Annotated in this window: 87 protein-coding genes and 3 pseudogenes (2 of these 90 only partly in view); 47 read left to right on the top strand and 43 right to left on the bottom strand. The window is 45.3% G+C overall.

Translation table 11 applies throughout. The features are described from left to right. Nucleotides 1-120 carry the 5' portion of an MFS transporter gene (locus ST37_RS07670; protein WP_084885142.1) on the bottom strand. The gene continues 1104 nt to the left of window position 1, outside the view, so 120 of the gene's 1224 nt are visible here — the first part of the coding sequence; its start codon is at nucleotides 118-120; the stop codon falls past the left edge of the window. A 90-nt stretch (nucleotides 121-210) separates the two neighbouring features. Here ST37_RS07670 and soxR point away from each other — a divergent pair, with 90 nt between their 5' ends. Together soxR and ST37_RS07660 are read left to right on the top strand one after the other, a co-directional pair. Beyond that, nucleotides 211-663 carry a redox-sensitive transcriptional activator SoxR gene (gene soxR / locus ST37_RS07665; protein WP_084885141.1) on the top strand — a complete coding sequence of 151 codons (453 nt, stop codon included), beginning with the start codon at nucleotides 211-213 and terminating at the stop codon, nucleotides 661-663. Between the two features lie 133 nt (nucleotides 664-796). After that, nucleotides 797-1282: a VOC family protein gene (locus tag ST37_RS07660; protein WP_084885138.1), complete on the top strand. Its 486-nt coding sequence runs from the start codon at nucleotides 797-799 to the stop codon at nucleotides 1280-1282. 112 nt (nucleotides 1283-1394) lie between these two features. Here the strand turns inward: ST37_RS07660 and ST37_RS07655 are convergent, their stop codons facing one another. Further along, nucleotides 1395-2288 (bottom strand): LysR family transcriptional regulator, encoded by an 894-nt coding sequence (locus tag ST37_RS07655; RefSeq protein WP_084885136.1) that lies wholly within the window; start codon nucleotides 2286-2288, stop codon nucleotides 1395-1397. A 113-nt stretch (nucleotides 2289-2401) separates the two neighbouring features. Here ST37_RS07655 and ST37_RS07650 point away from each other — a divergent pair, with 113 nt between their 5' ends. Together ST37_RS07650 and ST37_RS07645 are read left to right on the top strand one after the other, a co-directional pair. Next, nucleotides 2402-3385 (top strand): MBL fold metallo-hydrolase, encoded by a 984-nt coding sequence (locus ST37_RS07650; protein ID WP_084885134.1) that lies wholly within the window; start codon nucleotides 2402-2404, stop codon nucleotides 3383-3385. A gap of 412 nt (nucleotides 3386-3797) precedes the next feature. Next, nucleotides 3798-5054, top strand: coding sequence for a DEAD/DEAH box helicase (locus tag ST37_RS07645; RefSeq protein WP_084885132.1), 1257 nt, complete (start codon nucleotides 3798-3800; stop codon nucleotides 5052-5054). 147 nt (nucleotides 5055-5201) lie between these two features. Here the strand turns inward: ST37_RS07645 and ST37_RS07640 are convergent, their stop codons facing one another. Next, the gene (locus ST37_RS07640) at nucleotides 5202-5624 is read right to left on the bottom strand and encodes a DUF3010 family protein (RefSeq protein ID WP_084885130.1); all 423 of its coding nucleotides are present in this window, start codon (nucleotides 5622-5624) and stop codon (nucleotides 5202-5204) included. Between the two features lie 180 nt (nucleotides 5625-5804). Here ST37_RS07640 and ST37_RS07635 point away from each other — a divergent pair, with 180 nt between their 5' ends. After that, nucleotides 5805-6902 carry an alkene reductase gene (locus ST37_RS07635; protein ID WP_084885128.1) on the top strand — a complete coding sequence of 366 codons (1098 nt, stop codon included), beginning with the start codon at nucleotides 5805-5807 and terminating at the stop codon, nucleotides 6900-6902. 71 nt (nucleotides 6903-6973) lie between these two features. Here the strand turns inward: ST37_RS07635 and ST37_RS07630 are convergent, their stop codons facing one another. Continuing rightward, complete coding sequence (locus ST37_RS07630; protein WP_084885126.1) at nucleotides 6974-8176, bottom strand: ammonium transporter; 1203 nt, start codon at nucleotides 8174-8176, stop codon at nucleotides 6974-6976. 395 nt (nucleotides 8177-8571) lie between these two features. On the opposite strand from ST37_RS07630, the gene ST37_RS07625 reads away from it, so the two are divergent. Continuing rightward, nucleotides 8572-8919, top strand: coding sequence for a DUF1428 domain-containing protein (locus ST37_RS07625; protein WP_084885124.1), 348 nt, complete (start codon nucleotides 8572-8574; stop codon nucleotides 8917-8919). A 171-nt stretch (nucleotides 8920-9090) separates the two neighbouring features. On the opposite strand, the gene ST37_RS07620 is transcribed toward ST37_RS07625, so the two are convergent. Further along, a complete protein-coding gene (locus ST37_RS07620) occupies nucleotides 9091-10215 on the bottom strand; it encodes a fatty acid desaturase (protein WP_084885260.1) in 1125 nt (374 codons plus the stop codon). Nucleotides 10216-10560: 345 nt separating this feature from the next. Between ST37_RS07620 and ST37_RS07615 the strand changes: the two genes are divergently transcribed. Both ST37_RS07615 and ST37_RS07610 read left to right on the top strand, forming a co-directional pair. Next, nucleotides 10561-12975 carry a glycoside hydrolase family 2 protein gene (locus tag ST37_RS07615; RefSeq protein ID WP_084885122.1) on the top strand — a complete coding sequence of 805 codons (2415 nt, stop codon included), beginning with the start codon at nucleotides 10561-10563 and terminating at the stop codon, nucleotides 12973-12975. A 287-nt stretch (nucleotides 12976-13262) separates the two neighbouring features. Next, entirely contained in the window at nucleotides 13263-14192 is a 930-nt protein-coding gene (locus ST37_RS07610) for an NADP-dependent oxidoreductase (RefSeq protein ID WP_084885120.1), read from the top strand. Nucleotides 14193-14288: 96 nt separating this feature from the next. Here the strand turns inward: ST37_RS07610 and ST37_RS07605 are convergent, their stop codons facing one another. Then, entirely contained in the window at nucleotides 14289-14804 is a 516-nt protein-coding gene (locus ST37_RS07605) for a hypothetical protein (RefSeq protein ID WP_084885119.1), read from the bottom strand. A 121-nt stretch (nucleotides 14805-14925) separates the two neighbouring features. Further along, nucleotides 14926-15831 carry a LysR family transcriptional regulator gene (locus ST37_RS07600; RefSeq protein ID WP_084885117.1) on the bottom strand — a complete coding sequence of 302 codons (906 nt, stop codon included), beginning with the start codon at nucleotides 15829-15831 and terminating at the stop codon, nucleotides 14926-14928. Between the two features lie 144 nt (nucleotides 15832-15975). Between ST37_RS07600 and ST37_RS07595 the strand changes: the two genes are divergently transcribed. Further along, nucleotides 15976-17124, top strand: coding sequence for an S-(hydroxymethyl)glutathione dehydrogenase/class III alcohol dehydrogenase (locus tag ST37_RS07595; RefSeq protein WP_084885115.1), 1149 nt, complete (start codon nucleotides 15976-15978; stop codon nucleotides 17122-17124). Between the two features lie 62 nt (nucleotides 17125-17186). Then, complete coding sequence (fghA, locus tag ST37_RS07590) at nucleotides 17187-18026, top strand: S-formylglutathione hydrolase (protein WP_084885113.1); 840 nt, start codon at nucleotides 17187-17189, stop codon at nucleotides 18024-18026. A 40-nt stretch (nucleotides 18027-18066) separates the two neighbouring features. Here the strand turns inward: fghA and ST37_RS07585 are convergent, their stop codons facing one another. After that, complete coding sequence (locus ST37_RS07585; protein WP_206780099.1) at nucleotides 18067-18960, bottom strand: endonuclease/exonuclease/phosphatase family protein; 894 nt, start codon at nucleotides 18958-18960, stop codon at nucleotides 18067-18069. 88 nt (nucleotides 18961-19048) lie between these two features. Then, nucleotides 19049-19717, bottom strand: a complete 669-nt coding sequence (locus ST37_RS07580) for a flagellar brake protein (RefSeq protein ID WP_084885110.1) — start codon at nucleotides 19715-19717, stop codon at nucleotides 19049-19051. A gap of 164 nt (nucleotides 19718-19881) precedes the next feature. On the opposite strand from ST37_RS07580, the gene ST37_RS07575 reads away from it, so the two are divergent. Then, complete coding sequence (locus ST37_RS07575) at nucleotides 19882-20172, top strand: putative quinol monooxygenase (protein WP_084885108.1); 291 nt, start codon at nucleotides 19882-19884, stop codon at nucleotides 20170-20172. Nucleotides 20173-20241: 69 nt separating this feature from the next. On the opposite strand, the gene ST37_RS07570 is transcribed toward ST37_RS07575, so the two are convergent. Further along, complete coding sequence (locus tag ST37_RS07570; protein ID WP_084885106.1) at nucleotides 20242-21435, bottom strand: multidrug effflux MFS transporter; 1194 nt, start codon at nucleotides 21433-21435, stop codon at nucleotides 20242-20244. Between the two features lie 321 nt (nucleotides 21436-21756). Beyond that, nucleotides 21757-23643: a methyl-accepting chemotaxis protein gene (locus ST37_RS07565; protein WP_084885258.1), complete on the bottom strand. Its 1887-nt coding sequence runs from the start codon at nucleotides 23641-23643 to the stop codon at nucleotides 21757-21759. A 357-nt stretch (nucleotides 23644-24000) separates the two neighbouring features. On the opposite strand from ST37_RS07565, the gene ST37_RS07560 reads away from it, so the two are divergent. After that, the gene (locus tag ST37_RS07560) at nucleotides 24001-24189 is read left to right on the top strand and encodes a hypothetical protein (RefSeq protein WP_084885104.1); all 189 of its coding nucleotides are present in this window, start codon (nucleotides 24001-24003) and stop codon (nucleotides 24187-24189) included. Nucleotides 24190-24393: 204 nt separating this feature from the next. On the opposite strand, the gene xylA (ST37_RS07555) is transcribed toward ST37_RS07560, so the two are convergent. Further along, nucleotides 24394-25713 (bottom strand): xylose isomerase, encoded by a 1320-nt coding sequence (gene xylA / locus ST37_RS07555; protein WP_084885103.1) that lies wholly within the window; start codon nucleotides 25711-25713, stop codon nucleotides 24394-24396. Nucleotides 25714-26336: 623 nt separating this feature from the next. Between xylA (ST37_RS07555) and xylF the strand changes: the two genes are divergently transcribed. The 3 genes from xylF (at nucleotide 26337) to ST37_RS07540 (ending at nucleotide 30120) form a co-directional block, all read left to right on the top strand. Then, the gene (gene xylF / locus ST37_RS07550; RefSeq protein ID WP_084885101.1) at nucleotides 26337-27329 is read left to right on the top strand and encodes a D-xylose ABC transporter substrate-binding protein; all 993 of its coding nucleotides are present in this window, start codon (nucleotides 26337-26339) and stop codon (nucleotides 27327-27329) included. A gap of 98 nt (nucleotides 27330-27427) precedes the next feature. Next, a complete protein-coding gene (locus tag ST37_RS07545; protein WP_084885099.1) occupies nucleotides 27428-28948 on the top strand; it encodes a xylose ABC transporter ATP-binding protein in 1521 nt (506 codons plus the stop codon). Then, the gene (locus ST37_RS07540) at nucleotides 28948-30120 is read left to right on the top strand and encodes a sugar ABC transporter permease (RefSeq protein ID WP_084885097.1); all 1173 of its coding nucleotides are present in this window, start codon (nucleotides 28948-28950) and stop codon (nucleotides 30118-30120) included. Before ST37_RS07545 ends, ST37_RS07540 begins: the two co-directional genes overlap by 1 nt. A 110-nt stretch (nucleotides 30121-30230) precedes the next feature. Here the strand turns inward: ST37_RS07540 and ST37_RS07535 are convergent, their stop codons facing one another. Next, a complete protein-coding gene (locus ST37_RS07535) occupies nucleotides 30231-30422 on the bottom strand; it encodes a hypothetical protein (protein ID WP_084885095.1) in 192 nt (63 codons plus the stop codon). Between the two features lie 53 nt (nucleotides 30423-30475). On the opposite strand from ST37_RS07535, the gene ST37_RS07530 reads away from it, so the two are divergent. Further along, nucleotides 30476-30721 carry a hypothetical protein gene (locus ST37_RS07530; RefSeq protein ID WP_084885093.1) on the top strand — a complete coding sequence of 82 codons (246 nt, stop codon included), beginning with the start codon at nucleotides 30476-30478 and terminating at the stop codon, nucleotides 30719-30721. Nucleotides 30722-30958: 237 nt separating this feature from the next. Continuing rightward, nucleotides 30959-31726, top strand: a complete 768-nt coding sequence (locus ST37_RS07525; RefSeq protein ID WP_084885091.1) for a sulfite exporter TauE/SafE family protein — start codon at nucleotides 30959-30961, stop codon at nucleotides 31724-31726. A 44-nt stretch (nucleotides 31727-31770) separates the two neighbouring features. Here ST37_RS07525 and ST37_RS07520 read toward each other — a convergent pair whose 3' ends face one another. Beyond that, complete coding sequence (locus tag ST37_RS07520) at nucleotides 31771-33102, bottom strand: MFS transporter (RefSeq protein ID WP_084885089.1); 1332 nt, start codon at nucleotides 33100-33102, stop codon at nucleotides 31771-31773. Between the two features lie 337 nt (nucleotides 33103-33439). Between ST37_RS07520 and ST37_RS07515 the strand changes: the two genes are divergently transcribed. From ST37_RS07515 to ST37_RS07485, 7 genes and pseudogenes are all read left to right on the top strand, one after another. Continuing rightward, nucleotides 33440-36760, top strand: a complete 3321-nt coding sequence (locus ST37_RS07515; protein ID WP_084885087.1) for an efflux RND transporter permease subunit — start codon at nucleotides 33440-33442, stop codon at nucleotides 36758-36760. After that, the gene (locus ST37_RS07510; protein ID WP_084885085.1) at nucleotides 36757-37803 is read left to right on the top strand and encodes an efflux RND transporter periplasmic adaptor subunit; all 1047 of its coding nucleotides are present in this window, start codon (nucleotides 36757-36759) and stop codon (nucleotides 37801-37803) included. The genes ST37_RS07515 and ST37_RS07510 overlap by 4 nt, the downstream gene beginning before the upstream one ends. 606 nt (nucleotides 37804-38409) lie before the next feature. After that, nucleotides 38410-39264 (top strand): annotated as a pseudogene (locus ST37_RS07505) (extracellular solute-binding protein); the annotation flags it as partial. 56 nt (nucleotides 39265-39320) lie between these two features. Then, on the top strand, nucleotides 39321-40967 hold the full coding sequence (locus tag ST37_RS07500) for a glycoside hydrolase family 43 protein (RefSeq protein ID WP_084885082.1): 1647 nt from the start codon (nucleotides 39321-39323) through the stop codon (nucleotides 40965-40967). An 891-nt stretch (nucleotides 40968-41858) separates the two neighbouring features. Next, nucleotides 41859-42869, top strand: coding sequence for an aldose epimerase family protein (locus ST37_RS07495; RefSeq protein WP_084885081.1), 1011 nt, complete (start codon nucleotides 41859-41861; stop codon nucleotides 42867-42869). Nucleotides 42870-42897: 28 nt separating this feature from the next. Then, the gene (locus ST37_RS07490) at nucleotides 42898-44388 is read left to right on the top strand and encodes a fucose isomerase (RefSeq protein ID WP_084885079.1); all 1491 of its coding nucleotides are present in this window, start codon (nucleotides 42898-42900) and stop codon (nucleotides 44386-44388) included. Between the two features lie 298 nt (nucleotides 44389-44686). Beyond that, nucleotides 44687-45436 carry an RluA family pseudouridine synthase gene (locus ST37_RS07485; RefSeq protein WP_084885077.1) on the top strand — a complete coding sequence of 250 codons (750 nt, stop codon included), beginning with the start codon at nucleotides 44687-44689 and terminating at the stop codon, nucleotides 45434-45436. Nucleotides 45437-45476: 40 nt separating this feature from the next. Here ST37_RS07485 and ST37_RS07480 read toward each other — a convergent pair whose 3' ends face one another. The 11 genes from ST37_RS07480 to xylA (ST37_RS07430) form a co-directional block, all read right to left on the bottom strand. Then, complete coding sequence (locus tag ST37_RS07480) at nucleotides 45477-46805, bottom strand: S41 family peptidase (RefSeq protein WP_084885076.1); 1329 nt, start codon at nucleotides 46803-46805, stop codon at nucleotides 45477-45479. A gap of 172 nt (nucleotides 46806-46977) precedes the next feature. Next, the gene (locus tag ST37_RS07475) at nucleotides 46978-47532 is read right to left on the bottom strand and encodes a copper-binding protein (protein WP_084885074.1); all 555 of its coding nucleotides are present in this window, start codon (nucleotides 47530-47532) and stop codon (nucleotides 46978-46980) included. A 73-nt stretch (nucleotides 47533-47605) separates the two neighbouring features. Next, the gene (locus tag ST37_RS07470; protein ID WP_084885073.1) at nucleotides 47606-50749 is read right to left on the bottom strand and encodes an efflux RND transporter permease subunit; all 3144 of its coding nucleotides are present in this window, start codon (nucleotides 50747-50749) and stop codon (nucleotides 47606-47608) included. Further along, nucleotides 50746-52464: an efflux RND transporter periplasmic adaptor subunit gene (locus tag ST37_RS07465; protein ID WP_084885071.1), complete on the bottom strand. Its 1719-nt coding sequence runs from the start codon at nucleotides 52462-52464 to the stop codon at nucleotides 50746-50748. The genes ST37_RS07470 and ST37_RS07465 overlap by 4 nt, the downstream gene beginning before the upstream one ends. A 17-nt stretch (nucleotides 52465-52481) precedes the next feature. After that, entirely contained in the window at nucleotides 52482-53807 is a 1326-nt protein-coding gene (locus tag ST37_RS07460) for a TolC family protein (protein ID WP_084885257.1), read from the bottom strand. A 149-nt stretch (nucleotides 53808-53956) separates the two neighbouring features. Then, nucleotides 53957-54415, bottom strand: a complete 459-nt coding sequence (locus tag ST37_RS07455) for a hypothetical protein (protein ID WP_084885069.1) — start codon at nucleotides 54413-54415, stop codon at nucleotides 53957-53959. 454 nt (nucleotides 54416-54869) lie between these two features. Continuing rightward, a complete protein-coding gene (gene tkt, locus ST37_RS07450) occupies nucleotides 54870-56864 on the bottom strand; it encodes a transketolase (protein ID WP_084885068.1) in 1995 nt (664 codons plus the stop codon). Nucleotides 56865-56996: 132 nt separating this feature from the next. Next, nucleotides 56997-57947 (bottom strand): transaldolase, encoded by a 951-nt coding sequence (gene tal, locus ST37_RS07445; RefSeq protein WP_084885255.1) that lies wholly within the window; start codon nucleotides 57945-57947, stop codon nucleotides 56997-56999. A 176-nt stretch (nucleotides 57948-58123) separates the two neighbouring features. Further along, entirely contained in the window at nucleotides 58124-59194 is a 1071-nt protein-coding gene (locus ST37_RS07440; RefSeq protein WP_084885066.1) for a glycoside hydrolase family 43 protein, read from the bottom strand. A gap of 41 nt (nucleotides 59195-59235) precedes the next feature. Further along, complete coding sequence (locus ST37_RS07435) at nucleotides 59236-60849, bottom strand: glycoside hydrolase family 43 protein (RefSeq protein ID WP_084885064.1); 1614 nt, start codon at nucleotides 60847-60849, stop codon at nucleotides 59236-59238. A 338-nt stretch (nucleotides 60850-61187) separates the two neighbouring features. Further along, nucleotides 61188-62507, bottom strand: a complete 1320-nt coding sequence (gene xylA, locus ST37_RS07430) for a xylose isomerase (protein ID WP_084885058.1) — start codon at nucleotides 62505-62507, stop codon at nucleotides 61188-61190. Between the two features lie 550 nt (nucleotides 62508-63057). On the opposite strand from xylA (ST37_RS07430), the gene ugpC (ST37_RS07425) reads away from it, so the two are divergent. The 6 genes from ugpC (ST37_RS07425) (at nucleotide 63058) to ST37_RS07400 (ending at nucleotide 70896) form a co-directional block, all read left to right on the top strand. Then, on the top strand, nucleotides 63058-64134 hold the full coding sequence (gene ugpC / locus ST37_RS07425) for a sn-glycerol-3-phosphate ABC transporter ATP-binding protein UgpC (protein ID WP_084885056.1): 1077 nt from the start codon (nucleotides 63058-63060) through the stop codon (nucleotides 64132-64134). Nucleotides 64135-64201: 67 nt separating this feature from the next. Further along, nucleotides 64202-65248: a sn-glycerol-3-phosphate ABC transporter ATP-binding protein UgpC gene (gene ugpC, locus ST37_RS07420; RefSeq protein WP_084885055.1), complete on the top strand. Its 1047-nt coding sequence runs from the start codon at nucleotides 64202-64204 to the stop codon at nucleotides 65246-65248. Nucleotides 65249-65259: 11 nt separating this feature from the next. After that, nucleotides 65260-66510, top strand: a complete 1251-nt coding sequence (locus tag ST37_RS07415; RefSeq protein ID WP_084885053.1) for an extracellular solute-binding protein — start codon at nucleotides 65260-65262, stop codon at nucleotides 66508-66510. A 55-nt stretch (nucleotides 66511-66565) separates the two neighbouring features. Continuing rightward, nucleotides 66566-67555, top strand: a complete 990-nt coding sequence (locus ST37_RS07410) for a sugar ABC transporter permease (RefSeq protein WP_084885052.1) — start codon at nucleotides 66566-66568, stop codon at nucleotides 67553-67555. Next, nucleotides 67552-68445, top strand: a complete 894-nt coding sequence (locus tag ST37_RS07405) for a carbohydrate ABC transporter permease (protein ID WP_236009695.1) — start codon at nucleotides 67552-67554, stop codon at nucleotides 68443-68445. The genes ST37_RS07410 and ST37_RS07405 overlap by 4 nt, the downstream gene beginning before the upstream one ends. Before the next feature lie 180 nt (nucleotides 68446-68625). Beyond that, nucleotides 68626-70896, top strand: coding sequence for an endo-1,4-beta-xylanase (locus tag ST37_RS07400; protein ID WP_084885051.1), 2271 nt, complete (start codon nucleotides 68626-68628; stop codon nucleotides 70894-70896). 105 nt (nucleotides 70897-71001) lie between these two features. On the opposite strand, the gene ST37_RS07395 is transcribed toward ST37_RS07400, so the two are convergent. Beyond that, nucleotides 71002-71229: a hypothetical protein gene (locus tag ST37_RS07395; protein WP_084885049.1), complete on the bottom strand. Its 228-nt coding sequence runs from the start codon at nucleotides 71227-71229 to the stop codon at nucleotides 71002-71004. Nucleotides 71230-71344: 115 nt separating this feature from the next. Here ST37_RS07395 and ST37_RS07390 point away from each other — a divergent pair, with 115 nt between their 5' ends. Then, nucleotides 71345-71947 (top strand): TetR/AcrR family transcriptional regulator, encoded by a 603-nt coding sequence (locus ST37_RS07390; protein WP_172400949.1) that lies wholly within the window; start codon nucleotides 71345-71347, stop codon nucleotides 71945-71947. A gap of 97 nt (nucleotides 71948-72044) precedes the next feature. Here ST37_RS07390 and ST37_RS07385 read toward each other — a convergent pair whose 3' ends face one another. Continuing rightward, nucleotides 72045-74066 (bottom strand): alkyl sulfatase dimerization domain-containing protein, encoded by a 2022-nt coding sequence (locus ST37_RS07385; RefSeq protein ID WP_084885046.1) that lies wholly within the window; start codon nucleotides 74064-74066, stop codon nucleotides 72045-72047. A 108-nt stretch (nucleotides 74067-74174) separates the two neighbouring features. On the opposite strand from ST37_RS07385, the gene ST37_RS07380 reads away from it, so the two are divergent. Then, complete coding sequence (locus ST37_RS07380) at nucleotides 74175-75071, top strand: LysR family transcriptional regulator (protein WP_084885252.1); 897 nt, start codon at nucleotides 74175-74177, stop codon at nucleotides 75069-75071. A gap of 225 nt (nucleotides 75072-75296) precedes the next feature. Here ST37_RS07380 and ST37_RS07375 read toward each other — a convergent pair whose 3' ends face one another. Next, entirely contained in the window at nucleotides 75297-75965 is a 669-nt protein-coding gene (locus tag ST37_RS07375; RefSeq protein WP_084885044.1) for a DUF4386 family protein, read from the bottom strand. 265 nt (nucleotides 75966-76230) lie between these two features. Here ST37_RS07375 and ST37_RS07370 point away from each other — a divergent pair, with 265 nt between their 5' ends. Next, complete coding sequence (locus ST37_RS07370) at nucleotides 76231-77445, top strand: AraC family transcriptional regulator (protein WP_143698147.1); 1215 nt, start codon at nucleotides 76231-76233, stop codon at nucleotides 77443-77445. A gap of 290 nt (nucleotides 77446-77735) precedes the next feature. Here the strand turns inward: ST37_RS07370 and ST37_RS07365 are convergent. From ST37_RS07365 to ST37_RS07330, 7 genes and pseudogenes are all read right to left on the bottom strand, one after another. Further along, nucleotides 77736-79257 (bottom strand): annotated as a pseudogene (locus ST37_RS07365) (ISNCY family transposase). An 862-nt stretch (nucleotides 79258-80119) separates the two neighbouring features. After that, complete coding sequence (locus ST37_RS07355) at nucleotides 80120-80728, bottom strand: Hsp20/alpha crystallin family protein (protein WP_172400948.1); 609 nt, start codon at nucleotides 80726-80728, stop codon at nucleotides 80120-80122. A 72-nt stretch (nucleotides 80729-80800) separates the two neighbouring features. Beyond that, entirely contained in the window at nucleotides 80801-81280 is a 480-nt protein-coding gene (locus ST37_RS07350; protein ID WP_172400947.1) for an Hsp20 family protein, read from the bottom strand. 234 nt (nucleotides 81281-81514) lie between these two features. Beyond that, nucleotides 81515-83119 (bottom strand): chaperonin GroEL, encoded by a 1605-nt coding sequence (gene groL / locus ST37_RS07345; protein ID WP_084885036.1) that lies wholly within the window; start codon nucleotides 83117-83119, stop codon nucleotides 81515-81517. Nucleotides 83120-83151: 32 nt separating this feature from the next. Then, complete coding sequence (locus ST37_RS07340; RefSeq protein WP_049537218.1) at nucleotides 83152-83442, bottom strand: co-chaperone GroES; 291 nt, start codon at nucleotides 83440-83442, stop codon at nucleotides 83152-83154. A gap of 468 nt (nucleotides 83443-83910) precedes the next feature. Continuing rightward, a pseudogene (locus tag ST37_RS20230) lies at nucleotides 83911-84228 on the bottom strand (DUF1566 domain-containing protein); the annotation flags it as partial. Between the two features lie 473 nt (nucleotides 84229-84701). Further along, nucleotides 84702-86903, bottom strand: coding sequence for a glycoside hydrolase family 3 N-terminal domain-containing protein (locus ST37_RS07330; protein ID WP_084885035.1), 2202 nt, complete (start codon nucleotides 86901-86903; stop codon nucleotides 84702-84704). Between the two features lie 89 nt (nucleotides 86904-86992). Here ST37_RS07330 and ST37_RS07325 point away from each other — a divergent pair, with 89 nt between their 5' ends. After that, the gene (locus ST37_RS07325; RefSeq protein ID WP_084885033.1) at nucleotides 86993-87874 is read left to right on the top strand and encodes a helix-turn-helix domain-containing protein; all 882 of its coding nucleotides are present in this window, start codon (nucleotides 86993-86995) and stop codon (nucleotides 87872-87874) included. 38 nt (nucleotides 87875-87912) lie between these two features. Here the strand turns inward: ST37_RS07325 and ST37_RS07320 are convergent, their stop codons facing one another. After that, entirely contained in the window at nucleotides 87913-88845 is a 933-nt protein-coding gene (locus ST37_RS07320) for a hypothetical protein (protein WP_143698146.1), read from the bottom strand. 124 nt (nucleotides 88846-88969) lie between these two features. Continuing rightward, nucleotides 88970-89680, bottom strand: coding sequence for an SDR family oxidoreductase (locus ST37_RS07315; RefSeq protein ID WP_084885030.1), 711 nt, complete (start codon nucleotides 89678-89680; stop codon nucleotides 88970-88972). Nucleotides 89681-90096: 416 nt separating this feature from the next. On the opposite strand from ST37_RS07315, the gene ST37_RS07310 reads away from it, so the two are divergent. After that, nucleotides 90097-90855, top strand: a complete 759-nt coding sequence (locus ST37_RS07310; protein WP_084885028.1) for a fibro-slime domain-containing protein — start codon at nucleotides 90097-90099, stop codon at nucleotides 90853-90855. A gap of 127 nt (nucleotides 90856-90982) precedes the next feature. On the opposite strand, the gene ST37_RS07305 is transcribed toward ST37_RS07310, so the two are convergent. Then, on the bottom strand, nucleotides 90983-91894 hold the full coding sequence (locus ST37_RS07305) for a DMT family transporter (RefSeq protein ID WP_084885026.1): 912 nt from the start codon (nucleotides 91892-91894) through the stop codon (nucleotides 90983-90985). A 242-nt stretch (nucleotides 91895-92136) separates the two neighbouring features. On the opposite strand from ST37_RS07305, the gene ST37_RS07300 reads away from it, so the two are divergent. Beyond that, nucleotides 92137-92850: a glutathione S-transferase family protein gene (locus ST37_RS07300; protein WP_084885025.1), complete on the top strand. Its 714-nt coding sequence runs from the start codon at nucleotides 92137-92139 to the stop codon at nucleotides 92848-92850. A 69-nt stretch (nucleotides 92851-92919) separates the two neighbouring features. On the opposite strand, the gene ST37_RS07295 is transcribed toward ST37_RS07300, so the two are convergent. The 3 genes from ST37_RS07295 to ST37_RS07285 all read right to left on the bottom strand — a co-directional run bounded on the left by ST37_RS07295 (nucleotide 92920) and on the right by ST37_RS07285 (nucleotide 97112). Continuing rightward, nucleotides 92920-94185, bottom strand: a complete 1266-nt coding sequence (locus ST37_RS07295; protein ID WP_084885023.1) for a carbohydrate porin — start codon at nucleotides 94183-94185, stop codon at nucleotides 92920-92922. Nucleotides 94186-94276: 91 nt separating this feature from the next. Continuing rightward, entirely contained in the window at nucleotides 94277-95881 is a 1605-nt protein-coding gene (locus ST37_RS07290; protein ID WP_084885021.1) for an endo-1,4-beta-xylanase, read from the bottom strand. Nucleotides 95882-95990: 109 nt separating this feature from the next. Next, complete coding sequence (locus ST37_RS07285; protein WP_084885020.1) at nucleotides 95991-97112, bottom strand: helix-turn-helix domain-containing protein; 1122 nt, start codon at nucleotides 97110-97112, stop codon at nucleotides 95991-95993. 265 nt (nucleotides 97113-97377) lie between these two features. Between ST37_RS07285 and ST37_RS07280 the strand changes: the two genes are divergently transcribed. Together ST37_RS07280 and ST37_RS07275 are read left to right on the top strand one after the other, a co-directional pair. Next, the gene (locus tag ST37_RS07280) at nucleotides 97378-97800 is read left to right on the top strand and encodes a glycine zipper domain-containing protein (protein WP_172400955.1); all 423 of its coding nucleotides are present in this window, start codon (nucleotides 97378-97380) and stop codon (nucleotides 97798-97800) included. Between the two features lie 425 nt (nucleotides 97801-98225). Next, a complete protein-coding gene (locus ST37_RS07275) occupies nucleotides 98226-100580 on the top strand; it encodes a glycoside hydrolase family 3 N-terminal domain-containing protein (protein ID WP_242426244.1) in 2355 nt (784 codons plus the stop codon). 138 nt (nucleotides 100581-100718) lie between these two features. On the opposite strand, the gene ST37_RS07270 is transcribed toward ST37_RS07275, so the two are convergent. Further along, nucleotides 100719-101912, bottom strand: coding sequence for a DNA-binding transcriptional regulator (locus tag ST37_RS07270; RefSeq protein WP_084885016.1), 1194 nt, complete (start codon nucleotides 101910-101912; stop codon nucleotides 100719-100721). A 312-nt stretch (nucleotides 101913-102224) separates the two neighbouring features. On the opposite strand from ST37_RS07270, the gene xylB reads away from it, so the two are divergent. The 9 genes from xylB to ST37_RS07225 all read left to right on the top strand — a co-directional run bounded on the left by xylB (nucleotide 102225) and on the right by ST37_RS07225 (nucleotide 114561). Next, complete coding sequence (gene xylB, locus ST37_RS07265; protein WP_084885015.1) at nucleotides 102225-103676, top strand: xylulokinase; 1452 nt, start codon at nucleotides 102225-102227, stop codon at nucleotides 103674-103676. Nucleotides 103677-104119: 443 nt separating this feature from the next. Continuing rightward, entirely contained in the window at nucleotides 104120-105184 is a 1065-nt protein-coding gene (locus ST37_RS07260) for a substrate-binding domain-containing protein (protein ID WP_084885013.1), read from the top strand. A 196-nt stretch (nucleotides 105185-105380) separates the two neighbouring features. Then, on the top strand, nucleotides 105381-107033 hold the full coding sequence (locus ST37_RS07255; RefSeq protein WP_242426243.1) for an ABC transporter substrate-binding protein: 1653 nt from the start codon (nucleotides 105381-105383) through the stop codon (nucleotides 107031-107033). Between the two features lie 117 nt (nucleotides 107034-107150). Beyond that, nucleotides 107151-108140, top strand: coding sequence for an ABC transporter permease (locus tag ST37_RS07250; RefSeq protein WP_084885011.1), 990 nt, complete (start codon nucleotides 107151-107153; stop codon nucleotides 108138-108140). 15 nt (nucleotides 108141-108155) lie between these two features. Then, on the top strand, nucleotides 108156-109088 hold the full coding sequence (locus ST37_RS07245; RefSeq protein WP_084885009.1) for an ABC transporter permease: 933 nt from the start codon (nucleotides 108156-108158) through the stop codon (nucleotides 109086-109088). Continuing rightward, nucleotides 109085-110074: an ABC transporter ATP-binding protein gene (locus tag ST37_RS07240; RefSeq protein WP_172400946.1), complete on the top strand. Its 990-nt coding sequence runs from the start codon at nucleotides 109085-109087 to the stop codon at nucleotides 110072-110074. The genes ST37_RS07245 and ST37_RS07240 overlap by 4 nt, the downstream gene beginning before the upstream one ends. After that, nucleotides 110075-111118 carry an ABC transporter ATP-binding protein gene (locus tag ST37_RS07235; RefSeq protein WP_084885006.1) on the top strand — a complete coding sequence of 348 codons (1044 nt, stop codon included), beginning with the start codon at nucleotides 110075-110077 and terminating at the stop codon, nucleotides 111116-111118. Between the two features lie 7 nt (nucleotides 111119-111125). Next, the gene (locus tag ST37_RS07230) at nucleotides 111126-113660 is read left to right on the top strand and encodes a glycoside hydrolase family 3 protein (RefSeq protein ID WP_084885004.1); all 2535 of its coding nucleotides are present in this window, start codon (nucleotides 111126-111128) and stop codon (nucleotides 113658-113660) included. Nucleotides 113661-113667: 7 nt separating this feature from the next. Beyond that, a complete protein-coding gene (locus ST37_RS07225; protein ID WP_084885245.1) occupies nucleotides 113668-114561 on the top strand; it encodes an ROK family protein in 894 nt (297 codons plus the stop codon). 417 nt (nucleotides 114562-114978) lie between these two features. On the opposite strand, the gene ST37_RS07220 is transcribed toward ST37_RS07225, so the two are convergent. After that, a protein-coding gene (locus tag ST37_RS07220; protein ID WP_084885003.1) for a homocysteine S-methyltransferase family protein crosses the window boundary here: on the bottom strand, nucleotides 114979-115343 show its 3' portion. Its footprint extends 121 nt past the window's final position; only the last 365 of its 486 coding nucleotides appear in the window; the start codon falls outside the window, past its right edge — the gene reads right to left on this strand; the stop codon is at nucleotides 114979-114981.

Genomic DNA, 115343 nt, shown 5'->3' with positions numbered 1-115343 from the left:
AAATGGAACGGCTTTTGGTGGGCTTTTTAACATCAACCAAGGCAAGGCCATCATAAAAAGCCCAGACGAGATTCCATCAAAAAAGCGGCCTGCTAAATAGGGTAGAGTTTTATTTTTCATACATTGTTCTCAATGACTCAGATTTGTTGCTACTCTAATACCTAAAGTTAACTTTAGGTAAAGCAGTTTTTTACGGTGAACGAGGTGTATATGGAAATCAGTGTGGGTGAAGCGGCAAAGCGTTCAGGTATGGCAGTCTCTGCGCTACATTTTTACGAAAAGAAAGGCTTAATTCATAGTTGGAGAAACCAAGGCAATCAGCGGCGCTATCATCGTAGCGTTATTCGTCGACTCGCTGTCATTAAGGCGGCGCAAGAGGTGGGGTTATCATTGGATGAGATTGCCACATCATTGCAGGCGCTTCCAAAGCATCAGGCGCCTACGCGTAAACAGTGGGATAACATGGCGGCCCAATGGCAGGCGCAATTGCAGCATAAGATCTTGCAAATGAAGGCACTGCAACAAGATCTAGGCAGTTGTATAGGGTGTGGATGCTTGTCGCTGGAAACCTGTGCCATCTATAATCCACAAGACGTGCGAGCTGAGAAATACACTGGCCAATCGTCGCTGACTAATCCTGAAGATTGGAACGCTGAACTCTAATACTAATTTCATCAATGCTTTCAATGATAAGTAAATATTATCATTTTTAGAAAAATTGATAATTTCATTTAATTTTTTCGTCCGACTATACTCTCTTCATCGAAACAAACACACGAATAGTTGGAGCAAGAATATGAAAATGAATCACGTAGGCATTATGGTTGGCGATATGGACCAGGCTGTTGAATTTTACACCAAGGTTCTTGGTCTTAAAATTGTTATGAACAACACCAAAGTTATCGAAGAGCGCGAGTCTGCAATTGGCCGTATGTGTATCGCAGTATTTGGTGAAGGTTTTAAAGGCTTCAATATCGCTCACCTAGTCACTACCGACGGTATTGGTGTTGAACTGTTTGAAATGAAAGAGCGCCAAGAACGTCACAACGTTGACTTCTCTCGCCTGGGTATTTTCCACTTCTGTCTTCAAACTGATGACTTCGAAACTGTTATGAAGCGCACTGAAGAGTTTGGTGGCAAGGTTCGTATGGATATCATGCGTTACCACCCAGAAGACGACAACAAACCAGCTAAAATGGTTTACCTAGAAGACCCGTTTGGTAACTTGTTTGAGCTTTACTCTCACACCTATGAAGAAACTTACGCGACTGATTACGAGTAAGCTTTAATCGTTCAACGATGTATTTCGCAGAGTCTGCGTGAATACTTAGTGAGACTCGCACGCTAATCGTGTACTGAAAGGGGCCATTCTATGGCCTCTTTTTTTTGTGTTTTTACTTGCTGAAACAAAACTCCTCCACTAAAAAGTCAATTAACTTGTGGACTCGTTTAGCGAGATGCTTTCGCGATTGATATAGTAGATTAACGGCCAAATCTTCCATTACGTATTCTTCTAACAGTGGGGTTAGTTTGTTCTGATCGATATACGGTTGAATAATTATTGAAGGTAGGCAAGCTATACCTTCTCCCGCAATTGCCGCTTTTAGTAGCACCATCACATCATTGGATTTGAATTGGCCTGATACAGACACATCAATGGGCTGCTCTGCCTCAGTTTGATTTTGCAACGACCAGTTATTGCCTAGACCAACGTGCATCAAACAGTTATGTGTTATCAGGTGACTCGGTTGTGTTGGCGTACCGTGTGATTCTGTGTACGATGGCGCTGCACATACGATTGAGTGACAAGTCGTAAGCTCTCGAGCCACCATTCTAATATCTTGTTCAACTCCGATTTGAATTACAATATCAAATGACTCTTTGGCTAGGTCTATTTTTCGCTCGGTTAGAATCAGTTCCACTGAAACCTTTGGATACGTGGCCAGAAATCGACGTATCGACTCTGCAATATGGGACTGGCCGAAAGACACGCTGCAGGCAACTCGAATTGCCCCTTGTGGCTCTGCTGTATCGTTATTTGTCAGATAGGAGACATCTTCATTGAGAGACAGCATTTGCCGATAGTATGGAAGAACTTCTTCGCCTGCACTAGTAATTTTCATGCTTCTGCCATGCCGGCTAAGCAGTTTTACGCCAAGCGACCGCTCGAGTGATGCAAGGTAGCGAGTTGCCATAGAGCGAGACATATCAAGTTTATCAGCAGCAGCGGTTAAGCTTCCTAAATTGACAACTTCAGTAAATACTCGCATACCAGTGAGTTTGTCCATTTTACCTTCCTAATATGTTCGATTTATGCAACTCAAAAGAGCGATTTATGCGGTTTATCTGTACGGTTACAGCAACGATAATACCTCAAAATTCGTAATTGAGACGATAAGTAATGAGTAAAGTATTAAGAAATTTCATGGCTCTGTGCTGTATTTTGAGTTCAAGTGTTTACGCTGCCTCCCCTTTAACACCAGATGCTTTGCAAGGATGCCCATCTTCGACGATTAATTTAGCATTTACCGAATTTGGCCGTACCGGCAAGATGGACCGCGAGCTAAACCGTTGGTTGAATAATGCGCAATCACAATATATTGAACCCTATGAAGCGTTCGATGATGTTTACTACGTCGGGGTTTGCTGGGTGTCATCTTGGCTTATCAAAACCGATGAGGGCGCGGTATTGATTGACACACTGACGGGACCGTTTGCAGAGCAACTGTTACGCAACATAGAAAGTGTCGGCGTTAAACCCGAAGACATTAAGTTAATACTCATGACTCATGGTCATTTCGACCACATTGGGGGCGCGAGTCTGTTTAAACAGTTTACCGATGCTCGATTTGTGATGACTGAAGAAGGGTGGAAAGAGTCCTTTGAAGATGTGAATAAAAAGCCGAGAGTGTTTTGGAACAGCGAATTTCTTCCAGAAGTAGACATTGTGGCTGAAGACGGTGACACTTTTACCGTTGGTGGGAAAGAGTTCACTTTACTCAGCACACCAGGCCACACTTGGGGAACTGCGTCTTATGTATTTGATGTAAGTGACGGCGATAAGGGTTACCGTGCTATCTCTATTGGTGGTCTAGGGTTAAACGCCATAGATGGGCCAGAGCAGGTAGAAGCTTACATTCAAAGCGTTGAACGGATTGAAGGTTTGGTTAACGATGACGTCAACCCTATAACGGTGCACCTTACTGCTCACCCGTTTAGTAACGGTATGACAGAAGCGAGCCAAAAAATCGATTTGGGTAACGAGGCTCAAGAGCACCCTTTGGTGGATAAGCAAGGACTCATAGAACAGCTGCATGAACTCAAGCAAGGTGCACAAGAGCGCTTAGTTTTAGAGCGATCGGCTCAGAAAGCAACGGAGCAGTAAAGCACTTAATGGCATGAGTTATTGTGGCTCAATCATCGCATTGTAGCCACAATCTTCCTTTAGTTAGGGTAAACAGCGTTATCGATCAACGGCTGTTTACTAGACTCTCAGTTGCTCGCTGATTTTGTGACCGCCGTACATTTGTTATTCGCGTCATAGTGAGCGATGGCACAGAAAAAACATCCATAAATAAAGGCTAATAAATCAATTGGTAGGCGTTTATGCATAGCGTCGAAATTTGCTACAAATCGTATCGTAGCGTTCATCGCGATTGCCATGTTGACGGTTTTTCGTTGAGAACGTACCAGACTCCTGTTCTAATATGATGCCGTGGCTTACGCTGTGGATTTCTCTAGTTTAAGTCAGGGCTCATTTTCCAGCATTGGCTTTATTTACTTTGTAAGGTATTGCTATGTCATTTGATTCGCTGTCTCTGAGTCCCGCGCTTATTCAAGCACTCCCTAGCCAATTTTCAGAGCCCACAGCCATCCAAAGATTGGTGATCCCAGATCTACTAAGCCTTCACGATGTACTGGCGTTGGCGAACACAGGCAGCGGTAAGACGCTAGCGTATGGCTTGCCATTAATACAACTGCTGAGTCAGTCTGCCAGTCATGCTGACGAAGACAAAAACGCTATTTCCCATCAGGCACTGATATTGGTGCCGACTCGAGAGTTGGCGCAACAAGTGACCACGGCATTGGCTCCACTCGCTAAGGCGTTAGGGCTTAAGGTCATTTGTCTGTGTGGTGGCGTCGATAAAGCGGAGCAGCAACAAGCGTTAAACGTTGGCGCTCAAGTCATAGTCGCAACCACGGGGCGGCTACTGGATTTCGTTACAGAAGGTGTGGTCAACTTAGCGAATGTAAACCACCTTGTTTTAGACGAAGCAGACAGACTATTAGACATGGGATTTTGGAAAGATGTGCAAGCTATCGCAAAGCTCACCTCGTCACAGCGTCAAACTGCACTGTTTTCTGCGACGTTTTCAGATGAATTAGAAAGTAACGCGGCGCAAATTCAAATCAGTCCTAAACGGATCACTGCGCATCAGAAGAACAGCGTCACTGAACAAGTGTCAGAGTCGCTATTTTTGGTTAATAAAGGCAGTAAGCCGAATGTCTTGATTGAACTTGTAAGGCTGCACCAGTGGTCGCAAGTATTGGTATTTATTGGCGCAAAAGAGAATGCCGATAAGCTCACCAAAAAATTAGTGAGAGCGGGTATTTCTGCTAGCGCTCTTCACGGCAATAAGTCTCAACAAGAGCGTGAACAAACGCTTGCTGAGTTTAAAAAAGGGACGGTCTCGGTTCTGATTGCCACCGATCTTCTGGCAAGGGGGATTGATATTTCGGATCTGCCAGTTGTTGTTAATTTTGAGCTTCCTCAGCACTCTGAGGTGTATGTGCACCGTGTTGGGCGCACCGCTCGAGCGGGTAAAAAGGGCATGGCCCTTTCGTTGGTTTGCCACGGCGAAATGGCGGCTCTGGACGCGATTCGCGTGTTAACAGAGCGTACTTTGCCCTTGCAGACACTGGATAATTTTCCGGTAACAGATACCCCCTCGACGGGGGAAAGTAAGCGAGCGCCAAGAGATAAAAAGGCCAACCGTCGCACTCAAAACAAAAACAGCAGTAAGCAGTTTCAAGGCAAGCCTAGAAAGCGCTAATTCCGCCATCATACTAGCGGATATAGAATCCTCAGATTGGTATGAGTCATTTTGGACACTGTGCATTAAAAAAAATGGTCCAATCGAATGATTGGACCATTTTTTTTAATGCACAGTGCCTCATATCGTGAGGCGGGCCGCTAGCGGTTATTTCATGATGCAGGCGTAAGCAACCGTAAAGGCGGGCTCTTGGTATTGCTTCAATCCGGTTTCTTTAAAAGGAACCAACAGTGGATTGCGCTTTAGACCTTCTTTGATCTCTGCAGGGCTAATCACATCGACTTTTAAACCGTCGATGAGTTGGATAGCGGCTTCTAACTTAAAGCCTACAGCACCACCGGCAAATTTGCCTTTGGTTTGACGCTGGCGAATGACCACACGATCGACTTGGTAGTCTTGCATTAACTTGGCAAATGAGAATTGAAAATCTTTCATTTTCTGAGTGTCGTTTGCATCACCAATCGACACTTTAGCGACTCGGCAATCAGGAATGTTAAAGACGCCCTCGGACAGTGTAAGCAGGCTTACTATCGCGTCATTACCACTAATTTCAACACCACAAATTTTCATTTTATTACCTTGTTATTGATGAGGCTGAGATTATAGGGGCAGTTGGTCTAATGCACCAGAGATCAATACAATCATTCTTTGTTTGTTGCATATTTCACAAAAGCAATTTGTTATTAGTGCAGTTAATGAAACAGCCGTGGTCTGCTAGTATCAGCTTAGATTCTTTATAAGGATAGACCAATGACTACGTCTCTTTTTCAACCGATACATTTGGGTAGCTTAGCGCTCAAAAACCGCATTGTAATGCCACCAATGACACGCTCACGCGCCAGTCAACCTGGTGATGTACCTAACGACATGATGGCGACTTATTACGGTCAGCGCGCATCGGCAGGATTGATCGTTTCCGAGGGAACTCAAATCTCGCCTATGGGCAAAGGGTATGCCTGGACACCGGGAATCTATTCTCCTCAGCAAATTGAGGGATGGAAAAAAGTCACCAGTGAAGTCCATGCTAAAGGCGGCGTCATCTTTGCTCAGTTATGGCATGTAGGCCGCGTGACTCACCCTGACAATATCGGCGGTGAGCAGCCAATCTCATCGTCTGCGATAAAAGCAGACAATGTGAAAGTGTTTGTTGACAACGGGACAACCGAACCTGGATTTGTCGATGTGACTGTGCCTCGAGAAATGACTAAAGATGAGATTGACCAAGTTGTTGCCCAGTTTCGTCAAGCCGCCCTCAATGCAGTGGAGGCGGGTTTTGATGGAATAGAGTTACACGCAGCCAATGGTTACCTGGTGAATCAGTTCATAGATTCTGAAGCAAATAATCGAACCGATGAATATGGTGGCAGTTTAGACAATCGCCTTCGCTTTCTTGACCAAGTTGTTGCGACGATGGTTGAAGCCATTGGCAAAGAGCGAGTAGGTGTGCGTTTAGCCCCACTTACAACGCTTAATGGCACTGTCGATGCAGACCCAATCGAGACGTACATTGGTGCGGCAGAATTATTAAACCGCCACCAAATTGGTTACTTGCATATTGCCGAAGTTGATTGGGACGATGCACCAGACACCCCAGTTTCATTTAAACGCGCACTTCGCAAAGCTTTCCAAGGTGTGTTGATCTATGCAGGTCGCTATAACGGTGAAAAAGGTGCTCAAGCCATCAATGATGGGTTAGCCGACATGATTGGATTTGGTCGACCTTTTGTGGCGAATCCAGACTTGCCTGCGCGGATCCAAAACAACTATCCACTGGCTGAACATGATCCTAATACGCTGTTTGGGGGTGGGGAAGTTGGACTCATTGATTACCCAGCCTATCAACGTTAGGGATTAATAAAGATCAAAAAGCCCTAGGTAAAATGCCTAGGGCTTTGTTTTTGTTTTGAGTAACGGTAGGTTTACTTGTCTTTGTTAGTCGACCCAATTTTGTGGATCGCTAAGTCGGCACCAATGAACTCGTCTTCTTCACTCAATCGTAAACTTGAAATCGCATTGACCGCACCATAAACAATAGCACCACCAATAAGTGCGACTGCAATACCGGCAATTGAGCCTACAATTTGTGATATTAAGCTAACGCCGCCTAGGCCGCCCAAGGCTTGTTGACCGAAAATACCCGCTGCAATTGCACCCCATAAACCACATAGCCCGTGAAGTGGCCACACACCTAGCACGTCATCGATTTTGGTGCTGCGCTGCAATTTGGTAAATACCATCACAAAGAGGGCACCGGCAACACCACCCACGACAAACGCACCTACTGGATGCATAAGATCGGAGCCGGCACAGACTGCAACCAATCCGGCTAAAGGTCCATTGTGAATAAAGCCGGGGTCATTCTTACCAACGACTAAAGCGACCAAGGTTCCGCCCACCATGGCCATTAAACTGTTTACTGCAACTAAGCCACTGATGCCATCCATGGTTTGAGCAGACATGACGTTAAAGCCAAACCAACCAACGATCAGCACCCAAGAACCTAATGCAAGAAACGGAATGTTAGAAGGAGCAAAGGCAATACCAGGCTTACGCCCTTTACGCACACCTAATATGTATATCGCAACTAAAGCCAGCCAGCCTCCCATCCCGTGGACAACGATTGAGCCTGCAAAGTCGTGGAACTCAGCGCCAAAGGTGTCGCCAAGCCAGGCTTGAAATCCTAAATTACCGTTCCAGATAATGCCTTCGAATACAGGATACACAAAGGCAACAATGAGGGCTGATGCAACTAGGAAAGGTCTGAAGCTACCTCGTTCTGCAATACCACCAGACACGATGGCGGGAATGGCTGCTGCAAAGGTCAATAGGAAGAAAAACTTAACCAATTCATAGCCGTTGTCTTGCGTCAGGGCCTCTGCTCCAGCAAAAAAGTTGCTGCCGTAAGCGATCTGATAGCCAATAACGAAATAGGCCACTGCTGAAAAGCCAAAATCGGCGATGATTTTAACCAAGGCATTGACTTGGTTTTTATGTCGCACGGTACCGACTTCTAAAAAAGCGAACCCGGCGTGCATGGCGAGCACCATAATGGCGCCTAGTAAAATAAATAAAGTGTTTGCGCTTTGAGCGATCACACCGATCGCATCACTAATGTTGTCCATAACTCACTGCTTTTGTGTGGATTTCTATTTGTACCAACTATGGGAGCAAGTTCTATACCAGTTGCACCAAAATTGTTGCTTAAATGTTCTTTCTCGGTGCGTATTTATCTATCCATATGATTTTATGCAATTTAGTGACTTCCTTTTTGGTGCAAAATATTAACATTTATAGATGAGATAGAGGGTTTCGTCTGTATAAAGTTTAAGTATTGTGCCACGCTAGTGCGTTAATGCACCAATATAGTGCCTTGCGGTGGTGAGGTGATAGCGCATCGGTGAGATTCATCGGTAGCTGAGTCGATGACAGGAAAAATGCTAATAGCTCACTATACTTAGCTCGATATGACTTATCTCGACATAACTTAGCTCAACATCACACACAATGAGAGGTGGGAATGGAATATATCGATGCATTTATGGCGGCCGTACCAAAGCATGACCAACGCGGCTATCTCGATCATGCCAAGCAAGCTGCGGTGCTTTTTAAGAAGTATGGTGCAGTTAGGGTCGTCGAAAATTGGGGGGACGACTTACCAGAAGGGGATTTAACCTCGATGCCAATGGCTGTGCAGTGCCAGCCAAACGAAACGGTTGTTTTGTCTTGGGTGATCTGGCCGTCTAAAGCAGTGAGGGATGAGGGGATGTCTAAGCTGTTTTCCGATCCAGAGATGCAAGAAATGGAACTGCCGTTTGATAGCAGTCGTTTAATTTACGGTGGGTTTCAAGTGATCATGGATGAATAATCGTCAGCATCCAAATCCACAAAAGTGACTTTGGCATAGCCCAATCGAGTCGCGACATCTTACCCATAAACCGAGATAGAAGTAGACACATGTCGTTAATGCCCAAAAAAAGAGCGAACAAGGTATCTCCTTGTTCGCTCCAGTCTCTGTATTGCTATTAGGTATTATCTGTTAAGCATAGCGCTTGATGCTGCTTTGCCACAGCTGCTTTTGTATTTCAAATTGTTGTTTGAGTTGTTGGTGGCGCAACACCAGCAGCGACATCTCGTAACTCTCTACGACTTGTTGCTTTTTGTTTTGCAGTAACTGCTTTTTGCTATCGTAATAGTCACTCATACTCGCAATCAGCGTATCAAATTCTTGTTCCAACTTAGTTTTCAAAGTCGGACAAGCGTTCATTGCATTCAACTTAAGTTGAGCTTTGTGCAGTAACATCGCTGCGCGCGCTTTCTCGATCTTGAGTTTAGGAGTAGTACGTAGTTTTTCCGCTAATCCAACCCACGAACAGGCCTTAATTAGCCACTTGGTGGGATCGTAGTGCCACCAGTCGATACCGTTACGGTAGTCATTCTCAAATAAGTGGTGGAAGTTATGATAACCCTCGCCAAAGGTAAAGAAAGCCAGTACCCCATTGTCGCGTGCTGAGTTTTTGTCGGTAAAGGTTTGCTTACCCCAAATGTGTGCCAATGAGTTAATAAAAAATGTGGTGTGATGACTTAAAAATAGGCGCACGGCACCCACTACTAGGAACATACCAATAATGTCCTGATGGATAACACCTAAAGCAATCGGAATACCAAAGTTAGTTGCCAGTGTCAGCGGCACATAATACTTGTGCTGCCATTGAACAATACTGTCTTTTTTAAGATCGCGGCAGTTTTTGTATTCTGAATAAGTGGCCTCGTTATAGTCGCGAAGCATCCAACCAATGTGCGAATACCAAAAACCACGCGAGGCTGAATAAGGATCTTTGGTGTCATGATCAACGTGTTTGTGGTGTTCACGATGGTCTGATGACCAATGTAAGGCACTGTTCTGCATAGAGAACGCACCACCAATAGCAAAAATGCCTCGTAATAGTGGGCTTGCTTGATAGGTTTTATGACTCCATAAGCGGTGATAGCCAGCAGTGATGGACAGATTAGTGAAACTAAACGCAATGATGAACCACACTAAGTGCGCCCATCCCAAACCGTAATTATAGGCATACCATGGCGTCACAATTAGGGCCAAGACTAAGCTTGTCACAAAGACAAAGATATTGAGCCACAGCAGTGGCGGACGTTGGGTGCTCACAGATTCTCCGAATAATGTTTGTTTCAGCTTACACGTGTTCACTAGAATATCAGCGAACACGTGTAAGTCAAACACTACAGTCACATACAGGTAACAAGTTGTAAGCAAGGTTGATAATTGAGCGCATGATCTCAGCAAGCAACTAGACTCAATAGTTCGAGAACCCTCGATCTTTGTTTCATGGTAGTTTCATGGCAATAAAATTCGTTGTGCTAGGCTTCTCCATTTCTGTTGGATTGGACTGAGTTTGGAACAAAGCGTGCTCTACTTCACAGTGGGGTATGGGGACCGACTTTACTATCGCAACATCAAATTGACTCCCATTCACTAAACTGGAGAAGCTTAATGTCCTCGATTGAACTCAACGGCGAGTGGACTCTTCGTTCGCCTCAGCATCCTCACATTGCCATTCCAATGTCGTTACCAGGGGATAATTACTCTGCATTATTTAAAGCGGGTCTCATACCCGATCCCTACATCGGCACAAACGAAAAAGACGTGCAGTGGGTGGGCGAAGCTCAGTGGATGATTGAAAAAGAGTTTGACGCGGGTGCCGCGCATTTAGAGGCTCGCGCCATCGAAATGAAACTAAGCCGCGTCGATACGTTGGCAGAGATTTCGATTAATGGTCAGCCTGTTTTATCGTGTAGCAATATGTTCCGGCACTACAAGGTCGACATTAAGCCCTTTCTCTGTGAGGGAAAAAACACCATTAGCGTGGAATTTGCGCGTGCTGATCTCGAAGGCAAAGCGAGAGCAGAACGATTGCCGTTTCCTATCCCGTCGTCAATGGGCAGCAACAATCAAATCCCGCATATGAACTTACTGCGAAAAACGCAATGTCATGCAGGTTGGGACTGGGGAATTTGCTTGATGGTGTCGGGTATTTATGACGCCATCACCGTTTCTACTATTCACACCATCGCACTCGAACGTGTAACGACCGATCAGTTCTGGAACGAAGACGGTAGCGTGACGGTTGAAGTCTCTGTTACTCATGAAGCGGATATTGATGCGCAGGTGAGTGTGGCATTTAGTGAGCACTCTAAGACTGTCACTTGCGACAAGTCAGGTGAAACCAAGGTTAGCTTTGCGATTGCTGAACCTAAGTTATGGTGGCCAGCAGGTTATGGCGAGCAACCGCTGTATGACCTTAGTGTCGAGTTAGATCGGCAAGTGATTACCAAACGCATTGGCCTACGTAAATTGGTTCTAAACACCTCGGAAGACGCTGTTGGCTCATCGATGGAGTTTCAGGTCAACGGGTTCCCAATCACCGCCAAAGGGGCCAACTGGATCCCAGTCGATGCGATGCCATCGAACGAGTCAGAGTCACGGTATCGCGCTTTGTTGCAAAGTGCTGTCGACGTCAATATGAATATGATCCGTGTGTGGGGTGGTGGTCAATACGAATCTGAACTGTTTTACGATCTGTGTGACGAATACGGCTTGATGGTGTGGCAGGACATGATGTTCTCTTGCGCATTGTATCCCTCTACCGACGAATTTGTGGCAGATGTGGTCCCAGAGCTTCGCGATCAAATTCGCCGCTTGCGAGACCATTGCTGTATCGCCTTGTGGTGTGGCGATAACGAAGTTATTGGTGCAATTGGCTGGTATCCTGAGTCCAAAGCGAATCGAACAAAATACACAGTAAACTACGATAGATTAAGTCGAAAAATTGCGGAAACCGTGATGCAAGAAGATTCTAGTCGACGTTTTTGGGCAAGTTCTCCATGTAACGGTGATTTGGATTACGGAGATGCTTGGCACGATGATACCCGCGGCGATATGCACTTTTGGGATGTTTGGCACTCTGGGTCTTCGTTCAGCGCTTACTTAGACATTCAGCCTCGTTTCTGTTCTGAATTTGGTTATCAATCTTGGCCGTCTCTAGCTGAAGTTAAGCGATTTGTGCCTGAATCCGATTGGAACGTGACGTCACCAACGTTTGAGAGCCATCAAAAAAATCACAGTGGCAATAGCATCATGACGGAGATGTTTACCCGTTATTTCCGTTTCCCAGCCAGCTTTGAGCAAATGCTGTATATGAGTCAGGTTCAGCAAGCCATTGCGATCAAAACAGGGTGTGAATATTGGCGCTCTCAAAGTCCAACGTGTCGGGGCATGCTCTACTGGCAATTGAATGATAACTGGCCGGTCAGCTCATGGTCGAGCATTGAATACAGCGGTCGTTGGAAGCAGCTCCACTACCATGCAAAACGTTTCTTCTCTCCTCTGTATATTCCGTTCCATGAGACAGAGGACGCATTGACGCTGCGCTTAAGCAATAACACTCGCCATACCGAAGATGTCTCTGGGCAAGTAGTATGGATGAGCTGGTCAGGTGAAGAACTCGGACGATGGGATTGGGCCGAGCAGGTTAAAGCCGATGGCAACGATCTAGTGTGGTCCTTGGATAAATCGGACTGGGCTGATCGCCGAGAACTCGGATTTTTCTTCGCCGAAATAGAGTGCGACGGAGCACCTGTACAAAACACATGGTTCCCTATTCCAGAGCTAAAAAATGTGGCGGTAGAAAAGACTGACTTAAAGGTAGTAAGAGAAGGAGATAGCATCAGTATCTCAACGGATAGGCCAGCATTGTTTGTTCACCTAGAACACGATGGTGATGGTCGTTTCAGTGACTCAAGCTTTACGTTATTGCCAAATCAGACCAAAACGGTTCGCTATCTTGGCGATGATCTAGAAAGCTTATCTCGTAGCTTAAGGGTGTATGACCTTAGCCATAGTTACTAAGCATTATAGATAGCTAGAAGTGTGAAACATTGTGTAGGGTTAGGCCATTAAGCTTGGCCTAGTTAAGGGCTAGATGGTTTCCGTTTAGCCCTTTTTTTTGTCTGAATCATTGGCTGGTTGACGCTAGAGCAAACCAACCTACTAATCCCGACAGGTTCATGTTTAATTAAACTTAAAATTAAATTGTGCACAATTGGTTTGCATGCAATTTAATTTTGAGTTAAGGTGACACCTAAGGTTGATTAATACCGAACCAAATAAACCGTTTACTCAATAAGGAAAGTTTTATGCGCGCAGTTAGAATTCACCAATATGGCGGTGTAGACACCCTAAAATTGGACACAATAGATAAACCAACCATCAACGATGATGATGTTTTGATTCAGGTAAACGCCGCATCAATAAACCCAGTCGATTGGAAAGTCCGTGAAGGGTATCTGCAAGCGTTCGTACCTTATGAATTACCGGTGACGCTTGGCTTGGACGTTGCCGGCATTGTGACTGAAGTGGGTGCTGATGTAACGGATATCAAAGTGGGCGACGAAGTGTTTAGCCGCCCTGCGATTCATCGTGACGGAAGCTACGCAGAGTTTATTGCGGTAAAAGCAGAAGAAGTCGCTCTAAAATCACCAAAACTCGACTTTTCTCAAGCAGCTGCACTGCCGCTAGCAGGAATTACAGCATGGCAGTGCTTGGTAGACGTCGCCGACGTGCAGCCTGGGCAACGTGTACTGGTGCATGCAGGCGCTGGTGGCGTTGGGCACTTAGCCATTCAAATTGCTAAAGCTAAAGGTGCGGTCGTTGTTGCTACGGCATCAGCAAGCAATCAAGCATTGCTTAAAGAGCTTGGCGCGGATCAGGCGGTCGATTATTCAAAAGCGCCACTTGCCGAGCAGATTGATGCGGTGGATATCGTCCTGGATACCATGGGTGGGGAAATTCAACAAAACTCTTGGGCACTGCTAAAAGACAACGGAATTTTGGTGTCGGTTGTGGATCAGCCGGATGAGTCTGTTGCGAAAGCCAATAATGCCCGTTCAGCGTTTGTGTTTATTGAGCCAAGCCGTCGTATTCTGGAAGAGTTAAATATTCTTGTCGACGAAGATAAACTGCGCCCAATTATTGAACATCGTTTTACCCTAGAGACCATTGCAGAGGCACACTTGCAAAGCCAATCTGGTCGCACTCGAGGCAAAATAGTGGTTGAAGTCAACTAATCGCTTTGACCACAATTAAATAACAAGAAGGCCTACGCATCTAAGATGCCTAGGCCTTTTTTTCAGTTCTGTACAACGCTATGTTGTTGGTAACCCTTAAAATGACAGGATCAAGCCCGTTGAATAGGTAGGGGCGACTGAATAGGACAAGTAGGTCGACTTTTTGTCTAGAAAATTAAGATCCATACCCAGTTTAAGGGCAAAATTATCGTTGAGTGCTACGACTCCGGCGATGGAAGTGCTGAGTCCGCTCTGTTCAAGCGTAGGGTTGTCAGAACCCCAATAATTTCTCGTACCATTATAAGTGGCGTAGCCTACTTCTACTTGAAATGAAGTATAGGGATTGCGCGGTATATTCATTTGCGCACCAATCCTGTAAGTGGTGATTTGGTCTTCATCGATCAAAAGAAATTGTGCTTGAGTATCGGTGTATGAAAGATAAATTGACTCCATATTGTAAACGTCACGTAACCCCAGTTGTATACCGTATCCAGAAAATCCCGACCCGATGTAAGGTCCAGTTTTAACTTCAGGTGAGAAGTGAATGGTATTGGCGAAGAGTTGCGTAGAGGTGAGACTCATTAAAAGAACCAGTAAGCGCGTACATTTCATTTTTGTTCAACCTTTCAATCAATAACAGCATGGTGCAGTTTTTGGCAACGCTGGCTATTAGACCCGCAATTAGACAATAAATGAAATGACTATTTACTATCAAGGTTATTAGCTCTGCTTATTACTCTGATAGAGATGTTGTGTTTTCTAGTTCAGAATCACCTAAGTGTTCGGCTAAAAAATCGATCAAGGAGCGTACTTTTGGAGAAAGATGACGATTTTCTGGATACAGCGCCCATACCCCCTCTTTTTTATCTCTAAAATCCCTCAATACTTCGACAAGCGATCCCGACTCCAAATCATGTTCAACATAATAATCGGGTAGCTGAACCAACCCTAGTCCACTCATAGCAGCACCGCGAAGAGCAACACCACTGTTGCATTTGATTCGCCCGTTAACTTTAAGCGTTTTAGGGGTATTTTTTTCATGGAAGCGCCAGTAATCGTTGGATCCGATTAAGCATTGATGTTGTGTGAGGTCAGATAATGCGTGAGGGCAGCCATGCTTTTCAATGTAGGCTGGGCTTGCGCAGACATACAGTTGGCGATCTGCGAGACGCTTTGCTCTTAAGGTGGAGTCCGCAAGTCGACCAAGGCGAATTGCCACATCAATGCTATCTTCAATCAAATCCAATTTTTGGTTGGTTAAAAGAAGTTCTAACTCAACCGCTGGGTAATCATTTAAGAACTGATTCATGAGTGGGGCGATATGGGTTTCTCCATAGGTCACTGGGGCGGTGACTTTTATTAGACCTTTTGGCGAGGCTTGCATTTGAGTGACTAGCCTTTCGGCGTGATCTAAACCTTCGACCAATTGTTTACAAGTATCGAAGTAGAGTTGTCCGGCCTCAGTCAGAGTCACTTTTCTCGTGGTGCGGTGGAGCAGTTTAACCGCTAATCGTTGCTCGAGTTGGGCGACTCTGCGGCTTACTTGAGCAACGGATGTCGACAACTTACGAGCCGCAGTCGTAAAGCTGGTGGATTCTGCTACCGCGACAAATTCTGTCACTCCTTCCCAATGACTCATTATATCTATTCCGTATTATCTATAGCTATAGAATAAATCATTATTACGTATTTGTAATAATGATTTGTAAAATAGGCGGCTAATCAGATCCTGAGAAATGTCTATACTATTCAAATACTCTATGTACTCTCAAAGGAAAATCAGATGACACTTTCACTTAAGCCTGGCCAGAAAACCATCAAATCTAAAGCTGCAGTAGCCTGGGAGGCGGGTAAACCTTTGACTTTAGAAGAGGTGGACGTCGAGCTGCCTAAAAAAGGTGAGGTATTAGTAAGAATTGTGGCGACCGGTGTATGCCACACAGATGCATTTACGTTATCTGGTGACGATCCTGAAGGTATTTTCCCTGCCATTTTGGGCCATGAAGGTGGTGGCATCGTCGAAATGGTGGGCGAAGGGGTGACTAGCGTTGCGGTCGGCGATCACGTAATTCCACTTTATACAGCAGAATGCGGAGAGTGTAAGTTTTGCCTCTCAGGTAAAACGAACTTGTGTCAGGCAGTACGTGAAACACAAGGTAAAGGACTGATGCCGGATGGCACCAGCCGATTCTCGATTAACGGAGAAACCATTTACCATTACATGGGCTGTTCGACATTTTCTGAATACACGGTGTTGCCAGAAATCTCATTGGCCAAAGTGAACCAACAAGCTCCGCTAGAAGAAGTGTGCTTATTGGGTTGCGGCGTAACCACCGGTATGGGCGCAGTACTCAACACCGCCAAGGTTGAAGAGGGTGCAACTGTTGCCATCTTTGGGTTAGGCGGCATAGGCTTGTCTGCCATTATTGGCGCGCGCATGGCCGGAGCGAGTCGAATTATTGGTGTGGACATCAATGAGAGCAAATTTGAATTGGCCCAACAGTTGGGCGCAACAGACATGATTAACCCACAAAAGCTCGATAAACCGATACAAGAAGCCATCGTCGATATGACTGATGGCGGAGTAGACTATTCATTTGAGTGCATCGGCAATGTCAACGTAATGCGTCAAGCGTTAGAATGTTGTCATAAGGGCTGGGGAGAGTCGGTGATCATTGGTGTGGCAGGCGCTGGCCAAGAGATTTCTACTCGGCCATTTCAGTTAGTGACCGGTCGCGTATGGCGCGGAAGTGCCTTTGGTGGCGTAAAAGGCCGCTCTGAATTACCGGAAATTGTTGAACGCTACATGGCTGGTGATTTCGGCCTTCAAGAGTTCATCACTCATACCATGGGGCTTGAGGATGTAAACCAAGCGTTTGACCTAATGCACGAAGGAAAGAGTATTCGCACTGTGATCCATATGGATCAATAAGGACAGATTCAGTCAGAGATTACCGGTTCACCGGTAATCTCAAAGCTTATGGATGTAAAAAAATGAAGAATGTAAGTCAAAATCGAGTGTGTGACGGTTGGCATAGACAGTACACCCATGACTCAGAAGTGTTGGGGTGCGAAATGCGCTTCGCGCTCTTCTTGCCTATAGGGGCGACGACCGCTAAGCCAGTTCCAGTGCTCTACTGGCTATCCGGTTTAACCTGTACTGACGAAAACTTTATGCAAAAAGCCGGTGCCTTTAAAATGGCCGCAAAGCTGGGCATTGCGATAGTAGCGCCCGATACCAGCCCTCGTGGTGATGAAGTTGCGGACGATGACAGCTACGATTTAGGACAAGGGGCAGGGTTCTACGTTAACGCAACACAAGAGCCGTGGTCTCAGCACTACCAGATGTACGACTACATTACTCAAGAACTGCCGCAGCTGATCGAAGAGCACTTTCCAGTATCGAGTAAAAAATCCATTTCTGGCCACAGTATGGGCGGGCACGGTGCAATTACGATTGGCCTAAAGAATCCCCATCGGTATCGCTCAATATCGGCGTTTAGCCCAATCTGCAATCCAATGAATGTACCTTGGGGTAAAAAGGCGTTCTCGGCTTACTTAGGCGAGAATCTGGAGTTATGGCGAGAGTATGACAGTTGTGAGCTTCTCAAAAGGGCTAAGTCTGAGCTACCTATTTTGGTTGACCAAGGGGATGCAGATAATTTTTTGGCAGAGCAACTGAGTCCCGAACGGTTGATAAAAGCGGCGAACGAGTGGGATTCTGATGTCACTGTGCACATGCAGCATGGGTACGATCATAGCTACTACTTTATTTCTAGCTTTATTGATCAGCACTTAAAATTTCATGCTAAGTATTTATTAATGGAGCGGTGATCGCGTCAAAGTAAGCGGGTATTCGCCAGTGTTAAACCCATTAGGGTGCAAGGCTAATATTGGCGATGATCGCTTTATGATCCGACATGACAAAAGGGCTCACGGTAAACTGATTGAATACCAAATCGTCGGACAGAATGATCCAGTCTAGCCTCTTCTCATTGTAGGTGTTTAGGGTATCGATATCCGCTTGATAAGTATGCAGGTGGTGATCGATACGTGATGACACCAATCTTTTCGCAATATCGGCACTGTTGAAATCCCCCATAATAGCGAGAGGATTTCCGCGATCGATCAACACGTTAGTCAACTCTTGCAGCTGCTGCTTTCTGACTGCCTCACGAAGAAAGTCCATATGCAAAGAGACAACATCAAGCATTACCGGTCCATCGGTTGTTTCCCATTTTACTTCAATCAGTGTGAACCCTTTTCGCGTTGTCGGAAATGATGGTGAGAATGTCACACCTTCCGCGTAGTAGATTTCATGTTTTGACAATACCGCCGTGCCATATTGCCCGAACCAACTTTTGACGTGAGAGGTGTGAGCAGATTGATAGTGACCAGAGCGGTGCGCAATGTAACTAACATGGTCAAAATCACCACTCCACCAAGACGGTAAATCCGCTTCTTGTAACGCCACGATGTCGGCGTCAACCTCTATTAAAAATTGACTAACCCGTGCTAAGTTTTTTTCTATTTGGTCTTTAGAAGTAAGGATTTGGCTCACATTAGTCTTGCGCCCATGAGCCAAATTCAAACTGACCAGGTTGATAGAATCTTTTGGTGTAGGCAGCATGATATCTGGGTAGTGCTGCACATGGAGGTCTTGATTGAGCCCTGAGTTTGCCCATGTGGGGAAAGAGGTCGCAAACGCAATGATCGCTAAGAGCTGAGATAAACATAGCGTTTCGAGCCATCGCCACCTTGAATTCATTGACGTCATTGTAGTCCTCAAAGTGGTTGTTTACGCGTACTTTAGTAGCGATGTTTCAGTATGGCTTACTTATGATGAGTTTCCAGTGCTATAACATTCCGCTTTCAAATGACGACTCAAGCAATTGGCTTTTTAGCTGATTGGTCAGCTCAAGCGGCGTCTCAAAACGAACGCCAATAAACCAACCTTGCGCCTGTTTGGTGATTTTGGCGACGGAGCATATGTTGTTGTCATCAATATAGTGGCTAAACTCAGACTGTATAAAAATTCGGTCACCTTGGTTAAAGTCTGGTTCTATAAGGGTTTTTACGCCACATCCAGATATGGAGAAATCAGCCAGTGTGGCTTCGTAGAGATTATTTTGATGATCGAGTGTGCAAGGTAGTTCCATCTTATAGCGTTCATGTTCACGAACCGCTTTACTGGCAAAATTAAAGGGTAGACGGGTAAATATGATAGGGCTAGGTCTATTCAAAACCATCAAGATACTGGTCTTAAATGCTATCACGTGGCCTAGCTCAGTATTGGATACCCCTCTGACGACGACATCGGCATTTTCTAAGCGGCGAAGAGGCTGTTCGCTAAGCATGCGTTGAGGCACATCGATAATCAGGTAGCCACTGTCTTTACGTCCTACGAACGTTGCGGGGTAGTTAAACTTACTTCCTTCACCAAACTCAAACGTCAAGGTGAGATTCATCCCAATTTGTAGATACTTGTAGAGCTGCTCAAGCGTTTGCGGGTTAGCGGTGGGCATCCTTACCTCGTTACGTCAATCACACTTAAATGAGAATATCGTACTGTTTGGTCACAAGGCAAGTCCGATGTCAAAAGTGTGCAGTAATGCCTATTGGACTACCGAATGGTGTAATACTCTACAGGTTGCCAATTCTTAGGCACAATTAAAAGAAGGAATACAGCATGACTACATTGACTATTGTCGCCAACATCAAGGCTAAAGAAGGCGCAGTGGAACGAGTGAAATCCGAATTGACTAAATTGATCGATGCTACCCGTGCCGAAGAAGGGTGCATCAACTACGATCTGCACCAAGACAACGAAAACCCGGCCCACTTTCTATTTTTTGAAAACTGGGCGTCGCGAGATCTTTGGCAAGCTCATATGGGAACACCCCACATTGCCGATTATTTAGCGGCCACAGAAGGTGCAGTCGAATCCTTTGTCGTGAATGAGATGACTCACATCGGGTAACACGCTAATTTTGCTAGAGTTAAGCTTGGCTTAACTCTAGCAGTTATTGCATTAGAGGTTAACAGTATCTTATGAGGCCGAGTGCTCGACGGGCGCTGCTCGATCCGGTAAGTTACTCACCACAAACGATTTGTTGCGAAGCATCGACCAGCCTCCCAAGCCAATCAGACCAATTGTTAATTGGATAAATCCTAAATTGTCGATGAGTGCTTCAGGTCTTAGCGATACTAATATCATCCCTGCAGAGCCACACATCATGCTAAAGAACTGAATCAGTGCCACTGCCGATCCGGTATCGGTGCTTTGCTGATCCAGCATCAGATTTGTACCGGGTATACGTGTAGTAATGATAACCAACGTAGCCGGTGCGGCAATGAATGCGAAGAGCCACGGGGAAAGATGACCAATGGTAAGGGTGGTCGCACCACAGACTGCCAGCAATACATAGCAACCGGTAATAATGCTAGAGATGGGAACAGTGCGCGATATTTTCATGTAAATACGCGGGCCTAGTGAAGCAAACATTGCATTAAACGCAAACGCGTAGCTGAATTGCTGTTCGGTTAATCCAAACTCATCAATATAGATGTACGAACCCGCGGCCAAAAAGCCCATCAGAGCAATTGGAGTGATGGAAAATACACACAGCAGAGCAACAAAGTTAGGGTTTTTTAGTACCACGCCCAATCGAGTCCACGAACGGGCGACCGAGCCGGTATAACGAGTCTCTATGGTTTCTTGATAGCTCATGGCTATGAACCCAGCCACCACACCAAATATGGCTAAAGCCACAAACATCATCTGCCAAGACGCGAATTTTAATAACAGTGCGCCAATCACTGGCGCGACCATTGGGGCAATAATCACCAACGACATGATGGTGCCCATGATTTTTTCGCGCTCTCGACCATCGTAGAGATCTTTAACAATGGCGGTAGCAACGATGGTCACAGCACTGCCCCCAAACGCTTGAAACAGTCGAGCCCCAATGAGAGCTTCAATACTGCCTGCCATTGCACACATGACACTGGCGAGAACGTATAACCCAATCCCGGTAAGTAAAATAGGTTTGCGACCGTATTTCTCACTTAAAGGTCCCCAAAAGAGTAGACCGATAGCATAGGTGACAAAGTAAACACTCAAGGTCAAATTAACCATGGTTTGGCTGGTGTCAAAGATGTCTACCATTTGTGGAAGTGCTGGAAGATAAAGGTCTGTGGTCAATGGTGGGAAGGCACTAATGATGACCAGGAAGAAAAGCATTCCCTTTTCTCCAAGAATAGTTTGTGGTTTTTTCACGGTGATGATCCTACAAAGCGATAAAGACCACTGAGGGTTATCTAACCTGCACTTTAAAGTGTGCAAAGACCATCGCGACTAAAAATGGTGGCCGTTATTTAGAGTAACTAAGAGACTGTTTCAGGAGGGTCTTTTGTTGATTAAGTCAACCAATACCCTACGCCTATATGTTGACTTGGTCAACTATTATTCAGTTGCTTGGGAAAGTTTTTTTGCGAGTGGACAAAACAATAAAAAACCCCGCCTATACAAACATAGGTGGGGTCTTAACGACAAAATTCGGTGTTATGCGAGCTTAAAAGTCGATACTTTTTGACTTAATGCTTCCACTTCAGACTTCACCATTCCTGCGGACGTCGAGCTGGCTTCAGAGTTAACCACGAGTTGGTCGGCAACGTCTTTGATTAGGGTGATGTTCTGCGTCACTTCACCTGTTACATGGGTTTGCTGCTCAGCGGCAGTGGCGATTTGGGTGGCCATATCGCTAATAAGAGTGACCGCTTGGCTAATTTCTTCAAGGGCCGCTGTCGCTTTATCAGCATCATCGACAGAGTTACCGGCAAGATCAGCACTGCTTTCCATCAACGATACGGCTTTGGTTGTGGTGTTTTGCAATGTATCGATGGTCGACTTGATCTCTTCAGTAGAAGAATGAGTGCGCTGCGAGAGCACGCGGACTTCATCGGCCACAACCGCAAACCCACGACCTTGCTCGCCAGCTCGCGCCGCTTCAATTGCAGCGTTTAGTGCGAGTAGGTTAGTTTGTTCTGCAATGCCCTGAATGGTTGACAGTACTGTAGAAATCTCTTGCGCATGGCGGTTTAAGTCGCTCACTACTTCACCCGCAGTTTCCAGCTCTTTGGCTAAGCTGTTGATTGAGCTACGGGTATGGTCGACCATTTCTCGACCATTTTGAGTACTGTTGGTCGACTCTTGCGCCGCCTGAGCGGTCTGCTCTGCATTGGAGGAGATTTCTTGGGTAGCAGAAGACAATTCGGTCACCGCGGTTGCAACCAAAGTGATTTCTTGTTGCTGTTGATTAATCCCCTCAACCGCGCGCTCTGCTAGTTGTGAGCTTTCCTGTGAGTGACGATCTAAGTGAGTGGACTGGGTGCGAATGTGACCGATAAGCTCGTTAAGACTGGCGACAAAAATATTAAAATTGTTTGCCAGTTTGCCCACTTCATCTTCACTTTCGACTTTTATGCGTTGCGTGAGATCGCCATTTCCATTGGCGATTTGTTCTAGAGCGTAAGAGACGTTATTGAGTGGTTGGAACAATAGATTACACAGCACACTAAATAGCCCAATGCAGACCATCACAACGATACTGGTTACAATCAGTTGCTGCCAGATCGCACTATTGAGTGGTGCCACAAGAGAGTCGTAGTTCACCACTGCTACAGTGGTTAACGTTGTGCCCGGAATTTGGCGTGCGTGGATCACCGACTTAGCGCCATCAATGGTTGCAATCACATTGGTTGCACCTTGCGTCGCAGATGCGATGCTCGACGTCTCTACACCCAGTTGATTCACCGGTTTATTGAGTAAGTCAGTATTTGGGTGCGTAAAAATATTGCCTGTGTCGTTCATGATAAACATGTAGCCACTGCCGGGTAAAATTACCTGAGACAGTCCGTTGACGATATCGGTGATCTCTACGTCGGCACCAAGTACAACTTGTTGCCCTGCCAGATTAACGGCCTTACCTAGCGATACTACGTTCGCGCCCGTTGCCGCCGCAACAGTCGGATTATCCATAAACACTTTGCTTGGCGTTTTTTTAGCATTAATGTACCAACCCCATTTACGAGGATCATCATTGCCTGGTGGCAGTACTACACCATTAGCATTGTCTTGGCTCCCGTCTGGATAGGCGAGAAAAACATTATCAAAAGCAGCAGAGTGACGCACCTGCTTAAGATGGGTGACAATGTTGCTTTTATCAATGTCAGATGACAGAGAAGTCAAAGAGCGCTCTTTGGACACGAGCCAATCGGAGACGTACTGATTGTATGCAGTGACGGTGCCTTTAAGGTTTTGTTCTACCTCTACCTCAAGACGGTTTAATGACGCATTGTAAGAGAGGGCTTCAACCAACATACCTCCAATGACAATGGCAACGCTGGCGGAGAGCGCCAGTTTGTTTTTAAGCGATAGTTTTCTAAACATGTTCATCGATACACCGTATTTTTGCTCAAATTACTAGCAAAGTCTTATTGTATTATCCAGCTTAAATAACGCTGGCTTTAGAGTCTGTGTATCGACGACATAAGCGATTTCTTAAATGGTTATTTGGCAAAACCGGACGTAGATCTAAAGTTTTGTTACATTTTGCAAAAAAAACATACAGGAGCACTCGCCAGAGTTTTTCGAGCTAGGACGGGTATTTCACCGAGTATTGAAAAGTGATCGATTTATCTACGAAAAGCATATCAATAGATACATAGCAAACATTGTGCATGTTAAGGGGAAACGATTATGGCTTACTCATCTTTGGTACTTTACAGAAGAGATATGGATGGTCTCATGGCAATCCAAGATACCTGGCGTGACTCTTACATGAAATGTTCAATGTTGTTTGGCGAAGTGAAATCGCAGTGGTTGTCAGACTCTAGCAGCGAATACCGCTTGGATTTAGTTGATAACAACCAACAAGTTGTGTCGAGCAAGATTTTGAAAGTGCCTGATGATTTAAGGATTGGGCATATCGTATAGTGCTTAACAAAGTGGGGATGCGCGAGCGCTACGTAGTGCAATAGGGGGCGAGTAACTGCCCTCAAATTCTATGCTAATAAGCGAAGAGGACTCGCCTGAAAGTGACATTGTTCTCCTTGTTGTGCTTAGCGCATGATGAGTATGCACTTCATTTGTTTGCAGCGACCTGGATGGTCGCTGCCTTTTTAGTTTAGCGATTGGCTTTTACTTAAAAATGAATCCGTTAACGATATTCTCCAGCGCTTCTTGGCGTCCTGAGACGACGTCCGGTGTCAATTGGTGTTGCGTAGCATAGTGCGCAACTTGCTCCAAACTCATGTCTCCAGCAAGAATTTTACGGCCAAGCTCGTCATTCCAACCTGCATAGCGCTGGGCGATATTCTTCGACAGTACATCATTTTCAATCATGTCCGCTGCCTTCAACAGTGACAACGCCATCGTATCCATTCCGCCAATATGACCATGGAAGAAGTCGGCCATATCAATGGATGGTCTGCGTACACGAGCATCAAAGTTAAATCCACCGGTACCAAAACCACCCGCTTTAAGAATTTCGTACATGATCAGTGTGTTTTCTTCGACACTATTTGGGAATTGGTCAGTATCCCAGCCAAGCTGAGGGTCTCCTCGGTTTGCATCGATTGAGCCAAAGATACCCAACGATATCGCGGTCGCGATTTCATGGTGGAAACTGTGCCCCGCTAATGTGGCGTGGTTTGCTTCAATGTTGACCTTAACTTCATTTTCTAGGCCAAACTGCTTCAAGAAACCATACACGGTTGCGGTATCGTAATCGTACTGATGCTTAGTCGGCTCTTGAGGTTTGGGCTCAATGAGAATCGTGCCGTTAAAGCCAATTTTGTGCTTGTGCTCCACGACCATTTGCATAAATCGACCTAGCTGCTCGCGCTCTTGACGTAGGTCGGTATTTAGCAAGGTTTCGTACCCTTCGCGTCCTCCCCACAGCACATAGTTTTCTCCACCAAGTCGCTTGGTTGCTCCCATGGCGTTAAAGACTTGAGTAGCCGCATAGGCAAAGATCTCGGGGTTGGGGTTGGTCGCAGCACCCGCAAGATAGCGTCGATTAGAAAAGACATTGGCCGTACCCCAAAGCAATTTCACGCCGGATTCCTGTTGTTTGCGTTCCATGACGTCGACCATGGCCGCTAAGTTGTTCTCGTACTCTTTAATCGAGTTGCCTTCATGCGCAATGTCGGTGTCATGGAAGCAGTAGAATGGCACGTTGAGTTTTTCGTAAAACTCAAATGCGGCATTGGCTTTTACGAGATACGCTTCTTTAGGATCGGAGACTTTTAACCATTCGTGTTCAAACGTACCGTCTCCAAAAATGTCAGCCCCTGGCCAGCGGAAGTTGTGCCAATAACATGCGGCAAATCGTAAATGCTCTTTCATGCTTTTGCCAAGAACCACACGATCAGGGTCATAGTGCTTAAAGGCGAGTGGATTTGAAGACTCACGGCCTTCAAATTGAATTTTCGGAATGTTTTTGAAGATTTCTGTCATGAGCAATAATCCATATTTTGTAAAATAACAGTCGCTTTTGATGATTGTCATTAATCGTATATATAGCAATTATGAAATTTCGTAGTTAAATTCTAGTTTTTGGTAATTGTGCTCTAGCTCTCATTATCAATGATGCAGCTACTGCGTTAAATCACTGCTGAGTTTTTAACTCGTTGATATATAAAATATTGCGTAATACTCTTAGTGAAAATTATATTTTGTAGCGTTCATATCATTTGAAGGCTGTAAAAAAAGTGAGGCTAAATTCCCGATTAACAAAGGGATGAAGCACATTATTTTCACTTAAGTCTATGCGGTACATAGGATTTAGTTCGTACCTGTACTTGCATTACTAACCCACCCAATTTCTTGTGAAAATTCAGTATAGATAGGCAGCTAATTCAGTGAGTGAAGTACAAAAGCGTGACTAATATACCTGTTCTTTTTTTGTGCAGAGAATCAAAAGTTTAATCTGTGTCACATTGCCTTAACAAAATAAAAAAACGTAAAAGAGTTATAAATTTTTGGAAAAGAACTTTGATAATTAGTGTTCTAGATTGACATTCGAGGTTCACTAGTTTGTGAATTTTAATAAAATATTACGTGAGACAAAGGATAGTATAATGAAAAAAGTAATAGTAATGTTATGTGCGCTGGTGGTTGGATTATCCGCACCGGCCTTTGCGCAAGTTAAGATTGGGATGGTAATCGATGACTTACGTCTAGAAAGATGGCAGCGCGATAGAGATCTATTTGTAAACCGCGCAGAAGAGCTGGGAGCAAAAGTATATGTGCAATCAGCAAACGGAAATGAACAGACTCAAATTGCACAAATAGAAAATATGATTTCTAGAGGCGTAGATGTCTTGGTAATCATTCCTACCAACGGTCAAGTGCTATCTAATGTGATTAAAGAAGCCAAGATTGATGGTATTAATATTCTTGCTTACGATCGCCTCATTAATAATGCCGATATCGACTTCTATCTCTCATTTGATAATGAAAAGGTCGGTGAACTTCAAGCGACAGCGTTGCTAGCGACACAACCAAGTGGTAAATACTTCCTAATGGGTGGTGCGCCTACCGATAATAACGCTAAGTTATTCCGTCAAGGTCAGATGAACGTGTTACAACCAAAAATCGACGCGGGTGATATTCAAGTTGTGGGTGATCAATGGGTTGACTCATGGTTGGCAGAAAACGCGCTGAAAATTATGGAAAATGCGTTAACAGCAAACAACAACGACATTGATGTAGTAGTCGCGTCTAACGACTCAACGGCGGGCGGTGCGATTCAAGCACTTGAAGCACAAGGTCTAGCGGGTAAAGTGGCGATTTCTGGTCAGGATGCCGATTTAGCAGCAGTGCGTCGTATTGTTGAAGGTACTCAAACAATGACTATCTACAAGCCAATCGCCGCGCTTGCAACTAAAGCCGCTGAGCTTGCAGTCGATTTGGGTAACGATAAAGCACCAGACCAAAATGCTGTGTTGAACAACGGCATGAAAGACGTTCCGTCATGGTTGCTAGAGCCAGTTGCAGTAAACAAAGCAAACCTAAAAACTACTGTCATTGCTGACAAATTCCACGCTGAAAAAGATGTATACCATCAATAACTTAGCAAGTGCAGGGTAACCTAGCGCTTAACGTTTAGATTGCCTGCTGGGGCGAGATGTCACCAGCTTCAGCAGGCCTGAAAAAATAGAGGTTAAAGATGTCTCTTTTGGAAATGAATAATATCGTGAAGTGTTTTGGTCCCGTTAAAGCGCTTGATGGTGTCAGCATTACCCTTGAAGCAGGCGAAGTTCTTTCACTGTGTGGAGAGAATGGGTCGGGAAAATCGACTCTTATGAAGGTGCTGTGTGGCATTTACCCCGATGGGGATTATCAGGGCACAATCCATTATAAAGGCCAGCAAATAAGGCCAACCGGCATTGCCGACACTGAGGCTCTGGGTATCGCCATTATCCACCAGGAGCTCACTTTAGTTAAAGAGCTGTCCATTTTAGAAAATTTATTTCTAGGGGCAGAGCTGACAAAATACGGTTTTATGGATTTTGAGTTGATGCACTACGAGGCTGAAATCCTGCTTAAGAAAGTAAAATTAAACGTTTCCCCAGAGACGAAAGTCGGTGATTTAGGGGTAGGACAACAGCAGTTGGTCGAGATAGCAAAAGCGCTGTCTAAAAATGCCAAGTTGTTGGTCTTAGACGAGCCTACTGCACCATTGACGGAGTCAGAAACACAAATACTGCTCGATCTGGTGATGGAATTGCGCGAGACCGGGGTAAGTTGCATTTATATTTCGCACAAGCTTGGAGAGGTAAAAGCGATCTCCGATCACATTTGCGTTATCCGAGATGGAAAACACATTGGCACGCGTGAGGCGTCCGAGATGACGACAGATGACATCATTACCATGATGGTTGGGCGCGCGATGACGCAATTATTCCCGCGTGAAGAACATGACATCGGTGATGTTGTATTAGAAGTAAAAAACGTAAACGCGTGGGATAAAGCCAACTCATCGATCCCAAAAGTTAAAAACGCCAGCTTTTCGCTCAAAAAAGGCGAAATTTTAGGGGTATCTGGGCTCGTTGGGGCTGGGCGTACCGAACTTATGGAGTGCTTGTACGGCTGCTACTTAGGTAAATACAGCGGAGAGTTTTACTTAGAGGGTAAAGCGCTCTCGATCAACAGCAGTAAAGACGCGCTTCAATTGGGAATAGCCATGGTGCCAGAAGACCGAAAGCGTCACGGCATCATTCCAATTATGGGGGTGGGAGAAAACATCACCTTGGCTGGGATTGACCAGTTTCAAAAATTTGGGTTGCTGGACGACTCAAAAGAGGCGAGCGCGATACTGGACTCGATAGACAAACTCACAGTAAAGACACCCAATGCCGAACTGCCGATTAAAAACTTGTCTGGCGGTAACCAGCAAAAAGCCATTTTAGCGCGCTTTTTGATGGTGAGCCCTGAAGTTCTCATACTGGATGAGCCGACACGAGGTATCGATGTAGGCGCAAAATACGAAATTTATAAGCTGATGTTTCAGCTTGTTAAAAAAGGAATAAGCATCATTATGATTTCATCTGAATTGCCTGAGGTTTTGGGTATTAGTGACCGAGTGCTAGTGATGCACGAAGGAGTGATCAAAGGTGATCTTATTAACCAAAATCTTACGCAAGAAATTGTGATGGATTGTGCATTATCTGAAGGAGCGGTCGCGTAATGGAACAGTCAAAAGAAATTGAACCCGTAGCTCAACAAGGCGTAATCAGTAAACTGAAAAATATGAATATTCAGTTGCTGGTCATGGCGGCAGCCATCATATTCATCATGCTGTTTTTCAGCATCATGACAGAATGGAGTTACTTAACCCCACGTAATATTTCTAACCTTTTCCGTCAAACGGCAATCACCGGTATTTTGGCCATTGGTATGGTGTTTGTCATCATTAGTGGCGAGATAGACCTTTCAGTCGGTTCGATGATGGGGCTTTTGGGTGGTGCCGCAGCCATTATGGATGTTTGGCTTGGTTTGCCTTTGCCACTCACTATAGTGTTGACGCTTGTTGCTGGCTTTTTGTTGGGAGCTTGGAACGGTTGGTGGGTGTCGTATCGTAAGGTACCGTCGTTCATTGTAACCTTGGCCGGTATGTTGGCATTTCGCGGTATCTTGATTGGTATTACTGACGGTACCACCGTTGCGCCAACCTCTGATGCTATGTCGTTAATTGGCCAGAGCTACTTACCTAATATGTTTAGCCTTTTGGCGGGTATTGGTTGCCTAGTGTTGTACTTTTCTTGGCAAAAGAAAAGAGACGTTACTCGCGCTAAATACCAACTGCCGACCGCGGGTAATCAAGCGCTGCTACTAAAAAACAGTGCGATTGGTATTGCGGTGCTAGCGTTTATTTGGGTTCTCAATAGCTATCGCGGTGTACCAACTCCGGTGCTTCTGTTAACGGTGTTTTTGATTGCCGGAACCATTATCGCCAGTAAAACTCGATTTGGTCGACGCATATACGCCATTGGTGGCAACATCGATGCCGCTAGACTGTCGGGCATTGACGTCGAAAAAACCAAGATGTCAGTCTACGCCATGAACGGCTTTTTGGTGGCGGTTGCCGCGCTGATTCTGAGCTCACGCCTAGGTGCAGGTTCACCTTCAGCAGGTAATATTGCCGAGCTTGATGCCATCGCAGCCTGTGTGATTGGTGGCACCAGTATGGCTGGTGGTGTTGGTACTGTTATTGGTGCGGTTGTAGGCGCGTTTATTATGGCATCACTTGATAATGGGATGAGCATGATGGATGTACCAACCTTTTGGCAATACATCGTTAAAGGCTCGATATTGCTTCTCGCAGTATGGATGGACAGTGCGACTAAACAAAGACGGTAAAGGGGACTTGGATAAACCTTGAACCAACCCAAAAGAGCCCTGCAATTAGCAGGGCTCTTCATTACTCACATCCAATTGGATGTCAACCCTACTAGTGTTTATTCAGCGTACTATTTAGTCTCTATCATGCGTTTGGTAATGGAGCCTTTACGTTGGATCGACATTGGCTCTGGCTCACTGTCATCGCCACCATTGTCGAAAGAGCCACTTTCTGGCGCACTGTCTGACCATTGATTGATCATCGTGATTGTAAAGCTTAAGTCGTTGGCTACGTCGATTTCAAACACGTGCCACCATTCCATAGCATCCTAAATCGGAAGGATTTATTATTTCTTTGCATGGTAAACGGAGCCTTGTGATTAATGCTGATGATGAGATGCTGCAAAGTCGTCACGACATATTCATTTCATTTGCCACCGATTGCTGGTTAGAAACCGCTATGCTAAAACTTGAGTCTGCGAGATTTGATACAACTAACATTGCAATCGCTTCATCAAATGATCACTATTGCCGGACCGAGATCATGAAAACAGCCGCTCAACTGGCGACAGGATGTAAGAGCAACCCATTTGTCATTTTGGTGATGGCGAGTGGGACGTAAAGGCGTGCGCGCAATTAGGTGTGAAGTTAGTGCTCGTTGGGGATCGGACTCAACACGATATTTCGATACCTGATTTTAGAAATAAAACTTCGGTGTTGGCGTTAGCTAGTGACCTTGGCGCATAGCAGTGGCTTATTCTTTCCGGTCATCTTTCATGAACAATGAGCATCACGGTTATCGCCGTGGGCATACTTAAAAACGCGTTTGGCGTTTGGTTACTACCGGTTATTATTACTTATGGTCGATTACCTTTTACTGTTTTTGGCGGGGCTTGTCGGTGGAGTACTAAACTCTGTTGCGGGTGGCGGCAGCTTTGTCACATTTCCGGCTTTGGTGTTTGCTGGAGTGCCACCATTAATAGCGAATGCAACCAATACGTTTTCTTCTTGCGCTGGCTACCTGAGTGGCGCATACGCGTTTAGAAAAAGACTGATTGAACACAAGAAAGAAGCCACATTTACCGTGTTGTTGAGTATTATTGGGGGCTCGATAGGCGCTTATTTACTGCTGAAAACACCGGAGTCCTCTTTTGAAGTTGCGATTCCGTGGTTGTTACTTTTTGCAACAGTGCTGTTTATCTTTGGGGCTAGAGCTAACGCATTACTGCGTTTGCATTCCAATAACAGTAAATACGGTAATCAATTGACGGCAGTCTTTTTATTCTTGCTGCTTTTGAGCATCTCAATTTATGGTGGCTTCTTTAATGCCGGCTTAGGAATTGTCGTGTTGAGTTACCTGACATTAGCGGGCCATTCTAATATCCATGTGATGAATGGTATGAAGTTACTGGTGTCTTCTTCCGTATCAGTTGCCGCGATTGTTTGGTTTGTTTTAAATGATTCTATCGCTTGGCTTGAGGGCAGTGCGGTCCTAATTGGCACCCTGCTCGGCGGGTATTTTTCGGCAAACTTCTCAATGAAAATATCTCAACAGCACCTCAGAACGTTTGTCATTGTTATGAGCAGTTCTATTACCATCTACTTTTTCTATCACACTTATGGATAACAAACTGACCTAAATTAGAGGCCTGTAGCGAATAGCCAACTCCGTCAAAAAATCGCTTGTTTGCGACTCTTAACATAGAAATAGGCACTAATAACAATAAACAAAAACGTAAAGTAGTAGAAGAATGAGGACAGCGTAGCCAAGAAGGCGAGATCTTGCTCTCGCTCTAGATCAGAGTAATTTCCAGAGACCAGTTTGTAGTAGTAAGCGTACAAAATCCCTATTGAGCCATAACCAAGGTTGAACATTAATCCCTTAAAGCTTAATACCGTCGCTCGGTTGTGAGACTCGGTTTTCTTGTTGAGATGATAGCTAATAAAAATGTTCATCGTCATGATGATAAATATTAGCAGCAGTACCGGTATTACCCCGTAAATTGACCACCCTAAACTGATCCAGTAGTAGCTCGCTATCGTTGCCAAACCCATTCCAAATATAAACGGCTTGGGTGGAATGCTCTCGGCCAGGCGCCGGCTTTGCCCCGCAAGGAGTATTTGAAGGATACTGACACCAGCCCCAATAAAGCCAAAATAGATAATGGGGATATCAATAGCGCGGTAGTATTGACTGTTCATGGTGAGAAACATGCGTGAGGTATGTTCAAACAAGCTGTAGTACAGCAATATGAACAGTACATAAGGCGTGGACAGTACCCACTTCCCCGCGTTTAATGTCAACTTTAAGCTTGCGATCGTACTTGCTGCTCTATTGCCATCGGGTGTGACTGGCTTTTTCTCTTCTTGCATGTTAACTGCGGCATACATTGCGATCATAGCGACAAATAGCGTGGCGAAAACCGGAATTCGTTTTAATTCTTTAGTGCTTTCTGGCTCAGCTAACCCAAGCATCGAATAGATACCGGCCATAACGTTTACGTCGTACATTGCAGCGCCAAGCAATGTGACAAAAATTCCCACGCTTGATGCAATTCGAAGTTGGATTTGCAAAACACGGGGCCACATGTCCTCTTGGCCTTGTTCTTTTAAGGTGTCGTACGCCAACGCTTCATCTGCACCACTTGCTAGTGCCATCGCTAAGCCACTCAATACTCGGTTGACCAAAAACACCATGAACACCAAGCTCGTATTACCCGTAGGCACGACAGCAATCATTGCGATTTCAGCAAACATAATTATCGACGAAAGCACTACGAGTTTCTTGCGCCCTAAAGTGTCAGCAAAGGCGCCAGAAGGAACTTCAGCTATCACAATGGTGGCGGCCCAAACCACATTGAGCATGGCAAATTGAGAAAGGGTTAAGCCGTAATCCAAGTACAACAGCGTAAAGATAGGGTAGTAAAAGCGGGCAAAGTAGCTACATCGAAACATAAGATAGCAGCGGACATTACGAACTTTAAGAATTTCTGTGAGCGTCATAAAGCCTACCGCGCTTTTGAATACATAAGAGTAGGTATATACCCATTTGGCTGAGAATGATAATTATGAGTGTTTTTTGATCTATGGAGGTGAGATGGTAATTGTTCTTCTTCGTCGTATGGGCAACCTCCACTCTTGTACTTTGTCAATTTGGACATTTCTTAGATAAGCAAAATTATCTACCCCGTCTTTAATAGGCTTAAAATAGCGGAAAGAGTCAAACAACCAAATGTATATTAGATAAATCTAAATTAGACTTTACTTATTTTGGGGATCGCTTACAATGCCTAACATTCACTAATAAGAAGCCAATTGTTTGCGCTCAAGCGAGGAAGAAATGTCGATTGAAATTAAGGATCGCTGGATGAAGAAAGTGATGAACAGCTTTTTTCCTCCGATCCTGATTGCGCTAACGATAATGATAGGTGCAATTTCGTTGTACATGACACCCAAAGAAGAAGATCCACAAATTGTGGTTCCAATGATAGACGTGATTGTAAAAGCGCCTGGACTTAGTGCCCAACAGGTGGCCAATCAGGTTACGCAGCCGGTTGAAAAGCTTGTCAGTCAAATCGACGGCGTAGAGTACGTTTATTCCATGTCGAACGAAGGAATAGCGCAAATCATTGTGCGGTTTTATGTAGGAGAAGCACGCGAAGATTCTCTCGTTAAGCTGTACAACAAACTGTACTCAAATCAAGATCTTATACCAAACTCTGTCAAGCAGTGGCAAGTGATGCCAGTGGAGATAGATGATGTTCCTATTATTGTGACTTCACTCTACTCGACCGGGGATGATTCTCTGTCGCAATTTGAACTTAAACGTATCGCAGACCAAGCGATCCAGCGTCTAAAAGCGCTATCAAGTACAAATGAAGTTAAAGTTATTGGCGGACAATCACGGGCTATAGAAGTCACATTTGACAGTAAAGCAATGGCGAGTAGGCAGACGACAGTTGGCGATATTCAGCGTGCTCTTGACCTCACCCACAGTAAATCACGTATCGGGGATCTCACCCAGCATGGTGAGCGATTTATCATCGAAAGTGGAGAATATCTCTCGTCGGCCAGTGATTTAGAAAAACTGGTGGTGAATGTGATTAATGGCCGTCCAGTATACCTACAAGATATTGCGACCATCAAAGATGGATCCGTTGAAGCCACAAGTGATACTTGGTATCACCGTCAAGGCGATGACGAACCCCTTCCTGCGGTGTTTATATCAGTCGCAAAACAAAAAGGAGCAAACGCCGTTACGGTTGCCGATTCAGTTTTAAGCGAGCTGAAAACGCTGTCGGAGACTCAATTTCCTAGTAGTGTCGAATACAGTGTTATCCGAAATTACGGTGCGACCGCCAGCGACAAAGTCACCAATCTTGTATCGAGTTTGGGCGTCTCTATTTTAACCGTGGTGGTTTTTATTGGTGTGTTTCTTAATTGGCGAAGCGCATTGGTGGTTGGTATTGCCATTCCAATCAGTTACGGCGCTGCAATAGGTCTAGACCTTGCCTTTGGCTACTCCATAAATCGAGTAACACTATTTGCTCTTATCTTGGCCCTAGGCCTTATTGTGGATGATCCTATCGCCAGTATTGACAACATAGAACGATACTTAAAACGTAAAGATCTTCCCAGAGGTAAGGCGATAATTTTAGCGATGTCTGAGATCAAAAGTGCCCTTTTGATGTCGACAGTGGCGATAGTGATCGTATTTACACCTATGTTCTTCATTACTGGTATGATGGGGCCTTACATGGCACCTCTGGCATTTAATGTTCCCATTAGTGTGATTTTTAGTACCTTAGTGGCATTTTTGATTACGCCATGGCTGGCTAAGAAAATTTTAAAACGAGCCGCCGACGAAGGCGACTACCATATTGAGTCGACCCTCCTTTACCGGATATATCGTAAACTGGTTGAACCACTTTTAAACAGCCGAGCGAAGAGCTGGACCTTTTTAGCTGTCGTTTTGGTGTTGTTTATTGGTGCGGCTATTCTCCCAGCCATGCGTGCAGTTCCTTTGAAGTTATTGCCTTACGACAATAAAAACGAGTTCCAATTGGTGCTCAACATGCCAGAGACAGCGAATCATGTTGATACATCAAATGCATTAAGAACATTTTCTCAATACCTTGTGGAGCAGCCATATGTCGAGTCGGTATCAGGCTTTTCTGGCGTTGCCTCACCGATGGATTTTAACGGTATGGTGAGGCATTACTTTATGCGCAGTGAGCCCTATCAAGGTGAGCTTCGTATTGTGTTGAAGCCAAAAGATGAACGTTCATTGCAATCTCATGAATTCGTGACGTACTTACGCGACGATCTCGAGGCGATTGCCCAGCAATATAATGCCAATATTCAATTAGTAGAAGTTCCTCCTGGTCCACCCGTGGTCTCAACTATTGCAGCAGAAGTGTACGGTGGTAGTCGAGATACATATCAAGATATCCAGGCGCAAGCCATTAGAGTGGCAAATCGCCTTCAACAAGAGCAGTTTGTTTCTGAAGTTGACACCAGTATTCAAGGAGACATCAAAACCTTGCAGTTCAAAGTAGATACCGTAAAAGCGGCCCAATCGGGTGTGTCAGTTGCCGATATAAATCAAACCTTAATGGCGGCTAATCAGGGTCTTACTATTGGAACACTTAGAAATGAACGAGAACTTAATCCACTGCCCGTTGTGATTCAATTAGATAAACACAGCCGAGACGCAAAACAACAACTGTTGTCACTCTATGTGCGTGGCCAAGCTGGAATGACGAAAACTGAAGTCAATGGTTCGACCCAAGACGCGCCCCAAGCCCTAGTGCAGCTGTCTGAGTTAGGTGAGTTTGTAGAACGAAGCACTGACCAACCGATATATCATAAAAACTTGCAACAAGTCGTTTACGTGTATGCAGAAACTATTGGACGTGTACCTGCTGAGATTGTTGCCGATGTTTATGCCGATCAAGTTCGTCTGGATGACCTCGCACAATCAGTTTCAGAGGAGATCCCATTGAGCCGTCGAAGCTATTTAAATAACGGATCTGGATTGCCTTGGGCAGTTAGCGATAGTACTCAGGTAATCTGGGGTGGCGAAGGTGAATGGCAGATTACCGTTGCCGTTTTTCGTGATTTGGGTATTGCCTACGGGGCGGCACTGCTCGGGGTGTTCTTTATTATGATGGTACAGACCGGTTTGCCAGCAGTATCAGGAATAATCATGCTTGCGATCCCATTAACCGTAATAGGTATCATGCCTGGTTTTTGGGGACTAAACTCAATGGCTAGCGATATTAATGGCTACCCTAATCCATCCTTGTTTACCGCTACTGCGATGATTGGGATGATCGCTTTGGCAGGGATCGTAGTCCGAAATTCGCTGGTTTTAATTGAATTTATACAGCAATCATTAAAAAAAGGTATGTCACTAAACGATGCCCTAATTCAATCTGGTGCTGTACGAATGCGCCCTATTTTATTGACGGCAGGGACAACGCTATTAGGTAATATTGTGATCACCCTAGATCCCATATTCAATGGCTTAGCTTGGGCCATTATTTTTGGTATCACAGCATCAACAATATTCACTCTATTGGTGATCCCAGTAGTGTACAACTTGGCGTATAAAAATGTCCAAGGACACGGCTTAAAAACGAATGAGGAGGAATTATGAGTCTCAAAAATGGTGTGATTGCTGCAATTTTATTTTCCGTACTTGGGATCCTATTCTTTTATTTAGGCGGCGTGTTTACTGAAAAAGTCGCTTTAGAGCCAAGAAATAGTGGCCCCTCTGACATCTCTATGTTGAAGACTCGAGTACTTGAGCCGCAAGTTTGGCCTGAAACACGCGAGTTTACTGGCGTGATCATTGCCGAGCAACAAGCGACCATTTCTGCGCGCCTTACAGCAAAAGTCGCAGAAGTTTTGGTGGATGTGGGCGCACAAGTGAAGCGAGGAGACGTACTGATGCGCCTTGAAAGCGAAGACTTGAGTGCGAGAGTGAAACAGAACGAACAATCTATATCGGCAGCGCAGGCACAACTTAATGTCTCTCGCAAAGAGTTTCAGCGTATTAGCGATTTAGTGGGTAAAAAGCTGCTTCCACAAGCAGAGTTTGACCGCGCCGAATCCCAGCTAAAAGGGGCTGAAGCCAACTTTAAACAAGCTCAAGCATATTTGAGTGAAGCTGAGACCACATTTGGATACAGTGTTATCACCGCTCCTTTTGACGGTGTGGTAACGGCAAAGTCGGTAAACATTGGTGATACCGCCGCTCCTGGTGCAAATCTACTTTCTTTGTACAACCCTCGCTCATTGCAAATAGAGACACATATACCTGAGTCATTGATCCCACGTCTCCATATTGGTGCCGAGATCGATGTCTATTTGCCTGCTCTAAAGCGGCAGGTTGTGGGGACAGTCAATGAAATCACACCATCGGCGGACACCTCGTCACGCAGCTTCGCGGTAAGACTGGACTTTGATGTCGATGACGAAGTAACCCTATATCCAGGACTTTATGCGATACCAACCGTGGTTACAGGAGAAGATTCGTACATCAGGCTGCAACCTGACGAGTACTACCAGGTGGGGCAACTAGACTATGTGAAGGTACTGACCTCTGGTGTTATTACAACAAGATTGGTACAACTTGGTGAGAAAGCTCGTGTGAACAGTGGCGTTATTGCCGGAGATATTATTATTCAAAACCCTTGAGCCTATCTCGTGCCAACTTAAAACTAGATATGAAGTCATTGGGTTTATTTAGACAAAGGCACTTCGATTAGACTTTTTAAATGAGTATCCGAGTGCAATAACGCACTCGGATACCAACAGTCACTCGATTACTGTCAACTGGCCATAAAGGCTAGCAATAGTCATCGGCTAAAGAATTAGATACTTTCTCGAACATCTGAAACAGACTTCGTTGACTTGCATCACATGTGTATTAAATCTTGCTGGAAAAGTATCATTATTTATGGGCTGGCCAAGGATTATATTTGCACTATCAGATGTGATTATTTTTTATCGCTGTATATGCGTTATCTAATCAATCTAACTGACACAATCCTATTCCCAGGGGTGTAAAAAGCACCGTGACAAATCACTGTCAAACCTCAAGGTTGTGATCATATAATCGCTCATGATCTCTCTTTTTAATTAACTAGAATGTAAAAATACAAATACAGTCACAAAAAGCAAAAAACATAACTCTAGTATTGATAATCATCATTGAGCCCATCTACGCCTTTTCTATAGATTACTCACAATTAACAATGATAGTCTAATTATAATTTTAAGCGGTTTAATAACCTAGCAGCTCTACCCGTAGATATTAGTCTAGGTGCGATGTTCTATCGTGAAGATCTTTTGGCCTCTTCTGGCTTAACTATTGATGATATTAGTGGGGACTGGGATCAATTTATTAAAGCGGGAATCAAAATTAAGGAAAGTAGCGGTAGCTATATGGTCTCAAACGCTACCTTTATTAAGGACCTCATCATTAGAAGTGACCTAAAACCCGGAGAAGGGATATATTTTGACCATGACGACAGCATTTTGGTACAAAGCCCGAGATTCAAAGAGGCATTTAGAATTGCGAAGGCTGTATGCGAAGCAGAAATTGATGCCAAAGTCTCAATTTGGAGCAGTGAGTGGACGGAAGGTCTTAGACGGGGTCAAATAGCTGTAGAATTCATGGGGGCATGGCTTGGTGGTCAGTTGGAAGATTGGATTGCACCAGAGGCCAATGGTCAATGGCGAACTGCCCAACTTCCCAATGGACACTATGCGAACTGGGGTGGGTCTTTTTATGCTTTATCGAATAAGACCAAATATCCGCAACAAGCATGGGATTTTTTGAAGTTTATGGCATTAGATGTTCAAACTCAGCAAGATGCGTTTGAAAAAATCGGAGCCTTTCCGGCACTACTGCCAGCTCAGCAAGGCCCATTCTTTGAAGAAAACATTGCTTACCTAGGCGGCCAGCAAGCAAGGTTACAATGGTTAGAGGCAAGTCAGCAAATACCCGCAATCTCAGTGCATCACTATGACCCGGTTGCGAGTCAAATTATTGACGATGCGTTAGAGAAAGTTCTGGAGAAAAATCTTGATATTGATAAAGCACTGGCCGATGCAGCTAAGGCTATTGAGAAAAAAGCAAGAAGACGCTCTTAGTTAATAATTCCAATTCTAATGATATCCCCGGTTAACTCCGGGGTTTAGAGGCCTACATGACTTTATATAACCCTAATGTTGTAATTCGATCTTTTGATTACCAAGGCTGCGATCCCGAATTTTTGTCACCCTTGGAAGACGATGAATATTACAACCCAATTTTAAGTGGTTTTCATCCTGACCCAAGCATTTGCCGTGTCGATGATGACTATTACTTAATTTGTTCTTCATTTTGTTATACCCCAGGAATACCCTTGTATCACAGTAAAGACTTAGTGAATTGGCAGTTTAGATGTCATGTGATAGATAGCAATAATGCTCTAAAACTTAGCCCTAAATTGGATATTTCTCGTGGCATTTTCGCACCAACAATTCGTTATAATCAAGGTAAGTTTTATGTGATAACTACCGCTGTAGATGCTGGCGAAAATTTTATTGTTACGGCTGAAAGCGCTGATGGACCTTGGTCTGATCCGATATATTTGCCACAAATCGATGGTTGTATCGACCCTGACATATTTTTTGATGACGATGGTTGTATTTACGTTTGCCACAATGGTGAACCAATAACCGAGCCTCTCTATGAAGGACACCGTGCTATTTGGATTTGGCAGTACGATGAGCACACACAAACTCTCATCGAGTCTAGCAAAACATTATTGATTGATGGCGGCGTAGAGATATCTTCTAAGCCGATATGGATCGAAGGGCCACATCTGTACAAATATCAAGGTTGGTACTACTTGTCGGCTGCAGAAGGGGGGACAAGTGACCAGCATTCACAAGTTATTTTCAGAAGTAGGCATGTACTTGGTCCTTACGCTCCTGGCCCGAACAATCCAATTTTGAGTCAACGTCAACTTGACCCCAAGCGTAGCAACCCTATCTGTGCTGCTGGGCATGCTGATTTAGTTCAGACTCAAAATGGTGACTGGTGGGCTGTATTTTTGGCTACCCGAAACTATAAGGAAACACATTTTAATACCGGACGAGAAACTTTCCTGTTGCCTGTTACTTGGGAGGATGAATGGCCTTTAATCTTAGAAGAAAACATGAGCATTCCTTACCGCAATACTAAGCCGAACATTAACAGTAGAGGTAGCCAGGTAAATACCAGCCAGAATGGAAATTTCTACTGGAAAGATACGTTTGACCATGCAGCACTAAGTTATCATTGGAATCGAATAGGAAGCCATGGAAAAAACTGCTTTAGATTGAGCCTAGACAGCGGCCCTGGTATCGCAATAGCCTGTATCGAAAGCAAAGAAGGATCTCAGCTTGCTGATGGTTTTATTGGACGGAGAATTCAACATAAGTGCTTCCAGTCCGAGTTAGTCATCGACAACACCATTGAGAACGATTGTTCGGCAGGCCTAGTTCTTCACCAAAATGAACAACACCATTTTTACATTGCTATTGAACGACAGGCCACAGTTTATCGTTGTCTCGTTGAGAAAACCGAGGCTGGAGTTCGGCAGGTTTTGTATTCTACAACGGTCGATAGATTGGATAGCGATGGCCTTCATAAGATTAGAGTCGAGACAAATTGTGATCAGATTATGTGCAGTTTCACTATTGGTGACACGACAATTGCACCTAAAGAAAGGACATTTGATGGCAAACTGTTAAGTACTTCGGTTGCATCTGGGTTTGTTGGTGCTTATGTAGGTATGCTAGCTCGAACTATCGCTAAAACTGACTAATGAGGTAAGTTCTGCAACTGCATTGGTATCCGGAAGGTATAGCGAGCAATTTATAAAGTGCCCTCGTTGACAGTTTAGTGTCGCTGGGGTCATTGATAGTCCAATTTTCGTTAATGCGGTTCGGAGCTTGTCATCAGTGTTTTTTTGTAAACAACTTCTGATTGTTAATCGAGGAAGCTTGAATGACGGGTTCCGATTTTTTAGTTGTATCTAAAACGATTGCTCAAGGGTGAGTGTGTTCATCAAATATCTATTGGCGGTGCGAATAATGTATCCTTTGGAAACAGAAGATTAGATTCGATATTTTTAAGGGAAAAATTATCGACGAACAATACAGGGCTGTTTAAATATCATCCTATTTTAAGGGCAGCAAGGTGCTTAAATGCAATGTTTAAGTGGATTATTTCCCAATTAGTGACTTTTGTGCCCGTTAAACTGTCGATAGCTGTATTAAATGTCGATTTAAACTACAAATGGGAAAACCACAAAATGTCTTCTACTCCGTTTAGTAACCTAAAGGCAACACTGCCTTCTAGAAAGGCGGATAGTTCATTTCTGATTTTATTTTTAGTTTACGCATCCTAGCTCTCACTCAACACGTTGATGTGTTAATTTTTATGACGTATTTAGTCAATGGCTTATTGGGACATTAGCGGGGCTAATAATTGATTTTCTCAAATCAAGATGTATTTTCAATGTTAGATAAAATACTCATATCGACATGACCACAGTGGTCACTGCTAAATCGTAATCATAGTTAATATAAATGACATGTAACTGATAATTATTTTCATCCTTATATTTTTAATAAAAGGCCTTATAAAAAACATAATAGAAGACACAATTTTATTAAGGCATCATAAAAACATAATGCTAAGAAGTGGAATAGTTATGTCTGAAGTAGTTAGTAATAAATGGGGCCCATATAGAGTTTATTCGTTAATTAATAAGAAAGGAACTCAGGTAGACATTTCTGATTTAGGAGCCATCATTGTCAATTTTTTCACAAAAAATAAGAGTGGTGAGACAAAAAACATCGTACTAGGTTATGACAAACCTCAGGATTATCTTAACGGGAAGTGTTTTTTTGGTTGTGTTGTAGGCCCTTGGGCAAACCGTATTGCTAACGGCAGATATACCTTAGATAGTCAAGTCGTTGAACTGGAAACCAACGAAGGAACAAATCATCTTCATGGTGCTTCTGCTGATATTGGCTCCAAACTATGGAAAGTCACCTCTGCTAAAAATAATGAGCTGGAGCTAACAGTCTCTACCTCACCCGGCGAGGCGGGATACCCTCATGGTGTTGATTTTAAAGTTTTTTATTCTCTGACTGAACAAGATGAGTTGAACATCGGCTATTTCGCAATACCTAATGGAAAAACGCCAATTAACATGACTCAGCACACTTACTTTAACTTAGATGAGTCAAAAGACATTCTTGACCACTCTCTCCAAATTGGCAGCAATAACTACCTATTTGTTGACGTTGATGCGATTCCAGTCAACAGCGAAGATGTTACAAATACTCCAATGGATTTCCGAGTAGAAAAGAAAATTTCGAAAGATATTAATCAGGAATTCACGCAGTTATCACAAGCGGGAGGCTTTGATCACTGCTGGTGCTTTGATTCAACCGAAATGAAAAAAGTAGCAAAACTGTACTCTTCTAATAGAGATTTAGCGTTAGAAGTATATACGGACCAAATAGGCATGCAGTTTTATTCTGGCAACTTCATTGTTAAAGAAGTAGGAAGAAGAAATACTATTTATGGTAAGAATGCTGGTTTATGTTTAGAAACACAAAACTACCCAAACAAAATTAATATGGATGGAAAAGAAGATTGTATCTTTGATTCATCTAACCCATATAGCCATTTTGTAACTTACAAAATTGCGTAACTAATATAATTAAGTACTGGAACATACTATGATGAATTTACCTCAAATGAAGCTAGGCATCGTGGCTGTTAGCCGTGACTGTTTCCCGATTTCACTTTCTGAACAACGTCGCAAAAATGTAGTCGAGTGTTGCACAAATAAAGATGTTGAAGTCGTTGAGCTACAAACTGTAATCGAAAACGAGAACGATACTGTTAAAGCACTTGCGGAAGCGGCTGAGAAAGGGATTAACTCACTAGTTATCTATCTAGGTAACTTTGGTCCCGAGGGGCCATTAACGCAGATGGCACAGCGCTTTGACGGCCCAGTAATGTTCGCTTCGGCGGCTGAAGAGTCTACAAATTGTTTAAACGACATGCGTGGTGACGCCTACTGCGGGATGCTAAACGCATCGTACAGTGCTAATCTTCGTAATATCCGCCCACACATTCCGCCAAACCCAGTCGGTACGCCAGATGAAGTGGCAGACATGATTGCCGACTTTGTCCCTGTTGCTCGTACTATTCTTGGTCTCAAGAGCTTGAAAATTTTTAGCTTTGGACCTCGTCCACATGATTTCGTTGCATGTAACGCGCCAATTAAAGCACTGTTCGATCTAGGCATCGAAATTATGGAAAATAGTGAACTAGATCTGCTGGACATGTACCAACAAGCAGAAGGACATGCAGATATTCCAGCAATCGTAGCTGAGATGGAAGCTGAACTGGGTGATAACAACCCTTACCCGGATTTACTTCCAAAGCTTGCTCAATATGAAGTTACGCTACTTGAGTTCCACAAGAACAATCTAGGCTCTTCTACGTTTGGTATCTTCGCAAATAAGTGCTGGCCTTCGTTTGAGAAGTTCTTCGGCTTCGTACCTTGCTACGTAAACGCTCGTTTAGCAGAGCGTGGTATTCCTGTCGCATGTGAAGTCGACATTTACGGTGCGTTATCTGAGTATATGATTACATGTGCAACAAATCACCCAGCGACGTTATTAGACATCAATAACACCGTACCTAAAGACATGGTTGAGAACAGCGCTGAGCAACTTGGCGAGTACACAGAAAAAGATCTATTCATGGGCTTCCACTGCGGTAACACAGCTCCAAGCTGCATGAAGAACTCTCAGTTACGCTTCCAAAAGATCATGCATAGTCTAATGGAGCCAGGTCAAACACCAAATATCACACGTGGTACATTAGAGGGACAAATCAAAGCAGGCGAAGTAACTTTATTCCGCCTTCAGTCTACCGCTGACACTAAGTTACGTTCTTACGTTGCACAGGGTGATATTCTAGATATCGATCCACAATCGTTCGGATCAATCGCCGTATTTGGCATTTCAGAAATGCAGCGATTCTACCGCCACGTATTGGTTCAAAAACGTTACCCTCACCATGCAGGCATTGCATTCGGTCATGCCGGTAAAACACTTTACCAAGTACTTGACCTACTAGGAGTAACAGACATCGATTATAATCAGCCAAGTAATGAGCGTTACCCTAACGAAATCCCTAGCGTATTCCTAGGCTAATCACGGCCAACTCAGAAGGAGGAGGCCTCAAAGCCTCCGTCCTCTCTCGTTAGATAGCTGCCAAGCATTGACTACCGTCAATCTTTCTCTGAAGCACTTTAGTCTTTGAAAGTGTTTTATTTCTTGATGCAATACCCAACCATATTGTTCTTTTAATTTATTACGTTTTTAACTGTTATTTTACTAAAATTTGCAATATGGTTTATTATCACAGTGAACTCAGCCTTAATCTATATACTCATTGATATATATTTGAAGTACTATATCCGTCATTTTAATCCTATTTCAGGCGCGCTAAATGTCTAATACTGGCTCAGTAATACGCGAAATAATCGATGACTTTGTCGCACCTGAATGTCTAGGAAGGGTAGAGATCCTCTATCAAGATGACGACATATTACTGATTGATAAACCGAGTGGTTTGTTAAGCCTATCGGGGAAAAACCCACTCAACTGGGACTCTGTCCATTATCGCTTGGTGAATGGCCAGTGCGCGACCTCGGCAAACAAAGCAACCCCCGCTTTTGCGAACGCAAAATTACCACATCGACTCGATTTAGGAACCTCAGGCGTCATGGTGGTGGGGCTAAACAGCGCAGCCTCTAAAAGTTTGAATAAACAGTTTCAGGACAGAACAGTCAAAAAGCGCTATTTGGCGATGCTCAGTGGATGGGTGGAAGCCGACAATGGTCAAATCTCGGCCCCCATTGCCAAAGATAAGGCGTTGTTTCCCCGGGTGAAGATTTGTGACTTTACTGGCAAAAGGGCGGTTAGTGACTATCAGGTCGTTACGCGTTTGGATAACCCGCCTAGAACGTTAGTACAATACGCACCAATTACCGGTCGTACTCATCAATTACGCATCCATAGCCTTGAGTTTGGTCACCCGATATTAGGGTGTGATCTTTACAATAGCCCCAGTCAAGCTGCCAGCTTTGAAATCGAAGGCCAAGCACAGCGCTTAATGCTTCATGCCAGTGATATTGACTTTACTCACCCAAGAACGGGCGAGCCTATTCATGGGCATAGTCCAAATCCATTCAAATAGTGTGACCGAATCGATGTGCCTAGCTATTGAAGTCTCGTGCTCACGTTGAAGCAAGTTCACGCTTAATCGCTTCTAAAGCGAACAACAGGGTATGATCTTGTCCCGACAGAAATTGGCTCAACGTTGGGACAAAGGGTAGGTCAGGTTGAATCCCTACACCATTAAACTCGGTTCCATCAGGGTAGGTATTCCTAAGAGTGCATACTCGAAAGCTTCCACCACCAGGCAATTGACCAAACAGCGGTTGGCCTGTACTACCAAACGACGGACTCCCAACGGTTTTGATATAGTCAATAGAGCGTAATTGCACTAAAAAATCTTCTGCGGCAGAAGCGGTGTTGTGTCCTATCAGTACATAAATTGGAATGTCTGTTTTAGTCTCTTCGGCAGGTTCAAGCCAATCTCCGTCACTGCTGGTCCATTTATTGTACTGTGGAGATTGAGATATTTTTTTAAGCATTGCCAGTGAATCCGCATCAAGTAAATTAAGATCTACATGCTCCATGATTTGAGCATAGGCACTCATGTTTCCAATGTGTTGACGAGACTGGGTTGACGCGCCTTGCACAGGTTTATCGATGAGGTGGGCCAAAATCGTATTACCTATAGTTGTCGACCCGCCACCATTGAATCTAAGATCGAGGATTAGTCCTTTTGACTGGTTTATTGTGGACAATGAACGTGTAAAATCGTCTAGGATCGATTTGTCCTCAAAGCTATTTAAAGCGATGTAAAGGATATCTGAATCGAGCTTTTTTAGTTGAAAACGGCTTTCACCATTACAGGGTAACGATAAACGTTGGTAGGCTTGTTGGTGGCCCAGTGGTTGCCTTTTTAGCTTACATTTTCGGCGCATGTTTGTTGGGGTTAGAACCTCAAACTCAACCTCAGTATCAATCAACCCTTGTAAAGCTTTAGTATAGGATTCACTGACTCGTACATGGTCAGTTGAAGCCGAAATATAAGGCATTACACACTTTGCGATGTAGTCGTGCACTGGTCGATCATTAATGGTTTTAATTACCGAGCCAACAGGTATATCGTTGGCAATCTTTTCTTCTACCGCAACGATCACAGCGTTGTTGCAATGCCCGATGAGAGTGAGTGGAGGTTGACCAAGACAGTCTCGCTGCAGCTTTTCAGGTAGAAATACGTTGGTGTGACCATCCTTTAGCAACGCGCAAAACTGTTGTAATAGTCGGTAATAGGAATAGATATCTGTTGTGGCAATAATTTTGGGGATATAACTGCGGAAGGCATCATCAAAATTGAGATCTGGAACCTTGTCGAAATAAACGAAATTGTAGCAAGCGGTTTTCCAAAATTCAGACAAGCCATAAATTTTGTCTTCTAGGGTTAAATCGTCCATATCCTTTGTCCCGATCTAAATACCGTCTTAACAACCTATAGGTAATGCTGATTAAAGACGTTGATTTCGTTCAAGAATAGTCTGCTTTTTGAAACCTAATTTCCAAACCAACAACGCCAGCGTGTTATTGCTGGCGTCAGGGGGTAATAAACTTTGATCAATGTCTAGCGAGCTATTTTAGTGTGATCTCTTTAATCATTCCTTGCTCAGCATGACCAGGGATATTACAGGCTAGTTCAACGTCACTTTCACCATGGAAATGCCAAAGTAACTGCTTTGCTTTGCCCGGCTTCACAGTGACGGCGTTCCCCATATCATGATCGTGCCCCCCCATGCTTTTCATCATTTCGCGATGTGCTAACTGCTCATCATGCGAACCAATGGCAAATTCATGCTCCATTTTTCCCACGTTTAGTACTACAAACTGAACCACATCATTTGATTCGATTTGAACGTCCTTCTTGAACGTGATGCTCATATCATCGTTAAGAAGCACATGAATCACTTTGTCTGGTTTGGCACCCATGGCAGGCATACCGACGGCAGACATGCCCTCCATGTTCATCATTGAATGATCCATTTTGCTTTGGTCCATATTCGCATGATTCATGGTGCTATGATCCATGTTTGAGTGGTCCATGTGTGCATGATCTGCATCTGCTAGAGTTACAGGTACAAAAGCGATAGCAGTGGTCGATAATAGAGTCGTGATTATGGTGTTTTTCATGATATTTTCCTTACTAAATGAGTCGTATTGTCAAAGGGGTAGCGCCTAACTACGCTCCCCTCTTAGTGGTTAATTAACCTGTTTTTGGTGTAGAAATGTGTCTTAGCTCTCGCTGTTTCCACAATTTGAAAATGGCGGGAAGAACCAGCAGAGTCAGTAGCAGTGCAGAGGCCATCCCTCCAATCATAGGTGCGGCTATTCGCTGCATGACTTCAGAACCAGTACCCTCGCCATACATAATAGGAATAAGGCCAATGATCACTGTAAGTACCGTCATCATGACTGGGCGAACACGCTGTCCAGCGCCTTCTCGAATAGAACTACTCAGATCCGCAACTTGCAGTGAGCGACCTTTTTCTAGGGCATCCAGCTTAGTGTAATGCCACGCTTGGTTGAGGTACACCAGCATGATCACCCCGATTTCTACTGCAACGCCTGCCAAGGCAATGAAACCGACACCCACGGCTATGGAAAAGTTGTAACCGAGGTAGTGCATCAGCCACAAACCGCCTACCATCGCTAGTGGCAAGGTCAGCATAATGATTAACACTTCGCCTATGCGTCTAAAGCTGAGGTAGAGCAATAACATGATGATGGCGATGGTAATCGGCACCACCACTCCAAGGCGCTCTTTCGCTCGCTCCATGTACTCGTATTGCCCTGACCAAGCCAATGAATAGCCCGCAGGTAACATTAATTGCTCAGCCACCGCTTGCTTGGCCTCATCAACATAAGAGCCTAAGTCGCGCCCGTCGATGTCGACAAATACCCATCCGTTTGGACGTGCATTTTCAGTTTTGATCATCGGTGGGCCATCTTCATAGCGAATATCCGCGACATCCGCCAGAGCGATGCGAGCACCGTTAGGTGTCACTAGTGGCAGTTCTTTTAGTTTTTCAACCGAGTCACGATAGTCTTGCGGGTATCGTACGTTGATTGGGTAGCGCTCTAATCCTTCAATGGTTTCTCCGACGTTCATACCCCCTACCGCAGTAGAGACCACTTGCTGCACTTCTTTGATGCTAAGACCATACCGAGCAGCGGCGCGGCGATTGATGTCGATAGTGACGTAGCGTCCACCAGCGACACGTTCGGCATACACGGATGATGTACCGCTAATGTCATTAAGAATGGGCTCAAGTTCTGAACCTATTTGCTCAATGACCTTGAGTTCTGGCCCTGCAATCTTGATACCTATTGGAGTTTTAATGCCCGTAGCCAGCATGTCGATACGAGTCTTGATAGGCATAACCCAGGCGTTGGTTAGGCCAGGGAACTTCACTAAGTCATCAAACTCTTTACGTAAGGATTCAGTGGACACGCCCTCACGCCACTGGTCTCTAGGTTTAAGCTGTATCACCGTCTCAATCATGGTGAGTGGGGCGGGATCGGTAGCCGTTTCGGCACGACCAATTTTACCCCAAGCGGTTTCCACTTCAGGTACAGTCATGATCAGCTTGTTGGTTTGCTGCAGTAGCTCTCGAGCTTTACCAATAGAGATACCAGGGTACGTCGTAGGCATATACATGAGATCGCCCTCATCCAACGGAGGGATAAACTCGCTGCCGAGCTTAGTGGTTGGATAGTAAGCTGATCCCATTAATGCAATGGCTATCAAAATGACACTTTTCGGGTACTTCAAGCTCACAGAGAGCAGTGGCTTATATAGGGCGATAAGACTTTTATTGATTGGATTCTTGTGCTCAGGTAGCACCTTACCGCGAATGAAGTATCCCATGAGCACGGGTACCAAGGTAATTGCAAGTCCAGCCGACGCAGCCATAGCGTAGGTTTTAGTAAACGCCAATGGCGAGAACATCTTGCCCTCTTGACCCTCAAGGGCAAACACAGGAACAAAACTCAGCGTGATGATAATCAGCGAGAAGAACAGCGGAGCCCCCACCTCTTGCGCAGCATCACCTATTACTTGCCAGCGATTTTTATCGGTAAGCGGAGTCCTCTCAATGTGCTTGTGCACGTTTTCTATCATTACGATAGCACCGTCCACCATGGCCCCAATAGCAATAGCAATACCACCCAACGACATAATGTTGGCATTAATGCCTTGCCAATGCATGACAATAAACGCAGACAGTATTCCTACGGGCAGACTCAGTGCGATAACCAGCGACGAACGAATGTGAAACAGAAACAGCGCACAGACTACCGCGACCACGATGAACTCTTCCGCGAGCTTCTTCCATAAGTTTTCTACTGCCGCATCAATCAAGGTTGAACGGTCGTAGGTTGTGACAATCTCGACACCTTCTGGCAAGCTACGTTGAAGCTCTGCCAGTTTATCTTTGACATTCCCAATAACTTCGCTGGCGTTTTCACCAAAGCGCATCACAATCACGCCACCGACCGCTTCGCCTTCACCGTTCAGCTCAGAGATGCCACGGCGCATTTGTGGACCTAGATTGATGTCAGCAATATCACCCAAAAGCAATGGCGTTCCTTGCTTGGTCACTTTCAGCGGCAGCGCTTGGATGTCTTCGATACTCGACAGGTAACCTGTGGTTCGCACCATGTGCTCAGCTTCCGCCACCTCGACCACGGATGCACCGCTCTCTTGGTTACCGTTTTGGATAGCCATGTTGATTTGTTGCAGAGTGAGGTCGTAAGCGCGCAGTTTAGCGGGATCAATTTGTACCTGATACTGCTTGACCATGCCGCCGACGGTGGCCACTTCCGATACTCCATCTACAGTCTGCAACTCGTATTTCAAAAACCAATCTTGAAGACTACGAAGCTGCGCCAAGTCATGCTGACCTGTTTTATCTTGCAACACATAGCTGTACACCCAACCTACACCAGTCGCATCAGGCCCCAATGTTGGCTTTGCACTAGGGGGCAGGTTAGGCGCGACTTGGCTCAGATACTCCAATACTCTCGAACGAGCCCAATACATGTCCGTATCATCGTTAAAAATGATATAGACGTAGGAGTCACCAAAGAACGAATAGCCTCGAACGGTTTCTGCACCGGGTACAGCGAGCATCGCGGTGGTAAGTGGGTAGGTTACTTGGTCTTCAACCACTTGCGGCGCTTGGCCAGGGTAACTGGTTTTGATGATCACCTGAACATCGGACAGATCAGGGATGGCGTCCACCGGAGTATTTTTAACACTGTAAAGCCCACCAAACACGAGCGCGAAGGTGGCGACCAGAACCAGAAAACGATTGTTGATAGACCAACGAATGATTGCGCTTATCATTGGTTGCCCTCGCTCATTTCAAGTTGTTTTAGTAAGTACTCAGAGCCTTGCTTCTCCACTAAAAAGCGCACGCTCTGCCCTTCTTCGAAGCCTGACAATTCAACCGCGTCATCAACAGTAAAGTTCATCTCTCCGGCTTCCCAACTCCACTCGTTAACCGGCTTATGGTTTAAGGTGATCATGCCAAAGTCAGCCATGAGCATGGTGATATCACCGTCGACCCAGACCTCTTTAGCGACTTGAGACTCGCTAATCTTGTAATCGACGACTTCGTATTGGCCTGATTCACCTTTTTGCATTTCAAACTCGATGGCTTGCCCTTGGGTGAACGGGTCAAAATCGACACCTTCGGCAACATTAAAGTTCATCACCATGCCGGGCCAATTCCACTCTGGTACTGGGTCGTGGTTAATAGTGAGCATGCGATGTCCGGCCATTACGTCAGTAATTTCGCCTTTTGCCCATGCCGTTTCTGCGGGCGCTTCAACGCCATTGATTCTAGATAGATCTGCTGATTGACTAGACTCGGAATCGAGCATGAAGTGGGCTGAAGTGACCACGCGGTCACCTTTAGAGAGACCGCCTACGACTTCAATTTTGTCTGCCGCTTCCCGACCCACTTCAATGCGTGCAGAGCGGTATTTTCCTTCGCCTTCAGAGAGCACGACTCGGGTCATTCCTCCAGAACGGATCACCGATGAGCGTGGAATTGTCAATACTTCATCCTGGCTTATAGGTGCAAGAGTGACATTGGCGTACATGTTGGGCTTAAGTTCGCCGTTGGGGTTGTCAAATCGAAGTCGAACGCGCAAGGTTCGAGTGCTGGGATCGAGAATGGGATAGACGTAGTCGACTTCCCCCGTCCATTCACCACCAGGAATGGCATCTAGTGTCATAGAGGCGAGACTGCCTTGCTCAATCCAGTGAGATTGACGCTCAAAGACTTCAGCATCAACCCATACCTCATCCAGTGGACCTGCACTGATGACAGCCTGCGCCGGAGACAAGTAGCCTCCTTCACGAATGTTTAGGCTGGCAATAATCCCATCCGCGGGAGCATAAATTTCGATGGATTGAGAAGATCGGCCTTTACGAGCGATAGCGCGAACTTGGTCTCGGTCAACGCCTAGCGTCGCCAAACGGTCGGTAGCCGCGGTCACCATACCTTTGCGATTGGTCTTGTAGGCACTAATTAATTCTTCTTGAGCTTTGACCAACTCGGGAGAGTAAAGGGTAAACAACACATCGCCTTTTTGAACTTTTTCGCCCACCGCATTGATGTGAAGTTTCTCAACCCAACCAGCTACACGCACATTGGTTTGCCACAATTTACTCTCATCGAAGGCGATGTAACCCACAGTATCGATGCGCGGTGTAAGCTCTTCAAGTTCAGCCGTTGCCGTCTTAACGCCTAGATTGTTCTCTACGGCTGGGTCAATTTTTACCGTTCCAGGCTTATCATTTTCGCCCGCCAAATCCTCTGCGTAAACGGGCACCAGATCCATGCCCATTGGCGATTTTCCAGGCTTGTCGCGTCGGTAGTTGGCATCCATTGGCGCGACCCAATACAGCGGCTCATTCGCTGCCGGTTCGCTGGCCATAGAGCTGTCCATTGTGGCCATATCATGGCTTATACCACTTAAATAGACACTAACGCCGTATCCCACTGCTCCACCGATCACTAGCGCTAGGCTTGCTACTTTAAACGTACTCATTTGCAATTCCTTAATTATTATTGTTGTTGTGGGTAGGTATGAACCGGTGTGTCCACTTGATACTCAAAGCCACCCAAGAGCGAGGCAAGCTTGCTATAGGTTTGGTGAAGGTCGGTTTTAAGGCGTATAAGCTCTATGTTTAGCGCTAACTCATCGCTCGCCGCCGTAATAACGTCGCCAAACTGAGCTGTGTTGTTTTGATAGCCGCGCTCAACAGCTTCAATGCGCGCTTGGGCTTGAGGGAGCAACCTTTGCTCAAAACGCTCAATACGCTCTAGTAGATTCACTTTGTCCGCCATCAGCGCATTCACTTGCGCATTCATTTGCGAAAGCCAAGCGTCTTTTTGATACTGGGATGCACCGACTTGATATTGAGCTGAGTTCAGGCTTTTGTCCTGACGGTTATCTGTGAATAAAGGGATATCCAAAGTCAAATAGGCACTCAGCAAATCTGAGGCCGGTTCGCCACGCATGTTGTCGGCTTGCCTGTAGGCGTACATCACTTCAACGCCAAACTGAGGAGTATAAGCCTGCTCTGCCAATTCAACCTGAGTGCGGTTGGCCGAAATGGTCGCATCTGCCATACGTGCCATGGGGTGTTGATTGAGTAAGGAGTAAAACTGCGTATCACTGGTGTGATCGCTGACAATTGAGTCTAGTCTTGTCCAGTTGAGCTGATAGCTAGCTTGAGTAGAAATTCCCGAGTTAAGCCACTGGGAACCCAACCATTCAGAGAGCTGAGCAACAATACGACTTTGCATTTGACGGTTAGACTGAAGCTTCTCGTCCAACTTATCGACTTTGAGTTGAGCGTTTAATAGATCCTGCGCTTCACTATTACCGATGGAGTAATTGGTCTGCACAAAGTTTTCAAGCTCAACCATGAGTTGTTGGTTTTGCTTAATTACCTTTGCACTTTGCTGCAAATAGCCAAGCTCGAGCCACAGTTGGGTCACGCTATTGGCAATGTCACGTTCGCGTGCTTGGATATTGAACGCTACACCATCAGCTTGCTGATTTGCCTTGCGATGGTTGAGGTCCAAAGTCGCTCCACGCTCAAACTGCTGCATAATGCCAACCGATATGTTGGTCATGGGATCTTCGTCAAACTTAAAAGAGTCAACAGGCAGCCCGCCAAAGCCTACTTTTAGCTTAGGGTCCATTAACGTGCTTGTTGCTACCGCCGTTTCTCGCATGGCCGCAGACTGTGCGGCAAACTGCGAACGACTGGTGTCATTAGTAAGGGCTGACTCAATTAGAGAGTTGAGCTGTAGCGTAGCTTGAGCAATATCTTCCGACAAGCTTACTTGCGCAGCGATAGTTATGGAGGGTAGAGCAGACATCGCTACAGCTACACTCAGGCTTAGGGTTTTTACAGTCCCCAAGCGGATTAATTCAATGTTCACAATGTGTATCCAGATTTAGGAATTGGACGTAACTCAAGCGTAGCCATTGGCTATAAAACTTGAGGGGTTACATTTGAGGTATTGAATTAAATGGAGGGCGGACGAAGAAGGCTTTGGATTCGAGCCACTGTCACACCGATCTTATCGCTGTGATACAAAGCGAGTGACGACGAGCTTGCGCTTAAATCACGTCCACTGTCGGTCGGGTATGAGGCACTAGAGCATATTTGGGTGCAGCAGTTATCGATACCGCCACTGGAGTCTCCACAATGCTCCAAACCATTAGAGCTCTCCTTTTCGAGAAGAGAGGACTTAACCAAAGAGTGGCAATCTACCGCGTCAGAACTGTAGCGTGCAGGTATGTGGTCACTGTGATTACTATTTGCCAGCTCAAGATTTGCATGACTAACATTGTTAGAGACTACTGAGCTAGTTTGAAAGCTGCTCCCAAAAAGCATGTAAGGCGAACTCGAAGCATAGGTCGACATCAACATCGCGAAGATGCTGAACAGCGTAATTCCTATGTTTTTGAGTTTTCGAGTCATTACTTACCTTATACTTGGAACTTGAGTATAAACCTTGGTGTAGGACCTAGGTCAACAGCTAATTGCAAATAGGTTAGACACGCCAGCTCCCAAATGTATAGGTTGTTTCTAGATGTGCTTCGCTTTAAGGTCCTAACCATCTCGGTGCATTGACCATTTACTGAGTGTATGTTTATCCAAATAAACTCTTGTGGGCTTTCCCATTAGGTATAACTTGAAAAACCGATTTGCTCAGAAAGTGAGGAGGCAATCAAACATTAATTAGGGTTACCTCGCAAAATAAAGCCCCAAAGCTTCTAGCCTGAGAGGCTTTGGGGCAGGGCGTATTTGCTATAGTCGGTTCACTTAACCTCTGCCAAGTGATCTGACAGAGGATAAGTGACAAACTTTAATGCATTCTTGCAGCTGGCGATGATTTTTTAGCACTGCACTAAAAGCGACTAATTAGCACCCGTTAAGCTAAAAGTACTTTCGCTTTTTCGACTACATTATCGGAGGTGATATTAAACAGTTTATACAATTCACCCGCTGGAGCAGATTCGCCAAAACTGTTCATGCCAACGATATCGCCTTGCAGTCCCACGTATTTGAACCAATAGTCAGAAATAGCCGCTTCAATCGCAATTCTTCGAGTCACGGCAGCGGGTAATATAGACTCTTTGTATTCGGCTGTTTGGGCATCAAAGCAGTCGGTTGAAGGCATCGAAACGACTCTAACCTTAACGCCCTCTTTAGTTAATCGCGCTGCGGAATCGACAGCAATCTCGACCTCTGAGCCTGTCGCAATGAGGATAAGCTCTGGCGTGCCTTCACAGTCTAGCAATACGTATCCGCCGCGCTCAATATTGGCCAATTGAGCGGCATCTCTTGGTTGCTGAGCAAGGTTTTGGCGCGAGAAAATAAGAGAAGTGGGCGCGGTTTTGCGTTCGATAGCGAGCTTCCAAGCGACCGCCGATTCGACTTGGTCACATGGGCGCCATGTGCTCATGTTCGGGGTCAAACGCAGTGACGCAATTTGCTCAACCGGTTGGTGAGTTGGGCCGTCTTCACCTAAGCCGATGGAGTCATGGGTGTAGACCTGAATGTTCTGAATCTTCATGAGCGCAGCCATTCGCATGGCGTTTCGAGCGTATTCCATAAACATTAAGAACGTTGCGCCGTACGGGATAAAGCCACCATGCAATGCAATACCGTTAATGATGGCCGTCATGCCAAATTCGCGCACCCCGTAATGAAGGTAGTTGCCGCTTGCATCCTCAGACTCTATGGCTTTTGAACCCGACCACATGGTTAAGTTAGACGGGGCGAGATCGGCTGAGCCACCGAGCAGTTCTGGCAGCAACGTACCAAACGCTTCAAGCGCGTTTTGCGAGGCTTTGCGAGAGGCAATATTGGCAGGGTTTGCTTGTAACTGGGCGATTATCTCGCGAGTGAGCTCATCCCACTGTGCAGGGAGTTCGCCGTCGAGTCGTCGTGATAATTCCCTTGCAAGGTCAGGATACTCGGCAGCATACGCTGCAAATTTTTCGTTCCACGCTGCTTCTTTAGCCGCGCCCGCTTCTTTCGCATCCCAGTGTGCGTATACCTGCTGCGGAATTTCAAACGCCTCATGCTCCCAGTTGAGTTGTTGTCTTGTTGCGGCTATTTCTGCCTCGCCTAAAGGGGCGCCGTGACAGTCGTGACTGCCCGATTTATTAGGTGAACCAAACCCGATAATGGTTTTGGTACAAATTAAGGTAGGGCGAGTCGTATCAGCTTTCGCTTGGTGAATCGCTCGATCGATAGCAACAGGATCGTGCCCATCGACATTGGGGATCACTTGCCAGCCATAGGCTTCAAAACGTTTTGGCGTGTCGTCGCTAAACCAACCATCCACTTCGCCATCTATGGAAATGCCATTGTCGTCCCAAAACGCGACCAATTTACCCAGCTTTAATGTCCCAGCCAGTGAGCACACTTCGTGGGAAATGCCTTCCATCAGACATCCGTCACCCATAAATGCATAGGTGTAGTGATCAACAATTGGATGGTGCTCTTGGTTAAACTGTGCTGCTAGGGTTTTCTCAGCAATGGCCATACCCACTGCATTAGCGATGCCTTGTCCCAGTGGGCCTGTGGTTGTTTCTACCCCAGCGGTGTAGCCGTATTCTGGGTGGCCTGGTGTCTTAGAGTGCAGCTGACGAAACTGCTTTAAATCGTCCTTTGAGAGATCGTATCCGCTCAGGTGTAGCAACGAATAGATCAGCATAGAACCGTGTCCATTGGAGAGCACAAAACGATCTCGGTTTGCCCATTTTGGATTGCTTGGGCTGTGGTTTAGGTGGTCTCGCCAAAGAACCTCGGCAATATCGGCCATCCCCATGGGTGCACCTGGGTGGCCAGATTGTGCTTGTTGTACGCCATCCATGCTTAAAGCGCGAATGGCGTTGGCTAGAGTTTTACGTTCCATATCAAATCTCACGAAAGTAGTTTGGAATATACCCATCGAAGTAATTAACGGGTTAGAAAATTGCGCCGGTTGGTATTATTTATCTTGTTTGAATTGAGTCACTAGTAAGTGGCTTTAGCGTTAGTCGTTGTATTACAGTCGCGCCTCAATCATGGTTTCAAGCTTGCCTTGGTCGATGGCGAAATTTCGAATGCCCTCAGCCAGTTTTTCCACCGCCATTGGGTCCTGATGATGATCCCACAAAAATTGCGCGTGTGTCAGTGGCTCAACCGCTTGTTGAGCAGGTTGCTCGCTGGTTAATTTGGCCTCAACAACGACCGAGCTATGCTCTAGCTGTTGCAGTAGGGCAGGGCTTATCGTCAGTCGGTCACAACCCGCAAGCTCTAAAACTTCACCGGTGTTTCTAAAACTGGCACCCATCACAACGGTGTTGTAGCCAAGTGACTTGTAGTAGCGATAAATAGTGCTCACAGAAAGCACACCAGGGTCTTCTGAGGCTTCAAAGTCACGGTTTTCTTTGGCTTTGTACCAGTCCATGATCCGGCCAACAAAAGGCGAGATCAGGTAAACACCGGCTTCAGCACAAGCGCGCGCTTGTGCAAACGAAAACAGCAGCGTCAAATTGCAGTTAATGCCTTCTTTTTCTAGCACTTCTGCGGCGCGAATGCCTTCCCAAGTGGCGGCAAGCTTGATTAAGATTCGTTCTTTACCAATGCCTTGCTCTTGGTAAAGCGAAATAATGTGACGGGCTTTGGCAATGCTTGCGTTGGTGTCATACGACAATCTAGCGTCAACTTCTGTCGAAATCCTGCCAGGTATGGTGGTTAAAATTTCGCAGCCAATTCGTACGGCTAAATAATCGCAAGCCGCTTCCACTTGCTCAGACGGTTGAGTGTGCTTCTTTTTAGCGTACTCAACGGCGCTCGTGATCAATGGTTGGTAATTGTCGAGTTTGGCGGCATTCAAAATCAGAGAGGGATTGGTTGTAGCATCTTCAGGCTGATACTGTTTTATCGCTTCTATGTCACCCGTGTCGGCAACAACGGTGGTGAACTGGCGTAACTGTTCAAGAGTATTCATGATTTTCCTTTTATCTGAAATCAGCAATTAATTGGAATCCTATGAATATAATATGAGAATATTATTTGGCTTCAATTATGAAAGATTGTTTTTATATTCTGTTTTTTTAATATGATAAATAATTACAGATAATATAAAAACACCACTTAAATAAAGTGGTGTTTTATGCAGAAATACAATTACAAATAAGGTTTGATAGTATTAATAGTTCCGTCATCGTTGTGGGTGAGTTCGGCCATCTTAATACTGCGTAAATGTGTTTGTCCGCCAGATAACGAGCTGTCATGGTAAAACAGGTACCACTTATCCTCGAACTCCACCACCGAGTGGTGGGTCGTCCAGCCTAATACGGGTTCGAGTATGACACCGCGATAGGTAAAAGGTCCGTAGGGTGAGGCACTGGTTGCGTACACAATTTTGTGAGTATCACCGGTTGAGTACGAAAAATAGTACAACCCATTATGCTTGTGCATCCATGGACCTTCAAAATAACGTCGCTCAGTATCTTTGGCGAGCAGCAAATTGCCCTGTTCATCAAGGATTTGAACTTCTTTTACTGGCTCTGCAAGATCCGTCATGTTGTCCGCCAATTTTGCCATTTGTGGAAGCAGCGCAGGCTCTTCATCGCTTGGGTAAACGTCTTCACCAAACTCACCATTACGCCAATTTTGTAGTTGTCCGCCCCAGATGCCACCGAAGTAGAGGTAGTAACTGCCATCGTCGTCTTCAAATACAGCAGGATCAATACTGAACGTTCCTTCGATGTGCGTTTCCTCGGCAACAAATGGACCGTAAGGTGAATCAGAAACGGCTACACCGATGTAGAAAACATCTTTTGCGTCTTTAGCGGGAAAGTAGAGGTAGTATTTGCCGTCTTTTTGCGCGGCATCGGGTGCCCACATTTGTCTCTCGGCCCAAGGGACATCTTTTACATCAAGCGCTGGCCCGTGATCTGTAGTCTCACCAAAAGGCTGCTCCATTGAAAACACATGGTAATCGCGCATATCGAAGTGATCGCCACTGTCATTAAGAGGTTGATCGGTTTCAATATCGTGAGACGGATAGATATAGATCTTTCCATCAAAAACGTGGGCAGACGGGTCTGCGGTATACATGTGTTTGACCAGCGGTTCAGACAATGGCTTGAGCGAACTTGCTCGCGCGAGATCTTGTGCAACGACGCGCTCTGCGTCACTTACGTTTTGCTCAGTAGAATCGACAGGCTCTTGGGTAACAGAAGATTGTGTCATGAAATACTCTCTAAAATGGCTAAGTTAAATTTGTGCAAAGGTTATTGTTTCGGTTCGACGTAACGAAAATAATCAAAATCGGCGTGTAGGTTTTGCCCTGTTAAATCACACGCAAATAGGGCAGCAAATGGGCCTGTAAAACGGAAAATATCGGGCCCACCTTCGTCAGACAAGTAAATGCTATTTAATGGTGGTCCAATGGCTAACCAGCTTTGTCCATCGAGGGAATAAGAAAACTGATACCACTGCTTATCCAGATCCAAACGCAGGTGCACGGTGGCGTTGTCTTCAACAACTATTTCCTCACTGTACTCTCGGTATTGATCATTAATATTACCCACTACCTGCAGTATTGATTCACCTTGATTATTGGCGCTCTGCTTCAGGAAGTAGTGGCCATTACGTGAGTAATAGGCGACTAATCCAGCCATTTGCATGGGAACAGAGGGAGAAAAATCCATCGAGGTTTCAATGCGCGCATAGTGCGATTGAATGCGTCGTGCCACTAAGCTGTTTTGATAGCGAGAGGCTAAATAGTGGCGACCTTTCAGTCGCAAATACCCCGGCCGCTCAATTAAGCTGCCCCAATCGGTCATAGGTTCGCGAAGTGTTTGAAAGTGAAGGTTGAGCGTATTCGTTTCAAAATGATCGGTTTCCGGCTGCTGTGGCCAAGGCGCAGCAGGTAGGTCAGGGGCTTCAACTTCAACCAAAGGTACTTTGCCTGTTGTGACATAGGGCCAACCATCGTGCCAATGTGCTTTTTGAAGCGCTGACTCTCGCCCAAGTACCGAATAGGCGTTGTCATAGCTTGGCATATACTGATAGCCCTCTGGATTGGGTACAGGGCGTCCACATAGGTGACTGAGATACCATTCTTGGTCTTGCGTCTCGACTAAAAAGCCGTGCCCTGCACGTTGTAATGGTGCCCCTTCTTGGAATCGTGAGGTTAAAATAGGGTTGTCAGGGTGAACCTCGTAAGGACCCAATAGTTCTTTTGAGCGTGCTACAGTGACCGCATGATCTCTTGAGGTACCACCTTCTGCCGTAATGAGATAGTAATAACCGTCTTTTTTGAGCATTTGTGGTCCCTCGGTGCAACCAAGGTGCGTACCAGCAAATATATTGTGCGCTTTGCCTACTAGAGCATTTGTTTTTGGATCAAACTCCTGAAGCATGATGCCACCAAAGAAATTGGTGTTTGCACGGCCATCCCACATCATATTAAGAACGTATTTTTTGCCGTCATCATCGTGAAAGAGTGACGGATCAAAGCCATAGTTTCCAATGGGCACTGGATCGCTCCAGGGACCTTCAATGTTGTCTGCGGTAACCAAAAATGACGGAGTCGCCATCCAGGTCCCGCCACGGCAAGAGTGCACATTGGAAAAACAGAGCCAAAATTTGTTGTCAGAAAAAGTGAGGGCGGGAGCATACACGCCCTCAGAGTTGTCCATACCTGTCATACATAGTTGGGGGGTACGTGTTAAGGCATGTCCGATTAAACGCCAATGGGCCAAATCTTTAGAGTGGTGCAGTTGCACACCCGGAAACCATTCAAAGGTCGAGGTGGCGATGTAGTAATCATCTCCAACGCGTACGATGGATGGATCGGGATTAAAACCACGAATGACAGGATTAGTAATAACCTTTGACATAACACTCTCTATATAGATTGAACGCCTAATGGCAACTATGGAACAAAAGGAAAGCAGCCCCTACGTAAGCCCAAGCCATTGCTGCTATAAAAGAACCTACTTTTGCCTGTATGAGGGTTCATCATGGACAAAAATAAACACTAGTGACTTGGGTGACATCACAGGGCGAGCGCATGAGTGTGCAAAAACCGCACAATTCGGTGTATGACTTCCACAAAGCGCCGTGAAATCATCCCTGATGGCTCCAACACGGCGTCCATGCCGTGTAGGTTTGCTCCAGTCACACACCAAATTGTGCTAATAAACGTTCATGATATGGCCCTGGGTGACATCACAGCTTATTTATAAATAAAGCCGTTAACGATGTTTTCTAGTGCTTCTTGACGACCAGAAACTGGTTTTGGTGACAGGTTGTTATCCAGTGCAAAGTTTGCCACTTGCTCAAGGCTCATATCACCGGCCAAGATTTTCTTACCTAAGTCTTCGTTCCAGCCAGCGTAGCGCTGTGCGATGTTCTTAGATAGTACGTCATTTTCAATCATTTCTGCTGCGCGGATCAGTGAGATAGCCATGGTGTCCATGCCACCAATATGGCCGTGGAAAAAATCAGCCAGATCTGTTGAAGGACGACGAACGCGTGCATCAAAGTTAAAGCCACCGGTTGTAAAACCACCTGCTTTAAGGATTTCGTACATCACGAGTGTGTTCTCTTCTACGCTATTCGGGAACTGATCTGTGTCCCAACCTAACTGAGCATCACCGCGGTTTGCATCGATTGAACCAAAGATCCCTAGCGATGTTGCGGTGGCTACTTCGTGGTGGAAACTATGACCTGCGAGGGTTGCGTGGTTTGCTTCAATGTTGACTTTAACTTCGTTCTCTAAGCCAAATTGCTTCAAGAAACCAAAGACTGTGGCAGTGTCGTAGTCATACTGATGCTTCGTTGGTTCTTGTGGCTTAGGTTCGATCAAAATAGAACCGTTAAAGCCAATTTTGTGTTTGTGTTCAACAACCATACGCAAGAAGCGGCCAAGCTGTTCGCGCTCTTGACGTAAGTCTGTATTGAGTAATGTTTCGTAGCCTTCACGACCGCCCCAAAGTACGTAGTTTTCACCGCCAAGACGCTTGGTTGCGCCCATTGCATTGAAGACTTGAGTTGCAGCATACGCAAACACTTCTGGATTTGGGTTGGTAGATGCACCAGCCATGTAGCGTGGGTTAGAGAATGCGTTTGCCGTACCCCACAGTAGCTTCACGCCTGTTTCTTCTTGCTTACGCTCGAGAACGTCAACCATCTGTGCAAAGTTGTTTACGTACTCCTTAAGAGAGTTACCTTCGTGAGCAACATCGGTGTCGTGGAAGCAGTAGTAAGGCACATTCAGCTTTTCGAAAAATTCGAATGCGGCATTTGCTTTAACAAGGTAAGCCTCTTTCGGGTCACTCACTTTGAGCCACTCGTGATCAAACGTACCATCACCGAAGATGTCGGCGCCAGCCCAGCGGAAGTTGTGCCAGTAACAAGCAGCAAAACGTAAATGCTCCTTCATGGATTTACCAAGAATAACGCGCTCTGGATCGTAATGTTTAAACGCAAGTGGATTTGAAGACTCACTGCCTTCAAATTGGATTTTTGAAATGTTTTTGAAGAATTCAGTCATGAGTGAATATTCCAAGTTTAGGTTAAGTTTCGGTCGCTATTGATAATTAACCGAAATCTCTCACTCAGCAATTATGAAATTTCACAGTAAATTACCACTATTTATTTTATGTGCGCCAACTCTCAAAAACAAGCCGAACTATCTCAATCTCCCACCTGTTAATTTTTCTAAGTTATTGTTTTTCATTGTTTTGAATTTGGTTTGGGAGATCTTGCTCACGCAAAGAAAAATTCATAAAAAGCAAAACACTTTACGTAATTTTAATTTTTTGATTAGTAATTAGCCTTATGTAGGAAAGGCAGAGGCGAATAGAGTTAGACATTTAAATAAGTATTGATATCTATTAAATCTAAAAGTAATTATCCATATAGAAATGAATAATTGTGAGCTTGATTCGTGTTGTTACCCCAATTTAATTGCATCAACGTGATCTGTTTCTCAATCAATAAATCTATGAAATGAGTAGACAAAAAACATAATTGAGCACGAACGAAAAGTAATAAATTATAAAGCGGTACACAGCGTACAGTATTTATCGACAAGGTGAGACATGGCAACTGTAGAGTTTAGAAACGTAGACAAAATCTACCCAGGTAATGCGCATATCGTTAAAGATTTTAACCTGGATATTAAAGACGGTGAGTTTGTGGTTTTTCTTGGGCCATCGGGCTGCGGCAAGTCGACCACCCTACGCATGCTTTCCGGTTTGGAGGAGATCTCCAACGGTGAAATCAGAATTAATGGAGAGGTGGTTAACCAAGTTAATCCAAAAGATCGCAATATCGCCATGGTATTTCAAAGCTATGCGTTATATCCGCATATGACTGTGTTCGATAACATCGGTTTTTCACTCAAAATGGCAGGCAAATCAAAGCAAGAAATTAATGATGAAGTCCGTCGCGTTTCAGATATGTTGCAACTTACCCCATTACTCGAGCGCAAACCAAGAGCGTTATCCGGTGGACAGCGTCAGCGTGTGGCGATGGGTCGAGCGATGGTTCGCACACCCGAAGTCTTCTTGTTTGATGAGCCGCTCTCCAACCTAGATGCAAAGCTGCGCAATGTAATGCGACACGAAATTAAAGAGCTGCATCGTAAACACAAGAAAACCACCGTTTATGTAACCCACGATCAGATTGAAGCGATGACGCTCGCCGACAAGGTGGTGATCCTTCGCGATGGGATCATCGAGCAGGTGGGTACACCCGAAGAGATCTACCATCAGCCCGCCAATAAGTTTGTTGCAGGGTTTATTGGTAGCCCAACCATGAACCAAATTCCTGCTCATATACAGTGTGATGACGGCGTTGTAGAGGTCAGTTTTGAGCAAAATACCTTGTCTATATCGGCGACAGATCACCAGGTGTTAACAGCCTGTACGGGGACTGTAGGCATCAGACCTAGCGACATCCATTTGCACAATTTTAACGGCGCAGTCTCGATTGAATTGTTTGTCGAAGATACAGAGCTACTAGGGACAACCATTCAGATAAATGCGCATGTTGGAAAGACTCAAGTTGTTATTGAAACCAGTTCAGATCAAGACGTTGAAGCGGGCAAGATGATGACTTTTTACATCGACCAACGCCGAATCCATCTATTCGATGAGCAAGGCGAAACTCTTTAGAACTTAACTTTTTCGTGTCAAAGCGTTGGATTGGCTTTGGCACCTGCAACAACAAAAGGTGGCGACAGTGGCATCGGTAGTATTTAGCAATCTTCAAAAAAGCTATGGCAAGACGGAAGTCGTTAAAAACATCAATTTGGAAGTGGAGCATGGTGAGTTTGTCGTGTTATTGGGGCCGTCTGGCTGTGGTAAATCTACGACGTTGCGCATGCTTGCTGGTTTAGAAGAAATCAGCGGTGGCGAAATATTCATCGACGACGAAATGGTGAACGATCTCCATCCCATTGAGCGCAATATCGCCATGGTATTTCAAAGCTACGCGCTCTATCCGCACATGACCGTGGCAGAGAACATCGGTTTTAGCCTTGAAAACACCAAGGTGAAAAAGGCAGAGCGTAAAAAAATGGTTGCGGAAGTGGCTGAAACTCTTGAGTTAACCCCGTTACTTGACCGTAAACCCAAAGATCTTTCTGGTGGTCAAAGACAGCGAGTGGCTATGGGACGCGCGATGGTAAGAACGCCAGAAGTGTTCTTGTTTGACGAACCTCTATCTAACCTCGACGCCAAGCTACGTGGGCAGATGCGCCGCGAAATTCGTGCCTTGCATCAACGTGTCGAAACTACGGTGATTTACGTCACCCACGACCAAGTTGAAGCGATGACGCTTGCCGACAAAATCGTGATTTTAAACGGTGGTGTGATTGAGCAAGTGGGCACGCCAAAAGAGATCTTTGAGCAGCCAAAAACAGAGTTTGTGGCGCGATTTATTGGCACACCCGAAATCAATATGTTCGACACCTTAACCAGCGAAATTAAAAGCTGCTTCCCAGAGCACTCTTTGGATAAAGAGATCTCTGTTGTGGGCATTAGGCCGCAAATGTTTTCTCTAAATGCAGACGATGTAAACCCTACTCATCGCTGTGAAATGGTGGTGGAAGTCACCGGAACTGAGGTACTAGGTTCGGTGATCCATCTTAGCTGTTTATTTAGAAGCAAAAAGGTATTGGTAGAAATTCCTTATACCGAAGATAAGCCTGTCGGTGCAATCAGCCTGTTCTTTGATAAGAGCAGAGTGCATTACTTCGACAGCAACAACAACGTGACCCTACAATAAAAGGACGTAAAATGAAAAACTCGAAACTCAGCTTACTCTCTTTGTCTATTGCAACTTTGTTTGCAGGACAAGCGATGGCACAAACGGAAATTACTGTCGCTTCGTTCCCAAACTTTAACCAAGTCGCAGAAAAAGCCATCCCTATGTTTGAGGCCAAGTACCCAGACATCAAAGTGAACTTAGTCACGCTGGCTTACTCTGACCACCACAATGCAATGACTACCGCTCTGGCGACGGGCGCAAACTTGCCGGACGTTATGGGTATCGAATACGCCTATACAGGCCGCTTTGTCGAATCCGGTGGTTTGGAAGATCTTAACGCGCCACAGTACGGCGCTGGCAAGTTCACCGATCGTTTAGTGCCTTACTCTGTACAGCAAGGTACAAGCTCAAAAGGTGTACTATCTGGTATTCCTGCCGATATCGGCCCTGGTGCTACTTTCTACCGCGCCGACATACTTGAAGCCGCAGGTGTGACTGAAGAAGATCTATTAAAAGATTGGGACTCGTTTATTGAAGCAGGCGTTAAAGTTAAAGAGAAAACTGGCAACTACATGCTGGCCAATGCACAAGACATTCTCGATATTTACATTCGTTCGGATCTTAAGCCAGGTGAAGGAGTCTACTTTGATACTGAACACAACATTTTGGTGAATTCACCTCGATTTAAAGAAGCATTCCGTTTGGCGAAACAAGCGCGTGAAGCAGGCATTGATGCAGAAATCGGCGCATGGTCAAACGAATGGTCTGAAGGTTTACGTCGCGGCACTATCGCCTCACAAATGATGGGCGCTTGGTTAGGCGGACACCTTCAAGATTGGATCGCACCGGACGACGGTGGTAAGTGGCGTACTGCTCAACTGCCAAATGGTTCGTTTGCAAGTTGGGGTGGCTCGTTCTATGGCATTCCTAAAAAAGCCGACAACAAAGAAGCTGCGTGGAAGTTTATTGAGTTCATGGCAACGTCTAACGAAGTTCAGATCATGGGCTTTAAAGAGATCAATGCTTTCCCAGCGCTTGTTGAAACCCACGATGACGCCTTCTTTAATGAAGAGCTTGCTTACCTTGGCGGACAAAAAGCACGTCTAGGCTGGCGTACTGCCTCTGAAAACATCCCTGCTGTACCAGTAGATCGCTACGACGAAGTTGCTCGTCAGGTGGTGGCTGATTCTCTAGAGAAAGTGCTAGAAAACGGCGCAGACATCGATGCCACATTGGCCGATGCAGAGAAGCAAATCAAACGTCGCGCACGTCGTCGTTAATCCCAAAACGGGTTAGGGGCAACCCTAACCCGACTTTGACAGTCGAGAGTCGAAAATGAGTTCAATTACCGTCCCCTCAAATACACGCAAGCCATCAAACCAGCGAAAAGGTAATTTTTGGCTTCGTAAAGGCAATAAGATTGCCCCTTATCTCTTTGTGAGTCCGTTTTTTCTAATTTTTGGAGTGTTTGGATTATTCCCATTGCTGTTTTCGCTCTATCTTTCTTTCCATTATTGGGAGCCAGCAGCAGGACTTGCTGCGATGGAGTGGGTCGGTATAGAAAACTACGTCTTCGCACTTGAAGATGAATGGTTTCAAAAGTCTATTTACAACACCTTTGTCATAGCGCTTAAATCGGGTATTCCACAACATGCTGTGGCCTTACCGCTGGCGTTTTTTATTCACACTAGTTTTAGCAAGATGCGCAATACGGTCATTGGGATCTACTTTGTTCCATACATCACATCGACTGTGGCGATCTCGCTTGTCTTCACTACGCTATTTTCTCGTGATTTTGGCATGATTAACCAAGTGCTTACCTCACTGGGTAACTTCCAAATTGGTGATGCGAAAGTTCTAGCTTGGTTATTCCCAACAGAAAACATTGACTGGAGTCGTCCGGCTTATACCAAAGATATGATTTCGTTTGTGGTGTTTTGGCGTTTTGTGGGCTGGAATACGGTGCTTTACCTCTCGGCTCTGCAAACCATTCCCAAGGACATTTACGAAGCGGCCACTATTGATGGCGCGAGCCGATACAAGCAGTTTTGGTACATCACACTGCCAATGCTAAAACCAATGGCCTTCTTTGCAGTGACACTCACCATCATTGGTAACCTACAACTGTTTGAAGAACCGTTCATCATTACCGGCGGTACAGGTGGTATCGATCAAGCGGGTAAAACAGCTGCGATGCATATGTACATTACTGCCTTTGTTGAAAGTGATTTTGGTACCGCGTCGGCCATCTCGTGGATACTGTTTATGATCATCGCTGGGTTGACCTGGGTGAACAACAAATTGCTGGGGGGAGACAACCAATGAGCAACGTAACCAATACCAGTGTCATTGAAAACGATTCGGTGACCGCAACGCCTAAAAAGAAAAAAATGATCCAGAAAGATAAATTAATTGCTTACATTATTGTTGCGCTAGGCGCAGTTATTATGCTCGCACCGTTTTATTTCATGTTTATATTTTCTTCTCACTCCAATACCGGTATTTTGTCGGTGCCACCACCGATATTTATTGGCGAGTATTTGGTCGAGAACTTTAAAACCCTATTAGAATTTTTGCCATACTTTTGGAATAACTTGGCACTCAGTTTATACATTGCCATCGTGGTGACGGCGCTGAACCTTTTGTTCTGTTCGTTAGCTGGCTACGCGTTTGCGATGTTTGACTTTAAGTACAAGAACCTGCTCTTCGTTGGGATTATGGCAACCATGTTGTTGCCTCCGTTTTTAGGTATGATCCCTACTGCAATGATCATGTCGACCATCGGTTGGATGAATGATCCTAAAGCGCTAATTGTACCGGCAGCGTGTGGTGCAATGGGGATATTCATGATGCGTCAGTTCATCTCAAGCTCGATTCCTAAAGAGCTCGTGGAAGCGGCGAGAATGGATGGGTGTCGAGAATTCAAAATCTATTACCGCGTAATCGTGCCACTGATTCTACCTGCGTTTGGTACGCTTGGACTGATTACCTTCATTGGTACTTGGAACAACTTTATGGGGCCGTTGGTGGTCATGAGTGACATGAAAAAGTTCACCATACCGCTTGCGCTACGCGCTCTTCAAGGGACAGGACAGGTACCGTGGGGCGCAGTCTCTATGGGTGCTGCGATTGCCGTACTGCCACTGCTGATCCTATTTATTATGGCCTCTAGAAGATTGATTGACGGATTAACATCCGGAGCCGTTAAAGGTTAATGTTAATTAAGATCCCGCAATATTGATTGCGGGATTTTTTTATATTTAGAAAACGCCCAACTCACAATTTTATTAATTTATCAAAAGTCATAATTTCATTACCAAATAGACCCATTGTTATCACTGCGCTTTTAATAAATATTGTTCGTCAACTAGATAATAAAAATATAAGGATGTGAAATGAATAAAACTCTACTGTCCAGCCTGACTGCGGTGATGGCCACAGCCCTTGTGACAGGCTGTACAACCACCAACGATTCTGCCTCTGCTCTTGCAGCAAACAGCGATCCGTTAGATGTCGTGATCCGTTCTGATTTACCGTTAAGACAGCTTGGCGACATGATTAATCTTTCTGTCGGTGCGGCGCTAGAAACTCGACATCTAGACAATCAGCAGTTTCGTGACACTTTTGTGCGTGAGTTCTCTCAGCTCACACCTGAAAACGAGATGAAGTTTAAGTACGTGCAGCCGCAGCGTGGACAGTTTGATTTCGCAGCGTCCGATAAATTGGTAGAGTTTGCTGAGCAAAACGACATGGTAGTGAAAGGCCACGCACTGGTTTGGCATATTCAAAACCCAGAGTGGTTAGAGAACACGTCGTGGAGCAAAGACGAGCTTGCTGCCGTGCTTGAAAATCATATCAAGACGGTAGTTGGTCACTACAAAGGCCGTGTGATGTATTGGGATGTGGTTAATGAAGCCTTTGATGACCAAGGTGGATTTAGAAACACTTTATGGTACGAAGCGCTTGGCGAAGACTACTTAGAAATGGCGTTTCGCTGGGCCCATGAAGCGGATCCTGATGCAGTACTGTTTTATAACGATTACTCCACCGAAGGCATGACCGCAAAATCGAATGCAGTGTACCGTCATATGAAAAAGCTGCTCGACAAAGGAGTGCCGATTCATGGTGTAGGCACCCAGCTTCATTTAACCGTTGAGCACCAGATAAGCGATGTGTCTATTGCTCGAAACATCGAACGTTTGTCCGAGCTAGGTTTAGATACTCACTTCACTGAAATTGACGTTCGAATTCGCGATGGGAATGGAGACTCGGCTTTACTCGACCAAGCGAACCGTTACGAGATGCTTGCAAAATTGGCAGCGTTCTATCCAGAAGTCGACATGATCACTACATGGGGCGTCAGCGATCAGTATTCATGGATCCCAAGTTGGTTTACAGGCTATGGTCGTGCGTTAATGTTTGATACCGATTATCAACCTAAACCTGCGTATGCCGCAGTCAGTAATGTATTGCTCGACGCTGCGACAGGTAACTTTGGTTATGAACCGGCTACCGATCTATCTAAAGTCGGTCGATTTGTTCAACCGTTCAATGCTAAACCATTAAGTAGTGCGAAGTTTAACGAGCAAGAAGTGGTGTACTACCCGTTTGCATATAATCAACTTGGTGGTAAACAACAACAATTGCCAGCGTCTACGACGACCGAAGGCAAATGGGCGGTTGGTTATCACAACAACCAGTTAATAGGTCGAGTGCTGCGAAAAGACAACAAAACCGTTGTCGATCATGCGCAAGCGTGGGAAAACGACAACGTTGAGGTGTTTATTCGCGTTGGTGGTGGGTTTTGGCAATTTCGCGCAGTGGTAGGACAAGACTTTGCACCGTTGGGCTTTCCTGGCAAGGCAAAAGGCGAATGGAACCGTGATGGTACTCAGTTTGATTTTGAGATCGAGTTTGATGGCGTACAAGATTTAGTGGGCGAAACCATTGGCTTTAATATAGCGCTGTCGGATAACGACAAAAACACTGAGTCTGGCGGACGTCATGCGCAGCTTTACCCGTTAACAGGCACAAATATTGGGTGGCAAGGCGAAGAGTTTGGTGAGCTGTTTATGAATGGCCAAAATGCGGTCGTCGCGTCGTCACCTGTTTCGGCGCCAGCTCCATTTAAGATGAGTCGTCTTAACGACATGCCATCGGGAGCGGCCGACTCCGCATGGGATCAAGGCTATCACTATTCGTTCGCCTTTAATCAGCTCAATCAAGCGGATATGTCGCCGCCTAGTCAAAGCGATGTTTCGGGAAGCTGGCAAGTAGGCTATCACCAAAACTGGCTCTATGGTGTGGTAAACCGCAACGATGATAAAACCGTCACTAACATGGAGCAGAGCTACCAAAACGATAATGTGGAAGTGTTCGTTCAGCGCGGTGACAACACGATGACGCAGTTTAGATCTGTCGTTGGCCAAGACTTTGAATCGGTGCATTACTCTGGTGGTTATTTTGCAGAATGGAGTGCAGATGGGTCTCAGTTGTTCTTTGGTATCGAGTTAGATACACCAGTGAACTCAGGTGAAGCTATTCAGTGGAATATCGCGTTAGCAGATAATGACGATGGCCAAGGGCGAAGTGCACAGTTGTATCCTGTACCGGGTAGTAATATTGCCTATTTGGGAGAGGAGTTGACCAAACTGGTTGCGGAGTAACTGTATAGTCGCTATACAAGATCAATTAAAAAACCAGTACTAGAGTGCTGGTTTTTTTGATTTCACTTAATGCGCTCAAACAACGATTACAGCATAAAGCAATAATTAGCGGTCTGCTTTGACTGGAGTAAGACGGTTTTTAAGTGCCTTCATCACCACACCTTGTTTCCACATCATAACTCCTGTGACGCTCACAACAGGGATCGCGAACCACATTATAAAGTTTGCAAATATAGGGTTAGCGCCCCAAGGCGAGTAAATATAGGTGCCTAAGATAGCAGCCATAGCAAGATGTATCAGTCTAGATATTTGTCGAAATTTTGAAGCACTCATGGATATTCCTTTATGTTGACGGTGTCTACATGGGAAATGGTAGCCCTCAAAGTTGACGGCGTCAACATGATCTGACAAGATAATATTTAGGCATATGTAACAAGGTGTAATGCGCGTGGAATCCAATACCTATCATCACGGTGATCTTAGGCGAGAATTGATTAGAGTAGCAACAGAGGTGGTTAAAAAAGAGGGCGTTGATGCGCTAACTATTCGAGGTGTTTCGTCGACACTCAATGTATCGCGCACAGCACCTTATCGGCATTTTAAAGACAAAGACGAGCTATTATGTGCGATAGCTAAGCAAGGTTACCTCATTTTTGGCACATCAATGCAGCAAGTGTGGGATGAACATTCGGACCAATCACCCGTCGAGCGATTTGTGGCAGTAGGGCATAGCTACATTAATTTTTCTTGCGATTACCCTGAGTACTATTTGCTCATGTTTGGCTCAAGTGGCTTGCTTAGAAGCGACAATGCACAGCTTAAACAAGAGTCTGATGCGACGTTTAATTTTTTGCAGCAAATGTTAGCCTTTTGCCAACAGCAAGGGGCTTTCTTAGCGGAAGATACGCTGTTGCAAGCGAGGTACGTTTGGTGCGCTTTGCATGGATATTGCAGCATCATCATTGCCAATGACGAACAAACGTCGGCGCAGATGAAACAGGACAGTCATCAATTTTTGCAGAAGATCATTGATGGTTTGTGTGTTCGATAGTGGTGTGGTTGCAGTATTTTTTCGAATATTCTAGAACAATCAATAGATGGAATCGACGATTAGGGGTTAAGCAAAGTGCTTAACCCCAATGGTGAAATTATTTGGTTGGCATAGGTAGTATTTCAAATAGCCCATCAAACTCGTCTAAGGCTGCGCCAAGCTGATTAATCAACTGTAGATTGCCTTTCACCTGAGCTTTGTCTGCTTTTAACAACTGTTCTAGGGTTGTTTCGCCTAGTACCAAGTTTGTAAATTCAGCCTTATCAATGATCAGTTCCACGTCTACATTCGGCATTTCATTCACTTCGATGTTAGACATGTTGGCGTTCGAAACTTCCGCATAAAAACGCTGTTCAATGTCAGGGTGAGTGACGCCCAAATTAAAGTTAAGAGCCGCTTGTTCGGCCTTAGTTGCGTTAAGGCTTACCGCAATAAAGTCTAAGAACATGCCTGTTGGGGTATTGGCAATGACATCTGCAGACGCGAGCTTAATTGACGGTTGTATGGTGCCGGTGCGAAGCTCAGCCGCGCCTTGTAGGTAGCTGTTTCTCCAAGCCATTGTCTCCGATTGATAGCCTTGCTGCTCAAAGCTGTCGGCTAGGGCAAAGCGGTAGTCTATGTTGTTTGGATCGCACAGTACCAGATCGTTAAACAGTTGTGACGCCTGTTGGTAATCACCTTGCTCAAAATGATTCATACCCGCGTCAAATAGCACGTCCGCACCGGCAGCTTGCACATAGACACAAGCTTTGTCTTTTGACTGCAATGGGTTGGTGTTGACTGGGTTCATGTCATGATAACCAAGGTAAAGGTTAACCACGGCACGAGCATTGTGGCTGTACGAGCCGTGATACCCGTTGGTGTGCCACGTATCGAGCTGAGATTGCGGAATGATTTTTTCGATTTCGCGGCCGACATCATGAATGGTGACACCGTGATTGGCGAGACGCATTGCTTGGTTGTGAATAAAGCCGTAATTGTCTCTTTGCAGAGTCATATATTCAGAGATTTCATTTACGTCGGTATCCGTTTCGTTCCATACGGGCGCTGAGTGCGCTGCGTGAATATTGTCTACCAGTCCACTGTCGACATAGCGAAGCTTAAGCTCGGTGAGATACTTGGTCCACACTAAAGCGTCACGTACTTTAGCGCCGCGGAAGGTGTAGATATTGTGCATGCCGTCGTAAGTAAGTTCTGCAGTGTTTAATGAGCGGTATTTTGGTACGTACAACACAATTTCTGCGGGTGCTTCGGCACCTGGCATATTGATAGCGTGAAACTCAAGGCCGTCGATGGTGATGGTTTTTTCTCGCTCTTGGATCTCATCGGTTGGAGCCACTAGGGTGACTGTCCCTTTTGACGTGCCAAGGCCCAAAGCGTTGTCGACGATGCCTTTGGTGTCGTTATTGAGTGTCGTGCCATATTGGTAGTTGGCGCGGCGACCCATAGCAGTACCAGCGATCACGTTCTCGTCCGCAAGCTCTTTGATGAAGTCTTTAGGCGCGTAAATTTTGGCATTTTCATCGAAGTCGCCCGACTCAAACACTCCGCGAGAGCCACCAAAATGATCCGCATGCATGTGAGAGTAAATCATGCCGGTGATTCTGTGCTCTCCATTGATGGCAGGGAGATGTTGTTTCGCGAACTCCCATGATGCTTGCGCGGCTTCTTTTGACAGCAGCGGATCGTGGATCACATAGCCGTTGTCGGTGCGATAAATCGTCATATTAGACAAGTCGGCACCACGGATCTGATAGACGCCATCGGTGACCTCGTAAAGCCCGCCTGCGGCGTAGTTCAGCATCCCTTGTCGCCAGATAGACGGGTTTACGGTTGAGGGTAGGTCATCCACTGACATATCACTCATGTATTCGAATCGATTTTTAAGCTCACCGGCTTGGTGAGTACCAAACTCAGCAATTAGACCGCGGGTAGTGCGTTCAAAGGCTGTTGTATCCTCCCAAGGTAGTTGTGTTGCAAGTTTGGCATTGGCTTGTGCTGTGTGCTTAGATGCTGGCTTGCCTTGATAAGTGTCGATCGATGCATAGTCATTGGCAGAAACGCTAAATGATAGGATTACGGCAAGGGAAAGTGCAGAGCGATTAAAAGTCGATGTCATAGTAGCCTCATAAGTGCAGTGGAGTCTGGTTTAGGGCTAATTTAGACGATTGACATATATGAATATATAAATGAAACTGTATCTAATACATTACAAATTGTTATGTTTATGCCTGCTAGTAATCTAGATCTTAACCTTTTAACAGTGTTTGCCACTGTGTATCGGCACAAATCAATCACGCTTGCGGCCGAAGAGATGGGGATGACTCAACCCGGTGTCAGTGGGCTGTTAAAGCGCCTGCAAACGCAGCTAGGTACCGAGCTGTTTGTTCGCTCTGGGCGCGGAATTGCGCCTACTCGTAACGCCCAAACGCTGATCACTCAAATTGAGCCGGCACTCTTCCAAATTAATAATGCTGTTAAGGGGCTCGAGGGTTTTACTACAGACATTCCTCATCATTTTGTTATCTACACCTCTGAACCCGTTATGTTGATGTTGCTACCAAAAATTGAGCAAGACAGTCAGCTAGGAGAGGTGAGCATTGAGCTGTTACCGACTCACTCGGACGAGGAGAGGTTGGTGCAAGATCTTAACCAGCGTCGAGGTGATTTGGCGATTGAGTTTTCTGCAATATCGAACCGTTCGTTTTTTACTGAGCCGCTGTTTGACGATCAAATGTGCATCATTGCGCGCAACGGTCATCCGCGTATAACAAACACGATCAGCGTTGAACAATACTATGCGGAGAAGCACATCACGTTACGATTGCGTAGAGAGAAGACGAGATTGGCCGACTTTTTTACTGACGAAGATATGGCAGAGCGACTCGTCGCGGCAGAATGTACTTCGTTGGTATCGCAAATGTCTATGGTTTCGAACAGTAATTGTATCGCCGCAATGTCGAGTAGAATTGCCGCGATGTTTGCGGACAAATTCGAGGTGCAAATTTTAAGCACTCCCTTTACCTCATCGGCAATTCAATATCGACTGACTGCACACAACCGAGACCTTAAAAATCCAGCTAATGTGTGGCTGAGAAAGAAAATTAAATCGTATTTTTTATAAATTGACTAGCTATTAGCTACTGCAATTTCACGGTAGGTTAATATGTCTAGTATTATGTTTTTAATAATACTTATTAACGAGTGAAGATATCGACTTGATTGAATATATTGCACAGCTGTAAGTGCTAGAAGTTTTGAAAGTATAGGTTGTACTGAGTATTAAAATAAACGGAGTCGTATACCCTTTTTGTGCTCACTCTCAAAACAATCTAACTATTAATTGGTGTTATACAGTGGCTGCATGTTTTGTCTGGTATGAAGGCTTTGCTAATAGTTTAAATCCTAGCCATAAGAACCAAATAATCTGACTCAATCCAAATATTACAGTTAGTATTTCTGCAGGGTAAACCGTGAATATTCCACAAATCCCAACAAACACGCCTAAATAGTTAAGATTTTTAGAGAGAGCATGGCTTTTTAGCGCAGCAATACTCATTAGTAATACCCAAAGACCGCCAACAATTTCGTTTCCGCCACCAATTCCTTCTGCAACCGTATCTACGGCTAACCAAACCAACCAAGCTTGCTCTGGAGAGTTTGCAGATAATGTGGCAACGGTGCTTAACCCTACGTTTGCGATCATGCCACTTGCAATGACAAGGCCCACCCAAATTACCCCAAAGACGGCGGCGGCTTGTGATAGGGCATTGGTCGTTTTTTTCAAACGTTCGTGAAGCGTAAGGACTAACACCGCTAACAAAATGCCAAATACGACGTACAAAAACAGATTTACGATGGCGATGCTCGACCGATTTTCTATCAGAAACGCTAATTTTTGTAAGTCGTTTCCCTCTGACGGGTAGCGCCAAAATGCACCAAAATAAATGAACGCTGACACGTACAAAGTCGCTTGTAAAAGAGCAGCAACACCGCCCATTTTTTGAAGATTTTTCACGATAAATTTCCTTATACATTGTGGCGCTTTACTACTCTAAAGAGCCAATAAAACTAGTGTTATGTGTTACTCGATGGATTCGTACATCTACATTGTCTTGTCGATGTAACAATCCAGCGATTGGCTCTAAGTGTTGCTGTTATTGGCCCGGATGTCGTCCGAGACTATAAGGGCGGACACTTTTTTGTGTTTTAATTGACCAAGAGACAGTACAATTCTTGTGTTTAAACGCTTGATTGAAACTTATGGATGAGGGGAAGTGGTCTTGGACGATCTTGTCGCGCTTGCGATTACAATGGTGATACTTGGGCAAATAGGGTTTTGTTTCCCTCAGTTTCTAATACGCGCATTTCATACCCAAACCTATTTGCCGTTGGCGGTGTTCTTTTTGGCGACTGCCGTCATTGTGTTAGGGCCAGCGGTTTCTTTGTTTAAACCAGGATGGAGCGCGGCCTATGTCGCCACCATATTTCCAGCATGGCTGATACTCGCCCCTGCGTTTTGGCTCTATGTTGAAGGACTGACTTCAGATATACCTTGGCGGATACAAACTAGGCACGCACTTCAACTTTTCCCCTTTATTTTTGGTGTGATTGTCGCAGGGTTAATCCTCAGTTTACCCCCAGAAATCCACCAGGCCATTTTTAACGATGGAGCGGATATCGATTCTGGATTCCCACTTATCGTCGTCATAAGCATGTTTGTGGCGATGTTAATTTGGTTGGCGCAGTCTGGGTACTATGTGTTTCGGATCATTATTCGTCTATCGAGCTATCGAAAACAGCTCAAGGATTTGTTCGCAAGTAATGAGCAACGTGAACTGGGTTGGTTGAGTTGGGTATTAATTATTATCTCAGGGACTTGGCTATTTTCCTTTGCAAGTTTAGTCTCGACGTTAGTACAAGATAATCCGTTATTTGGGTATAGATTTGGTTTGACATTAATATTGATTCTAGTTTGGACTTTAGCTTATTGGGGACTAAGACAAAAGCCAGGGTTTGACGGTCGCTATATGGATGACGAACCTGATAGGAATAATGTTCAAGAAGGCGGTAATAAGTCTGAATTAGAGTCGAACATAACCGCTAAAAAAATAGCGGTTAACAAATATGAGCGTTCTGCACTTAGTAGTGATCAAGCTCAACGAATTGCAGATAAAATAAATGCCACTATGGAACAAGAACAATTGCATTTGGATTCAAGTTTATCGTTACATAAACTTGCGCGCCATGTGGCAATTTCTCCAAATTATATATCCCAAACCTTAAATGAAACCATGGGAACGAACTTCTTCGATTTTGTGAATCGATGGCGTATCGAAACCGCCAAACCAAAAATCATCGAAAATAAAGAGTCAGTACTCAATGTTGCGTTAGAAGTTGGCTTTAATGCGCGCTCATCATTCTATAAAGCATTTAAAAAAGAGACAGGTAAGACGCCCACTGAGTTTCGGAATTTTTACGAGGCGAAAAACAGCTGAGTACGAGGATACCGTCATCAAAGCTGGTGGTGAGCCTTTAATGGCTACAACCACTGTCGACAGCAAATGATGCCGGATCGCAAATGTGAAGAATTGACGAGTTAGGAAACAACGTTTGATCATTTGCGCACTTCATTTCGACCCGTGAAGTCCATTGAGTGACAATAAAGACTGACCGTTTTGTCATTACTGAGGGATCTTGACTGTCATTACTGAGGGATCTTGACGGGATAAGTACCAACCGATTCTGTCATGCTCTTACATTCTAGTCAGGATTGACACTTCTCGCCTTACACGTCGATATTCAGTGATTGTGATTTTTTAATCCTAAGTTCTCTAGTGCTGAGGTTTTCTTCCTTCCAGATTTTTTTTAATCGTACCAATACTCACATTGATATCGTGTTGTTTTAGCTCCATCGTGAGTTGCATCAAAGTCAGGTGTGGGTTCTGCAACGTCAGCTCAATAATCTTGTCTTCTGCATACTCTGGTATGCGATTCTTACTGCGGTTCAGGGGCTTATTGATCCGCTTCAGCCCCATAGGTCCTTCCTCAGCCATTATTTTCTGATAGGTGTAAAGGGATTGGCGAGAACAACCAAGGATACGGGCTGCTTTAGATATACTACCCAACTGCTCTACTAGCTCTAGGGCTTCTATTTTCCGCTGAACCTCTTTACCGTATTCACTGCATTTACGAGGCTCAACCAGCTCGGTAATATCTAGCCTACGGTGCCCAAAATAGGCGGAGAATGTGCCATCGAACTGGCATCTAATCTCTACTTTTTGGTTTTCAATGGAATAGCGGATAGGCGAGTCGATAATATACCTTTTATTACCAAAGCCAAACGTATGATCGCGTCGTATGGTTCGATACTCTTTCTGTACGCAGATGCTGTTGAGGTCTAAATCGGGCGGTAAGCGCTTAAAGGCAGACCGTGAACTTTTGGGCTGAACACGAACATTTTCATCCCAATAATTGGGTATGAACTCTTCTTGTAAATAACGATTCGCGCCTTCCATATCGGTAATGTTGTGCAGTCGTAGTTCTAGTACAAGCCTATCTTGGAAGGTATCGAATGAGCGTTCAATGCGTCCCTTTCCTTGTGGTGAGTTAGCAAAGATAATTTCAATTCCAAGCTCCTCACAAGCTCGTTGCATCTGGGAGAAGTTGCTTCGCTTGGGACCACTGAAGATACCTGCTCTATCGACGTAGAGCGTCTTAAATATCCCTCGTTTCTCAATATAGGCTCTCATTACCCTCATACAGCCTTCGGTGGTCTCAGAGGGGAAAAATTGAGCGTGAATATCACTGGTAGCGTCATCAATCATAGCAATCAAACAAGATTTCTCATCACCAAACCAGCGATGAGGGCTCCCATCCATTTGAAGCATTAATCCAGGTAGCTCCATACGCTCACGATACTTCCTGACGCGAGTTCTGCGTCGCTTAGCACGTTTAACATGATGGATATCGTGTGCCCAAGAGCGTAACGTTTCACGCTTAATAGCGATCCCTTCGTTCTGTTTGAGGACTTCAGAGAGATGCTGCAAATTGAAATCGAAGTACTTAGTTTGTATGAGGCTTTGGACTTCTTTCTTGAGCGAATCAGGGATCTTATTGACTGGAGAACGCCCCTGATTTCCATGAATGATGAAGCGAATACCTTCTTTCCGATATCGGCTTAGATAACGTTCAACAGTTCGCCGAGACTTATTGAGCAAGGTAGTGGCACTATTGATACTGATTTTACCCTCGATAATTTTGCAAATGATATCGACAGTAAACTGGGATTTAGAATCCATATAGAACATCCTTAGCCCCTTCTAAAGTTTAATTAATTACTTTAAAAGGTAAGCCAATTTAGTCCCGTCAAAATCCCTCGGTAGTTATTGCAATGACAAAGTCGCTTGGTAATTAAGGTACGACAGAATCGCTTGGTGATCACATAAAGACTGACCGTTTCCTAACTCGCTTTTGGACGACAGAAGTGAGTTGGTGCTAGGGCAACGAGCAGCCCTTCAAATAACTTTTAGTATTGCAAAACTTAATCAGGCAAGGCTCACAACAGTGCCTGAAGAAGATACCGTTAGAAAATTTAAACAAATAAGGTAACATCATCTTATTTTCTGAGTACCCTTAATAGAGCACGATATATAGAATAACCTGCTGAGGAGAACTAAGTTGAGGTATAACAAACTTACGTGATATTGAACTTGGCCCAAAGCGTTCTTACGTATAGTTTCAGTTCCTCAGACGCGAGCACAGTCAACTGAACAGTACAATGCAAGTCCTCATCATCACCTGAAATTAGAATCCATTCCTCATCTTTTATTGACTCGATTCTGCGGCCTAGTAGCTCTGTAAGGGAGTTAGAGGAGTTAGTAATGTGTACAACCGCACCATACTGACCAAAATCAATATCCTTCAGGTTATCATGACGAATGTCCACGGAAAAATTATAGCTGTCGAACAGCCTAGCGAAACCTTCAGTACTTGTACTTGTTTTACAAATTAGAAGAACGTTGTTCAGCAATTTGTTATTGCAACTTTGATTGGTCATGCCCCTCCCTCCCGAGGATGAAATAGTAGTGGCTCAGATGCATATGTAAACTAACCACGCGTTGCCCTAGTTTATTGGGTTAATTGACGAAAAGAACTTGCCTCTAAGCTTATTCAAGACGAAATAGAGACACGTTTGATGCTGTTCCTTGCAGTTGTTTTTCTTGGGAGTTTAATGACCAGAAGAGCGTTTTTCATCGTTGCTGAGATTGCATCTTGATCTACATCATCAGGTAGAGACAAGGTACGTTGAAATGCACCCATACTACGTTCAACGCAGTAATACTGTTTACCTTTAGACTCTTTATCCTGCTTCATTTGCCCTTTCACAATTAATGTATTCGGACTCAATTCAATTTGAATATCGTTTTCTGAAAGTCCAGGGAGCTCAACTGAAATTTTATATTCATTCTCGCTGACGGATACATCAAGTTTTGATCGATTTGCAAAGAGTAATCTATCGCTCAGCGGGTTACTGATGAGCAATGAGCTGGCGCGGGACAAGTGTGAAGAACTTGGCATCCTTAGTGACTGCCATATGTCATCAAACATACGGCCCATTTCTTCGTGTAGTTGGAGAGGCGATCTTTGCTGTGGTGATACTAAAGTAGTGCCACTAGTACGAGCTTCAGAAAATGCTTCATTCTGAAATAGCGGGATTTGGTTACTTGAATCTTCTTTATGTTTAAACCAATTCCATGGATTTAGTTTCTCAATGTTCATAAAATACCCTCCCAATTTAGGCAACATTCATAACCAATAATACAGAGGGTGCGCTATACACCCTCTAATTAGTTATTTTTTATTAACTTTACGGTCATCATTACCTTCAGATTTATGCTCTAGAATATTACCACCTTGATTAATGGCGATAGATTTAGGCTTCATTTCTTCAGGAATTTCTTTAACCAAAGTAATAGTTAATAAACCATGGGAGAGATCTGCGTCGGTAACTTCAACATAATCTGCTAAGTTAAATTTACGCTCAAATGTACGGTTGGCTATACCTTGATAGAGATATTTGCTTTCCGGTTCAGAGCTCTTATTGCCGCGCACAGTCAGTACGCCTTTCTCAACTTGAATATCAAGTTCTTCTTGCACAAAGCCAGCTACAGCCAATGTAATGGCGTAACGGTTCTCGCTAAGAACTTCTATGTTGTATGGGGGGTAACCGCCAACAGTTGTTTCACTCGTTAACGCATGGTCTAGCAGTGATGCTAAGCGGTCAAATCCTACACTATTTCGATATAGTGGAGTAAGGTCGATTGAGTTCATAATATATCCTCCATAAGAAGCAATACAAAATAAAAACAATAGATATAAAAGTTTCTATCTAGACAACTTTTACAATGACTTTATAGTATTTTATAAATCCTTTTTCAAGCTGTAATTTATAAAAACTCCTTATAACTGGCATGATTGAAAGATCATTTAATAATAAAAAGCTTTGAGTTCATATTATCTATACCTAATAATTAAGCGGACTTCCTTGCCCGCTTAGTTTCTTTACTAAATATGATCCATTGGTTGTTTATCTTTTACTTGTTCGGAAATCATAGCTTCAGTTGTAATCATTAATCCAGCTATAGACGCCGCATATTGAAGTGCCGAGCGCGTAACTTTTGTCGGATCAAGAATACCCATTTCAAACATGTCACCGTATTCTCCTGTAGCCGCGTTAAAGCCGTGGTTCACATCACCTGCTTTGACATTGTTCGCGACGACAGATGCTTCATCACCCGCATTGGTGGCAATTTGACGAAGTGGTTCCTCCATCGCCCGTAACGCTACTCTAATACCGACATTTTGGTCTTCGTTGTCTCCAGCAAGGTCAACCAACTCTTTGCTGATCTTAGCAAGAGCGACGCCTCCCCCGGCAACGATACCTTCTTCCACGGCAGCTCTTGTTGCGTGCAATGCATCATCGACACGATCTTTCTTCTCCTTCATTTCAACTTCTGTCGCAGCACCAATTTTAATCACGGCAACACCTCCTGAGAGTTTCGCTATTCGCTGTTGAAGCTTTTCTTTGTCATATTGAGAAGTGGATGATGCGATTTGATTTTCTATCGATCTAACTCGGTCTTTGATAACCTGTTCATTCGCTACACCACCGACAATTGTGGTTGTATCTTTTGTTATCGTGACTTTCTTTGCGCTACCCAATTGCTCTAGCGTAGTCTTTTCAAGCTCATGACCTAGGTCTTCACAAATCAGAGTACTACCGGTTAGGACTGCAATATCTTCCATCATTGCTTTGCGGTTATCACCAAACCCTGGGGCTTTGACCGCAGCAGTTCGAACAATACCACGCATATTGTTGACGACGAGTGTTGCTAAAGCTTCACCTTCAATATCTTCAGCCAAAATAAGCAGCGATCTAGACTGTTTGGCGACTTCTTCTAGTACAGGCAGTAACTCACGAATATTGCTTACCTTTTTATCCACCAAAAGCACATAAGGATTATCCAGTTCTACAGAGCCACTCTCCTGATTGGTGATGAAGTACGGAGAAAGATACCCGCGATCAAACTGCATACCCTCAACCACCGCAAGCTCATTGTCTAAGCCCTGACCTTCTTCAACCGTAATGACACCATTGCGACCAACCTTATCCATCGCTTCCGCTATAATGTCACCAATCGAACTATCGCTGTTTGCTGAAATGCTGCCAACTTGAGTAATCGACTCTTTGTCACTGCAAGGCTGAGATATCTCACGAAGTTTCTCTACAGCAGCTTCCGTTGCTTTATCTATACCTCGCTTTAAATCCATTGGATTCATGCCCGACGCGACGGCCTTTAATCCCTCATTGATCAAAGATTGCGCCAACACCGTTGCGGTTGTTGTTCCATCACCAGCTTCATCATTCGCTTTCGATGCGACTTGCTTTACCATTTGTGCGCCCATGTTCTCGAACTTATCTTCAAGCTCGATTTCTTTCGCGACAGAGACCCCATCTTTTGTGATGGTTGGAGCTCCAAATGACTTATCTAGTACAACATTTCGACCTTTAGGACCTAAAGTAACCTTAACGGCGTCAGCCAGCAGGTTTACCCCATTAAGCATCTTTTGACGCGATTCATCAGCAAATATAACTTCTTTTGCAGTCATGATTATCTCCTCAAAAAATAATGAAAACTCAATTACTCAACGATTGCTAACACATCAGATTCGGAGAGAATAAGGTACTCTGAACCATCGATTTTTTCTGTTTTGACACCATAGCCGTCATTAAAAATGACAATGTCATCGACTTTAACGTCCATAGAAACCCGATCTCCATTTTCCAGTCGTTGACCTAGACCAACAGCGACGACTTTCGCTCGATTTGATTTTTGTACTGACTGAGACGTAAGGACAATTCCTCCTTCAGATAGGGATTCTGCTTCGAGTCTTTCGACTATCAGCCGATCATTTAAAGGACGAATATTCATGAGGTTAGCCTCCTACAATTGTTAAACATAAAAGACATAATGGTGATGGGTAGAGCTATGTAGTACTCTCCCGATTAGGAAAATAGGGACAACGAAAAGTGAGTTCAAGGGACAAAAAGAAAATTTTATATTCGATTTTAAACAAAAATAGACACCTTAATATTTCATATTGCTATATGCCATTTTATAGCAAGTTGTCTAGCTAGACAGCTTACAATCAATGCATTGCTTTGGTGCAAAGTTGATGATTGTCGCCCTAGAACGAGCATGCCTTTCTTCTCGTCAGGTATTAGAAAAAGTTCGGGAATTCCTGACTGGATTTATCGGCCCCAAGTTAAGCTAGCAAACTTTGGGGCAGAAGTGTGTTAGCGTCTTTGCCCTCTTTTGCCCAGCTTTGATCAAACTCTAATGTATTTGATCAGTCTTTATTGTGACTGAGCGATCTCTATTCCCTTCCGACAACAACATTTACTGGCTTATATGTCGAACAGGGCGAACATAGTTGTCAATGCGAATCACATCACCTTGAGGCCCGTGGCCATTTGGATAGTCTCGTGCATTACCTTGCTCATCTTTGATGGTCGATATGGAAAAAATCGGGTCAATCGCGGCGGAATTTGTTGCTTGGGGTGAGCGAGTGTAATCAACGATGGCTTGAAGCTCTTTAATCGTAGGTAAACGCCAGTCGTTGTAGCCGCCAATATTGGTTGTTTTCGCAAATTCAATGGCGTCTTTATAGCACAATACTTTAAAGTCTTGTTGCCACATTAAGCCGATGACAGTATCGGTAACGGTATTGTCGTTATTAACCTGGTAATGAGCGGTATCCGTGTGATTGACAGAGTAGCTTGCAAAGCCTTGAGCGGGTGGTGTTTAGGCTACGGAAGCGGCCGCGCTAAAGAAAATCATTGTGATGAAAATATTTCGAATAACAGTAAACATTGGTTTCCTTGAAAGCAGAGATGTTGAAGATGAGCTAGGTTACCCACGCTGACTCACCCATATATTGAGTCGTCAACATATGGCATTTTAGGTTGTTTGCCAGAAAGTCCCATGTTCTTTACTAAGCTCTACATATCAATGTGTTAACTATGAAAAATCGAAGAGTTGATAAAACTTACGCGTTTGCGCTCGTCATTCAATGGCGGGTGAAAGATTGATGCAGTTGGTATGCATCAGACCTGGGTAAATAGTGGCAACGAAAAGGGGAAAATACGCATGGTATTTCCCCCTTACTATTGAGCTTTGTGTGACTCTAATTAAGCCGTTACTTCAAAGTTAGCTTTTATAAGATCAGCATCTTTCGAACTGCTGCCAACCATTAGCTCAAAGGCGCCTGGTTCAACAACGCGTTCTAAGGCCGAATTGATCAGTGCTAAATCGTCAAACTTGATGGTCATTTCGACCACTTTTGATTCGCCTGCTTTTAATTCAACACGCTCGTAGGCACGTAAGTTTTTGATCTCTGTGGTCACAGAGCTAAAGAGATCATTAAAGTAGGCTTGGACAATTTCAACTCCGTCTAAACTACCTGTATTGGTTATGGTGACGCTAAATTTTAGGTCTTCACCGGTGTTAAGCATCGGGTTCATTAAGGTGAGATCTGAATAGGCGTACTGCGTGTAGGACAGGCCTTCACCAAAAGCGAATAGCGGTGTCTCCGGCATGTCGATGTAGCGTTCTTGGTTGTCCAAATCCGCCTCTAATAGAGCGTGCCATCCCTTGTATTTGTTGTAGTAAACCGGTACTTGTCCAACGTGATGCGGGAATGAAATAGTAAGCTTGCCACTTGGGTTGTAAAGACCAAACAGTAACTCAGCCAATGCCTGGCCACCTTTACAACCGGCATTGAACGTCGACACAATCGCCGCACATTGCTCAACCATCTTAGGAACCGTTAGTGGCTTGGAGGCCACCAATACACCAACAACAGGAGTACCAGATTCGCAGACGGCATTAATCAGTTCATTTTGGTAGCCGCTTAAGTCTAGATTGGCGCGGTCATGGAATTCACCATTTTGCTTGAGAGTATCTCCCACGCACGCAATAACTACATCTGCCTGCTTAGCCGCTTCTTTCGCTTGGGCAAGCTGCTCAAAGTTAGTATCCAAACAGTCGGCGCCTTTCACATATTCCACGTCAAAACCAAATTGCTCACCAAGCTGCTGTAAACCCGCAAGTGGCGTGGTGGTTTTGTCCTGATGGAAATATTGATTGACCGCTTCTGCCTGCATAGAGCCAAAAGACCAATCTCCCAACAATGCAATAACGTCATCCGCGTTTGGCCCGACGACCAGTACCTTTTTGGTTTCGGTTTGACTCAGTGGCAAGATGTTATCGTTTTTAAGCAGTACTAAGCTCTTACGGCTTGCTTCCAGAGACAGTTCCCATGCTTCGTCGCTGCCAAGTTTTTGCTTGTTTTCTAGAGAGGAGAAGCGGTTTTCATCAAACAATCCAAGTTTAAACTTGGCTTCCAAAATACGACGCGCCGAATCTTCAATGAGCGCAATATCGATGACGCCTTCGTTCACAAGATCTATTGCGGACTGATAGAACTCTGGTGTGGTCATCATCATGTCGTTGCCACCAAGCAGCGCTTTGTAACTTGCTTCTTTGTAGGTGGCCGCAACGCCTTGCTTGTCGTGAAGCGAGCCAACGTTATTCCAGTCGGTCACAATAAAGCCATCCAGTCCCCAGTTCTCTTTAGCGACGGTTTTCAGTAGCCAAGAGTTAGTGGTACAAGGTTCGCCATCAATAGATTGATAGCCAGTCATTAAGGTGGCGCAATTGGCTTGTTTCACCGCTTTTTCAAACGGTGGCAAAAAGAGTGACAGCAGTTTGCGTCTCGAGGTATCGGCTTCGTATGAATCACGGCCGCCGAGCGTTTCGCCATACCCTACGTAGTGCTTGGCACACGCAAGAATGGAGTGTTCGCTTTTAAAATCATTGCCTTGATATCCGGTGATCGTCGCGGCGGCTAATTCGCCAATTAACCACGGATCTTCACCGTAGGTTTCATCGACACGTCCCCAGCGAGGATCGCGGCCCACACAAAGTACAGGAGAAAATGTCCAGTGTTGGCCCGATGCACGGGTTTCAAAGGCTGTGACGCGACCCATGCGCTCCATCAAATCCTTATCCCAAGAACACGATGCACTTAACTGCGTAGGGAACACCGTCGCACCATCTTCAAAGCAGTGGCCATGGATGGCATCAATACCAAAAATCAGAGGAATGCCCAAGCGGGTTTTGGCTGCTCGCTCTTGAAGTTGTTGAGGTTGATCTGCGGTACAGTGAAGATAACTGCCCACGTTCATAGATTCGAGGTTGTCGACATGCTCTTGGTCGTGAGCTGGCAGTTGCACCATTTGGCCAACTTTTTCTTCGACAGTCATTCTAGATAGAAGATCTTCAACACGTTCACTAACGCTGAGTGCAGGATTTTGGTACGGATGAGTCATGTGTGTTTCTCCAATTAATTTGCTTAACTTTAGGACGTCATCACACGATATACCTTGTAAAAAACGACATTTATTAGCATTATTTCGACATGACAAAAACTTATAGACTTAGCTCCCATCTTCTCCACTCGGATATTCCGTTTTGTATCCAGCCGGCGATCCACGATGGCGCGTTTCATTTGCACAAGCACGACTTCTCGGAGTTGATGATCGTGCTGTCGGGTCAAGCCGACCATATTGTCGGAAAGCAGCGCTCTCGGATTAAAACGGGTGATGTGTTTGTGATCCATGGTGAAGTAGAGCACGGCTTTAGTAACGCTAATGGATTGTCCCTGTACAACCTGATGTTTGATGTCGATAAGCCGTACTTTGAAACGTCCGCAATACGGGTTTTATCAGGGTATCAAGCGCTGTTTAAAATCGATCCGTTAGTGCGTGAGCAGGAGTCTGGAGTTCCTTACCTCAACTTGTCGCCCGAGGTACTCGATAAAGTGAAACTGTTGCTCGGTGAAATTGATGTTGAGTATCAGCAAGCAGCGTTGGGTTTTGAGTCGGTGCTGCTAGGCATGTTGCAACACTTGGCGGTGCTGTTGGTTCGCCACTACCCAGAGCGCGCCAATCCTAAGCAGAAAAATACACTGGCGCTTGCGCGTGCGTTGTCGTTTATAGAACAAAACTATTGGAATTCGGCGTTGCGAGCCAGTGATATTGCAACAAGCAGTTATTTAAGTGCGCGGCAATTAGAGCGGTTATTTCATCAATTTTTTCAGGTCACACCAAGCCAATATTTGACCGATACCAGATTGTCGAGAGCGAAGCAGCTACTTGCAAGTGACTTGCGTCTCAACATCAACCAGATTGCGCAGCAGTGCGGGTTTGGTGACAGCAACTATTTTTCACGAGTATTTCGAAAGCACTCACAAGTGTCACCACGAGAATTTCGACAGCAGCATTTTGGCGGTGAGAATTGAATGCAAAGGTTGTACATAGACGGTTTTAGCATGAGCACTTAAGCCAGCAAAAAGTATCCAATACCAACCAACAGTGAGGCAATATAAGTCGCCATCCATGCAGTGTTTGCAAGAGCGGTGTCTAAGTTATAGAGCCTTGCAGGCAACACCCCAATAAAGCCACACGGCATGCAAGCTAACATGATACACAATGGGAACAAAATTCCTCCGCCAATGGCCCAAAGGTCAAATACCCAGAACATTGCCGTTAAGAATAGCACTCCAATAACTATCCTTAATACTGCGGTCACCGCAGCTGTACTGAGCCATTGCTGTGAACCACTCATGTGAAAAGTGAGACCCGCAGAAAAAACCAACAGCAAACTTCCGATGGGAACTAGGACTTGGCTTAATTGGGTGAGTGGCTCGGGGCGATGAATGTCTGCTGCACCAAGAAATAAACCGATAATGAGCGCGCACATCGAGACAATAAATACAGGGTTTTTCCAAAAGCGCGTGGAGGGCCCATGACTTCCTAAGCCTTTGGTTCGGCAATAGGGGAAGATGATCCCAAAATAGACGGCCTCTTCAAACAGCTTAAAAATCGCAACAAGTGCTACGCCATCTTCGCCAAAAAACACAAACGCAAACAAGGCGCCCAACGCTCCGAGGTTGTAAAAACTGGTGACAGGCAACAGTCCAGAAAACTGCCGACTGGTGAGCGAATAAAACCGCGCAATCAGGATGGAGGTTAGTGCGCCAGAGCCAATCACACCGAGCCCTAAAAGTGGAACGACGAACAGCTCGAGGTCTATGTCACCCATTTGCCACAAGGAGTTGGCGACCGCAAAAGGTATAATAAACAGCAGAGAAAACTGACTGCTTACTAAACGTAATCGCTCAGTATGGTTGGGGAGGTGACGTTGAATGATCATGCCTGCGATAAAACAAGCACAAATAAGTGCCAGCATAGTGAGAATTTGCTGTATCACGGCACATCCACAGTAAGATTGATGAGAGTATTTACTGTAGCATTTAAATGGCGAACATCATAAAAGAACTGTGTTAAAAGAGTGGGTTATCGACTGGAGTTTATGTTGTAAGTTTTTAAAGTCTTTACCAGGGAATCTGCTCTCCTGAATAACTATAAAATGTACCACTATGAACTGGCAATGAGCCCTCTATGATGCCCAACAGTTGCTGCGCGACATACTTTGGTGTAAACAATTTGTCGGGTGGCACATTTTTTTGAAACGGCTTAGATAGTGGTGTATCCGTCGTTCCAGGGTGCAGAGCTAGCACACACCCCTGTTTAACACTTCGCTGCCACTCGATAGCTATTGTTTTGATTACCATATTGAGCGCCGCTTTAGAGGCACGATAGCTGTACCAACCACCTAAGTGATTGTCACTAATACTGCCAACTTTTGCAGAGAGGGTAACAAGTCTTGGGTTAGCGCTTTTTTTCAACAATGGCGTAAAATGTTTCGCCAGCAACATAGTGGGGAGAGCATTAATAGCAAGACTCCTGGCAAAAAAATCCGGTTCAAAATCTGATAGAGACTTTTCTGGTCCTTGATGATGTTGGTGTAGCATTCCAACGCAATTGATAACCCAGTCAGCTTGGTCAAATTTCTTGCTTAGTCCTTTAATATCACTCTCATTAGTCGCATCAACTTGATGCCAATTTATACGTTGGTGTGCATGCAGAGTGGGTATATTTTGATGATAGGTAGCATGGATGTTCGCTGTAGGGTATTGATTGTGTATTTGTTCTAAAAGGGCGTGACCAATACCACTTGTGCCGCCAATGATGAGAACAATCATATGGTGATTCCTTTGCAAAAGAGTGGGTATTCATACGTGAGTTAGCCAGGTTTGAATCAATGTTTTTCATCAATAGTGAGTAGGGACGGCGTACTCAGTCAATGCAAGTGCACCTTGTGACGCCAAACAGTATGTCAGGTTATTTGACAGTAAAAGTACAGCCTGTGGGGTAGCAACGAATCGCTGCTTTGCTCGTACGATGGCAATTGGATGTTGATTGGTGAGCAAACAGAGTGCCATTGAATCCACATTCTCGAGCGTGGTTTTGTTTACAAGAGAATTTTAGTGTCAGGTTTCTTTACATTACTGAACACCCGCTTCGTGCAACATCTGTGTAACATTTTGTTTTCAAATGAGTAGTTGATAGTGGCACAAGTGATGCATCAAGTTAGTTACGCAGAGCAAGGAGCAGTATAATGAGAAAGCTAACTTTAACAGCTATTGGGATTTCCCTTTTTTTCGTTGCAGAAGCAAGCGCAAGCGTTATTGAGTTAACCGGTACGATCCGTGATTTTAATGATACTCACCCAGACATGCAGTACAGCATATCGGGCCTTCAAACAGGTATTGTTGAAAGCACTCTAGGTGTTGATGGCAAGCCGGTGTTTGTTGGTGGTAGTTCAGTTACAACGGCCGACAACTTTAATCAGTGGTACAATGACACTCCTGGCGTGAATATGTCTAAAGAGCACACAATTACGCTTAATGAGACATTTGCAGACAGTGGGATTTACTCGTACAGCAGCTCATCGTTTTTCCCTATCGACGGCATGCTGCTTGGCAACCAAGGTCGAGGCCACAATTATCACTTTACCTATGAGCTAGGTGGTGTTTTTACCTACGAACTCGGTCAAACCTTATCCTTTGAAGGCGATGATGACGTTTGGGTATTTATCGATGGCGAGCTTGTGCTTGATTTAGGTGGGGTTCACTCCGTTGAAGGTGGATTGGTGGACTTAGACACATTAGGTTTGGATGACGGCGAAGATTACTCTTGGAACTTCTTCTTTGCCGAAAGACACACTACACAATCTAATTTCACTATGCAGGTGAGTATTCAAGATTTATCTACAACGTCCACTGATATACCTGAGCCAGAAATGCTTGCTTTACTCAGCCTAACCTTTATTGGATTGGGGATGTATCGACGCCGTGAAGAGAAACGCCGCGCGTAAAGGATGTAATTTTGATATTAAGAAAGGCCACATGAAAATGTGGCCTTTTTTTGGCGAGTGGAAACCGATTCTTGCCTATGATCATTATAAGCTAGCCTGCTTTCTTCCTCAGCTTTCTGTGTTAACTCTAGCGCTGAACGGTGGCCGTTTCTAACTCTTCTACTGACTCTTGATTGCCGGTTGTGCTGTGTCGCTGAGCAATCATTACCCCTAAAAATACTGCGCCAACGGCCAGCCATTGTTGCCAAGTGAGCGTTTCATGCAGCAGCAGTGATGCCAGCAATAAGGTAAAGACTGGAACCAAGTTGGTAAACGCTGCCGCAGTCAGCACCGATACTTTGGAAATGGCGTAGTTGTACATTCCGTATGCGCCTAACGTGACTAAGGAGCCTAAGTAGAAAATGGCGGCAGCACCTTCAAAGGAAATCTCTGTTGGCAGCTCAACAAAAAATAGGAATGGGAAGAAAAACAGTGTCCCACTCAGTCCTTGCAGCCCAATTAGCGCTAATGGTGAATACCGGCCAGATAAGTGCTTTACGCAAATGGTGTAGTACCCAGCACATAACATGGCAAAAAACTCGAGCGAGTTACCAAGAAATGGGTTTGGTGCATCGCTTGTGCCAGGGGATACGATGGTTAACCCAATACCGCCAGCTATGCAAAACAAGAACCCCACAACAATCACTTTTGATAAGCGTTCTTTGAGCATGAAATAGGCGAGAATGGCAACGATTAAAGGAAAGCAACTAACAATGACGCCAGCTTGACTGGCTGAGGTGTACTCCAGTGCATAGCCTTCAAACAAAAAGTATAAACAAGGCTCGGCCAACGACATTCCAACAAGATATCTCCAATCACCGGCTCGATATTGAAACCGTTTAACATATGGCCATAGTAATGTGGCACAAATCACTAGCGTAGTCAGCATGCGCAAAAAGATCACCACAGTAGGGTGATACATACCGATGACAAATTTTAAGGCGATAAACGAGCTACCCCATAACAAGGTGGCAATCAAGAAGGCAAGAGTCGCTGGCATGGGGTAAACACTCAACAAAAATAATGTGCGATGGTAACAGACTTGTTGCTTACTGTAACTTGATGTTTATTTAATTTTACTCGCTAAGTAACTGTCTTGTATGAATAAAGCGCACAGTTCTCTATCAATATCTTTGAAGTAAGAAATTGGACACAAAAAAATCTTCATTAAACCTTCGTCTTTTTTGCCTTCGGATCGTCTTAAAAATGTAACTCAAAGAGTCTGACCGAACCGGAGAGATTATGCTTAAACTCATCAGCTTTAAAAATTGCCCTTTTGTACAGCGCGTTATGGGCGCTTTAGAAATGAAAAAAGTCCCTTATGACATTGAATACATCGAACTCAATAACAAACCGCAATGGTTCTTAGAGATATCACCCAATGGTCAGGTGCCTGTCCTGATTACAGAGAACCAGACTGTCCTGTTTGAATCGGATGCGATTGTTGAGTATTTGGATGATAAATACGCTCCGATTGAATCGCTGAGTGCAGAAGAAAAAGCGCTGGATCGTGCATGGTCCTATCAAGGCAGCAAGCACTATATGTTGCAGTGTGGGACGATGGCTGCGAAAGATGAGCAAACTTATCTTGCTCGATTGGAAAAATTGTCTAAGGCCTTTGCCAAAGCCGAAAACAAACTGGGTGATACGCCATTTTTTAAAGGGCAGTCGATCACCAATGTTGATATTGCTTGGCTGCCACTATTGCATCGAGCGGCTGTCATTAAAGAGCACATAGGCATCGATATGTTGGATGGCTTTCCTAAAGTTCAGCGCTGGCAGCAAGCTTTGCTTGATTCTGGACTACCGCAAAAAACGGTGCCCACTGATTTTATCGAGAAATTTGGCGGATACTATTTTACCAATAACTATTTTGAGTTAGTTAAGCAAGGTAAGTCATGTGCAGCTGACAATTGCAAAAGCCAGCAGCTAGCCATGAGTTCGTGTTGTGGTTAATCGCATTATGCGGCTGTAGCAACGATTTGCCCTACACTAGGCGTAGGGCAATTCAAAAGGGTTAGTGGGTTACCACCAAGCCTCAAATTGGAGGCCTACGTTAAGCGCATCTTGTGTGGTGCCATCTCTTTCTTCAACATCGCCAACGGTCGCGTAAGCGCGTAACATTGGCCGACTCCACGGCATGCCACCTAAAGACATGTTCTGTGAAATAGTCGCTTTCCAGCCGGTTATGTCGCCATTGTAAGTGTAATCTTCCATTGCATACCCTGCTTCGAACCACGTGGAGTGAACTGCGTTCCAGCTATACATTGGGCGAACAATGACCGAGTATTCGTTTTTACTCTCGACAGCTTCGCCACCAAACTCCTTGTAGGATGCAAGGTAATCAACACTCCAAGGATGTCCATAGTTGAAGTTGCCGTCAAAGCTTGCGTACACCACTTGTTGGTCGCCTTGAAGTTGGAACACAGAGTTATCGGCGCCGTCAGAATAGCGCAGTAAGAGTTTGTTAGAGCTGCCTAACCCAATTGATGCACCGACAATCCATGCACGCTCTTCTTGTTTATCCACTGGAGCTTCGTTTGAGGCAAACCCATAGTTACCATAGAGGTCGAGTTTACCAATGCCAATATTGATGTCATGGATTTTAGTCGTGGCTGCAAAGACGCCAGTACTATTACCAAGTGTTCCACCATCAGCATTGGCCACTTCACCGACCAACCCTAAGTCAAATTTCGCGCCACCTAGCTGCAAGTTCTTAAAACCACCCCCTTGGCCATCGTGCACCATCCAAAAATAGTCGTTGGTGTTTTGCAGTGGGCGCTGGTGAAAATCGCGACCTGCCCAAAAATACATGTCTGGTTTATTTGCTATAACGTTGGTGACTCCAGCGTAGGCCTTTTTAAGGTCGACACCGCCTGAAGAACTCCATCCATCGTAGGCCCAGTGGTCAATCATCATCACTATGTCCCAAAGTACACCGCTGTCGCTTTGAAATACGCGAGCAAGCTGAAACTCGCCACCGTTTGTTTCGTTGCCTAGTCGGCCAATGGCTTTACCTGTTGAGCCGACTTCCAAAAATCGAAGATCGCCCTCTTGATATTGCGTGCCATAACGCGCGTATCCTGAAAACACCACACCTGCAGGGGGGACGACATCGGGTGTTAAATCTGCTGGCTGTTGATCGTAGACGTAAGTTGTTTCTACACGCTCTTCCAGTTGCTGCAGGCGCTGCTCAAGCTCTGCAATTGCAGCATCGTCTGCCAGTGTGATGCAGGGTGTGAGGCAGCCGACTACGGCGCAACCAAGCAGGGTGCGAGTGAAAGTTGTCATAAATTGTCCTTTTTTATGTTGGGAGGCGAGCAGCACAGTGAAGCCACCCGCAGTGTTGAGGTTTAGTCGCTTGGATTCATTGCTGCGATGACTATCGAGAAATAGTGACGTTATCGACTTGGATGGTCTCTCTTGGCGGTATTGCGCCATTTGCGATAAATTGCAGTCCAATTCGGCTTATAGCGCTGAAGTTAGGATTGCCGTTATAACCAAAGGCAAAGTCCGGTGACACATTAGGTAGGGTAATGGTTGCCCATTCGCCCGGTGTATAGCCAAACTGATAGCCAATGTACGCAGGGGTGTAGTCACCGTCCATGATGAAAGGCTGAATGGCCAACGTGCCAGTGTTGCCATAACTGGTAGGAACAAGGACATCAAAGCTAATGGTCACTGGAGTCGTGAAATCGATGGTCGTATCGTTGGTAAAGGTGGTTGCTATGGTGTAGTTGTTTCCGTCTGCCGCCCACTCGATGTCGATGTTCATGGTCTGATCTAGGCCATTGTGAGTGTGCGCGCCAGAGACGTTACTTTGATCGTCTTTATACCAACTCACGGCAGACTCAAAGCTGTCACTAAACATCGCAGGACCTGGCTGTTCTATTTTCGCAATGAGTGCGTCAGCGACGCCTTCAAGAGCGGGCTTGGCTGACATATCGCTGTTAAACAGCAAAGGCCAGTCTGCTTTTCCATACAGATCAATGATCCAGCTATCATCATCCGAAACACCCCAAAAAGTGATCCCTCCACGCTGTGCACTCGGAACAACGTCTAGATAAGCTTCGACAATCTGTTGATATCGGGCCTGCTGTTTAGCGGCGAGTTGAGACGTGAGATTGGAATAATTTCCTTGGGTATTTAACCGCATATCCAGCTCGGTTATTTTAACCATTAGGCCCGTATCAACAGCTTTGGTAAAGGCAGCCTTAATTGCGCTAATTTGGGGGTCTTCTAGCGACACGTGCATTTGAAACCCAATGCCATCAATGGGGATATTCCGTGTTTTAAAGTCATTGACCATAGCAATGACCGCGTCCATTTTGTTGCCGTTGTGTTCGATGTTGTAGTCGTTATAGTAAAGTTTGGCGTTCCCATTGGCTGTACGAGCTGCAGTGAACGCTTTTTCAATATAGGTTTTTCCTATCGTTGAATACCAGAGACTGTCGTCACTGCGATAGCTTCCATCGTCTGAAAACGCTTCGTTAACAACATCCCAGCTTACAATGTCGTCACCAAAATGACTCACAACGGTAGAGATATGGTTCTCCATGATAGATGTACAGTTAGATGCTGTGCCACAGCTATTCATCCATTGCGGTAATTGCTGGTGCCACACTAAGGTGTGGCCATGCACAGTGGCATTGAAACTTTGAGCATAATCCATGAGTGCATCAGCATCGGTGAAATCAAATTGATTGGCCGTTGGCTGTAAGTAGCTGGGTTTCATGATATTTTCTGCTGAAACATGGCTAAAGTGCTTTTCAACCACGGTTTGCATGGCGTTACGCTTTAATACCGAGTTACTTGCGTCGCCTGCGGGGAGAGCAACACCGATTGGCAGGTCTTGCGCCAGTACTTTAAGATTTTGAGTTGTAGGTGAAGAAATGGTGCTACCTGAAGGGGTAGGGCTGTCTTCTAATAAACAGCCCTGCAGAAGTAACGGCAGCGTAATAATAATTGGTAGAGCTTTTGTATTCATCCTTGGCCTTTATAATTAGTGTAATTACTAACACCAAGGATGAATAATATTTTGTTACATTACATTGTGTATATTGGTAATTTAATTATGGATGTTTATCAATATATAGTTAATGTGATGGTGATCTTGTTGCTTCGTTCTGTATATTTTCACGAAATGATTTTCGATAATCGACAGGCGTGCAGTTCATGTGTTTTTTGAATACTTGGTACAAGTAGCTGTGATGTGGATAGCCACAACGCATGGCGATTTCTTCGATAGATTCATCAGATTCAATTAGGTATTTTTTCGCACGCTCGACACGAGTATTCACAATGTATTGATGCACGGTGATGCCTTTAGCGTTTAAAAATCGGGTGTCTAATGTCTTACGTGAGACTCGACAGTACCGCGCAATGGTAGATACTTTTATCGGGTTCTGATAGTTATTGTAAATGTAAAACAAAGCCTGACTGACTATAGTATCTTGCTGATAGTCCTCGCGGCACGAATCATTGATTTCTATGTGGCTTGCAGTATACCTGTGGTGTTGGTTTCGTCGTAAACTAAACACCGATTGCACAGCTTGCTTTCCGATATCAAATGGGTTGATATCGATGGATGTGATTGATATTGGTGATATTTCGTTTTCAATTGGGTCGCAGTCGACGCCAATTACAGCAACTTGTTGAGGGATCATCACACGCTGATCGGAGAGTGATTGCAACAAGGTTCTTGCTGAGCGGTCAGTACTGCAAAACACACCCATTTGTTCTTGGTTACGCTGAGGCTGGTAATGTTGCATATCGATAATTGTAAGACCAACGTTTTTGGCATGCTCTAAAAAGGCGTGCTTTCTCTCTTTATTCCACAAAAACTTATCGTCGAACTCATTACAATAAAACCCAACCTGCTTGATGCCTAGTTCTAAAAACTTACCTAATGCTAAGCTTGCGAATTGTTCATTATCTAAAGAGAGTACGTGAACATTTTTAGGAACATCATTTAACTCACTGCTTGAGTATATTAAGCATAAGTTAGCCAATGAGCTAATAGCATTTATATCACTGATTTTATCTCCGTCAGCAATAACAACATCCCATTTGGTTAATCTAAGAATTTCAATATCATTTTGTGAGCTTAAATATACCGTACTTTGCGTTGAGTAGGTTTTTAGTGCAGCTTGAATACCTCTAAATAGTTCACGATCAAAAAATACCATCACGTCTAACAGTACCAATATTTTCTTCACAGCAATACCTTCACACTTATGCAACACAACTTTAATATAACAAAGTAAGCCCGGTTTGGAATCGAGATACCAAATTTAGAAATGGGATTACGAGATTTCGTATATACAATTGCGAAGTGACGCGCATTCCAACAAAAAGAGTAATCGTGTAATGGTATTTTGTAATGAGTGACAGTGTCACTCATTATGGGGCGCTTACCTCTGGGCGCTGATAATCAGTTCTTATCATCGTTATCATTACAACTCATTTGAGTATACGACCATGATGACTTTGCCAAAACGTAACCTTCTTATATTGACGTCAACCATATTGATTGCCACAGGATGTTCATCTCCTGCATTTGATGCGGAAAACGAAAATGCAGCTCGTAACCGAGGCGCAGCTGGTGGTGCGTTGTTAGGTGCCACAATGGGTGCGCTAACCGGTGATGCCACGCTCGCAGTGCAAGGCGCGGCTTTAGGCGGAGTGGCTGGTGGTGTGTCAGGTTCGATGAAAGATCTTCAAGACTCAAGAGAAGCCGATCGTAACCAAGTGTTGGCAGATGGTGTATCTCAAGATACTCGCAGTGACGCAGAGCGCCGTGTTGCTGAGCTTGAAGCAGAAATTAAGTTAATTGAGCTTGAACAAAAACTAGCCGACATGGAAACGGAGTTAGAGAAATCTGCTCCTGACAGTGAAGAGAGCTAATACCAATCAAAGCAACTAGCTGATCATTGTTGCTTGTTAAAATCAAAGATACCGGCGTTGAAGCTTTTGTAGGTCTAACAACTATCTACGAAAATCTTTGCCTTGTTCTCAGAGATTTTTAAGTGCAGTTTTCTGACCAGTTAGTGAGTTCGATTGGTATAAGTGTTGCCCTCCATATTTTGACCGAGCCATGATGGCTCGGTTTTTTTATGCCTAAATGAACGACACAGCACCGCGTTGGTCAATTTCTTTACTTGAAGGTAACAGCATGTTTCTGTACGGCTTATTGAACATGACGGTTCATTTATGATTTCTAATTTTGTTATTTATTAATTTCGCAAATGTCTTGCTTCGCTCAGACTTTACAAAAAAAATCCCTCACTATTTATAGAGTATTCTAAAAATCTGCATGTATTGGAGACCCCGTGAAAAAGTATCAAGACCCAACATTACCCGTAAACCAACGTGTTGCGGACTTACTCAGCCGAATGACTATTGATGAAAAAGTGGCACAACTCGGTGCGCAGTGGCTCAAGCTCCAAGCTGATGGCGATCACCAGACTCGCGAACTAGAAATGACCGATAGTGCTCAAAGTGGCAGTCTACGTGACAAATTAGCCCACGGATTAGGGCAGATCACACGTCCACTGGGGACTGTACCTGTCGATGCTAAAGAAGGGGTTATGGCACTTAACGCACTTCAAAAGCAGCTCGTAGAAGAGACGAGACTGGGTATCCCTGCTATTCCGCACGAAGAATGTTTGGTCGGTCTAATGGCGAAAGGTGCAACACTGTGTCCTTCCTCATTAAATTATGGTCACACTTGGAATCCACAACTGATTGAACAATTGGCTGAAGAAATTGGAAAGCAAGCCCGCTCGGTAGGATGTAAGCAAGGTTTAGCGCCAGTTTTAGATGTATCTCGAGATGTGCGTTGGGGTAGGACAGAAGAGTGTCTATCTGAAGATCCTTATCACACGGGCATAATGGCCACGTCGTATGTGAAAGGACTGCAAGGAGAGAATCGAGATCTGTACGCGACACTCAAGCACTTTGTTGGGCACTCATACAGCGAAGGCGCAAGAAATCACGCTCCCGTTCACCTTGGGTTTAAAGAGCTTAACGATACCTTCTTGTTGCCATTCGAAATGGCGGTAAAACTTGGCAATGCTGCCTCGGTAATGCCGGCTTATCACGATATAGACAACGAGGCCTGTCATGCATCGCACCATCTCTTAACCGAGGTGCTGCGTAACCAATGGGGGTTTGACGGGTTGATTGTTGCAGATTACGGCGGCATTGAGCTGCTCAAAAGTCACCACGCGTTAACCGATACTGTGGAAGGTGCAGCCGCACTCGCCCTAAAAGCGGGTGTTGATGTCGAGTTACCTGATGATTGCACCAGCTCTCGCTTTAAGCAGGCGCTTGAAAAAGAGTTGATTAGCGAAGCCGATTTGGATCAAACAGTGTCTCGTGTTCTGAAAGCGAAATTTGAGCTTGGGCTATTTGAGGATCCATACACCGACGTCGAGAGCGTATGCCTTGCCAGTGATAAAGCCGATGCGTTGGCCTATCAAGTCGCCTCTGAATCTATTGTGTTGCTGGAAAATAGAAACACGTTACCTTTGGCTGCGCAAACAAAACTGGCCGTGGTTGGTCCAACGGCGGATGATGCGATGGCACTGCTAGGTGGATACAGCTTCCCCGTTCACCTTATTTTGAGTAAAGAAGAATCTGATGGTGTTAAAGTGTGCCCGACAATTTTGGACGCGCTTTCCCAGCAATTTGAGCATGTAAGCTACGCCAAAGGGTGCGACATTTTAACGGAGCGCCACGCTAATGCTCCGGTTTTCCCTGGTGACGTTAACATGGTGATTGATCATGAGGCTAAGTGGCCATTAAGCGAGGACGTTACTGGCTTTGCCGAAATGGAAAGCACCATTGATGCTGCTGAAGTCGCAATAGTCTGTGTGGGTGATCTCGCGGGTCTGTTCCAAACAGGTACTGTTGGCGAAGGATCGGACGTTGATAGTCTTGAGCTGCCGGGCGTGCAATTGAACATGCTCCAACGAGCTGTGGAGACGGGTAAGCCTGTCGTCGTCGTTATGACGGGTGGACGCCCATATAACCTAGGCGGATTAGAAGACAAAGTTGCAGCGATAGTTTGCGGTTGGGCACCCGGTCAAGAGGGCGCTCGTGCAATTGCAGATGTGCTAAGCGGTGTGGTCAATCCAAGTGGACGCTTAACTGTATCGATTCCGAAAAGCGCAGGTGCGGTGCCGTATTTTTATAACCATAAGTTAAAAAGTGCTGGCACACCCGTTGCCTTCCATTTTGGCTCTAAGTATGGATTTGGATACGGCCTCAGCTACACCCAGTTTGAATATGGTGAAATGACACTCGCTCAAGCCAGTGTGGATATGGAAGGTGTGATTGACGTTACCGTTGAAGTGTCCAACCGTGGAGATGTATCCGGCAGCGAGGTTGTTCAGCTGTATGTACGTGATTGCGTCTGCTCGCTTGTGCGACCACTTAAGGAGTTGAAAGGCTTTAACAAAGTGGCACTGGCTGCAGGTGAGACCAAACAGGTGTGCTTTAGTTTACCTGTTGATATGCTTAACTTTACCGATTACTCGGGTCAACGTGTGGTTGAAGCGGGTGAGTTTGAAATTATGGTTGGTAGCAGCGCTGATAGTATTCATCAACGTGCTATGGTGATGGTCGAGGGCACAAAACGCGTTCTGCCTAAGCAGTGGCGCATGGTGTGTGAAACGCGATAAATATTCTAGGGGGCCGATACTGAGTCCCTTATTTTTTGCGCAATGAAATACGCCCCGCGAGTGACAACGGTCATTGGCGGGGCGTTTTCGTTTGCTTACATCAGCGAGTAGGCAAAGAACCAAGACGCAGTCTTTGTACTACTTTTTTAGATCTCGATAATCTTTCGGTGTTTGATCAAGATTCTTCTTAAACACCGTGTACATATACTGCAGAGATGGGTAACCACACAATTCGGCAATCTCTGCGATTGGCAGGCTGGTTGTTTCGAGCAAGTTACAGGCGCGCTGCAGTTTAGAGTTGTGAATTTCCTGATGAATAGAATGCCCACGCTCTTCTCTAAAGCGAGCTTCCATATTAGAGCGAGAAATACCTACGTAGCTAAGTACCTGTTCAACTTTAATGCCTTTGACCGCATTGTGCCTAATGTAGTGCATCGCTTGGATCACATATGGGTCTTTCAGCGCTTGGAAGTCGGTGCTTTGACGACAAAATACTTGCGAAGGTGGGATAATCACTCGAGGGTTGTTTAATACCTCTGCCGGATTTTCACAGTCTCCTTGAGTGACAGCGGTCATCTGCTTGTGCAACATTTTGGCCGCGCGATAGCCCATCTGCTTACACCCTTGTCCTACGGAACTGAGTGAAACACGGGTTAAATAGCGAGCCAGTTCTTCGTTATCTATGCCAATTACCGACACTTTATCTGGCACCATGATCCCAAGGTGCTCACACATTTGCAGTAAATGGCGCGCACGTGAATCGGTTACCGCAATTATGCCGGTTGGCGTCGGCAAACGCTGCAACCAGTCGGCAAGACGGTTCATGTCATACTGCCAAGTCTGTGGTGAGGTCTCGCTGCCGCGATACACTGAACCCTTATAGCCTTCGGCGTGGACTAAGTTTTTAAACGCTTGCTCTCGCTCTCTTGCCCATAGATTGTGCGAGTGATGAGGCATGCCGTAGAAAGCAAAGTTCTCCAGCCCTTTTTCCTTTAGGTGTTGAAACGCTAGCTCCACCAAACCACAGTTGTCGGTGGCGACATAAGGGTAGTCTGGGTAATCTGACTCGTTATGATACGATCCACCTACGCCAACCACAGGGAGTTGGGTGTTTTCGACCAGCTTTATGATGTCTGGGTTGTCAAAGTCAGCAATCACACCATCACCGACCCAGTTATGAAAATTGTCTAAATGTGTTGTGAAGTCCTCTTCGATAAAAATGTCCCAATTACTTTGTGAAGCTTGCAGGTATTCACCAATACCTTCCATCACCTCACGGTCATACACTTTGTTGGCGTTAAAAAGTAGAGTAATTCGAAAACGTCTATCCATTTATATACTTATGTTGTGGGCTGGACACAATTGCAGTCTAGCAATCCGCCGTTACGCGCATTGTGATCGTTTCCGCAACCAATAAATTTGCATAATCAAATACTAAAAAACGTAAACCTTTCAATGATTAAGGTATTTCATACTGTATATTCGGTGGGACTACTTGTTGTGTGATCTAAGCCCCAGTCACTAAATCACTGAATCGCGCTATCAAAAAACGTAATTGAGCAATAGAGAACCCTAATCCAAGATGAGTTTAATGATGCGGTGAACGAAGGGTCATTCCGCAATAGATCTCGTTTGGAGGGAAGTATGTATTTGGGTATAGATTTGGGAACGTCAGGCGTGAAAGTGATCGCGTTAAGCAGCCAAGGTGAGTTGCTTGCCAGTGCCACTGAGTCGTTAACCGTACAAAGGCCGAAACCGCTGTGGTCTGAGCAAAAACCGAATGACTGGTGGCAAGCAACTTGCGATGCGATAGTGTCATTAGGAAAACAGGTTGCTTTGTCTGAAGTGAAAGCCATGGGTCTATCGGGTCAAATGCACGGTGCAACCTTGCTTGATGCTCAAGGTGACATTTTACGTCCGGCTATATTATGGAACGATGGTCGCTGCGCGGCAGAGTGTGCAGAGCTTGAAGCTGACGTGCCCACGAGCCGCGACATTACCGGCAATATCATGATGCCCGGATTTACCGCTCCTAAGCTGAAGTGGGTAAAAAACCACGAGCCAGAAGTGTTCTCTAAGATTGATAAGGTGCTGTTGCCAAAAGATTACTTACGCTACAAGTTAAGTGGTGATTTTGCCTCCGATGTGTCCGACGCTGCAGGCACATTGTGGATGGACGTTAGCACTCGCCAATGGAACGAAGAGCTTCTTGAAGCCACCGGTTTGACGCTAGAGCAGATGCCAAAACTGTACGAAGGTAGTGAGGTCACTGGTCATTTGAGTCAAGCGTTAGCCACCCAATGGGGAATGGATTGTGTACCTATCATTGCCGGAGGTGGTGACAACGCAGCGGGTGCTGTTGGTGTTGGGATAACATCCCCAGGGCAAGGTATGCTCTCGCTAGGTACTTCGGGTGTCTACTTCGCGGTAAGCGATGGCTTTATCGCAAATCCAGACTCCGCATTGCACAGTTTTTGCCATGCCATTCCAAATACTTGGCACGCTATGTCGGTGGTACTCAGCGCCGCATCCTGTTTAGATTGGGTGGCTTCGTTGACAGGATTTAAAGACGTAGGAGAAATGCTCAAGCAAACTGAAGCGAACCACTCTCCTGACTCGAAGGTGATCTTCTTACCTTACTTGTCCGGCGAAAGAACGCCACACAACGATCCAAATGCAAAAGGGGTTTTCTTTGGCATGACTCACTCGACGACTAAGTTTGACCTGGTTCAAGCCGTGATGGAAGGAGTAGGCTTTGCCTTTGCCGATGGTTTGGATGCACTCCATGCAACAGACCTTGTGCCAGAAGAGATTTCATTGATTGGTGGCGGTGCTCGCAGTGCGTATTGGCGTCAAATGCTTGCGGACATTTTTGGAATGAAAGTGGTGTTCCGTGAAGGGGGCGATGTGGGACCTGCGCTTGGCGCGGCAAGGCTGGCCATTTTGGGAACCAACCCTCAAATGACCATCAGCGACGTCTGCCCAGAGCCTGCAGTTGTACAAACGCATCTGCCAGATGTAACCCAGGCAACCCTTTATCAGCCGAAGCGTGAAGTTTACCAAACGTTATATCAGCAACTTAAAAGTGTGTTTTAAGTTCGTCAGGTAACGTTGAATTAGATGCGTATTGAGAGCTTTGCGCATCAAAGCTCACTTAACTCAGAGCAGTAGCACAGTTTAAAAAGCCTCCCCTGCGTGTAAACACGGGGGAGGCATTATTGATTTGGTAACCGATAAGTTGAACATTAGTAGTTAGTTGATCATTGGTACTTGTTTGCAGGTTTCAGAGTTGATGTGGACAGTGCCAAAACGGGTGCCGTCGTTTGGGTCAGTAGTCCGTTTTGTAAAACAGTAATTGCTGGATACATACCATCAATGCCGCACAATGATGTAGCGACTAGGATATGGCAAATGTGTTTCAAATAGTTGCTTTCACGATTTTTGTAGACGTTACAGCAATTTTGACGGTTGGCGCTTGAGAGTCGGCGTCAATTGTGGTCGATTGTGAGCTGTCTCGGCTAATTTTCAATGGGCGCATTATGCACAAAAAAGCCACTATCTACGACGTTGCTAAACACGCGAGCGTCTCTCCAGCAACCGTGTCTCGTTATCTCAATCGAACTTCCTTTATCACCAAGAAAAAAGTCGATGCCATCGAAACCGCCATTTTTGAGTTGGGTTTCCGGCCGCGAAAACGCAAAAACCAACCCTCAACGAAGCGAAACATGTTAATCGGGGTGGTTGCTCCTTCATACGACACCTCGTGGGTGAGTACCATTCTTGAAGGTATGTCGAGTCGAATGCACTGCCACAGTTATGATCTCATCGTAGAAACAACCCAGTGGAAACTGGAGCGCGAACGGATGGAGCTGCAAGATTACGTTCAGCGAAAAGTGGACGGGATAATCGTATTGGGCGGCTTTTTATCCTCTGTTGAAGTGAAACAGATTTGCGGCTCAATTCCAGTGCTGTTTATGTCTCGCGATGGAGAGTCAGGGGACATTCCTGTGCTCAATATTGACAACGAATTAGGCGGTTATTTGGCAACTAACCATTTGATTCAAAGGGGGCATAGAAAGATAGCCCATGTATGCGGGCCACAGCGAAACTTGGATTCTCGACAGCGTCTGGCAGGGTATAAACGCGCGCTTAAAAGTGCCGGAATTGCCTACGACCCTGAATTGGTTGGTGATGGGCACTACGATCAATATGGTGGATTCTGGCAAGCCCAAGCGATCAAGAAAAAGCGCCCAGATGTCACCGCGATGTTTGTGGCCAATGATCTTTGCGCGTTTGGGTCAATACAGGCGCTCCATCAAATGGGAATAGAAGTGCCGAAAGACGTCTCAGTGGTCGGTTTTGATGATGTTCAGATGGCGGACTACTACATTCCACGCCTCACTACCATTCGCCAACCGTTCTTTGAAATTGGTGAGTTAGCGATAAATTATATTTTGGATATCATAGGTGGAAATGACGCCAACTATGAAGTGCCAGCGGTGAGTTTTATCGAACGAGAAAGCACTAGAGATTTAAACGAAGTTTCATGGTCGAGCAGTGCAAACAGGCGTTTGAAAAACCTTCAACGTCCAAAAGTTTCATGACAGCAAACGATTTTGTGGGCGTTTGCTGAGTTTCAAACAATAACCTCATTGATCCGATTCGGCTTGGGAGCAGCGTCACACTGAGCCGATCATACCCTCGATAGTATCCTTGTGAACAATTCGCGTAAGAAAGAAAAATGCCACTCTCGATAACAGTGTATTACTCGAGTATCGCATTGTTTAATAAGGATATATAATGATAAAACGTACTCTACTAATCGCAGCGGCTGTGTCTGCTGCAACCGCTCTACCTGTGCATGCTGATGCTGACAACATGCCAAATCTTCGCGTTCTTGATGAGTTTTCGACCGGCTGGGTAAGAAACTTCAACCCGTTTATCGGTGGTCGTCATAACTTCTCGTATGAAACTTTATTTGTTTTCGATCTGCTAGACGATTCAAAAGTACACTCTTGGTTAGGCACCAGTTTTGAACTGAGTGAGGATTTAAAAACCCTCACCGTGAAACTGCGTGAAGGCGTGAAATGGTCGGACGGTGAAGACTTTACGGCTGACGACGTTGTGTTTACGTTCAACTACCCTCGCAGCCACCCAGAGATTGACAATGGCGGTCTATCGTCAAAAGTTAAAGAGATCAAGAAGATTGACGACTATACGGTCTCTATTGAACTCAATACCGCTAACGCTTTTGCGGCGCAAGACGTAATTGGTGAGTCGACCAAGATCATTCCAAAACACATCTGGGAAAGCATCGACAACCCAGCAGCGCAAACCAATCCAAACCCTGTAGCAACGGGCCCGTTTACCGAAGTGCAACGCTTTACACCTCAAGTGTACGTACTGTGTAAAAACCCGCACTACTGGAACACCGACCTTAAAGTGAACTGTGTCGAGTTCCCGCAAATCTCAAGCAACGACGCAGCATTAGAAATGATGTCAAAAGGCGAGTTCGACTGGGCCGGTATTTTTGTACCAGACATCGATCGTACTTTTGTTGCTAAGGATCCAAACAACAAATACTGGTTCCCATCAAGCGATGGTGTACGTCTAACGTTTAACTACGAAACCGAGAATGAAGCAGCGAAAGAAGCGTTTGCGGATATCGACTTCCGTAAAGCGGTTAGCTTGTCTATGGACCGTGAAGCGATGATGATGATTGGTGCTTACGGTTACGTAAGCGGCGATAACCCAGCCACGGGGCTGCCAACCAGTCAGTGGCGTTGGCGTGATGCGCAAGCCGACAAAGCATGGGGTGCTTTAAACCGCTATGACGTTGCTGCTGCAAAAGAGCTGTTGGCTAAAGGTGGCTTTAAAGACACCAACGGTGACGGCTTTGTAGAAACGCCAAGCGGACAGAAGTTGACCTTTAAGGTGCAAGTACCAAGTGGCTGGAGTGATTGGGTGAATAACACCTCAATTGCTGTAGAAGGCATGCGAATGGCGGGCATTAACGCAACCATCGTCACTCCAGAGGTAAATGCTTACTCGTCGAACTGGGAAAGTGGAAACTTTGACATGCAGTTTGGTGGTAACTCGTTGCAATCGTCTATGTGGAAATTCTACGACTATACAATGCACTCTCGCTACGCGAAGACCAACATGTGGTGGTCAACAACCGCGAGTAACTACAAAAGTGGTGACATCGACAAGTGGATTGCAGACTTAGGCTTAACCCAAGATGAAGCCGAGCAGAAAATGTATGCCAGTAAGATTGAGCGTTACTTTGCAGACAACGTCGTTCAAATTCCACTGTACTACAACGGTGTATGGTACGAGTACAACGACGCTCGCTTTACTGGATTTGCTAATGCAGACAACCCATTTGTGCACCCTGCACCATGGGATGGCATGAGCCGCATCATCCACGTAAACAACCTAGAGCCAAGATAAAAACCACACTCAGCCGGCGGGAAACCGCCGGCCTTTCTATTTTTTTACCCATTCATTTTTCGCTTTTGCGATAGATTACTTTAGGTAAGCGCAACCAGCGCTACACGGGGCGTGTCTATGAAATTTATATTGAGCCGTTTTGGGTTTTACGTGCTCGCCTTTATTGCGGCAGTGACGATCAACTTTTTCCTACCCAGGGTGATGCCAGGCGATCCCATCCAGTCGTTTTTAGGCCGTTTGGCAATGAACGGCGGCCAAATCACACCAGAAACTATTGCGGCACTTGAAGCTTTGTATGGCTACTCATCAAGTACCCCTCTTTGGGAGCAGTTCTTCCACTATTTACACAGTATTATGCGCGGCGAATGGGGTATGTCGACTCGCTTCTTCCAACCAGTATTTGATGTACTTGGCCGTGGCATGTTGTGGACATTGCTATTGGTCGGATCTTACCTGTTGGTGTCGTACACTCTTACCACTTTGCTTGGCATTTATGTCGCATGGAAACGCGGTACTTGGACCGATTCAATCATTACCGTGGGGTCTGTTGTTGTGTCGTCGATTCCATCAGTGGTTATGGCGCTGGCGATGTACTTTTTGTTTGCGTCCAATCTTGGTTGGTTCCCAACCGCTTATGCTTACAATCCCTCGCTTGACCCGTCAATGAGTGCAGAATTTGTCGGCAGCGTTGCTTACCACTTAGTGCTTCCACTGATGTGTATGGTCGCTCTCGGTATGGGTAACGTAATGGGTATGCGTTCAAACATGATTAACCAGTTAGGTGAAGACTTCATCGTAATGGGTTGGGCCAAAGGTGTAAAAGACGAAAAAGTGATGCTGCAGTATGGTGCACGTAACGCCATTTTGCCAATGATCACGTCGTTTGCGATGTCAGTAGGTGCCATTTTTGGTGGCTCACTGATCATCGAAATCATCTTTAACTATCCTGGCTTAGGTCAGGTGATGTTCCAAGCTATGTTGGCTCGTGACTACCCACTCATCCAAGGTTACCTATTGATCATGACCATCATGGTGCTTGGAGCTAACTTTATTGCCGATTGCTTACTGTTTGTGCTTGACCCACGTCTGCGCACGCAGCTTGATTAATAGTGGAGAAACGATATGAATTCTTTAAAACTACTAAAACAGTTTTTCCTCGATAACCCTAAAGCGTTCTTTGGGATTGCGATTGTAATGACTGTCTGCTTGTTGTGCTTATTTGCACCATTGCTTACCGAATATGCGGCGGCGGCACGTGTGGGTCGTCCCCATCAAGCGCCAGGTGCAGAACATCTTTTAGGCACAACTCGTATGGGGCGTGACGTGTGGGCACAGGTACTCTATGGCGGACGTATCTCACTAATGGTGGGTTTTGTTGCTGGCACCTTTGTGATCCTCATGGCGATGATTGTGGGTGTGGCATCAGGGTACTTTGGTGGCATCATCGACAATATTCTTTCGCTATTTACCAACCTTGTTATGGTGATCCCAAGCTTGCCTCTTATGTTGGTATTGGCGGCATTTTTGGACCAAGTTTCGCCGTTAGTTATTGCGATTATTATCGGTGCAACATCATGGCCATGGGGCGCGCGGGTTATCCGTTCGCAAACCCTTGCGATACGTAACCGAGATTTTGTGCACGCGGCCGAGGTAATGGGCGAGACTAAAAAACGCATGTTGTTTGCTGAAATAATGCCCAACATGATGTCTATTTTGGCGTCTAGTTTCATTGGCACCGTGATCTACGCGATCATGACTCAAGCGACCTTGGAGTTTATTGGACTGGGCGATCCACTCAGTGTGACGTGGGGCGGAATGTTGTACAACGCAGACCAAACTTCGGCGATCCGAATTGGCGCATGGTGGGAGATTGTTGCTCCAAGTGTAGCCCTTGCATCGGTTGCCATTGGACTGGCGCTGATTAACTTCTCTATTGATGAAATCTCTAACCCGAAATTAAAAGCGCAGCGCATTATGAAGCGATTCCGTCGTGAAGAGAAAAAAGCCGCTAAACAAGCAGCTGTTGAACAACCGAAAACTGCGGAGCAAGCGTGATGAAAAAACTGATAGAAGTAAAAAACTTGAGTGTTGATTACGTCACCTTTGAAGGTAAAGTTCGCGCGGTCAATGACGTCAGCTTTCATATTGGTGAAGGAGAAATTTTGGGACTGGCAGGGGAGTCTGGTTGTGGTAAATCCACCATTGCTTACGCCTTAATGCGCTTGCACCGTCCGCCTGCATTGATCTCCGATGGTGAAATACTGTGTGATGGCCGTGATGTACTGAAAATGAGCGACGAGGAACTGCGAGACTTTCGCTGGAAAGACACGTCGATGGTGTTTCAAAGCGCCATGAACTGTTTGAACCCAGTCAAAACCATCGAGTACCAGTTTTGGGATATTTTTGATGCTCACAACGTGGTGAAAACCCGCGAAGAGTCGATAGAAAAAGCCAAAGACCTGCTGCGAATCGTCGACATCCCGACCGAACGATTATTTGATTATCCGCACCAGTTTTCTGGCGGTATGCGTCAGCGCGTGGTGATCGCAATGGCGTTAGCGCTTAAACCTCGCTTATTGATCATGGACGAGCCTACCACCGCACTCGATGTCGTGGTGCAACGAGAAATCTTACAGAAGGTTTATCAACTTAAGGAAGAGTTTGGTTTTTCCATTTTGTTTATCACCCACGATCTCAGCTTGATGGTCGAGTTGTGTGACCGAATCGGCATCATGTACTCAGGCCAATTGGTTGAGCTTGCACCTTCAAAAGAAATATTGAGTCAGCCAATGCACCCTTACGCATACGGCTTAGGGGATTCATTCCCAACCTTGCATGGTGAATTACAAGAGATGAAAGGGATCCCAGGCTCTCCGCTGGATCTTAATAATGTGCCGCAAGGGTGCCGTTTTGCACCGCGCTGTTTCCACGCTAGCGATGTGTGCCATAGAGCAAAACCCATTCTAGAAAGCAGTGGAGAGCAACGCTGGGTTGCTTGCCACACTCCCCTCGAAATTCAGTCTGTTGCGCAGGAGGCTTAAATGAACGCACACACAATGGCCCAAGAAACCAGTACGTTGACAGCAGAAGAGTTTGATAAGCAGTACCCTCTGATTTTGGAGGCGAAGGGTCTTACCATCGATTTTCGTAAGAAAGGCAAATCGGTTTTTGGACCTAAAGAGTATTTAAGGGCCGTCAATGGCTTAGACTTTCAACTGCGTGCTGGTCGCTGTTTGGCGGTGGTGGGTGAGTCCGGTTGCGGCAAAAGCACCAGCGCAAAAATTGCCACTAAAATCCACAAGGCAACTGAGGGTGGGATCTATTACTACGGTATGAACATCGACGACATCACTAAGTCAGATGAGCTTGATGCGTACCGCCGTGAAGTGCAGATGGTGTTTCAAGACCCCTTTAGCTCTTTAAATCCATTGCATACCATTCGCTACCATTTAATGCGACCTTTGCAAATCCATCATGGCATGAAGCCAGGCAAAGAGATGGATTATCAACTGATTAAAATTTTAACTAAGGTAGGACTTACCCCACCGAAAGAGGTATTAGATAAGTTCCCACATCAGCTCTCGGGCGGGCAACGTCAGCGTGTCTTCTTGGCGAAAACCCTCGCGATAGGTGCCAAGGTGATATTGGCGGATGAACCTACGTCGATGTTGGATGTGTCGATACGCATCGGTGTGCTTAATTTAATGAACGAAATGAAGCACGAAATGGGCAAGGCTTTCATGTATATTACACACGATATAGCCACCGCACGTTATTTTGCGGAGGACATTGTGGTGCTGTACTGCGGCCATATGGTCGAGTGGGGTTCAACGGAATCGGTGACGCAAAACCCGCAACATCCGTATACCCAGCTTTTGCTGGCGGCGGTGCCCGATCCGAGCCGAAGTATACACGAGAAGTTGCCGACCCATCGTTCAATGGAAACGCCGATGTGGTCGCCTAAACATAAGGGTTGCCCTTATGCCGCTCGTTGCCCTCAAGCAAAACCACAATGCAGTGAAACATTACCAGAGCCTGTTGAAATAGAACCGGGACACTTTACCCGCTGTCACCTGTTTGTGTAGAGAAGATATGAACGAAAGCATTCCTTATTTTGCCGATTGGCCGAGAATTGATTCGGCCATTACTCAAGACCCCGTCATTGAGCGCGAGATCAGCCAGATTTTGTCGCAGATGACCTTGGAAGAGAAGGTGGGTCAAATGATCCAACCCAACTTACGAGGTGTGACACCAGAGCTTGCTAAGAAATACAAGCTTGGGTCCATTCTTAATGGTGGTGGAACTTGGATTAACGAAAACAAATACGCGACCGCTGAGCAGTGGGCAGACAAAGCCGACGAGTTTTGGCAAGCTTTAGAAGACGCCTACGCAGACAGACCGTTTCGTATTCCATTTATGTGGGCAACCGATGCGGTGCATGGCCATAACAACGTGTATGACGCGACGCTATTTCCACACAATATTGGGCTGGGGTGTACGCGCGATCCAGACTTAATTGAACGCATTGGTGAGATCACCGCCATCGAAATAGCCGCAACTGGGTTAGATTGGACTTTTGCTCCCACTGTAGCTGCGCCTCGTGATTTACGTTGGGGACGCACCTACGAAGGTTACTCAGAAGATTCTGCGATCACTTATCACTATGCTGCGCGCATGGTGAAAGGGCTACAAGGTGACGGTAAATCGTTACGCAGCGATCAAAAAGTGATCTCCAATGTGAAGCATTGGCTCGGTGATGGTGGCACCTACCAGGGTGTCGATCGAGGCAACAATGATTACTCCGAAGATCTGTTGCGAAACCTGCACGCTGGTGGATACTTCAGCGGCTTGAATGCGGGCGCTCAAGTGGTGATGTCTTCATTTAATACTTGGGTTGATGATGCAAACTACGACTTAAGTGCTAGTGATGGCGTCAGCTACAATCATAAGATTCATGGAAGTAAGTACCTGCTAACCGACGTACTCAAGATGCAAATGGGCTTTGACGGATTGATCGTGACCGACTGGAATGGTCATGCAGAAGTTAGCAAATGTACCGATGATGACGCGACGTATTGCATCAATGCGGGTAACGATATTTTAATGATTACCGACCAAGAGCATTGGGTGGCAGCATTCGAAAAAACTATTGCTGACGTTGAGTCTGGAGCCATTCCGATGGCTCGTATTAACGACGCTGTTTTACGTATCTTACGTGTGAAAAAGCGCGCAGGTTTGTGGGAAAAAGCACGCCCCAATAAACGCTCATTGTCGGGCATTCAAAACCTGATTGGCGCGCCGGAGCATCGGCTTGTGGCTCGAGAAGCCGTAAGAAAGTCACTGGTGCTGTTGAAAAACAATCACAACCTTCTGCCTCTATCTCTTAGTCAAAAAGTACTATTAACTGGGTCTGCGGCCGATGATTTGACCAAACAGGCGGGTGGCTGGAATCTCACTTGGCAAGGTGATGAAAACTTAGCGTCGGATTTTCCTAATGCAGTCACCGTTCGCGGCGCTTTAGAGAAAGATCTTGGAAGCAGCAACGTTATTCACGACGCTGACTTATCGAGCGATTTTTCAGACGCGAAAGTGGCCATTGTCGCCTTTGGTGAAGACCCTTACGCAGAAATGATTGGCGACATCAAACCGGGCCATTCGTTAGAGTTTTCGACCATCAAGCGCCGCTATGCACACGACTGCGAAAAAATTACTCGCCTAAAAGAGGCGGGCATTAAAGTGATTGCGCTGTTCTTTAGTGGTAGGCCGCTGTATATGAATCAGCAAATTAATCAATGCGATGCCTTTGTCGCGGCGTTTTTGCCTGGAAGTGAAGGTCTTGGTATTACCGATGTATTGCTGCGTGACGAGGAGGGCAACATCAAGCATGATTTTGTTGGCTCTTTGTCCTTTAGCTGGCCAAATCGCCCCGACAGTTATGCTGTGCATCGATTGCTACCCCACATCGAAAACTATCAAATCCATGCGAATGAACAAGATCCACGTGGTGAACATGCGCCGCTGTTCGAATATGGCTATGGCTTGAGCTACGCCAATCCTAGTGAACGAGATCTTGACCATTTGGCGCTGACTGAATTTGAACAAGATGACGCTTTGTCTAGCGAATTGCATCTATTTGGTGTTGCATCGGTGGCCGGAGAGTTTGAAATGGTGGTGAAAGTTGGCCATCAGCAACATCATGTCTCTCGCAACAACCCGCAACAGTTTGAAGGTTTATCGACACAGCCCTATAACTGCTTGCAGCAGCAAGATTCGATCTTGTGTGAGTTTGAAAATAGCGACAGTGCGCTAGAGATCATCACTGCCGATGGCGACTCTCAGTCACTCATGACGTGGATTGTAGAAGGTCAGTTATGCTTTGATGTGAAAGTCTATCAAGCTGCGACCCATCCAGTGTGGCTGTCTATGGGTGAGGCGTCTACGTCAATCGATATCTCTTCACAGCTCAGTGAGCAGACTCACGATTTCCATACACTTTCATTTCGTGTGCACGATGTGATTTCAATGTCACAGAGTGAGCGCACCAGATTGTTTAAACTGCACAGTGAAGGGGCGGCTCAATTTGTGGTTGCCAACGTTCGTTTGGAGCCACTGGTAAAAGAGGAATAACGCAATGATGCTAGTAGGTCTAGATATTGGTGGGACTAAAATCGAAGCAAAAGTGCTCAGTGAGCAAGGTGAAGAACGCTTTGTGCATCGCGTGCCTACGCCAGATAATTATCCAGAGTTTTTGGATTGCGTCGAAGGCTTAGTCGCATTGGTCAAACAGGAAGTGGGTGAGTTTACCCGCATTGGCTGTGGCCTTCCTGGAGCCGTTTCGCCTGTGACTGGGTTGATGCAAAATGCCAACAGCGTGTTCCTAATTGGGCAAGATGTGATTGGTGATCTGAGTCAACGCCTTAGCATGGATGTACGCATTGCCAACGATGCAAACTGCTTCGCTTTATCGGAAGCGGTTGACGGAGCAGGCAAAGGTGGAGAGATCGTCTTTGGCGCTATTCTTGGTACTGGCTGTGGTGGTGGTGTGGTGATCAATCAGCAAGTCCTTACCGGAGCAAATGCCATCAGTGGCGAATGGGGGCACAACCCATTGCCAGGTTACGATCCGCAAGTCGATGGCGACATTGGCCCTTGTTATTGTGGTCGTCAGCGCTGCATTGAGCAATACATCTCGGGAACGGGCTTTTCCGATCAGTACAACCACAAATATGGCAAGTCACTGAAACCGAAGCAGATCATGGAGCTGGTCGCGCAAGGTGATGCTGAAGCTACAGCGGCTTATCGTCTGCTGGTGGATCAAATGGCCCGCAGTTTTGCAACGGTCACTAATATTTTGGATCCACATACCATAGTGTTCGGCGGTGGGTTGTCCAATATCGATAGCCTATACCCTGATGTATCAGAAGCGATCACTCAATACATCTTTGCAGCAGAACCCAAGGTCAACATCCGAAAAGCCAAATACGGCGACAGCAGTGGCGTGCGCGGCGCGGCGTGGTTAGCTAGATAAGCCTATACCGTGCGGGTCAAGCATCGCTTGTCCCTCACGGTAGAGGCGGTGTGACTGAGGTTCATTCCGAATAAAACTTCTGGCGGAGATATTTCGTCAGTTCACCACCGTTACGTTCACGCTTTGTGCAAACGGGACGGTGGTAGCCAGTCAACTTCTGATGAAACTATCACAAAGTAAGATCTCGTCCATTACTTCAAACTGTCCAATATAGCCTATACCGTGCGGGTCAAGCATCGATTGTCCCTCACGGTAGAGGCGGTGTGACTGAAGGTAATTCGGAATAAAACATCTGGCGGAGATATTTCGTCAATTCACCACCGTTACGTCTGCGCTTTGCGCAAACGGGACGGTGGTTGTTAGCCACTTTCCCTACGGGTCAATCAGACAGCGAGAGTCACGCTTTCCAATATGTTTTCAAGGTGTTAAATCGGCTGGTGTGTTGCAATAAGTACTAATTTGCTCCCCATGGTATCGCTTTGCCTCATCCCAAGACATTTTGTGTTCGGCACTGTAGCCATCATCTCTTGGTCCAACTTGAGCCGACAATAGAGTGGGTAAATCATCCTGCTTTGCTCGCACACTGTGCATCAAATCGATAGCGTCTAGGTTAAATGCTTTAAGCTGCTTGGGAGTAAGTCCGATTTTGGCACCTCGGTCTCTACTTGCTATCCAAGTCATGGCATCCAGAATAACCATTGCGTTATGCTGCTTGGCTAGCGCGATCAAATTGACATACATAGCTTCAATAATATCTCTTGCGTCTGCTTTCTTCAGCAATG

It is taken from the genome of Vibrio sp. qd031, from assembly GCF_002100145.1.
Classification (GTDB): domain Bacteria; phylum Pseudomonadota; class Gammaproteobacteria; order Enterobacterales; family Vibrionaceae; genus Vibrio.
The sequence above is the reverse complement of the archived record's forward strand: the minus strand, read 5'-3'. Positions and strand labels throughout refer to the sequence as shown.

Coding starts and splice junctions, on each gene's coding strand:
- ST37_RS07255 (WP_242426243.1), top strand. CDS start 105,381: ATGATAAAACGTACTCTACTAATCGCAGCGGCTGTGTCTGCTGCAACC.
- ST37_RS07385 (WP_084885046.1), bottom strand. CDS start 74,066: ATGACATCGACTTTTAATCGCTCTGCACTTTCCCTTGCCGTAATCCTA.
- ST37_RS07520 (WP_084885089.1), bottom strand. CDS start 33,102: ATGACGCTCACAGAAATTCTTAAAGTTCGTAATGTCCGCTGCTATCTT.
- fghA (WP_084885113.1), top strand. CDS start 17,187: ATGAAGAATGTAAGTCAAAATCGAGTGTGTGACGGTTGGCATAGACAG.
- ST37_RS07225 (WP_084885245.1), top strand. CDS start 113,668: ATGCTAGTAGGTCTAGATATTGGTGGGACTAAAATCGAAGCAAAAGTG.
- ST37_RS07470 (WP_084885073.1), bottom strand. CDS start 50,749: ATGATAAGCGCAATCATTCGTTGGTCTATCAACAATCGTTTTCTGGTT.
- ST37_RS07610 (WP_084885120.1), top strand. CDS start 13,263: ATGCGCGCAGTTAGAATTCACCAATATGGCGGTGTAGACACCCTAAAA.
- ST37_RS07435 (WP_084885064.1), bottom strand. CDS start 60,849: ATGTCAAAGGTTATTACTAATCCTGTCATTCGTGGTTTTAATCCCGAT.
- ST37_RS07570 (WP_084885106.1), bottom strand. CDS start 21,435: ATGCTTTTCTTCCTGGTCATCATTAGTGCCTTCCCACCATTGACCACA.
- ST37_RS07655 (WP_084885136.1), bottom strand. CDS start 2,288: ATGGACAAACTCACTGGTATGCGAGTATTTACTGAAGTTGTCAATTTA.
- ST37_RS07580 (WP_084885110.1), bottom strand. CDS start 19,717: ATGCCCACCGCTAACCCGCAAACGCTTGAGCAGCTCTACAAGTATCTA.
- ST37_RS07395 (WP_084885049.1), bottom strand. CDS start 71,229: ATGAGTGCTTCAAAATTTCGACAAATATCTAGACTGATACATCTTGCT.
- ST37_RS07340 (WP_049537218.1), bottom strand. CDS start 83,442: ATGAATATTCGTCCTTTAAATGATCGGCTGATAGTCGAAAGACTCGAA.
- ST37_RS07280 (WP_172400955.1), top strand. CDS start 97,378: ATGACTTTGCCAAAACGTAACCTTCTTATATTGACGTCAACCATATTG.
- ST37_RS07440 (WP_084885066.1), bottom strand. CDS start 59,194: ATGACACAATCTTCTGTTACCCAAGAGCCTGTCGATTCTACTGAGCAA.
- ST37_RS07560 (WP_084885104.1), top strand. CDS start 24,001: ATGGCAATCCAAGATACCTGGCGTGACTCTTACATGAAATGTTCAATG.
- ugpC (WP_084885056.1), top strand. CDS start 63,058: ATGGCAACTGTAGAGTTTAGAAACGTAGACAAAATCTACCCAGGTAAT.
- ST37_RS07355 (WP_172400948.1), bottom strand. CDS start 80,728: ATGAACATTGAGAAACTAAATCCATGGAATTGGTTTAAACATAAAGAA.
- xylB (WP_084885015.1), top strand. CDS start 102,225: ATGTATTTGGGTATAGATTTGGGAACGTCAGGCGTGAAAGTGATCGCG.
- ST37_RS07660 (WP_084885138.1), top strand. CDS start 797: ATGAAAATGAATCACGTAGGCATTATGGTTGGCGATATGGACCAGGCT.
- ST37_RS07295 (WP_084885023.1), bottom strand. CDS start 94,185: ATGACAACTTTCACTCGCACCCTGCTTGGTTGCGCCGTAGTCGGCTGC.
- ST37_RS07640 (WP_084885130.1), bottom strand. CDS start 5,624: ATGAAAATTTGTGGTGTTGAAATTAGTGGTAATGACGCGATAGTAAGC.
- ST37_RS07605 (WP_084885119.1), bottom strand. CDS start 14,804: ATGAAATGTACGCGCTTACTGGTTCTTTTAATGAGTCTCACCTCTACG.
- ST37_RS07290 (WP_084885021.1), bottom strand. CDS start 95,881: ATGAATACAAAAGCTCTACCAATTATTATTACGCTGCCGTTACTTCTG.
- ST37_RS07465 (WP_084885071.1), bottom strand. CDS start 52,464: ATGAGTACGTTTAAAGTAGCAAGCCTAGCGCTAGTGATCGGTGGAGCA.
- ST37_RS07455 (WP_084885069.1), bottom strand. CDS start 54,415: ATGACTCGAAAACTCAAAAACATAGGAATTACGCTGTTCAGCATCTTC.
- xylA (WP_084885103.1), bottom strand. CDS start 25,713: ATGACAGAAATCTTCAAAAACATTCCGAAAATTCAATTTGAAGGCCGT.
- groL (WP_084885036.1), bottom strand. CDS start 83,119: ATGACTGCAAAAGAAGTTATATTTGCTGATGAATCGCGTCAAAAGATG.
- ST37_RS07565 (WP_084885258.1), bottom strand. CDS start 23,643: ATGTTTAGAAAACTATCGCTTAAAAACAAACTGGCGCTCTCCGCCAGC.
- ST37_RS07330 (WP_084885035.1), bottom strand. CDS start 86,903: ATGACTCATCCGTACCAAAATCCTGCACTCAGCGTTAGTGAACGTGTT.
- xylF (WP_084885101.1), top strand. CDS start 26,337: ATGAAAAAAGTAATAGTAATGTTATGTGCGCTGGTGGTTGGATTATCC.
- ST37_RS07510 (WP_084885085.1), top strand. CDS start 36,757: ATGAGTCTCAAAAATGGTGTGATTGCTGCAATTTTATTTTCCGTACTT.
- ST37_RS07245 (WP_084885009.1), top strand. CDS start 108,156: ATGAATTCTTTAAAACTACTAAAACAGTTTTTCCTCGATAACCCTAAA.
- ST37_RS07405 (WP_236009695.1), top strand. CDS start 67,552: ATGAGCAACGTAACCAATACCAGTGTCATTGAAAACGATTCGGTGACC.
- ST37_RS07535 (WP_084885095.1), bottom strand. CDS start 30,422: ATGGAATGGTGGCACGTGTTTGAAATCGACGTAGCCAACGACTTAAGC.
- ST37_RS07315 (WP_084885030.1), bottom strand. CDS start 89,680: ATGATTGTTCTCATCATTGGCGGCACAAGTGGTATTGGTCACGCCCTT.
- ST37_RS07515 (WP_084885087.1), top strand. CDS start 33,440: ATGTCGATTGAAATTAAGGATCGCTGGATGAAGAAAGTGATGAACAGC.
- tkt (WP_084885068.1), bottom strand. CDS start 56,864: ATGGAACGTAAAACTCTAGCCAACGCCATTCGCGCTTTAAGCATGGAT.
- ST37_RS07575 (WP_084885108.1), top strand. CDS start 19,882: ATGACTACATTGACTATTGTCGCCAACATCAAGGCTAAAGAAGGCGCA.
- ST37_RS07635 (WP_084885128.1), top strand. CDS start 5,805: ATGACTACGTCTCTTTTTCAACCGATACATTTGGGTAGCTTAGCGCTC.
- ST37_RS07415 (WP_084885053.1), top strand. CDS start 65,260: ATGAAAAACTCGAAACTCAGCTTACTCTCTTTGTCTATTGCAACTTTG.
- ST37_RS07250 (WP_084885011.1), top strand. CDS start 107,151: ATGAAATTTATATTGAGCCGTTTTGGGTTTTACGTGCTCGCCTTTATT.
- ST37_RS07500 (WP_084885082.1), top strand. CDS start 39,321: ATGACTTTATATAACCCTAATGTTGTAATTCGATCTTTTGATTACCAA.
- ST37_RS07260 (WP_084885013.1), top strand. CDS start 104,120: ATGCACAAAAAAGCCACTATCTACGACGTTGCTAAACACGCGAGCGTC.
- ST37_RS07485 (WP_084885077.1), top strand. CDS start 44,687: ATGTCTAATACTGGCTCAGTAATACGCGAAATAATCGATGACTTTGTC.
- ST37_RS07595 (WP_084885115.1), top strand. CDS start 15,976: ATGACACTTTCACTTAAGCCTGGCCAGAAAACCATCAAATCTAAAGCT.
- ST37_RS07230 (WP_084885004.1), top strand. CDS start 111,126: ATGAACGAAAGCATTCCTTATTTTGCCGATTGGCCGAGAATTGATTCG.
- ST37_RS07380 (WP_084885252.1), top strand. CDS start 74,175: ATGCCTGCTAGTAATCTAGATCTTAACCTTTTAACAGTGTTTGCCACT.
- ST37_RS07645 (WP_084885132.1), top strand. CDS start 3,798: ATGTCATTTGATTCGCTGTCTCTGAGTCCCGCGCTTATTCAAGCACTC.
- ST37_RS07460 (WP_084885257.1), bottom strand. CDS start 53,807: ATGTCTGCTCTACCCTCCATAACTATCGCTGCGCAAGTAAGCTTGTCG.
- ST37_RS07615 (WP_084885122.1), top strand. CDS start 10,561: ATGTCCTCGATTGAACTCAACGGCGAGTGGACTCTTCGTTCGCCTCAG.
- ST37_RS07540 (WP_084885097.1), top strand. CDS start 28,948: ATGGAACAGTCAAAAGAAATTGAACCCGTAGCTCAACAAGGCGTAATC.
- ST37_RS07600 (WP_084885117.1), bottom strand. CDS start 15,831: ATGAGTCATTGGGAAGGAGTGACAGAATTTGTCGCGGTAGCAGAATCC.
- ST37_RS07585 (WP_206780099.1), bottom strand. CDS start 18,960: ATGAATTCAAGGTGGCGATGGCTCGAAACGCTATGTTTATCTCAGCTC.
- ST37_RS07630 (WP_084885126.1), bottom strand. CDS start 8,176: ATGGACAACATTAGTGATGCGATCGGTGTGATCGCTCAAAGCGCAAAC.
- ST37_RS07400 (WP_084885051.1), top strand. CDS start 68,626: ATGAATAAAACTCTACTGTCCAGCCTGACTGCGGTGATGGCCACAGCC.
- ST37_RS07525 (WP_084885091.1), top strand. CDS start 30,959: ATGGTCGATTACCTTTTACTGTTTTTGGCGGGGCTTGTCGGTGGAGTA.
- ST37_RS07480 (WP_084885076.1), bottom strand. CDS start 46,805: ATGGACGATTTAACCCTAGAAGACAAAATTTATGGCTTGTCTGAATTT.
- ST37_RS07650 (WP_084885134.1), top strand. CDS start 2,402: ATGAGTAAAGTATTAAGAAATTTCATGGCTCTGTGCTGTATTTTGAGT.
- ST37_RS07410 (WP_084885052.1), top strand. CDS start 66,566: ATGAGTTCAATTACCGTCCCCTCAAATACACGCAAGCCATCAAACCAG.
- ST37_RS07350 (WP_172400947.1), bottom strand. CDS start 81,280: ATGAACTCAATCGACCTTACTCCACTATATCGAAATAGTGTAGGATTT.
- ST37_RS07305 (WP_084885026.1), bottom strand. CDS start 91,894: ATGCCAGCGACTCTTGCCTTCTTGATTGCCACCTTGTTATGGGGTAGC.
- ST37_RS07490 (WP_084885079.1), top strand. CDS start 42,898: ATGATGAATTTACCTCAAATGAAGCTAGGCATCGTGGCTGTTAGCCGT.
- ST37_RS07495 (WP_084885081.1), top strand. CDS start 41,859: ATGTCTGAAGTAGTTAGTAATAAATGGGGCCCATATAGAGTTTATTCG.
- ST37_RS07625 (WP_084885124.1), top strand. CDS start 8,572: ATGGAATATATCGATGCATTTATGGCGGCCGTACCAAAGCATGACCAA.
- soxR (WP_084885141.1), top strand. CDS start 211: ATGGAAATCAGTGTGGGTGAAGCGGCAAAGCGTTCAGGTATGGCAGTC.
- ST37_RS07475 (WP_084885074.1), bottom strand. CDS start 47,532: ATGAAAAACACCATAATCACGACTCTATTATCGACCACTGCTATCGCT.
- ST37_RS07300 (WP_084885025.1), top strand. CDS start 92,137: ATGCTTAAACTCATCAGCTTTAAAAATTGCCCTTTTGTACAGCGCGTT.
- ST37_RS07310 (WP_084885028.1), top strand. CDS start 90,097: ATGAGAAAGCTAACTTTAACAGCTATTGGGATTTCCCTTTTTTTCGTT.
- xylA (WP_084885058.1), bottom strand. CDS start 62,507: ATGACTGAATTCTTCAAAAACATTTCAAAAATCCAATTTGAAGGCAGT.
- ST37_RS07235 (WP_084885006.1), top strand. CDS start 110,075: ATGAACGCACACACAATGGCCCAAGAAACCAGTACGTTGACAGCAGAA.
- ST37_RS07270 (WP_084885016.1), bottom strand. CDS start 101,912: ATGGATAGACGTTTTCGAATTACTCTACTTTTTAACGCCAACAAAGTG.
- ST37_RS07545 (WP_084885099.1), top strand. CDS start 27,428: ATGTCTCTTTTGGAAATGAATAATATCGTGAAGTGTTTTGGTCCCGTT.
- ST37_RS07325 (WP_084885033.1), top strand. CDS start 86,993: ATGACAAAAACTTATAGACTTAGCTCCCATCTTCTCCACTCGGATATT.